Source organism: Burkholderia sp. AU18528 (assembly GCF_002223215.2).
Classification (GTDB): Bacteria; Pseudomonadota; Gammaproteobacteria; order Burkholderiales; family Burkholderiaceae; genus Burkholderia; species Burkholderia semiarida.
Genome location: NZ_NKFC02000007.1, coordinates 1 through 113948 on the forward strand (window position 1 = coordinate 1; position 113948 = coordinate 113948).

The following is a 113948-nucleotide window of genomic DNA, read 5'->3' on the forward strand; positions in this document are numbered from 1 at the left end:
ACCTGTTACTGTTTTCGGTTCCGTAGAACCGGTCGCTCACTCAAAGCTGACAGGAATATGAATCACTTCATAAACCTGACTTACTTTAGTGTGAGACTCTTGATACTTTCGCTATCTGATCCGAGGATCAGCTCGCTTTCATCAAGCGCCCACACTTATCGGCTGTTAATTTTTAAAGAGCGTTTCTGCGAGGAATCTGAGACCCCTCGGCAGCGCTGCGTTTTCAGCAGCAGAGAAGCGAGATTATGAACCGTGTTTCGCAGCTCGTCAACAACTTTCTGAACGACTTCGTTGCGACTGCGGGGCTCAACTTCCTGCGCCGCCGGGCTCGTTACCACCGAACCTCAACAGCACCGCTTCCCTTCCTCCCGCACCGCGTTTCCGGTAGCGCGAAAGAGGCGTGATTCTAAGCAGCTCGCGGCATTCGCGCAAGGGATTTCGCAAAAAATTTAAGGGGCCGCACGCTGCCGCGTGCGGCCCCTTAAATATGGAGGCAACCGGCCCCGTCAGAAGGCCGCGCGCATCTGGCGTGCGACGATCTCCATATAGTGATCGAGATCCGGCGTCATCTTGCCTTGCTTCTTCGCCGTATCGTCCCAGCGGCGCAGGCGCAGCGCGTCCTCCGCGTACGGGCGCTGCAGAAACGCCGCCGCCTCGTCGTCGCTGAAAATGCCGCCCTGCAACGCCAGGCTGCGCACCGAGTCCGGCGACAGGCTCTCGAAGTAGCCGGCGTCCGTGCGGCACAGGCAGCGCTTCGCGTCGACGTGCAGCCGGATCGGTTCCAGCACCGCGTCGGAAAACAGCGGCCGCAGGAACGGCAGCACGTAATACTGGTGCAGATCGTCTATCCCGCGCGCGCTCGGCGTCTCGCCCTGGCGATTCAGCAGATGGCCGAGATCGTGCAGGAATGCCGCCGCGACCAGCGCTTCGTCGGCCCCGGACTCCTCCGCGAGCAATCCGCTCTGCAATGCATGTTCGAGCTGCGTGACCGGTTCGCCGCTATAGGCCACATGGCCATGCTCGCGATACAGCGCGTGAATCTCGTCCATCGTCAGCGCCATTCGTTTACTCCCAAGGCAGCGAGAACGTCTTCAGGTTCGTGAAGCTCTTCATCGCCTCCTGGACGCCCTCCTTGTACCCGAGCCCCGAATCCTTGATCCCGCCGAACGGCGACAGTTCGATCCGGTATCCCGGCACTTCCCACACGTTCACCGTGCCGACTTTCAGCTCGTTCACGAAGCGCACGACGGCCGCCGTGCTGTCCGTACAGACGCCCGACGACAGCCCGAACGCCGTGCCGTTGCTGATCCGGATCGCGTCGCCGATCGTGTCGAACGCGATGACGGGCGACACGGGCCCGAACGTCTCCTCGCGCACGATCGTCATCGACGGATCGACGTTGTCGAGCACGGTCGGCGCGTACAGCGCGCCGCGCCGCACGTTGCCCGTCAGCAGGCGCGCACCCTGCGCCACCGCCTCGTTGACGCGCGCCTCGAACAGCCGCGCCGCCGCTTCGTCGATCACGGTGCCCATTTCGTTCGCGGGATCGAACGGATCGCCGTGTTTCCATGCACGTGTCTTCTCGACGAGCAATTCGGTGAACGCTGGCGCGATCGAGCGCTGCACCAGTATCCGCTTGACGGCCGTACATCGCTGGCCCGAATTCCGGTACGACCCGCACACCGCAAGCGACGCCGCGCGGTCGAGATCGGCATCGGCGAGGACGATCAGCGGATCGTTGCCGCCCAGCTCCAGCACGATGCGCCGGTAGCCGGCCCGCGCGGCAATCGCCTTGCCGATCGCGACGCCGCCCGTGAACGTGATCAGCGACGCATGCGGATGCGTGACGAGCTCGTCCGCGATTTCGGCCGGGTTGCCGGTCAGCACCTGCAGCATCGGCTCCGGCAGCCCGGCTTCGTACAGCAGATCGGCCAGATAGAACGCCGACAGCGGCACCTTCTCCGACGGCTTCACGATCACGCGGTTGTTGGTCGCGATCGCCGGCGCGATCTTGTGCGCGACCTGGTTCATCGGATGATTGAACGGCGTGATCGCGACGATCACGCCGTCGAGCGGCTGGCGCTGCGAGAACACGCGCCGCGCCTTGCCGTGGGGCGTCAGGTCGCACGAAAAACTCTGCGCGTCGTCGCGCAGCGCCTCGACCGCGGCGAACTTCAGCACGTCGGCGACACGGCCGATCTCGTAACGAGAATCCTGTTTCGACAATCCCGACTCGAGCGTGATCAGGTCGGACGCTTCGTCCGCACGTTCGCGCAGCAGCGCGGCCGCGCGCTCGAGGATCTGCGAACGCTCGTAGCGCGTCAGCGCCGGCCGGTACGCCATCGCGTAATCGAACGCAGCGCGCACATCGTCGACGCTCGCCAGCGGCGCCGTACCGACACGCGTGCCGGTGTACGGATCGGTGACGTCGAACACACGGGCGCGCGGCGCGCGCGTGCCGCACCACCGCAGCGCCTCGGCGCGGAACGCAGGGTGGTCTTGCCGGGGATGAGCCATCATGTCGCGATCCGGTTCAACACGAAATCGAACACGTCGAAGTTGCGCGGGCGACGTGAGGGATCGTCCCGCTCGATGCGGCGATTGAACAGCAGCGGCACCTCCTGCTCGGACACGCCGCCATGCGAACGCAATGGCACCGTGAGGCCCGACAGATCGTGTTCGCGCTCGCGCGTGCCGAGCGTCATGTCGCGACGGCCGATCACGACGAGATCGCCGATCCGGTCGGCCGGCAGTTCGAAACGTGCCGCGGCTTCCGCGTTGTCGAGCACGAGCTCGACGCCGTCGAGGCCGCCGACACGCCACATCGCCTCGGCCCGGTCGACGCCCGGCGCCAGGTAGATCGTCGCAAACGAACCGAGCGCGCCGTGATGGACGACGTACGGATCGGTAATCGGCAGGATCACGCGCGCAGCCTGCGTGCCGTACCAGCCGTCGAAAGCGTCCTGCAGATAGATCACGTTCGGCCGCCCCGTCGCCGGATCGTGCTTCGCGTTCATCCCGTGGTCGGCCGTGAGCCCGATCGCCCAGCCGAGCGCGTCGAGCTGCGCGAGATAGCCGTCCATCATCGCGTAGAACGCGTTCGCCCCGGCACTGCCCGGCTCGCATTTGTGCTGCACGTAGTCGGTGGTGGACAGGTACATCAGGTCGACCTGACGCGTCTGCGCGAGCCGCACGCCGGCCGCGAACACGAATTCGGACAACGCCGCGCTGTATACATCCGGCGACGGCAGGCCGACCCAGTCGAGCACGTCGACGATCCCGTTTTCCGCGAGATTGGCCTGCGCGGCCTTCTCGGCCGAAAAGCAGACGCCGTTCAGTTGCCAGCCGAGCAGCCGGCGCAGCTTATCCTTCGCGGTCACGACGGCCACCCGCGCGCCGGCGTCGGACGCCGCCGCGAGCAGCGTGCCGGCGCGCAGGTAGGCCGGGTCGTTCATCATGACTTCGGCGCCCCGCCCGCCGTCGGCGGCAGGATCCCAGAAATAGTTGCCGCAGATGCCGTGGACCGACGGCGGCACGCCGCAGACGATCGACAGGTTGTTCGGGTTGGTGAAGGTCGGCACGACGCAATCGGCGCGCCACGCGGTGCCTTCCGCGATCATCCGGCCGATAAACGGTGCGGCGCCAGCCGCCACCGCGCGTTCGAGGTAATCGTATTCGCAGCCGTCGACACAGACGACGACGGTCGGCTCGACCGGCAGCCGGTAGCGGCGGCCGTTGACGTCGATCGAGCGTCCCGCGAGATTCGCCGACCCGTTGCCGGCGGCCCGTTGCTCGCCGGGGCGCCGCAAAGCGAACGCGGCGTTCACGATGCCTCCCGCTTGCCGCGCGGCACGCGCGCGGCGATCAGCAGCAGCGCCGCGAGCGACGCGCCGAGCATCAGCAGCGACAGCGCGGACGCCGGCAGGTAATAGCCGCGCTCCACCTGGCCGATCACGACGATCGGCACGGTCGCGAAGCCGGGCGGATACACGGTCAGCGTCGCACCGAGCTCGCCGAGCGACAGCGCAAAGCCGAGCGCGAGGCTCGCGCGCAGCGCCGGCACGAGTTGCGGCAGCAGCACGCGGCGCAGCACCATCGCGGGCGGCGCACCGAGGCTCGCCGCGGCTTCGCGCAGCACGGTCAGCTCCGGACGCAGCGCGGCGGCCGCGCAGCGATAGCAGAACGGCAGAATCAGCGCGAGCTGCACCAGCACGACGATCGCCGCCGAACTCGACAGGTCGAGCGGCTTCTGGTGATACGCGATCAGCACCGCGAGCCCGAGCACGACGCTCGGCACGCCGTTCGGCACCATCACGAGTGCGTCGACGACCGCGCCGAGGCCGCGCCGGTCGCGCCCTTCGAGCGCGAGCGCCAACCACAACCCGAGGATCGTGCCGAGCGCCGAGACGCCGAAGCCGATTTCGAGGCTCGTCAGCAGCGCGTCGTATTCCTGCGACCCGAGCCGCTCGAACCAGCGCAGGCTGTAGCCGGCCGGCAGGATCGTGCCCGACCACTGCGTCGACACGCTCGACAGCGCGACGACGATCACCGGCAGCACGAACAGCCAGAAGCACGCGAACGCGGCCAGCGCGAGCGCGGCGCGCGACGCATGCTCGAGCAGCGCGTCGGTCCAGCCGATCCGGTGACGCGGCACGGCCTGCCCGATACGAAATTCAGCGGACATCGTTCCCTCCCGTCGCACGCCGGTTCACCCGGCGATAAACCGCATACAGCGCCAGCGACAGCGACAACATCACGACCGCGCCGGCCGACGCGGTCGGCAGGTCGAGATCGACGGTCGCGCTGCTGTAGATCGCGACCGGCAGCGTGACGAGCCGCGCGCTGCCGAGCACGAGCAGGATGCCGAACTCGTTCAGCGTCAGCAGGAAGCACAGCACGGTGCCGGCGGCGATGCCCGGCCACGCGATCGGCAGCACGACGCGGCGCGCGAGCATCCAGCCGGGCGCGCCGAGGCTGCGCGCGGCTTCGATCAGCCGCAGGTCGAGCGTCGCGAACGACGCGAGCGTCGGCCGCACGACGAACGGCGTGTAGAACACGGTCTGCGCGAGGATCACGCCGCCTATGCCGAACAGGAAGTCCAGCGGCGGATTCTCGAGATGGAACAGGTGCTGCAGCGCGATGCCGATCGAGCCTTGCGAGCCGTACAGGAAGATCAGCGTGAACGCGACGAGAAACGACGGAAACGCGACGTACAGCTCAAGGAAGCGCGTGACGAGCGACGCGCCCGGGAACGGCCTGAAGAACAGCAGCGCGGCCAGCAGCACGCCAAGCACCGACGCGGTGCCGGCGCTTGCAAACAGCACGCCCAGCGTCGTCAGCAGCACGTTGCGCGTGTCGGGATTGCCGAAGAAGGTCCGGTACGCGGCAAGACTCAGCCCGTGGTCGCCCGACACGCTCAGCAGCACGAGCCGCACCAGCGGATAGACGACGAGCGGGCCCAGCACGACGATCGCCAGCACAGCCAGGTGCAGGTCGCCGATGCGCCTGCGGCGCCGCGCGGCGGCGGCGTGTGCGGCGGCCGACGCGAGCACGTGCGGCGGCAGGCCGGCTTCAGGGCTCGATAAGGACGACATCGTCTGCCTCGCAATGCAGGGAAACGCGCGCACCGCGCTCGGGGGCCGCACCGCGGCCGCGTTGCATCGTCACGCGCACGGGCTCGTCGGGCGCCGCGTCGATCACGACCGCGATCGACAGGTCCGCGCCCTGCCATTCGACCGACGACACCGTGCCATGCAGGCCACCGGCGGCGGGCGGTATCACGGTCAGGCGCTCGGGGCGCACGCACGCGACCTTGTCGCGCACCTCGTGGCGCGGATCGCCGAGCGGGAAGATCACGTGCGGCGGCAACAGGTTCGCCGGGCCGAGATAGCGCGCGACGTAGCCGTCGCGCGGTGCGTCGTACAACTGCTGCGGCGTGCCGAGCTGCGCGATGCGGCCGTCGCGCATCAGCAGCGCACGGTCGGACAGCACGAGCGCGTCGTCGCGGTCGTGCGTGACGCACACGACGGTCAGGTTCGGCAAGCGCTCGTGCAGCGCCTTCAGCTCGCTGCGCACCGACGCGCGCAGGTTGGCGTCGAGCGCCGACAGCGGCTCGTCGAGCAGCAGCACGTCGGGCTCGATCACGAGCGCGCGCGCCAGCGCGACGCGCTGCTGCATCCCGCCCGACAGTTGCGCGGGCAGGTGGTGGCCCGCATCGCCGAGCTGCACGAGCTTCAGCGCATCGGCGACGCGGCGCGTGACTTCCGACGACGCCATGCCGCGGGCGCGCAGCCCGAATGCGACGTTCTCGAACACCGACAGGTGCGGGAACAGCGCGTAATTCTGGAACAGCAGACCGAGATTGCGCTTGTGCGGCGGCGCATAGGTCAGGTCGCGTCCGGCCACGGTCAGCGTGCCGGTCAGGCCGTCGGCCTTCACGAACCCGGCGATGAAGCGCAGCAGCGTGGTCTTGCCGCAGCCGCTCTTGCCGAGCACGGTCAGAAATTCGCCGGCGCCGATCGACAGCGACAGATCGTCCAGCACCGTGCGTGCGCCGTAGCGCACGCTCAGATGCTCGATCCGCACGCCGCCCGGCGCGCCGGACCGCGGCGTCGCGTGCGGTTCGGCGGCGCCGAATGCGCCGGGATGGGTCAGGGCGGTGTCCACCGGGTTCATCCTCTTGCTCGCTGATACAGGCGGCGTGCGCCGCTCACTTCGGCTTGACGACGTCGAGCGGCTTGCCCGAGCTGCCGATCACGTCCTTCTTCCAGCGCTCGATCCATTCCGGCTTCTTCGCCATCACCTGGGCCCAGTCGACCGGAATCAGCTTCACGCCCGCGATCGCCTTCTTGACCGCTTCGCCGTTCTTGCCGGCCAGCGGCACGTCGGTGCGGCCCGGGATGCCGTACATGTCCGGCACCTTCGACTGCACTTCCGTCGACATCAGATAGTCGATCAGCTTCCTGCCGGCATCCTGGTTCGGGCCGCTCTTGATCAGGCCGATGCCGTACGGGAGCTGGAACGTGGTCGGCTGGTCGCCGGCCTTCGCGGCCAGGAAGATCGGCTTGACGGACAGCGCGCCGTGTTCGGCGTCGTCGAGGTCCATCTGCAGATCGCCGTTCGCGACGCTGATCTCGTTACGCGACAGCAGCACGTTCAGGTATCCGGTGCCCTTCGTGTGGAACTTCACGCTCTGCGACAGCTTCGCGAGGTAGTCGAATGCCTTGTCCTCGCCCATCAGCGACGTCGTCAGTATCAGCACGGCCATCCCGTCGCCGGCCGTGGCCGGGTTCGAGTACGCGACCTTGCCGGCGTAGGCCGGCGCGAGCAGGTCGGCGAACGTCTTCGGCTGGTTTTTCACGACGTCCGGATTGATCGCGAACGAGAAGTAGTTGTTCACGAACGTCGCCCACGTGCCGTCCTCGGCCTTCGCGATGGCCGGCACGTTCTTGTAGTTCACGCTCTGGTACGGCTGCAGCAGGCCCATCTGGCCGGCCTGCTGGATGAACGGCGGCAACGTGACGATCACGTCGGCCTTCGGGGCGTTCTTCTCGATGTTCGCGCGGTTCACCACCTCGCCGCTGCCCGCCGTCACGATGTTGACCTTCACGCCTTCCTTCTTCTCGAAAGCCGGCAGCACATCGCGATAGAGATTCTCGAGACCGTCCGCCGTGTACAGCACGACCGCGTTTGCCGCATGCGCCGACAGCGCGGCGCCTTGCAGCAGACCGGCGGCGCAGGCGGCCAGCGCGAGCTTGCGGAACGCGCCGGCGGCGGCGCGCGAGGGTTTCTGCAGTGTCATCTCACTTCTCCGTAGGCGGAACACCAAACGGCCGGGGCACGATCCGGCTCTCCTGTTATCTCCGGGCAGGCCGCCTCGCGGCCCGCCGCGCTACCGCGCTCAGGCTGCGTGTCGCGCGGCAACCGAAGGATCACAGCGTTCGATGACAAAGCCGTGACGAATGCCACAATTTCCAAAAAATGACACATTTTGCCACTATCATGCAAGTCATTCAGAAACGCCGTCCGGTGTTTCGTTCGCCCTTTGCTGGAGGTAAAAACCATGCCCAACCCGATCTTGCTGACGCCCGGCCCGCTCACTACGTCCGCCACAACACGCCACGCAATGCAACATGACTGGGGGTCGTGGGACGCCGCCTTCAACCAGCTGACGGCCAGCGTCTGCGCTGATCTCGTCGCCATCGCCGGCGGTGGCGACGCATACGTGTGCGTGCCGATGCAGGGGAGCGGCACGTTCTCGGTCGAAGCCGCGCTCGGCACGCTCGTGCCGCGCGACGGTGTCGTGCTGGTGCCCGACAACGGCGCGTATTGCGCGCGCATTCTGAAGATTCTCGGCAGGCTGGGCATCGACGCGATCGCGTTGCCGTTCGGCGAAGACGCGGCCGTCGACGCGGCGGCCGTCGAGGCCGCGTTCGCGCGCGAGCCGCGCATCACGCACGTCGCGCTCGTGCACCTGGAAACGAGCGCCGGTATCCTGAATCCGCTCGATGCGATCGCGGCCGCGTGCCGGCGGCACGGCAAGCGGCTGATCGTCGATGCGATGAGTTCGTTCGGCGCGCTGCCGATCGCGCTGGCTGGCAGCGGCATCGACGCGCTGATCTCGGCCAGCGGCAAATGCCTCGAAGGCGTGCCGGGAACGGGATTCGCGATCGTGCGGCGCGACGCGCTCGACGCGAGCGAAGGCAACTCGCCGTCGCTCGCGCTCGATCTCCATGATCAGTACGCGTATCTGCGCAAGACGGGGCAATGGCGCTTCACGCCGCCGACGCACGTGATTGCCGCGCTGCGTGCCTCGCTCGACCAGTACCACGCCGAAGGCGGCCGGCCGGCGCGCGGCGCACGCTATGCGGAGAACTGTCGGACGCTGATCGAATCGATGCGCGCGCTCGGCTTCGTGCCGTTCCTCGACGCGAGCGTGCAGGCGCCGGTGATCGTCACGTTTCACGCGCCCGACCATCCGGCCTACGATTTCCGCCGCTTCTACGACGCGGTGCGCGACGCGGGCTTCATCCTGTATCCGGGCAAGCTCACGCGGCTCGAGACGTTCCGCGTGGGCTGCATCGGCGCGATCGACGCGGACGATATCCGGCGCGCGGTCGCCGCCATCGCGGCCGCGGTCGAATCGCTCGGCATCGCGATGCAGCACGCATGAAGTGGGGTGCATGCCGGCCCGCGCGCCGGCGCGCGCACACAAAAAAGCCCGGCGGCCGATCGGCCGCCGGGCGAACGCACCGAGTGTGCGGGGAGTCTGTACTTACAGCTCGATCCGCTTGATGTCGCCGACGACGAAGATGTACGACAGCGCACCGATCAGCGCGATCACGCCGATGAACACGAGCGCGCCGACGAACGAGCCGGTCGACGCGACGATGAAGCCGACGACGAGCGGCGTGATGATGCCGGCAAGGTTCGCCGCGAAGTTGAAGATGCCGCCCGTCACGCCGAGCAGGCCGTCCGGCGCGATGTCCGACACGAGCGTCCAGCCGAGCGCGGCCATGCCCTGCGCGAAGAACGCGACCGACATGATTGCGATCACGGCTTCGTTGCTCTGCACGTAGTTCGCGAGAATGATCGTCGATGCGAGCAGCAGCCCCGCGATGATCGGCAGCTTGCGTGCGAGGTTCGCGGACTTGCCGCGGCGCAGCAGCCAGTCGGAGAAGATGCCGCCGAACATCACGCCGACCGACGCGGCGATGAACGGCATCACCGCGAAGAAGCCGATCTTCAGCCAGCCCATGTGGCGCTCGGTGGCCAGATAGGTCGGGAACCAGGTCAGGAAGAACACGAGCGTCGAATTGCCGGCGAACTGGCCGAGGCAGATGCCCGCGAGCTGGCGCTTCTTCACCAGTTGGCCAACCATCGACCAGCTGAACTTGGCCTGCGCCGGCTTGTCGCCCTTGTCGCCGTTCTTGCGCGCGCCATGAACGAGACCGCCGCCCGCCTCGATATAGGCCAGTTCCGCCGCGTTCGCGCCCGGATGGTTGCGCGGCTCGTGGTAGAACTTCCACCAGACGAAGCCGAACGCAATGCCGACCGCGCCCACGACCCAGAACAGCGAGCGCCAGCCGAACGCGCCCATCAGCGCGAACAGCACCGGGCTGAAGAACGCGAGGCCGATGTATTCGCCGACGGTATAGGTGCCCGTCGCCATCGCGCGTTCGTTCTGCGGGAACCACGTCGCGACGACGCGGCTGTTGGTCGGGAAGCACGGCGCTTCCGTCACGCCGAGACCGAGGCGGCACGCGAGCAACGTCGCGACGCCCGGCACGAAGCCTTGCAGGAACGTGCACAGCGACCACAGTGTCATCGACCAGTAATAGGTGATCTTGCTGCCGAAGCGGTCGAGGAACAGGCCGCCGGGCACCTGCATCGCCACGTACGTCCACGAAAACGCGGAGAACATGATGCCCATCACGGCCGCATTGATGCCGAGCTCCTTGGTGAGCTGCGGCGCAGCCACGCCCAGCACGGTGCGGTCGAGATAGTTGATCATCGTGCCGATCGCGAGCAGCGCGAGGATCTTGTAGCGCGCCGACGTGCGCCGGACCGTGCCGGCCGCCTGCGCCGACGCGGCGCTCGTGTGGGTGGTGTGCTGCATGGTCGTCTCCTGGTCTCTTTGTGTGTCTGTGAGGGGTCAGCGCGCGACGAGCGACTGAAAGTGACCGAACATCCGCTCGGCGTCGGGCGTGCGCCCGGTGAACAACTCGAACGCGTCGACGGCCTGGTACACGGCCATCCCGCCACCCGGCAGCGTCGCGCAGCCGGCCGCGCGCGCGGCGTGGATCAGCTCGGTTTCGAGCGGGAAATACACGATGTCGGCCACCCACATGCCCGCGTGCAGCAGGTCGGCCGGCAGCGGCAGGCCCGGATGCTTGGCCATGCCGGTCGGCGTGCAGTGGATCAGGCCGGTCGCGGCGCGCATCGCGGCCGCGAGCGCGCCGCCGGACGGCGCGCCGCCCGACGCGACCTGCGCGGCGGGGAAGCGCTGCTGCAGCTCGGCCGCGAGCGCGGTGGCGCGCGTGCCGTCGACGTCGAAGATCGTGAGTTCGGCCGCGCCCATCTGCAGCGCCGCGTGCGCGACGGCCGCGCCCGCGCCGCCCGCGCCGAGCTGGACGACGCGTTCGAGCGACGCGCCGGGCAGCCCGCGGCCAAACGATTTCGCGAAGCCCGACCAGTCGGTGTTGTGGCCGATCCGCTTGCCGTCCTTGAACAGCACGGTATTCACCGCGCCGAGCGCGCGCGCGTCATCCGACAGCGCGTCGAGGTGCTCGATCACGCGCTGCTTGCACGGGTGCGTGATGTTCAGCCCGTTGTAGCCCATCCGCTGCGCGGCATCGAGCAGTTGCGGCAGCGCGTCGACGCTCACGCCGAGCACGTCGAGATCGAGGCGCCGATACACGTAGCCGAAACCCTGGCGGAAGCCTTCTTCCTCGTGCATCGCGGGCGACAGCGAACCGCCGATACCCTGGCCGATCAGGCCGATCAGAAACGACGGGCGGCTCATCGTGCGGCTTCCTTCGCGAACAGGGTCGCCAGGCGCTGCAGCGCGAACACGTAGCCCTCGGTGCCGCAGCCGCAGATCACGGCTTCGGCGAGCGCCGACACGTACGAATGGTGGCGGAACGCCTCGCGGCGATGGACGTTCGAGATATGCACTTCGATCACCGGCTTCGCGATCGCGGAAAGCGCGTCGGCCAGCGCCACCGACGTATGCGTATAGGCGGCCGGGTTGATCACGATGCCGTGCGTGTCGTGACGCGCGGCATGCAGCCAGTCGATCAGCTGGTGCTCGGCATTCGACTGGCGAAAGTCGATGTCGAGCCCGAGCCCATCCGCCGCCGTGCGGCAGCGCTGCTCGAGATCCGCGAGCGTTTCCGCGCCGTAGATATGCGGCTCGCGCGTGCCCAGCAGATTCAGGTTCGGGCCGTTCAGCACCAGCACCTTGTGCTTGCTCATCGTGTTTCTGCTCCTGAAACAGGGGCGGACCACGATCGGCGCCGCCCCGAAGACATCGGAATTTGGCGCTAGTGTGCGCCCGGGCGAGCGGGCTGTCTTTTCGGGTTTTCGCTAATTTGTACCATCTAGTTAGTTTGTACAATACACATCACTAGCCTAGTAAATTCGGGATATGGCGCGCGCGCCGAACTCAACGACTGGTTCATTCAGGGTCGGTTCGAGCAGCGCCACACCCCGCTCATCAGCAGGAATCGCCCATGCAGCGCTCGATCGCCACCGTGTCACTGTCCGGCACGCTCGCCGAGAAACTCGCCGCCATCCAGGCCGCGGGCTTCGACGGCGTCGAAATCTTCGAAAACGACCTCGTCTACTTCGACGGATCGCCGGCCGACGTCCGGCGCATGGCCGCCGATCTGGGCCTCGACATCGTGCTGTTCCAGCCGTTTCGCGACTTCGAGGGCGTGAGCGCGGCCCAGCTCGCGCGCAATCTCGACCGCATCAAGCGCAAGTTCGACGTGATGCATGCGCTCGGCACCGACCGCATCCTCGTCTGCAGCAGCGTGGCGGCCGACACGATCGCCGACGACGCGTTGCTCGTCGACCAGCTCGGCGTGCTCGCCGAAGCCGCGCGGCAGGCCGGTGTGGTGGCCGCGTACGAAGCGCTCGCGTGGGGCCGCGTCGTGAAGCGGTACGGCCACGCGTGGAAGCTCGTGAATGCGGTGAACAGCCCGCATCTCGGCCTCGCGCTCGACAGCTTCCACACGCTGTCGCTCGACGATTCGCCGGACGGGATCGCCGACATCCCCGGCGACCGGATCGCCTTCGTGCAGATCGCCGACGCGCCGAAGCTCGTGATGGACGTGATCGAATGGAGCCGCCACTACCGCTCGTTCCCGGGCCAGGGCGACTTCGACCTGGCGCGCTTCACCGCGCGCGTGATCGAGTCGGGCTACACGGGGCCGCTGTCGCTGGAGATCTTCAACGACGGCTTCCGCGCGGCGCCGACCGCGCTCACGGCCGCCGACGGCCATCGCTCGCTGCTCTATCTGGAAGACCTGACGCGCGCGCGGCTCGCCCAAGAGGGCCGCGCGCCGGCCGCCAGCCAGCCGCTGTTCGCGCCGCCCGCGCCGCCCGCGCACGTCGGGTTCCAGTTCATCGAATTCGCGGTCGACGCGCAGGCGGCGGCGACCGTCGGCGAATGGCTCGGCCGGATGCGCTTCCGGCTCGCCGGCAGGCATCGCTCGAAGGACGTGACGCTGTTCCAGCACGGCGCCGCATCGATCGTGCTCAATGCCGAGCGCGACTCGTTCGCCGATGCGTTCTTCCAGCAGCACGGGCTGTCGCTGTGCGCGTCGGCGTTTCGCGTCGACGACGCGAAAGTGGCGTTCGAACGTGCGGCCGGCTTCGGCTATGCGCCGTTCTCCGGCCGCGTCGGGCCGAACGAGCGCGTGCTGCCGAGCGTGAAGGCGCCGGACGGCAGCCTCGAATATTTCGTCGACGAAGCGCCGGATGCGCCGACGCTGTATGAATCGGACTTCGTGCTGACCGACATCGACGGCCCGACCGAAGTCGGCCCGCTGACGGGCATCGATCACGTGTGCCTCGCGCTGCCGGCCGACGCGCTCGACACCTGGATCCTGTTCTTCAAGACCGCGTTCGGCTTCGAGGCCGAGCGCAGTTGGCTCGTGCCCGATCCGTACGGGCTGATGCGCAGCCGCGCGGTGCGCAGCGCAGACGGCTCGGTGCGGATCGCGCTGAACGCATCGGTCGACCGTCATACGGCCGTCGCCGAATCGCTCGACCGCTACCACGGCACGGGGCTGAACCACGTCGCGTTCCGCACCGACGACATCGTGAAGACGGTCGCCGCGTTCGCGGCCGACGGCGTCCCGTTCCTGCGCATTCCGGCCAATTACTACGACGATCTCGCCGCGCGCTACGCGCTGCCGGACGAACTGATCGACACGCTGAGCGCGCACCACCTGCTCTACGACCGCGACGAGGACGGCGGCGAATTCCTGCACGCCTATACGGAACTGGTCGACAACCGCTTCTCGCTCGAGATCGTCGAGCGGCGCGGCGGGTACGACGGCTATGGCGCGGCGAATGCGGCCGTGCGGCTCGCCGCGCAGGCGCAGCGCAGGAAATAGGGCGAATCGGGTATCGTGGGCATCGACAGTGGAGGTGGTCCGCGGTTGAAGCAAGGAGGCACGTCCCGCGCGCACCATCGTGGCGAACGAGACGGGCGCGGATCAGCCCGCGCGGCTCACCGCGATCGGCCCGGGGACACTCATAAAAAAGCCCGCATCTCTGCGGGCTTGTAAGATTAACGGCGCATCTTCATGCAGGTTTGGCATGCTCTTCATGTAAGGCCTCCAACGCCGCACGCGCCAGGAAACCACTCCTGGTTTCGTGACGGGATGCCACATACGCGTCAATCTTATGAAGTACAAATCTTGGCAAACTTACGTTAATACGCTCAGGCTTCGAGTCAAGCTGAGATAAGTCAACGCTCACGAAAGCCCACACAGCCCCTGCGTAGTCCGGGTTGCTTGCCAAATTTTCGATGGTCGAGCAATTAAAGGCGACGTCCTCGCCCAGCTCGATTAAGGTCTCGACATGAGAGACGATTGCTTCTTTTGTGTTCCTGATTGCATCATCGATGGTCTCGCCCCAGGAATGAACGCCCGGTATATCCGGAACAATCACTCCGTAGACGGTCCCATCGTCCTTATGGATTGCGATGGGAAATTCCATGTTTGCCATTCCTTTGTTGTCCTGCTTCCGTGGTAGCACTAGCTTCTCTTATGTACCGCTTATTGACATTCGTCTTATGTGAAGCGACCTTGGTTGCATCAATTTTAAAAGTACTGCTTCCTTCCCCTGCATCCTGTTGGGTCGGTAAAAAACCGCCGGTCACTTCAGACCAGCGGTTTTCAGGATGCTCTTTGTTGTCCCCATTGGCAGGTCCTTGTTCGGGTGTGGAACCGTCGCAAGCCCCGGCTTCGTGGGGTGTTTGAAGTGGTGGTGGCTGCCTTTCGTTCTTACCAAAAACCAGCCGTCCTCTTCCAGCATCCGGATAAGCTCTGTTGAACTCATGGCTCCTCCGCTGTGCTTGTGTGTAATTGTACACACGGACAAGGAGGGCACAAGTATTTTTGTGTAGTTGTGTGTATAGCGACAGGCCGTCGCGTGGGCGGGGTGTTCAAGGCGCGGAAACGCCGGGAGGCGGCCTCTGAGGATGACCCTGAGTTACACCCCGTAACCCGTACCGCAGTGCAGCATCGCGCTGCTTGCCCCGATTTTAAGAATCGCTTAAGTCTTCGACGGCACCATCCGCAGCCAGTACCCGATGGTTATCTCGAAAAGGAGGAAAGCGATGAGCACCGTAGAAGCACCCGCGGGCCGCCCGGCCGCGCCCCCTGCAAAGAAGACGATGCTGCGCCGCCTGCTCAGTCATCACGAAATCGCGACGCTGCTCGTGCTGCTGCACGCACCGATCGGCGCGAACGCCAAACCCGAATTGCCCGCGCTGCAGGAAGCCGGCCTCGTCGAAATGGTCAAGCTCGACCCCGATACGGCCCCGAGCTTCCGCCTGACCGAAGACGGCACGGCCGTCCTGAAAGGGCTCGGCTACCGCTGAGCCGCCGGCTTCAGCCTCTCCCGCTTCCCCGCCTTACCGCCTCACCCGATCCCCGCGACGCGCCGGCCACGCCGGCGAGTGGCGTCACCCCGCCCGCTCCTGCAGCATCAACCGGTATTCCGTCGGCGTCACGCCGACCGTCGCCTTGAACTGGCGCGTGAACGCGCTGTGATCCGTGTAGCCGCATAGCGCGGCGACGTCGGTCACCTTGTCGTGCGTGACGAGCAGCGCGGTGGCCGCGTCGAGCCGCGTCTTCAGCAGCACCTGGCGCGGCGTCAGATGGAACACCTTGTGGAAGTAGCGTTCGAGCTGCGCGACCGACATCCCGGCCATCTGCGCGAGTTGCTTCAGGTTCAGCGGCTGCACGTAGTGATCCTGGATGTGCTGGACCACGTCGGCGAGCCGGCTGTACGCCGGGTGCGATCCCTCGTGCGCCTTCAGGTCGCGCGAGATGCCCGCGAGGCCGACCACCCGGCCCGCGGCGTCGCGCAGCGGCTCCTTGCAGGTCAGGCACCAGCCCGGCTGACGGCCCGGATACAGGTGCAGCTCCAGCTGGTCCATCAACTGCTGGCCGGCATTGATCGTCGCCATGTCCTGCTCGAAATAGCTGCGGCCGAAGCGGCGCGGAAACACCTCGTCGGCCGTCTTGCCGAGCAGGTCGCGCTTGTCCTTGTAGCCGCAGCGCATCGCCAGCGTGCGGTTGACGAGCGCGTAGCGGCCGCTCGCGTCCTTCACGAAGAACGCGACGTCCGGCAGCGCATCGAACACCGGTTCGAGCAGACGGAAATGCGCGAGCATCGCGCCGAAATCGGCGTTGTCGGGCGGGTCGCGCAACGTGTCGGACAGGCTCATGGGCGGTACGGCAGGCAAGGTCGTCATCCCGGCAACCGCGAAGCGAGTGGCAGATGGCGTCGATTATAGGAGCGCCCCTTCGATCGCGTCGCATCGAACGCGGGGCGGGCAAGACGGTGGCCGGCGGCATCGCGCGCCCCGACAGGTTCGGTCGAAGGGACAACGCTGGTTGCGCACGCAACCAATGCGCCCGGCGTGCGGGCCGGCGACCGTTCCGCCTTCGCCGCAGCCGGCGCAGCGCATCGACACGCCGGCGCCACGCACCGGATCCGTCATCCTAAAAATGCCGGCGACCCGCGTCTTGGCGGGTTTGCGCATTCGCCATGACGATTTCGGCATATATCAGGGTAATCGACGATATGCCGATATCGTCGCCGGCCACGCATCGAACGCGCAAGACGCCCGTATTTTCGTTACCTAGACTTCGCTTCACGGTCACGAGACGACCTCCCGCCGCTGCCGCAATCGGCATGCACGCTCGCCGCATCCACGGTCGCGCACGCCGATTCCGGCACAGCCTGCGCAGCAGGCGGCACGCCTGCATGGCCTGCGCATCGGCTTGCGGACCGAACCGTCTCGCCCGGTTTACCGGCGCCGGCCCGCATGCCGGCGGCGGCCCAACCACGCCATCAAGGGGAAGTGAAAGTGAAGCTGAAGGTATCGCACGTCGCGCTGGCCGCTGCCTGCGCACTGTCGGGCGCGCACGCCGTCGCCGCCGACGTCGTCAAGATCGGTTTCGCCGCGCCGCTGACCGGCCCGCAGTCGAATTACGGCACGGACATGCAGAAGGGCGTGCAACTCGCGATCGCCGATTTCAACGCGACGCATCCGACGATCGGCGGCAAGCCCGTCACGTTCCAGCTCGACTCGCAGGACGACCAGGCCGACCCGCGCACCGGCACGACCGTCGCGCAGCGGCTGATCGACGGCAACGTCCGCGGGATCATCGGCCACTTCAACTCCGGCACGAGCATTCCCGCGTCCGACCTGTACGATCGCGCGGGGCTGCCGCAGATCTCGATGGCGACGTCGCCGCAATACACGGCGCGCGGCTACAAGACGACCTACCGGCTGCTGACGAGCGACGCGCAGGCCGGCCGCATCGTCGGCACGTACGCGGTGAAGACGCTGCGCTTCAAGCGCATCGCGATCATCGACGACCGCACGGCCTACGGCCAGGGCATCGCCGACGAATTCGCGAAGGCCGTGGAAGCGGCGGGCGGCACGATCGTCAAGCGCGACTTCACGAACGACAAGGCGCTCGATTTCTCGGCGATCCTGACCAACCTGAAGGGCGTGAATCCGGACGCGGTGTTCTACGGCGGCGGCGACGCGCAATCGTCGCCGATGATCCGCAAGATGCGCCAGCTCGGGATGAAGTCGGCGTTCGTGACGGGCGAGATGTCGCGCTCGCCGACGTTCCTGAAGGTCGGCGGCGACGCGGCCGAAGGGGCGATCGTCTACATGGGCGGGCTGCCGAAGGAAAAGATGCCGGGCTTCTCCGGCTACGCGGCACGCTACAAGGCGCGGTTCAACGAAGACGTGATCACGTACTCGCCGTACTCGTACGACGGCACGATCGCGCTGCTCACCGCGATGAGGGACGCGAATTCGACCGATCCGAAGGTGTACACGCCGTATCTCGGCAAGGTGTCGATCAAGGGCGTGTCGGCGCCCAGCATCGCGTACGACGCGAAGGGCGACCTGAAGGATGCGCCGGTGACGATCTACAAGGTCGAGCGCGGCGCGTTCAAGCCGGTCGATACGATCGCCGGCAACTGACCAGCGAGGCCCTGCCCCGCGCGGCGCGCCAGCGGCTCACCGGCCGCCCGCGCCGCGCGCGCTTCGGCTGCATGGTCCGAAGCCGTTCCCGGCGCGCGCCCGCGCGCAGGCATTTCGCGCTCCTGTAGAATCCCCCCACCCGCTTTGACGCTTCGTCCGCGCCGCGCCCCATCCTGGTGCGGCGGCACGTGTTTCGCGCCTCACCCGGCGCGCGGCACGCCTCGACGACGCAAGCCGCGCCTTGCCAGTCCATGCCGAAAAGCGGGCCCTGGAGACGCAGCACCGACAACTACATTCGAAAACCGATCGTCCTGACCATGCAAGCTTCCGAATTGAGCGGCGTGCCTCGCGCCGCCGAACGCGCGCTCACGCGCAGCGACTACAAGACCCTTGGCCTTGCCGCACTCGGCGGCGCCCTCGAGTTCTACGACTTCATCATCTTCGTGTTCTTCGCGCCGGCGATAGGACAACTCTTCTTCCCGCACGACATTCCCGACTGGCTGCGCCAGTTGCAGACGTTCGGCATCTTCGCGGCCGGCTATCTCGCGCGCCCGCTCGGCGGCGTGATCATGGCGCACTTCGGCGACCTGTTCGGCCGCAAGCGCATGTTTACGCTGAGCGTGCTGATGATGTCGGTGCCGACGCTGCTGATGGGCCTGCTGCCGACCTACGACACGATCGGCATCCTCGCGCCGGTGTTGCTGCTGCTGTTCCGCGTGCTGCAAGGCGCGGCGGTGGGCGGCGAAGTGCCGGGCGCGTGGGTGTTCGTGTCCGAGCACGTGCCGTCGCGCCATATCGGCTATGCGTGCGGCACGCTGACCGCGGGCCTCACGGCCGGCATCCTGCTCGGCTCGCTCGTCGCGGCCGGCATCAACAGCCGCTACTCCGCGGCGGAAGTCGGCGCGTTCGCGTGGCGGATCCCGTTCCTGCTCGGCGGCGTGTTCGGGCTGTTCTCCGTGTACCTGCGCCGCTGGCTGCATGAAACGCCGGTGTTCGCCGAGATGAAGGCGAAGAAGGCGCTCGCGGCCGAGATTCCGCTGAAGGCGGTGCTGCGCGACCACGGCCGCGCGGTGATCGTGTCGATGCTGCTCACGTGGATGCTGTCGGCCGCGATCGTCGTCGTGATCCTGATGACGCCCGCGCTGCTGCAAAAGCAGTTCCACCTGTCGCCCGCGACGACGCTGTTCGCGAACAGCGTCGCGACGCTGTGCCTGACGGCCGGCTGCATCACCGCCGGCTCGCTCGCGGGCTGGATCGGCGCGAAGCGCGTGCTCGCGATCGGCGGCATCGGGCTGGCCGCGTGCTATTACCTGCTGTTCGCGCAGGTCGCGGCCGATGCGTCGACGCTGCCGCTCTACTACGGGATCGCGGGCTTCATGGTCGGCACGATCGGCGCGGTGCCGTTCGTGATGGTCAAGAGCTTCCCGGCCGTCGTGCGCTTCTCGGGCATCTCGTTCTCGTACAACGTCGCGTATGCGATCTTCGGCGGCCTCACGCCGGTGATCGTGTCGCTGATGATGAAGTCCAATCCGCTCGCACCGGTCGTGTACGTCGCGGCGATCTGCGTGCTCGGCGCGATCGCGGTGCAATTCTCGAAGGATGCGAAGGACGTGAAGGACGCACGCTGAACGTCGGCGCGCATGCGCCGGCCGGATGAACGAAGGGCCGAATCCCGCGGCGTGCGGGATTCGGCCCTTTTGATTTGCGTCGGCGCAGCGGCGACGGCGCAGGCGTGCTCAGTTCAACGCAGCACGCCGTACGACGAACTCGGCCGACGCAGCGCGTCGATGCTCGCGCCGCCGGCGCCGGTGACGAACAGCAGCAGGAAACCGCCCGCGATCGCGACGTTCTTCCAGAAGTGAATCACCATGTCGTGCTGGACGGCGGCGCTCGTCGCGTCCCAGAAATTGTGCCCGACCATCGCGGTCGCGATCGTGTAGACCGCCATCAGCAACGCGAGCGGCCGTACCTTGTAGCCGACGATCAGCAGCAGACCGCCCAGCCCCTCGATCGCGACGACGATCGGCGCGACGACCTGTTGATAAGGCACGTTCATCCCGTGCAGATACGCGACGAAGTCGCTGTAGCCGAGCAGCTTCATGATGCCGCCCCACAAGAACAACGCCGCCAGCGCCAGGCGCGCGAAAAAAATGACGCCGGAATCGACGGTACGCGTCATGCCTTTCTCCTCGTATGCAATTCGGCCGTCCGCGCCGGGCGCGCCCGGGCGGTTCGGCGCCGCGCGGCCCGGCAGGGCGCGCGGCAAATGGGCCAGCATAGAGGGTCTTTTCGCGGTGTCCAAGAGCTTGTAGCAAATCTTTACAACGCGGCGACCGCGCCGGCAGCCCGGCGCGCTGAAAAACGCGTTTAGCCCGCGTCGCTCAACAACACGCCTTTCTTGAAGATGAAGCAGCCGTAGCCGCGCGTTTCGCCGGTGACGATCACCGCGTACGCCTGCTGCGCGCGCTCGTAGAACGCGAAACGTTCGACGCCGGCAAGCGGCACCGCGCCCCCTTCCGCGCGGTCGATCTCGGCCTGCACTTCGCGCTGCACGGGCGGCACCGCGGCCGCGTCGCCGACGACTTCCATCCGCCATGCGGGCGTGTCGACGAACGTATCGAGCGGCAGCACCGACAGCACGGCGCGCACGACGCGCGCCGAATCGGCGCCGTCGATGCGCAGCGCGCGGCCGACCACCGTGTGCTCCGCGACGGATTCCGCCGGAAAATTCGCATCGCAGATCGCGATTTCGTCACCGTGGCCCATCGCGCGCAGCGTGTGCAGGATGTCGGCGTGCAGCAGCGGGTCGAGATTCTTCAGCATGTCGGTTGTCTCCGGGATCAGGAACGAATCGCATAACGTTACCCGATCCCGGCGGCCGCTGCGCATGTGCCGTTCGCGTCACGCCGCCGCGGCGGGCATTTCGTCGATGAAACCCGTGACCGAAGCGAGGCGGCCCGATGCGTCGACGGTGCCGAAGTCCGAGCCCTTCACGATCGCCGCGCCGTCGGGCGACACGAGCGCCCACGAGAACCGCAGGTGCTGGCCGAACGCGTCGACGTCGGTCGTGCGGCGGAAGCGGTACGCGGGGAAGCGTTGCTGCACGGCGGCGATCATCGTGTCGATGCCCGCGTGGCCGTCGCCCGCCATCAGCGGATCGCGATAGGCCGCGTCGCTCGCATACGTCGCGTCGATCAGCGCACGACGGCGTGCGCCGTCGGGTTCGTTCCACGCGGCGAAGTAGCGGTCGATCAGGTCGGCGTGCACGGACGATGCGGATTGAGCGGTGTTCATGGCGAGACTCCTTGTGTCGGTGGACGATATCGCGAACGTTTCGTGTCCGCGTGCCGCCATCGTCGCCGGTCTCGCGCGGGCGGTCGATTACGCAGGAGGTAAGGGAAATCGCGCGTGCGCCATCCCGAAAGAAAACGGGCGCACGAAGGCGCCCGCATTGCGTACCGTCGCTGCCGCGCGCGTCAGGTCACCGGCGCCGGATTGAACAGCGTCAGCGCATTCGCGAGCTTCCATTGCTCGGCCCACGTGCGGCGCTTGCCGCTCGCGACGTCGAGCATCAGCCGGAACAGTTCCCAGCCCATGTCCTCGATCGTCGCCGTGCCGGTCGCGATCCGCCCCGCATCGAGATCCATCAGGTCGTGCCAGCGGCGCGCGAGATCGCTGCGCGTCGCCACCTTGATCACCGGCACCTGCGCGAGGCCGTACGGCGTGCCGCGGCCGGTCGTGAAGATGTGCAGGTTCATCCCCGCCGCGAGCTGCAGCGTGCCGCAGATGAAGTCGCTCGCGGGCGTCGCCGCATACAGCAGCCCCTTCTGCCGTGCACGATCGCCGGGGCGCACGACGCCGGCGATCGGCGCGCTGCCCGACTTCACGATCGATCCCATCGCCTTCTCGACGATGTTCGACAGGCCGCCCTTCTTGTTGCCCGGCGTCGTGTTCGCGCTGCGGTCGACACGGCCGCGCGCCAGATAGCGGTCGTACCAGTCCATCTCGCGAATGATCTCGCGGGCGACCGTCTCGTTCGCCGCGCGCGACGTGAGCTGCGCGACACCGTCGCGCACTTCGGTCACTTCCGAGAACATGATCGTCGCACCCGCGCGCACGAGCAGGTCGGCCGCGAAGCCGACCGCCGGGTTCGCGGTGAGCCCCGAGAACGCGTCGCTGCCGCCGCACTGCACGCCGACGACGAGATCCGACGCGGGGCACGTCTCGCGGCGGCGGCGGTTGAGCCGCTCGAGATGCGATTCGGCCATCTTCATGATCGAGTCGATCATCGAGTTGAAGCCGACGTGCGCGGCGTCCTGCAGGCAGACGACGCCGCCGTTGTCGCTCGCGCCGTCGGCGGCCACCGGAATCGCGCCCGGCGGCAGCAGGCGCTCGGGCTGCAGCTTCTCGCAGCCGAGGCTCACCGTCATCACCTCGCCGCCGAAGTTCGGGTTCAGGCTGATGTTGCGCAGCGTGCGGATCGGGATGTCGGCGTCGGGCGCATCGATCGCGACGCCGCAGCCGTACGTATGCTCGAGCCCAACCACGTCGTCGACGTTCGGGTAGCGCGGCAGCAGTTCGTCCTTGATCCGCTTCACCGCGTGCTCGACGACGCCCGACACGCACTGCACGGTCGTCGTGATCGCGAGGATGTTGCGCGTGCCGACCGAGCCGTCGGCATTGCGGAAACCCTCGAACGTATAGCCGTCGAGCGGCTCGAGCGGCGGCGCGGCGCGCGTGGCGAGCGGCAGGTCGTCGAGCCCCGGCGGCTCGGGCATGCGCATCGTGCGCTCGTTGACCCAGCTGCCGCGCCGCAGGTCGGCCAGTGCATAGCCGATCACCACGTTGTAGCGAATGACCGGGTCGCCGGCCGCGAGGTCGACGAGCGCGACCTTGTGACCCTGCGGCACGCCTTCGCGCAGCGTCAGCCCGTCGGCGAACGTCGCGCCTTCGGGCAAACCGCCGTCGTTGACGACGATCGCGACGTTGTCGTCCGCATGCACGCGGATGTAGAGAGGGGAAGCAGTCATCGGAATTCCTGGAAGCAGTCTGCGATATCGTTAGTCATCATATGACATTCAACCGCATTCCACGATGCTGCGTAAACCCTTATCCGGAAAGACCCTACTCTTTGCCAGTCAGCAAACCGCTTGCGCCGCGCTTTCTTGCGTTGTACGATGACATACAACGACATCGCCACTTCGGCTCGTATGCCGTTCCCGACGAACCAGCACTCGCGCTAGACGGACGACCCAACCATGACTTCACCGCAAGAACTCAAACAGATCATCTCCCACGGCCTGCTGTCGTTTCCGCTGACGGATTTCGACGCCGACGGCAGCTTCCGTCCGTCCACCTATGCCGAGCGTCTCGAATGGCTGGCGCCGTATGGCGCGAGCGCGCTGTTCGCGGCCGGCGGCACCGGCGAATTCTTCTCGCTCACGCAGCGCGAGTACTCGGACGTGATCCGCGTCGCGACGGAAACCTGCAAGGGCAAGGTGCCGATCCTCGCCGGTGCGGGCGGCGCGACGCGCGTCGCGATCGAATATGCGCAGGAAGCCGAGCGCCTCGGCGCGAGCGGCGTGCTGCTGATGCCGCACTACCTGACCGAAGCCAGCCAGGAAGGGATCGCCGAGCACGTCGAGCAGGTCTGCCGCGCGCTGAAGATCGGCGTGGTGGTGTACAACCGCGCGAATTCGAAGCTGAATGCGGACATGCTCGAGCGCCTCGCCGACCGTTGCCCGAACCTGATCGGCTTCAAGGACGGCGTCGGCGAAATCGAGAGCATGGTCACCATCCGCCGCCGCCTCGGCGATCGTTTCGCGTACCTCGGCGGCCTGCCGACGGCCGAAGTCTATGCGGCCGCGTACAAGGCGCTCGGCGTGCCGGTGTACTCGTCGGCGGTGTTCAACTTCATCCCGAAGACGGCGATGGCTTTCTACGAAGCGATCGCGAAGGACGACCACGCAACGGTCGGCCGCCTGATCGACGAGTTCTTCCTGCCGTACCTGAAGATCCGCAATCGCCGCGCAGGCTACGCGGTCAGCATCGTGAAGGCCGGCGCGAAGCTCGTCGGCCACGACGCGGGCCCGGTGCGCGCACCGCTCGTCGACCTGACCGACGAAGAGGCGGCCGAGCTCGACGTGCTGATCAAGAAGATGGGCCCGCAGTAAGCGGGGTTCGCCGGCGGCGCGGGCCCTTCATCGGCACGGCGCGCCGGCTCCCCCGCTGATCCGTATCCGTATCACGCGATGGCCGCGCGGCTCGACGAGCCGGCGCGGCCATTCCATTACATCTGCGCGATCGCGCCGATGATCCGCTGGCGCACGCCGGCGAGCGTGCGCTGCGTCTCGTCGATCCCCTTGCGCGCGGCAACCGGCCGGCCGCGCGCCGGCGACTCGGCGCCCACGATCTGTTCCAGCACGTCGCGGTCGACGACCGCATCGAAGAATCGCCCGACCGTGAACATCGCGTACTGCTTCGCGGTGGCGAGATGCGTGTTGGCCTGCGTGAGCGCGTCGGCGCGCTGCGCGCCGTTCGGCCCGTCGATGCTGCGGCGGTGCTTCAGCGCGAACACCACCGCCTCCATGTCGTACCTGAAACGCTCGACGGCCCTGCCGAAGATCAACGAATGCGGATCGGAACCCGCGACGGGCCGCCCCTGGTTGATCGTCACGTCGAATTCGCTGCCGCCCAGTTCGCGCTGCAGCGCGAACAGCGCGTCGGCCAGCACGCGCCCTTCGCTGTATTCGCCGATCTGGGTACGGACCGATTTCGCGACGTCGCCGATCGCTTTCCACAACCCGGCCGCGAACAGGTGGTCGCCACGCTTGCTGATATTCATCGGATGGTTCCTCGTTGGTCTTGTGATCTCTCAGGCTCGCCCGCGGGCCGGACGGCCCGGGGCTTCGCTACTGTAGGAGAATTGCCGGCGACAGGAAAGCCACCCCGAAAAAAAGCGGAGACGGCCACCGGCCGCCTCCGCTTTCGTCCATCCGGCAAGCAGCCCGGCGTTCCCGCCGGGCCGCCGCCACGTCACTCCGCCTTGCCGTCCCGCAGCCGCGGAATCGCGAGCGGATTGCCTTCCTGCAGCGCTTCGGGCAGCAGGTCGTCCGGGAAATCCTGATAGCACACGGGCCGCAGGAAACGCTCGATCGCGGTCGCGCCGACCGACGTGACGGCCGGGTTCGACGTCGCGGGGAACGGCCCGCCGTGCACCATCGCGTCGCACACCTCGACGCCGGTCGGGTAGCCGTTGACCAGCAGGCGCCCGGCCTTGCGTTCGAGGATCGGCAGCAGCCGGCGCGCGAGCGGCTTGTCGTCGGCGTCGACTTGCAGCGTGGCCGTCAACTGGCCTTCGAGCGCGTCGAGCACGCGCGCGACTTCGTCGAGATCGCGGCAGCGCACGATCAGCGACGCCGGCCCGAACACTTCGTGGCCGAACGCCGGCTCGGCCAGGAACGCCTGCGCGCCGACTTCGTACAGCGCGCCGCCGGCCTGGCAGTGACTCTGCGCGGCCTCGCCCGCGCCGATTTCGCGCACGCCCGGCAGTTCGGCCAGCTTGCCGCGCCCGTTGCGGTACGCATCGGCGATGCCCGGCGTGAGCATCACGCCGGCCGGCTTCTTCGCGAGCGCCTGCGCGGCGGCCGTCTCGAAGCGGTCGAGATCGGGGCCGTCGATCGCGAGCACGAGGCCCGGATTGGTGCAGAACTGGCCGACGCCGAGCGTCAGCGAATCGACGAAGCCCGTCGCGATCGCGTCGCCGCGCGCGGCCAGCGCGGCCGGGAACAGCACGACGGGGTTGATGCTGCTCATTTCCGCATAGACCGGAATCGGCTGCGGACGCGCGTTCGCAAGCTGCACGAGCGCCATCCCGCCCTGCCGCGAACCGGTGAAACCGACGGCCTGGATCGCCGGATGGCTGACCAGCGCCGCGCCGGTCACGCGGCCGGGGCCGATCAGCAGCGAGAACACGCCGGCCGGCATGCCGGTTTTCTCGACGGCGGCGCGGATCGCGCGGCCGACCAGCTCGGACGTGCCGAGATGCGCTTCATGGGCTTTCACGATCACCGGGCAGCCGGCCGCGAGCGCCGACGCGGTGTCGCCACCGGCCACCGAGAACGCGAGCGGGAAATTGCTCGCGCCGAACACGGCGACGGGCCCCAGCGCGACCTTCTGCAGGCGCAGGTCGGAGCGCGGCAGCGGCGTGCGCGCGGGCTGCGCGGGGTCGATCGACGCGGCAAGGAAGCGCCCGTCGCGCACGACGCGTGCGAACAGCCGAAGCTGGCCGACGGTGCGGCCTCGCTCGCCCTGCAGCCGCGCGACGGGCAGCCCCGTTTCGGCGTGCGCGCGCTCGATCAGCGCGTCGCCGAGCGCGACGATTTCATCGGCGATCGCTTCGAGAAACGCCGCGCGGGCCGCGAGCGGCTGCGTGCGGTACGCATCGAACGCGTCGCGTGCGAGCTCGCACGCGCGGTCGACGTCGGCCTGCGTCGCGACGCCGAACGCCGGGGCCTCGATCGGCGCGCCCTTCGTCGGATCGAACGCGTGCAAGGTGCCGGCCGAGCCGGCCACCGCTTCGGCGCCGATCAGCATCTCTCCTGTCAGTTGCATGGGGTGTGCTCCGTGGTTCGGGAATGGATAGCGCATTGTAGCGCAACAGATACGATGTCTGCCGACATCATGACATCGTTCGCGCCGCCTGCGAAGGCGCCGACGATACACTCCGTCGGCCTTGTCCGGCCAGCGAATCACGACTTTCCCACACTGTGACGAGGCCTTCAAAGGGAAAACCCGAGGTTTCTGAATTCGGCCATCGTCAATAAACTTTCGGCCATGTCATACGACGACGTACATTTAAAGTGAACAATCAGACCTCCCCTCGCGAGCTTCCGCTCGATCTCGCGCGCACCGCGCGCCGGACCGCCGTGCGCTACTGGATCCTGGCGATGCTGTTCGTCGTCACGACGCTCAACTATGCGGACCGCGCGACGCTGTCGATCACCGGCACGCCGATCCGCAAGGCGTTCGGCATCGACCCGGTGACGATGGGCTACATCTTTTCGGCGTTCAGCTGGGCGTACGTGCTCGCGCAACTGCCGAGCGGCTGGCTGCTCGACCGCTTCGGCGCGCGGCGCGTGTATGCGGCGAGCATCTTCCTGTGGTCGGCGTTCACGCTGCTGCAGAGCACGATCGGCCTCGGCGGCAGCGCCGCGTTCGCGGTCACCGCGCTGTTCGCGATGCGCTTCGCGGTCGGTATCGCGGAGGCCCCCGCGTTTCCGGCGAACGCGAAGGTCGTCGCGAGCTGGTTCCCGACCGCCGAGCGCGGCACCGCGTCGGCGATCTTCAACGCCGCGCAGTACTTCGCGGCCGTGGTGTTCTCGCCGCTGATGGCCTGGCTCACGCATGCGTACGGCTGGCACCAGGTGTACCTGTGGCTCGGCGTGGCCGGCATCGCGCTCGCGTTCCTGTGGCTGCGCGTCGTGAAGGACCCGGCCGACCATCCGGCCGTGAACCGCGCGGAACTCGACCATATCGAGCAGGGCGGCGGGCTCGTGCGGTCGAGCGGCCAGCCCGCCGGCGCGCGCGGCGGCGGCGGCGCTTCCGAAGGCAGCCGCGTGGCGGGCTGGTACTACGTGCGCCAGTTGCTGTCGAACCGGATGCTGATCGGCGTGTACCTCGGCCAGTACTGCGTGAACGTGCTCACGTACTTCTTCCTCACGTGGTTCCCGATCTACCTCGTGCAGGCGCGCGGGATGTCGCTGCTGAAGGCCGGCTTCATGACGTCGCTGCCGGCGATCTGCGGGTTCCTCGGCGGCGTGCTCGGCGGGATGCTGTCGGATGCGCTGATCCGCCGCGGCGTCTCGCTGACGCTCGCGCGCAAGATCCCGATCGTCGGCGGGATGGCGCTGTCGATGGCGATCATCGGCTGCAACTACGTCGACAGCGAAGCGCTGGTGATCACGCTGATGGCCGTGTCGTTCTTCGGCAAGGGGATCGGCTCGCTCGGCTGGGCCGTCGTCGCGGATACCGCGCCGAAGGAAGCGATCGGCCTGTCGGGCAGCCTGTTCAACATGTTCGGCAACACGGCGGGCATCGTCGCGCCGATCGCGATCGGCTATCTCGTCGGCGCGAGCGGCTCGTTCAACGGCGCACTCGTGTTCGTCGGGCTGAACGCGCTCGTCACCGTGTTCAGCTATCTCGTGATCGTGAAGGACATCAAGCGCGTCGAACTGCGTCATCGCGACGCGTGAGGCTCGACCTCGGGAAAGAGGCGGCCGCGTAACAGCGGCCGCCGTTTTTGCATCGGATCGACGTCAGGTCGACGCGTGCACGACGCGCAGCATGTCGTGCACGCCGGACGTCATCAGCGCGAGGAACGCGACCAGGCCGACGTAGCAGAGCGCGTAGGTCGTCTTCGTCTCGATCGACGTCGCGTAGTACAAGCGGTTCTCCGGCGCGTCGGGATCGTAGCGCCACGCGCGCTTCAACTGCGGCAGCGCGAGGATCGCCATCACGATCAGCAGCGGGCTCGGCCGATACGCGAACAGCGCGATCAGTACCGGTACGCCCGCGAACCAGATGCGCGGCGACAGCACCGCGGTGATCCGCCCGCCGTCGAACGGCGACAGCGGAATCATGTTGAACAGATTGAGGAAGAAACCCGTGTACGACAGCGCGAGCAGCAGGTTGCTGTCGGTGTGGCGCGCGGCCGCGTAGCACGCCAGCGCGCCGAGCGTGCCGACGAACGGCCCGGCAAGGCCGACGTACGCTTCCGTTTCCGCGTCGTGCGGCATCGCCTTCAACTCGATCCACGCGCCGACGAACGGGATGAAGGTCGGCAGCCCGACGTCGAGCCCGCGCCGCTGCGCGGCGACGTAGTGGCCGGCTTCGTGCACCAGCAGCAACGCGACGAAACCGGCCGCGAAGCGCCAGCCGTAGAACAGCGCATAGACCGCGACCGACGCGAGCATCGTGCCGGCCGATACGAGCACCTTGCCGAGCTTCAGGCCGCCGAAGATCAGCAGCAGCAGCTTCGTCATTCCTTGCGCTCCGTGGCGGCCGCGTCGGATGCGTCGGCGACGGCCGGCATCGCGGCCGCCTTCGGCTTGCGCCCGAAGAAACGCTTGAGCGCCGCGCCGCCGGCCAGCAGCGCGACCGCGCCGATCTTGAAGAACTTCACCGCGAACGCGCCGATCAGCGCGAGCAGCCCGAGCTTCTTCGCGCCGACGCCGACGATCAGCGCCGCGAGCCCGTACTCGGCGACGTGGTCGGTCGACTGGTTGAAGTCGGCGTAACGCTTGCCGTCGTTGAAGCGGATGTTCGACAGCAGCGCGTCGGCCGATGCCTTGTACTTCGGCAGGTCGGCGAGCGTCGACGCCATCGTCAGCGACAGGTAGCCGTCGCGGCCGAGCACGAGCGTCCGGTAGTTCACGCCGTCGGTCCCCGCATTCGGCGCCGCGCCCTTGTCGCGGATGATCGCGGACCACACGAGCCGGTGCGTGGCCGCGTCGTACGCGGGCGCCTTCGCCCAGCCGACCACCTCGGTTTCGGGCAGGCCGCGCGCCTTGCGCGCCGGGTTGTTTTCCTCGGTGCCGGCCTGCAGGCTTTTCAGCAGCTCGTCGGGCTTCCAGTCCTTCGCGTCGTCGTCGCGGATGTAGCCGCTCGGCTCGAACGACACGACCGAGATCCAGTCGGCGTCCGGATCGTCGGGCAGCACGAGGCCGACCAGCTTCGATTCGTCGATCGCGTTGCCCATCGAGCGCAGGTAGCGGCCGGCTTCGGCGGCCGGCACGAACGACTCGCCGGCCTTCAGCTTCAGCACGGCTTCGTGTTTCACGTCGATGTCGGTCGGCCCCTTCACGACCGCTTCGTTGGCGGCCGCGGCGGCGGCCCTCATTTCGACCTGCGCGGCTTCGGTCTGCGCGTGGCCGCTGGTCGCGGCGAGGGCGAGCGTCGCCACGCAGGCGAGCCGGACGGCAAGTTTTTTCATTGTTGGATTCCCCTGGAATGCCTTGTTGTCGATGTGCGCGGCGTCCGGCCCTGGCATCGTGGCCGCGGGTCCGGCGCCGCCTCTCAGGTGGCACGGGGGCTATGGTAACGCAGCGGCGCGACGCGCCAGGGAGCGAAATGCGGGGCGGGAGGGAGGCCACGGTGACAGCCGGCGGAATCGACTCAAGCGGCGAAGCACGCCGGCCTGAAATGCTTACCTGCCGGGTAATGCCCGACGCGCGCAGGATTGCCTATCATCTCCACCATGAACTCGACCGCCGCCCTCCATTCGCTTCCCCCGTCCGCCGGCCGCGTATCCGGCATCGGCCCGCTGCTGCGCACGTGGCGTCAACGCAGGCGCTTGAGCCAGATGGCGCTCGCGCTGGAGGCGGACGTATCCGCTCGACACCTGAGCTTCGTCGAATCGGGCCGCGCGCAGCCGAGCCGCGAGATGGTGCTGCACCTCGCGGAGCGCCTCGACGTGCCGCTGCGCGAACGCAATGCGCTGCTCGTCGCGGCCGGCTATGCACCGCTGTTTCGCGAGCGGCCGTTCTCCGATCCGCAGCTCGATGCCGCGCGCCACGCGGTCGAAGCCGTGCTGCGCGGCCACGAGCCCTACCCCGCGCTTGCGGTGGATCGCCACTGGACGCTGCTCGCCGCGAACCGGATGCTCGGCGCGCTGGTCGCGCAGGCCGATCCGGCGCTGCTGCAGCCGCCCGTGAATGTGTTGCGGCTGAGCCTGCATCCCGACGGTCTCGCCGCGCGGATCGTCAACTGGCACGAATGGCGCGCGCATATCCTGCATCGGCTGCAGCGGCAGATCGACGCAAGCGGCGACCGCACGCTGCATGCGCTGCGCGACGAGCTCGCCGCGTATCCGGCGCCGGCCGGCCAGCCCGACGATTCGCACGCACGCACCGATTTCGCGGATATCGCCGTGCCGCTGCGGCTGCGCACGGCGAACGGCGAGCTGACCTTCTTCAGCACGACGACGGTGTTCGGCACGCCGGTCGACGTGACGCTGTCGGAACTCGCGATCGAGGCGTTCTTTCCGGCGAACCCGGAAACGGTGGACGCGATGCGGGCGCTGGCGGACGCGTTGCCGGCGCAGTGACGCGCCGACAACGCAGCGCGTCGCACGGATCCCGTCTTCATGTGGACGACCGGCAAGCGCAGGCCGGTGCCGCCGCCGGTGTGAGCACATGCATCAGGCAGCGTCGCCGCCTCCTCTTCCTCGCCAGCGAGCGCGTGATCGTCGGCAGCCCGGCTGCCCGGCGCCGGTGATCGCTCACTGCCTCATCACGCCCCCACTCGACGAGTGTCTGCCGAAGCATAGCGTTCAGCCGCCGCGGCAAACATGCGCACGACTCGAATCCATCAAAATGCGTCGTCGCGATCCGGACTTCGGATTCGCGAAGTTTTGACACAGCCGTGACGGAAACAAGCAAGTCGCCGTAATCCGCGCCCGGCTCCCGTCGCGTCGAGACCGACGAAGGTTAAATTTCGTTAGTAGACCTTTCATTTTTACAGATCGAAAAATCGATATCCGTCACGAAAGAGACACGAACGAATCGATGCAACGGGGATGGCGAGCGGGGGCCATGTAAGCCACAACACGATTTTTACATCGAGCTCAGGAAAACAAATGAACACGCATCATCAAGGGTTGGGAAATTCCGTACAACGCGCACCGCGCACATCGAAGGTCGCGCTTGCCGTCACGGTCAGCGCAGCCGTGGCCGCATTCGCCGCTTCCGCGCCCGCGCGAGCCGACTATGTGCAGAACGGCACTTCGACCGAAACGTCCGCGGGCTGCGTCGGCAACATCGCCATTTCGGGCAGCAGCACGTATCCGGCCGCGGCAACCGGCTGCGACAACATCGCGATCGGCACGGCGGCCGTCGCGAATTCGGGCTCGTCGACCGGCGCCTATAGCGAGACCGTCGCGATCGGCCGCATGGCGGCCGCGACCGGTACGTTCGCGACGGCCGTCGGCGGAAACGCCGTGGCGACCGGCGACCAGGCGACGGCGATCGGAACGGCTTCGAGCGCAGTCGGCACTCAGGCAACGGCGGTCGGCAACGGCGCCATCGCGAACGGCGCCACGGCGTCCGCCTTCGGTCAGGGCGCATTCGCCGTCGACCAGTCGACCGCGGTCGGGCAAGGCGCGAGCGCCACCGCGACGTTCTCGACGGCCGTGGGCAAGGGCAGCATTGCCGCAGGCGGTACGGCTCTCGGCTTCCAGGCCAATGCCGGCGCGGCCGATGCGGTCGCGCTCGGTGTCGACAGCTCGGCATCCGCGACCGGCAGCGTCGCCATTGCCCGTGCGACGGCCTCCGCCGTGAACGCGGTCGCCATCGGCGAAGGAGCGAACGCCGCCGACGCGAACTCCGTCGCGCTGGGCGCGAACGCGACCACGCGCGCCTATACGACCGTCAACAGCGTGGCGCTCAACGGCGTGACCTACAGCGGCTTCGCGGGCACGCCGGTCGGTGTGGTCAGCGTCGGCAGCGCGGGTGCCGAGCGTCAGATCGTCAACGTCGCGGCTGGCGCCATCAGCGCGACCAGCACCGATGCGGTGAACGGCTCGCAGCTCTTCTCGATCGCCAATCAGGTGTCGACGCTGACGGCGGACCTGGCCAATCTCACGACGACCGTCGGCAAGATCTCGTCGAGCGTCCCGGGCGGCACGGTGACGAACCCGACCGACACCGCGATCGGCACGAATACGTCGGTCACCGCGACGAACGGCACCGCGGTCGGCAACGGCTCGAACGTCTCGGGCGACAACGGTACGGCTGTCGGCGTCAACGCCACGGTCACCGCAACGAACGGAACGGCCATTGGCACGAATTCGAAAGTCACGGCGGCGAACGGAACGGCGATCGGCACGGGCTCGAACGTGTCCGGCACGGATTCGACCGCGATCGGCACGAACAGCCGGGCCACCGCGAACAACGCCGTGGCGCTGGGCGCGAATTCGGTTGCCGATCGGGACAACACGGTGTCGATCGGCTCGCCCGGGGCCGAGCGCCAGTTGACCAACGTGGCGGACGGCACCGCACCGACGGACGGCGTGAACGTGCGCCAGTTGAACGGTGCGATCAACTCCGTGCGCGAGGAAATGTCGAAGTACCGCAAGGACGCGAATGCGGGCACGGCGAGCGCGATCGCCATGGCGAACCTGCCGCAAGCCGTGCTGCCGGGCGAGAAGGTCGTCGCGCTCGGCGGCGGCACGTACGGCGGTCAAAGCGCGATGGCGGTCGGCTTGTCCGTCGCGACGGCGAAATGGCTCGTCAAGGGCTCGGTCACGACGGCGGTGTCGGGGCACGGCTCGTTCGGCGCGGGGGCGGGCGTCGGCTACCGCTGGTAATCGGCTTGCGACAACGACGCGTCAGGGCGCTGCCCCTGACGCGGGACGGCCCGCCATCGGCGCCACGGCGCAGAGGGCGGGCCGCCTTCACGTATAGAGCGACGCCTGCGGCAATTCCGCGGTCAGCGCGAACCGGCCCACATCGCGCAGGCGGTAGTCGAGCGGATCGTGCAGCGTGTGGGTGCGCGCGTTCCGCCAGAAGCGGTCGAGGCCCAGCGACGCGGCCGTCGCGCGCGCGCCGCATGCGTCGAACAGCGCCTCACCGTTGTCGAGCGCCGCGCGCTGCGCGACGATCTTCGCTTCGGATACCGCGAGCGCGACTTCGGCGCGTTCGTCGGTTGTCAGCGCATCCTGCCGCGCCCATGCGTGCTGCAACGCGACGGCCGCGCGATCGGCCAGCGCCGCCGCGGCGATCGCACGCACACGCATGTCGCCGAAGCGTTGCAGCGTGTACGGATCGTCTTCGGCCCGCTCGACGTCCGAATGAACCCACGGGCGGCCATGCTGCCGCACGTAGTCGCGCGCCTCGGCCAGCGCGCCTTCCGCCAGGCCGACGAACAGGTTGGTCAGCACGAGCTGCGACACGAGCGTGCGCAATGTCGCGCGCGGCGTCGGCGGCGCTTCCGAGCGATGCAGCACTTCGTCCGCCGCGAGCGTCACGCCGTCGAAGCGCACGCTGCCGCTGTCGGTCTGGCGCTGGCCGACCGGATCCCAGTCGTCGTTGACCGTGATTCCGGCCCGATCGGTCGGCACCACGCCGAACACGGTGCGGCCGATGGCCGGATCGTGCGCGGACACCGTCATCCGCTGCGAGCCGCGCGTGCCGGAACAGAAGCCCTTCACGCCGTCGAGCCGGTAGCCGCCGTCGGGCGTCGCCGTGGCCACGAGCCGCGTGTCGAGCGGATTGACCGCGTTGCCCCACCACCAGCGCCCGTCCACCGTGCCGCGCAGGTAGCGCTCGCGCTGCGCGGCGTTACCCCATACGTCGACGCTCACCACCTGCAGGCACTGAAAGCCGACGAGATGCGCGAGCGCGCTGTCGACCCGCGCGACCTGCCGGATCACGTCGTAGATCGCCGGCCACGCTGCTTCCTGCCCGCCGAACGCGCGCGGCACCGCGAGCGTCAGCAGGCCCGCGTCGGCGAGCCACTGCTTCTCCCGCGCGGCATGACCGCCCGCGCGGTCGCGCTCGGCGGCGCTCACGCGCAGCGCGTCGATCGCGCGGGCCAGCGCAGCGCGGTCGACGGCCGGTGTATCGGTATCCGGCGCCAGCGTCGCCGGGCCGCGTGGATCGTTCATGCGACAGCTTCCTGTTCAACGGTTTCGCCCGACAGCGGTACGAGCGCGCCGAGCCGGCGGCCGGTCAGCCGCGACAGGATCTCGCGCCGCCAGTCGTCGTAGATCGCACGATATTCCGCGATATCCGCGCCGAATACCAGTGCGGTATGCGCGTACTCGTCGTGCAGATAGCCGTCGAGCCGCGCCTGGGTTTCCTCGTCGGCCGCGATCACGCGATCGATCAGCGCGTCGCGCTCGGCGGGCGCAAGCGCGTGCAGCGTGTCGAACCACCACTGGACGATCTGCACGCGATGCCATTCCTCGTCCGGCCGGATCCGGTTCTCGCCGTGCTCGCGCATCGCGCTGTCGCCGATACGCCCCGTCTTGCGCTGGATCCACAGCTTCGCGAGGATGTGCAGCTCGTAATGCCATTCGAACGCGAGAAAGCCCGCGACGTCGCGCACCGCGATGTCGCCGATGCGCGCCCAGTGCGCGGCGACGAGCCGGTCGACTTCCGGCAGCGGATCGCGCCCGGTGAGTTCGGTTACGCGCTCGCGGCCGATCACCGCGTGTGCGCCGTCGTCGCCCAGCTGGCGCGACAAAATCAGCTGGAAATGCGGATCGTCGCGGAACAGCGTGTCGATCGCCTTCGCGACGACCTGCACGATGAAGAGATCGTGCGACGCCATCTTCGTGTAGTAATCGGCGACGGCGGCCCGTTCGTCGTCGTTGCGCGGCTCGCGCGGCGGCGTCGCGAGTTTGTCGGGGAAGTCCGGACGATGGCGTCGCGCCACCTCCAGAAACAGCGTTTCCTCGAATTGTCCGTTCCATTCGCGCGGCGCGCCGATGGGCAAGGTCATGTTTTTTCTCTCAGGATCAGGAATGAAACGAGCGGACGCTCGTGGCGTCGCTCAGGTACGCCGGGTCACGCGTCGGACCAGGCGGTCGCCCGTGATTTGCACGGCCGAGACGAGCGCGATCAGGATCACGATCACGGTCGCCATGACGGTGGTGTCGAAACGTTGATAGCCATAGCGGATTGCGAGATCGCCGAGGCCGCCCGCGCCGACGGCGCCCGCCATCGCGGTCGAGCCGATCAGCGCGACGACGGTGATCGTGAAGCCGCCGAGCATGCCGGGCAGCGCCTCCGGCAGCAGCACGTGCCAAACGATGTGGCGGCGCTTCGCGCCCATCGCGAGCGCGGCCTCGATCAGCCCCCGATCGACTTCGCGCAGGCTCACTTCGGCGATTCGCGCGAAGAACGGGATCGCGGCGATCGACAGCGGCACGACGGCCGCCCACACGCCGATCGTCGTGCCGATCAGCACGCGCGTGAACGGCAGCAGCGCGACCAGCAGGATGATGAACGGGGTCGAGCGGAACACGTTGACGAGCGCGCCGAGCACCGCGTTCACGCCGCGCCGCGCGTAGATGCCGCCGGGCGCGGTGGTCACGAGGATCACCGCGAGCGGGATGCCGATCAGCGCGGCGATCGCGGCCGACGCGGCGACCATCGACAGCGTGTCGCGGATCGCGTCGAGCAGTTCGGGCCACCAGAGCTCAAACATAGCCGAGCACCTCCGCATGATTCGCATGACGGCGCGCGCGCTCGAGCAGCGCGGCGACCGCCGCGCCGGCGTCATCCGCACGCGGCGTCGCGGCGATCACGAGCCGCCCCTGCGCGTGCCCCTGGATGCTTTCGATGCCGCCGTGCAGGAACCGCACGGAGCCGCCGAGCGCCGCCGCGAGCGCGCCGACGTCCGGCTCGCCGCCGCTCTCGCCCGTATAGTGGACGTCCAGCACGATCCGGGCGCCGTCGGGCAGCGCGGATTGTTCGGGCAGCGGCCGCACGCGCGCGGCCAGCTCAGCCGGCAGGTCATGCTGCAGCGTGCTCAGCAGCGCGCGCGTCGCGCCGTGGCGCGGATCGCCGAACACGCGCCACACGGGCCCCGTTTCGACGACTTCGCCCTGTTCGATCACCGCGACCGTGTCGCACACCGCGCGGATCACCTCCATCTCGTGCGTGATCAGCACGATCGTCAGACCGAGGCGGCGGTTGATGTCGGCGAGCAGCGCGAGGATCGATTGCGTGGTTTCCGGATCGAGCGCCGACGTCGCTTCGTCGCACAGCAGCACCTCCGGATCGTGCACGAGCGCCCGCGCGATGCCGACGCGCTGCTTCTGCCCGCCCGACAGGCTCGCCGGATACGCGTCGCGCTTCGCGGCGAGCCCGACGAGATCGAGCAGCGCGTCGACCTTGCGCGCGCGCTCGGCCTTCGGCACGCCGGCGATCTTCAGCGGCAGCGCGACGTTCTCGAACACCGTCTTCGCGGACAGCAGGTTGAAATGCTGGAACACCATGCCGGTGCGGCGCCGCAACGCGACGAGGCCGTCCTCGTCGAGCGCGCCGACGTCGACGCCCTGCACGCGCACGCGGCCCGAGCTCGGCCGTTCGAGGCCGTTCAGGAGCCGCAGCAGCGTCGACTTGCCGGCGCCGCTGCGGCCGATGATCCCGAACACCTCGCCGCGCCGCACGTCGAGCGTCACGTCGCGCAGCGCGGCGGCCTGCCCGCGCGGCGTCGCGAATACCTTGCCGACCTGCTCCAGCGACACGGCCGCGCCGTCGGCCGGCGTCACCGCTTCGTCATGCGCCGCCGCACCGCCGCCTGCCCCGGCCCGCACGGCCGACGCCTCGATGAAACCCAGCGTATCGAACAATTGCGTCATCGCTTCGCTCCGTCACGTTCAGGCATGCGCGGGATGCGCGGGTTCGGCCACGGCCGCCGGCCGATGCCGCGCGCCGGTGTGCCAGGCGGGCAGGCGCGGGCCCGCGCCGAACAGCTTCTCGCGCAGCGTCGGCGCGGGATCGTAGTCTTCCTTGTAGACGCCGCGGTTCTGCAGCTCGGGCACGACCCAGTCGACGAAATCCTCGAACGACTCGGGCATCACGGTGCGCGTCAGGTTGAAGCCGTCGATGCCGGTCTCGTCGATCCACGACTGCAGCTCGTCCGCGACCTGCGACGGCGAACCGACGATCGGCGCGTAGCGGCCGCCGAGCGACATCTGTTCGAGCATCCGGCGCACGGTCCACGTGCCGGTCGTGCTCTTGCGCGAGATCGCGTCGACGGCCGACTGGATCGAATCGGTCTTCACGTACGAGATCGGCTCGTCGAGGCCGTACTTCGCGAAGTCGATGCCGGTCGAGCTCGCGAAATGCGCGAGGCCGGCTTCCGGGCTCGCGTAGCGCCGGTATTCGTCGAACTTTTCGCGGGCAAGCAGCTCGGTCTCGGCCGTCACGACGCTCACGCCGGCAAAGATCCTGATCGACGCCGGGTCGCGCCCCTGCCGTGCGGCGGCCGCGCGAATGTCGAGCGCCGCCGCGCGCGCCGCGGCCTTGCTCTGCCCGTTCACGAACACGCATTCCGCGTGACGGCCCGCGAACTCGACGCCGCGCGCGGACGAGCCGGCCTGGTACAGCACCGGCGTGCGCTGCAGCGACGGTTCGCTCAGATGAATCGCATCGATCGAATAGAACGGCCCGTCGTGCGTCACGCGCCGCACCTTGCCCGGCTGCGCGAACACGCGCGCCTGCGCGTCGCGGATCACCGCGTCGTCGTCCCAGCTCTGTTCCCACAGCTTGTAGACGACGTCCATGTAGTCGTCGGCGCGCTCGTAGCGGTCGTCGTGGCCGATCTGCTGCGCGAGGCCCATCCCGCGCGCGGCACTGTCGAGGTAGCCGGTGACGATGTTCCAGCCCACGCGCCCTTTCGTCAGATGATCGAGCGTCGACATGCGGCGCGCGAACAGGTACGGCGGCTCATAGGTCAGGTTCGCGGTCACGCCGAAGCCGAGATGCCGCGTGACCTGCGCCATCGCCGGCACGAGCAGCAGCGGATCGTTGACGGGCACCTGCACCGACTCGCGCAGCGCGGCGTCCGGCCCGCCGCCGAACACGTCGTACACGCCGACGATGTCCGCGAGAAAGATTCCGTCGAACTTGCCGCGCTCCAGCGTCCTCGCGAGATCGGCCCAGTAGTCGAGATCGGTGTAGTGCGCGGAGCGGTCGCGCGGATGCGTCCACAGCCCGTGGTTGATGTGCCCGACGCAGTTCATGTTGAACGCGTTGAGCAGGATCTTCTTGCGGTTCGCCGTCGTCATGCCGCCTCCGTCACCATGCGATCGCGTACAGCGAGCCGAACGCGTTGTCGAGCGCACGGCGCACGGCCGGCGAGTGCTGATAGATCGAGATGAACTTGCGGATGCGCGCGTCGTTCGCGCTCTCGGGCCGCACGACCCACTGGATCGCGAAGTTCTTGTTCTCGGTGCCGTCGAACAGCAGCGCGCTGTTCGGGTCGGTCGTGCCGGCGAGCTTGATGAAGCTCGGGTAGCCCTGCGCGAGATCGACGTCGTCGAGCGAACGCGCGAGCTGCGACGCTTCGAGCGGAATGATCTTCAGGTGCTTCGGGTTGGCCACGATGTCGTGCGTCGTCGCGCGGTAGTCGGCGCCCGGCTTCAGCGTGATGAGCCCCGCGCGCTGCAGCAGCAACAGCCCGCGCCCGCCGTTGACCGGATCGTTCGCGATCGCGACGCGCGCGCCGTCCTTCAGCTCGGCGAAGCTTTTCACCTTCTTCGAATAGAGGCCGATCTTCATGATCGTGCCGGGCGCGATCGAGATGAAGTTGTAGCCGCCCTGCTTCTTCGCGTTCTCGAGAAACGGGATGTGCTGGAAGTAGTTGACGTCGATGTCCTTGTTCGCGAGCGCCGCGTTCGGCGTATTCCAGTCGGTGAATTCGACGATCTTCACGTCGAGGCCCTGCTCCTTCGCCTCCTTCGCGGCGATCTTCAGCGCCTCGATCTGCGGGCTGGTCGAGATGCCCACCTTCAGCGGCGCGGTATCGGCGCGCGCGCCGTTCAGCAGCACGACGCCGAGCAGCGCGGCCGTCAGCAGGCGGGCCAGGCTGGCCACACGGCCGGCGGAAAAGCGGGCGGAAAATACGGGATGCAGCATGGGAACCACTCTCCTGTCCAAAGACGGTATCGACGGATGAGCGACGCCGCGGCGAACGCGCGGGCGTTCTCCGGACAGTCGTCGTCGCATCGGAAAAAGATCAGCCGATGATAGAGAGCGGCGGGTGGGCGGTCTACGAAGCGATTGTGCGAAGAAAATCGCGCGCGGCGATATGGCGGGCGGCGGCCCGGGCGGCTGGCATGGCCGGCCGCCCGGGCCGCCGCCAGGCCGAAATCTCGGCCTGAGCGCCGCGCCGATTCCGAAATCTCGGCCAGCCTGTCTGGAAAACCCTTTCCGCAGACGAAACAAATCCCTTATGAATCAATGCATTAAAAATATTCCGGCAGGCCGGAATACTGGCACGGGGGTTGCGTAATAGACGGCACACGATGCCGCGAAGCGATGCAGGCATTCCAAACATCAGGAGACACGTCTTGCAGACCTCTATCCACACCCCGTCCCATCCGGAACCGATTGCCGCCGCCGGTCCCGCCACGCGTGAACGCTTCTGGCCGGAAGGCTGGTGGAAGCTGATGGAAATCCGCATCGGCATCATTCCGCTGCCGATCTACGTGATCCTGTTCGGGCTGATCGTCGGCTTCGCGGTGACGGGCAAGGTGCCCGGCGAGATCTCGATGGCGATCGCGGTGCTCGCGTTCTTCGGCTTCACCTGCGCCGAACTCGGCAAGCGCCTGCCGCTGCTGCGCAACATCGGCGCGGCCGCGATCTTCGCGACCTTCGTGCCGTCGGCGCTCACGTACTACCACGTGCTGCCGAAGCCGGTGCTGAACCTCACGGTCGAATTCACCAAGTCGACCAACTTCCTGTACCTGTTCATCGCGTCGATCATCGTCGGCAGCATCCTGAGCATGGATCGCCGCGTGCTGATCCAGGGCTTCGTGAAGATCTTCGTTCCGCTCGCCGTCGGGTCGGTCGCCGCGGCGATCGTCGGCACGGCCGTCGGCACCGCGCTCGGCCTCGGCGCGCGCCACACGCTGCTGTACATCGTCGTGCCGATCATGGCGGGCGGCGTCGGCGAAGGCGCGATTCCGCTGTCGATCGGCTATTCGGAACTGATGCACCTGCCGCAAGGCGAGATGTTCGCGATGGTGCTCCCGTCGGTGATGCTCGGCAGCCTGACCGCGATCATCCTGTCGGGCGCGCTCGACATGCTCGGCAAGCGCCTGCCGCATCTCACCGGCAACGGCCGCCTGCAGGTCGGCGAAAGCGGCGACATGACGCCGGAGAACGAGGAGATCCGCGGCCACGTCGACGTCACGCACATCGCGGGCGCCGGCATCACCGCGATCACGCTGTATCTCGTCGGCCTGATGGCGCACAAGCTGTTCGGCCTGCCCGCGCCGGTCGCGATGCTGTTCCTCGCGGTGCTGGTGAAGCTCGCGCGCGCGGTGTCGCCGCCGCTGCAGGAAGGCGCGTTCGTCGTCTACAAGTTCTTCTCGACCGCCGTCACGTATCCGCTGCTGTTCGCGATCGGCGTCGCGATGACGCCGTGGGACAAGCTGACCGCCGCGTTCACGATCGTCAACGTGGTCACGATCGTGTCGACCGTCGCGACGCTGATGGGCACCGGTTTCGTGGTCGGCCGCCTGCTGAAGATGTACCCTATCGACACCGCAATCGTGAACGCCTGCCACAGCGGGCAAGGCGGCACCGGCGACGTCGCGATCCTGACCGCCGCGAACCGGATGCAGCTGATGCCGTTCGCGCAGATCGCCACCCGCATCGGCGGCGCGATCGTCGTCACGGTCACGCTGATCCTGGTCGCGCACTTCGGATAACGCGCGGCCGCGCGCACCGTCGCGCCGGCTGCTTCGCACGCGCCGCCGCCGGCCCTGCCGGCGCGCGGCGCGTGTCGTTCGGGGAGGGCCGGTTGCGGACGGCCGGTTGCGGAGGGCCGGTTGCGGAGGGCCGGTTGCGGAGGGCCGGTGGCGGAGGGCCGGTGGCGGACAACCGGTAACGGGCTTCGATGAGGGCGAACGTGCAGAAGAGCTTCAAGGGAATCCCGTGGTGGGGCTGGGCTTCGGCCGCGGTGCTGTACGTCGGCATGGCCGGCGCGGCCGTCGATTTCGCGTGGGAACGTGCGATCGACGCGCTCGAGGAGGCCGGCGCGCACCGGCTCGACCTGTATGCGTCGAGCCTGAAAAGCGAGCTCGGCCGCTTCGAGATTCTGCCCGGCCTGGTCGCGCGGCAGGATGGCGTGCGGGCAATGCTGAAAGCCGCGCCGAACGATGCGCCCGAACTCGTGCATGCGGTGAACACCTACCTCGAAGCCGTGAACCGCGACGCGGGCAGCGGCGCGGTCGACGTGATCGATCTGCAAGGCGACGTGATCGCCGCGAGCAACTGGAACGAGACGATCAGCTTCGTCGGCACCAACGTGTCGTACCGGCCGTATTTCAAGGACGCGCTCGCGCGCGGCAGCGGCCGCTTCTTCGGCATCGGCACCAACACCGGCGTGCCGGGCGTCTACTTCGCGAGCGCGGTGCGCAGCGACGGTGCGCCGATCGGCGTCGCCGCCGTGAAGATCAGCGTCGACCCGCTCGAATCGGCGTGGCGTGCGCCGGGCGTCGCCGCGATGGTCGTCGACAGCAACGGCGTGGTCGTGATCTCGACCGAGCCCGCGTGGAAATTCACCGCGCTGCGCCCGATCACCGCGCAGCAGCAGCGCGACATCCAGGCGTCGCGCCAGTACGCGGGCCGCACCGTCGACGCACTGCCCTATCGCCGCATCGGCGACCACGGCTCGGCCGCGTGGTTCGGCACCTTCCCCGATCCGCGCCACGCCGGCCGCACCACGCGCTATCTCGTGATGTCGCGCCCCGCGCCGCAGGCCGGCGATTCGCTGATGGTGCTGCTCGACATCGCGGGCGCGCGGCGCCAGCAGCAGACGGCGTTCGTGTTCGTCACCGGCGCGTTCCTGATCGTCGCGCTGCTGGTCGGCTATGCAATCCAGCGGCGCCGGGCGATCCTCGCGCGGCTGAACGCGCAGGACGCGCTGCGCCGCGCGAACGACCGGCTCGAGCTGACCGTCGCGCAGCGCACGGCCGCGCTGACGGCCGCGAACGAGCGGATGCAGCGTGAGATCGACGAGCGCGAGCGCACCGAACAGCGGTTGCGTGCGTCGCAGCAGGAAGTCGTGCACGCGGGCAAGCTCGCAGTGCTCGGGCAGATGGCCGCCGGCCTCACGCACGAACTGAACCAGCCGCTCGTCGCGATCCGCACGCTGTGCGACAACGCGCGCACGTTCTTCGAACGCGGCCAGCCGGCGCCGGCGCTCGCGAATCTCGAACGGGTCGGCAAGCTGGTCGACGGCATGGCCGTGCTTACCGGCGAGCTGAAGACCTTCGCGCGCAAGCCCGACGTCGAGCGCGTCGCGGTGTCGCTGAACGAGGCCGTCGCGCATGCGCGGCTCATCTACGACGCGCGCATTCGCGACGAAGGCGTGCGGCTCGACGTCAACATCGCGCCCGGCACGACCGTCTCGGCCGAATCGAGCCAGTTGCAGCAGGTGATCGTGAACCTGCTTGGCAACGCGCTCGACGCGGTGCACGACGCACCGGTGCGCCGCATCGTCATCGAGGCGGCCGAAGTGGACGATGCGGATGGCGCCGGCCGCGTGCGTTTCACGGTGGCCGACAGCGGCGCCGGCATCGCGCCCGACGTGCTGCCGCACCTGTTCGAGCCGTTCGTCACGACCAAGCCGCGCGGCCAGGGCCTCGGGCTCGGCCTCGCGATCACGTCGCGCATCGTCGAGGCGTTCGGCGCGCGGATCGCCGCGACGAACCGCGACGAAGGCGGCGCGCGGTTCACCATCGAATTCGCGGCGGCGACGCCGCAACAGAGGACAGAGCATGGAAGATGAGATTCGGGTGCTGGTCGTCGAGGACGATGAAAACGTCCGGATCGGCGTCGAGCAGGCTGTCGCGCTCGCCGGGTTCCCGGTCGACGCGTTCGCGTCGGCCGCCGACGCACTCGCGCACGTCGCGCCCGGTGCGCCGGTGGTGATCGTGTCGGACGTGCGGATGCCGGGCATCGACGGGCTGCAACTGCTCGACCGCGTGATGGCCATCGACGCGCAGATTCCGGTCGTGCTGATCAGCGGCCACGCGGACATCTCGACGGCCGTCGGCGCGATGCAGGTCGGCGCGTACGACTTCATCGAGAAACCGTTTTCGTCGGACGTGATCGCCGGGCGCGTCGCGCGCGCGGTCGAGAAGCGCCGCCTGACGCTCGAGGTGCAGGGGCTGCGCGCGGCGCTGAACAACTGGCAGGGCATCGAGGCGTTCGTGCTCGGCAAGTCGCCCGCGATGGCCGACGTGCGCAAGAAGATCCTGCGCCTCGCCGATACGTCGGTGTCGGTGCTGATCACGGGCGAAACGGGCACCGGCAAGGAGTTGATCGCGCGCAGCCTGCACGACTTCGGCAACCGGCGCGACGCCCATTTCGTCGCGCTGAACTGCGGCGGCCTGCCCGAGCAGGTGTTCGAGAGCGAGCTGTTCGGGCATGAGGCCGGCGCGTTCACCGGCGCGATCAAGAAGCGCATCGGCAAGATCGAATGGGCGGATGGCGGCACGCTGTTCCTCGACGAGATCGAGACGATGCCGATCGCACTGCAGATCAAGATGCTGCGCGTGCTGCAGGAGCGCGTGGTCGAGCGGCTCGGCGCGAACGACCTGATTCCGGTCGACTGCCGCGTGGTGGCCGCGTCGAAGGCCGATCTCGCCGAACTCGCGGCCGACGGGCGTTTTCGCGCGGATCTGCTGTATCGCCTCAACGTCGCGCAGATCGAGCTGCCGCCGCTGCGCGAGCGGCGCGAGGACGTGCCGCTGCTGTTCGAGCATTTCGTGCTCGCGGCCGCGCGGCGCTTCGGGCAGCCGGCGCCGGTGGTCACCGCCGCGCAGGTATCCGAACTGATGACGCACGCGTGGCCCGGCAACGTGCGCGAGCTGCAGAACGTGGCCGACCGCTTCGTGCTCGGGCTGACCGGCGACAGCCTGCTGTCGTCCGGCGAGGCGCCGGCCGTGGGCAGCACGCTCGCGGAACAGCTCGCGTATTTCGAGCGGATGCTGATCGAGGACATGCTGCGGCGTCACCACGGCAACGTCGCGGACGCGAGCGAGGCGCTCGGCATGCCGAAGAAGACGCTCTATCACAAGCTGCGCCACCTGCGAATTCCCGCGCGCGGCGACGCGGCGGCCGACGGCGGCGAATGACGCGCACGAGGACACGTACCCCGGCATGGATCGCATCGACATCACCGAACACGGCCGCGTCAATGGCCACTTGATCCGCGGCGTCACGCGCGCGCGGAAAATCTTCCGCCCGAGCGACTGGCCCGAGCGCCTGGCGGGCGTCATCACGCTGTTCGTCGGCGAACGGCGGCCCGGCTATCCGTGCGCGCTGTCGCGGCTCGCAATGCCCGTCGTCGACGGCGGCGTCAAATGCCTGTTCGTGTCCGACGAATTGCGCGCCGTGTGCGCCGATGCGTTCGCGTTCGCGATGCAGTTCGCGGCCGACAATGACCTGCCCGTCGAGCTTCAGACCGCCCCCGCATTGACGGTGCGCTGACGCACCACCCTTCCTTTCTCGACGCAAAGGCGCGTGCGCGCAGGCTGCCGCACGCCCTTTCGGCGCTGCAATCAATCATCAGATGATTGAAGGCTTGGACGCATGACCACGCTCCGACAAGGGTTTCCAGCGCAGCCATCAATAAAATTGATCGTCACGATGAAAATTATGCGTTTTCCTTGCAGGTCGCCGTGATGCATAGTTGCGTCGTGTTGACGCACCTTTGAGTCTTTCAGCCATGAACATGCGAATCGAGCCGTCCGTGCTCGCGAACCCCGACCTGCAATTTGCGACGCTTTCGTCAGGCATCAGCCTGCCGTATGTCGAGCGGGGCGGCGGTGCGCCGATGGTGTTCGTGCATGGCTCGCTGTGCGACTACCGCTACTGGGATCCGCAACTGGCGGCGCTATCGGCCCACTACCGCTGCATCGCGCCGAGCCTGAGCCACTACTGGCCGGCCGTCGAAGCGGGCATCCAGGACGAGTTCAGCTGGCAGAACCACGTCGACGAGCTCGCCGAATTCATCGACGCGCTCGATCTCGGCCCCGTGCATCTGGTCGGCCATTCGCGCGGCGGCAGCGTCGCGTTCAACGTCGCGCGCCAGCATCCGCACCTCGTCGAATCACTGACGCTCGCCGATCCGGGCGGCCCGCTCCAGCAGCCGGGCGTGCGCGAAGCCGCGCTGCCGGCCGCCGCGATCGCGCTGCGCACGAAGGCCGTGAACCTGATCGAGCAGGGCGAAGTCGAAGCCGGCCTCGAGATGTTCGTCGATTCGGTAAGCCTGCCCGGCGCATGGAAGAAGAGCACGTCGCGCTTTCGCACGATGGCGATCGACAACGCAAGCACGCTGCCGAAGCAGTTGCGCGACCCGCTGCCCGCGTATTCGCAGCACACGGCCGGCGACATCGCATGCCGCACGCTGCTGATCGACGGCCAGCGCAGCCCGAAGATGTTCCGCCACAACGTCGACACGCTGTCGCAGTGGATCGGCCATGCGCAACGGCAGACCGTCGCCGGCGCATCGCACGGGATGAACGCCGCGAGCCCTGCGGTGTTCAACCGTTACGTGCACGAGTTCGTCGCCGCGTAATGCCGCGGCGGCGTGCGCGCCGCCTGTCTTCCTCTCTCTTGCAGCAGCGAAACGGCGCAGGTGTCCGCGTCGTTTCGCATCCCTCTGCATCCGTCTACATTACGCCGCCGGCGCCGCCTTGCGCGTCACCGCATCCGGCAAACCGAACACGCTGTCGAACGCCCAGTTGTACGCGAACGTGAAGATCGGGAAGAACACGATCAGCACCGCGTCATACAGGAACGCCTGCCATAACGACACGTCAAGCCACCACGCGATCAGCGGAATCAGGAACGTCACGAGCGCGACCTGAAACCCGATCGCATGCACGACACGCCGCCCGACGGTGCGCGTCGTTTCCGCACGCCGCCGCTCCCATGCCTCGAAGCCGAGGTTGTACAGAAAATTGACGGTGACGCCCGTCGTCGAGATCATCACGCCGAGCAGCCCGCTCGTCGCCGCGCTCGCGCCGCTCAGCATGCCGAGCACCGACGACGCGACGAGGATGCCGAGCACCTCGAACATCACGACGTAGACTATGCGTCTCTTCCATCCTTGCATGACCGACCACCTTCATATCGAACCAGGTGGCGAGACTACAGCGGGCACTTCGTCCGCAAAAGTCAGGTCGTTTCAATTTTTCTGACAGGAGCCGGCGGACCATGCTGACCAGCGATCACATCGACATGCTGCTGACCGTCATCGACAAAGGCTCGTTCTCGGCGGCCGCGCGTGCGCTCGGCCGCACGCCGTCGGCGGTCAGCATGGCGATCGCGAACCTCGAGGCCGAGCTCGACCTCGTGCTGTTCGACCGCGGCTCGCGCGAGCCGACGCCGACCGCCGCGATGGCCGCGCTGCTGCCCGACGCGCGCGCGATCGCCGAACGGCTGCATGCGCTGCGTGCGCATGCGCAGCACTTGTCGGAAGGCGTCGAGGATTCGCTGCGGCTCGGGCTCGCCGCCGAAATCGACGGCGCGCCGATTGCGCGCGCGCTGACGGCCGTCGCGGTGAAATATCCGGCGCTCGCGGTCAGCGTCGTCACGGCGCCGCAGGACGCGATCGTCGACGCGCTGCATCGTGGCGCCGTCGATCTTTGCGTCGCGTACGGCGGACTCGATCTGCATCCGCAGGAACAGATTCACGCGCTGTGGACCGAGACGCTGATCGCGGTCGCCGCGCCCGGCCATCCGGCGATTGCCGAAGCCGCGCATCCGGAGGCGATCGAGCGATTGTCCGGGTTCCGGCAGATCGTGATCGCCGATCCGGAGCGGCCGCTCACCGACGTGCGGCCGCTGATCGGCAACCGCACGTGGAAGGTGACCGACATGGCGACCGCGATCGCGCTCGTGAAGGCCGGTCATGGCTGGGCGAATTTGCCGGAGTCGGTCATCGGCCGGTATGTGGCCGACGGCGAACTCGCGTCGCTCGTGTTCGCGAACATTCGCAACGGGCTGCCGTTGCCTGTGTATTTGCGGCGACCGCAACATATGGGGCTCGGCAAGGCGGCAAGCGCGCTGGTGCGGGCACTGCGGGCCGAACGCGCGGAGATGTGAGCGCCGCCGCACCCGTCGGAAGGTGCCGATTGAGATTGACCGTTAGTTGCAGCACACGGTGCGGTAAAAAGGTTCTTCGGAAATTTCCGTGGACGTCGCTTTCCGACCCGCTGCAGCCATCGGATGCCCCGGCAACTCAACGGCAAGGTTCAATGCCAGGCTGACCTTCGAGTGTCCAACTGCATGCACCGGCGAAGGTCCTCAGACAGTAGCACTGACGGGCCGTTACTCCGCGCTTGGGTAACGGACTGCGCAAGCGGGCGCCCCGGGCTGCCCTTTACTCTCTTGACGCGGCGTCAGGAGCCGTTCAAGCAGATCGGGGCTGTCTAGTTGCGCAATCCACCAGTTCAAAGCGTTCCCTACCTTGTCCTCGCGCCAAGCGAGGTAGCCATTCGTGAACTCGCGCACACCCACAATGCGGCGCGCGACTAGCCTGCCTTCGTGTATCGGTTCTTTCGCTACGAAATCGGGCAGCATCCCGACAGCGATACCTTCGCACAGTGCTTGCAGTTTTGCTGCGAGCGTCGGCACGATGATCAGCGGCTGTCCGTCACGGGTGGCCACGGATTGCGGTTGCAGTTCGCGAGAAGTGTCACTGATGACAACACCTCGATATCTTGCGATCGTTTCGCTCTCCAACGGCTCGGGCATGCGGGCGAGTGGATGGTCCGGTGCCACGACAAAAACGTGCCGGAGGGTTCCGATTGGCCGGGCCGCGATGTTGGCCGCATGCGGCGGCTCGCCGAACGCCCCGATCGCGAGATCGGCACGCCGCGTAACCAGGGCATCCCACACGCCCCCAAGCACCTCGGTGGAAAGACTTAGCTGGGTATTCATCTCCAGGCCGTAGAAGGCATGGACATACGGCCATAAGGACTGGATGGGCAAGATTGCATCGACGCATAGTCGAAGCTCCGATTCCCAACTGTCTCGAATGCCTTTTGCTTTGGCCTCCAGGTGTCGAGCCGCGTCCAAAAGACGACGCCCATCTTCCACAACAGCACGACCCGCTTCCGTGAGTCTCGCCCGTCTGCCGCCGCGATCGAACAGTTCGACCTCCAGGTCACTTTCCAGCTTTTGCACAAGGTAAGTGAGCGTCGACGGAACTCTATGCAACAACTCGGCCGCCTCGGCGAATGTACCGGTCCGGTCAATTGCATCCAACACTTCGAGAATTTCGAATGACAGCTTGGTCGTCATACAGCAGATACTTCTATTGTTCACAGGATTCACCGCGACGGCCCGAGCGGCTTTGCCTCAGCAACGCATCCATGCGGTTGCCCAACCTTTCGGGACTCGCTCGGATGCTGATCAGATGGACAAAGGCGATGTCGTCCCTGAACCGGATGCATCTGCCGCATGCTCTCGTTGACGAAGCCTCCGGCCACGCAATGGTCATTGCGACAAGAGTCTAAGGGACACGCCGCTGTTTGTCTGCTCGTGGCGTGACGCACAGTTAGCCAGGCGCATGATTCTGCTCGCGTCAATTTAGTTTCGCGCGAACGAAAGGAGACGCATCGTGCCCGCATCTTCGAGCGTCAGCCGGCGCGAAGGTCAACAGACGTGGCATATGACGCGTTTGCTAGATGCGGCGTTCGGCATGGCGACGACAACGGCCATTCAGCTTGCCGCGGCGAGTGTCCCTTCCTGGCCGATCGCCGACGTTCCTCCACGGAAATTTGGATGACCCATAAAAAACCCGGTCCGCGTTGCCACGGACCGGGGTTCGTCGATCAGCCACTTGCTTGAGCAGCCCGCCCGTCAAGGGCCGCAGCGTCAGCGCCCAGCCACTTCCGCCTTGCCGGCCCCCGCATCGCCGATCGCCGTCGGTGCCGCGCCCCACCCGCCGCCGAGCGCACGAATGAGATTGACGGTCGACACCGCCTGCGCCCCCGTCAACTGGTTCGCCTGCAACTGAGACTGCAACACCGACCGCTCGCTGTCGATCACGTCGAGATACGCGACCTCCCCTTCCTGATACTGCGTCCGCGACAGCGTCGCCGCACGGCGCGAAGCATTGACGGCCGCATTCTGCGCGCGAATCTGGTCGTCGAGCAGGCGCAGATCGGCGAGATTGTCCTCGACCTCGCGGAACGCGACGAGCACCTGCTGCCGGTAGTTCGCGACCTGTTCGTCGTACTGCGCGCGCGCCTGCTGCACGCCGGCCGCACGGCGCCCGCCGTCGAACAGCGGCAGCGTCAGCGCGGTGCCGGCGAACGGCCCGAGCAGGAACGTGCGGCTCGACCACAGGAACAGGTTGCCGAGCGTCGATGCTTCATACCCGAACGACCCGGTGATGTCGAGCTTCGGGAAGTACGCCGACTTCGCCAGCCCGATCCGCGCATTCGCGGCCGCCATCGCGCGCTCGGCCGCCGCCACGTCCGGGCGGCGTTCGAGCAGCGCGGACGGCAGGCCCGGCGGAATCTTCACCGCGACCGGCACGATCGGCGTTTCCTTGAACGCGAAATCCGCCGGCGCCTTGCCGAGCAGAATGGCCAACGCATGCTCGGACGCCGCGCGCCGGCGCGCGACGCCGACCGCATCGGCCTGCGCGCTGGCCAGCTCGTTCTTCGCGCGCGACACGTCGAGCTCGCTGATGTCGCCTTCGTTGAAGCGGCGCTGCACGAGCTTCAGCGCCTGCTCGCGCAGCTCGACCGTGCGGCGGTACAGGTCCTGATCCGAATCGAGCTGGCGCAGTTCGAAGTAGTTCTGCGCGACGTCGGCCTGCAGCGCGAGCTGCACCGAGCGGAACAGCGCCTCGCTCTGCGCCTGGTCGGCACGCGACGCCTCGACGTTGCGGCCGACGCGGCCGAACAGATCGGCTTCGTACGACACCGTGCCCTGCGCGCGCCACAGCGTCGCGTTGGTCGGGCCCGTACCTTGCGGCTGGAACTGCGACGCCGACGACAGCCCCTCACGCGTCGGCCCGAACCCGGCGCCGACCTGCGGGAACCATTGCGAGCGCGCCGAACGCGTCGCCGCACGCGCTTCCTCGACTCGCGCCGCCGCGGCCTTCAGGTTCTGGTTCGCGGCGAGCGCCTGCGCCTCGAGCGAATCGAGCACCGGGTCGCCGAACACCTTCCACCATTCGCCGCGATGTTCGCCATCCGACGGCTCGGCCGTCTTCCACGTGCCGGCCTGCTCGCCGGCGGCGAGGGTCGGCGCTTCCTTGAACGCGGCGGGCGCCGCCGCGTCCGGACGCTTGTAGTCGGGGCCCACCGCGCACGCGGCGAGCAGCGTCGCGAGCAGGGTGCTCGCGGCCGCCACCTTCGCGAAGCGCATCAGGCCGTTCGTGTTGTGCAAGTTATTCATTTTCTGGTCCTCAAGCATCGGGCGCCGGCACGCCGTACCCCGCCGAATCCTTGCCGGCGACGTGGATCTTGCCGCCCGCGAGCGTACGCAGCACGACGTAGAACACCGGCGTCAGCATCAGCCCGAACAGCGTCACGCCGAGCATCCCGAAGAACACCGCGACACCCATCGCATGGCGCATTTCCGAACCGGCGCCGGTCGACGTGACGAGCGGCACCACACCCATGATGAAGGCGATCGACGTCATCAGGATCGGGCGCAGCCGCAGCCGGCTCGCCTCGATCGCGGCCTCGAGCGGCGTCCTGCCGTCGTGTTCGAGCTCGCGCGCGAATTCGACGATCAGGATCGCGTTCTTCGCCGACAGCCCCACCAGCACCATCAGGCCGATCTGCGTGAAGATGTTGTTGTCGCCCTGCGTGAGCCACACGCCCGTCAGCGCCGACAGAATGCTCATCGGCACGATCAGGATCACCGCGAGCGGCAGCGTCAGGCTTTCATACAGCGCGGCGAGCACGAGGAACACGAGCAGCACGCTGATCGGGAACACATACATCGCCGAATCGCCCGCAAGGATCTGCTGATACGTGAGGTCGGTCCACTCGAAGCGCACGCCGCGCGGCAGCGTCTCGTGCGCGATGCGCTCGACCGCGGCCTGCGCCTGGCCCGACGAGAAGCCCGGCGCCGGGCCGCCGTTGATGTCGGCCGCCGTGTAGCCGTTGTAACGCACGACCATTTCCGGGCCGAAGGTCGGCGTCACCGTCACGAGCGACGACAGCGGCACCATTTCGCCCTTGTCGTTGCGCGTCTTCAACTGCAGGATGTCGTCCGCGCGCTGGCGGAACGGCGCATCGGCCTGCACGCGCACCTGGTACACGCGCCCGAAGCGGTTGAAGTCGTTCACGTACAGCGAACCGAGATACACCTGCATCGTGTTGAACACGTCGGTCACCGGCACGCCGAGCTGCTTCGCCTTCACGCGGTCGAGATCGACGTTGAGCTGCGGCACGTTGATCTGGTAGCTCGTGAACAGCGGGCCGAGTTCAGGCGCCTGCTGCGCGCGCTTGATGAAGTCGTTGGTCGCATCCGACAGCTTCGCGTAGCCCACCGCACCGCGATCCTCGATCTGCATCTTGAACCCGCCGAGCGTGCCGAGGCCGAGCACCGGCGGCGGCGGGAACACCGCGACGAACGAATCCTTCATCGCGCTGTATTTCTGGTTCAGCGCACCCGCGATCGCACCGGCCGACAGCGCCTTGCCGTGCCGTTCCGAGAACGGCTTGAGCGTGACGAACACGATGCCCGCGCTCGAGCTGTTCGTGAAGCCGTTCACCGACAGCCCCGGGAACGCGACCGCGCTCTCGACGCCCGGCTGCTTCAGCGCGATCGCCCCCATGTCGCGGATCACCTTCTCGGTGCGGTCGAGCGATGCACCGTTCGGCAACTGCGCGAACGCGATCAGGTATTCCTTGTCCTGCGCGGGCACGAAGCCGCCCGGCACGACCTTCGACACGAGCACGGTCGCGCCCACCAGCACGAGGTACACGCCGAGCATCAGCGTCTTGCGCGACAGCACGCCGCGCACGCCGCGGCCGTAGTTCTCCGCGCCGCGATGGAACACCTTGTTGAAGCGGCGGAAGAAGCCGCCGAGCACGCGGTTCATCACGCGCGTGAGCCAGTCTTCCTTGTCGCCGTGCCCCTTCAGCAGGATCGCGGACAGCGCCGGCGACAGCGTCAGCGAGTTGAACGCCGAGATCACCGTCGAGATCGCGATGGTCATCGCGAACTGCTTGTAGAACTGGCCGGTCAGGCCCGACATGAACGCGAGCGGCACGAACACGGCGACGAGCGTCAGCGCGATCGCGATGATCGGCCCGCTCACTTCCTGCATCGCCTTGTAGGTTGCCTGCCGCGCGTTCATCCCGCCCTCGATGTTGCGCTCGACGTTCTCGACGACGACGATCGCATCGTCGACCACGATCCCGATCGCGAGCACCATCCCGAACAGCGACAACGCGTTGATCGAATACCCGAACGCCAGCAGCAGCGAGAACGTGCCGATGATCGACACCGGCACCGCGATCAGCGGAATCAGCGACGCGCGCCAGGTCTGCAGGAACACGATCACGACGATCACGACCAGCGCGATCGCTTCGAGCAGCGTGTGCACGACGGCCTTGATCGACGAACGCACGAACTGCGTCGGGTCATAGACGATCTTGTAGTCGACTCCAGCCGGCATGTCCTGCTTCAGCTCGGCCATCGTCTTGCGCACCTCGTCCGAGATCTGCAGCGAGTTCGCGCCCGGCGACTGGTTGATCGCCATCGCGACGGCCGGCTTGTTGTCGAGCAGCGAGCGCAGCCCGTATTCGGACGCGTCGAGCTGGATTCGCGCGATGTCGCGCAGGTGCGTGACGCCGCCGTCCGGCGTCGTCTTCACGACGATGTCGCCGAACTCGTCTTCCGTCTGCAGACGGCCGCGCGCGTTCACCGACAGTTGCAGCGGCGTGCCGGGCAGCGACGGCGACGCGCCGATCACGCCGGCCGCGACCTGCACGTTCTGCTCGCGGATCGCCTGCACGACGTCCTCGGCCGACAGCCCGCGCTGCGCGACCTTCTGCGGATCGAGCCACACGCGCATCGCGTAGTCGCCCGAACCCCACAGCTGCACCTGACCGACGCCCTGGATCCGCGACAGGCGATCCTTCACGTTGATCAGCGCGTAGTTGCGCAGGTAGGTCATGTCGTAGCGGTTGTCCGGCGAGATCAGGTGGACCACCATCGTCAGCGTCGGCGAGCTCTTCACCGTGGTGATGCCGAGCCGCTGCACGTCTTCCGGCAAGCGCGGCAGCGCCTGGTTCACGCGGTTCTGCACGAGCTGCGTGGCCTTGTCCGGATCGGTGCCGAGCTTGAACGTGACGGTGATCGTCATGTTGCCGTCGCTGTTCGCCTGCGACTGCATGTAGAGCATGTCCTCGACGCCGTTGATCTGCTCTTCAAGCGGCGACGCGACCGTCTCGGCGATCACCTTCGGGTTCGCGCCCGGGTACTGCGCCTTCACGATCACGGAAGGCGGCACGACCTCCGGATATTCCGAAATCGGCAGCAGGAACATCGCGATCACCCCGCCGAGCAGGATGATCACCGATAGGACTCCTGCGAAGATCGGCCGGTCGATAAAGAATTTGGAAATGTTCATGGGTTGCTCTGTCTGGTTGAACGCGGATGCGAAGCGGCGTGCCGCTTACGAATCCGCCTTCGCCGGTGCGGCCGGCTTCGCGGTACCCGCGAGCGGCGCGGACGGCTCGTCGCCGCCCGTCATCGGGACCATGTGCGGCTTCACCTGCTCGCCGGGGCGCACGCGCTGCGTGCCGTTCACGATCACGCGATCGCCGGCCGCGAGCCCGCTCACGATCACGCGCCGGTTGCCGTGCTGCATTCCCGGTTGCACTTCGCGGTACGACACGCGGCCTTGCTGATCGACGACGAACACGAACTTCTTGTCCTGATCGGTGTTGATCGCGGCATCGTCGACGAGCAGCGCCTCGTGCGGCGCGCTGCCGCCGACCTTCACGCGCGCGTAGAGGCCCGGGACGAGCGTGCCGTCCGCGTTGTCGAAGCGTGCACGCACGCGGATCGTGCCCGACGACGTGTCGAGCCGGTTGTCGACCGAGTCGATCTCGCCGCTGCGCGAGTAGCCGGTTTCGTTCGCGAGGCCGAGCTCGACCGGCACCTTGCGGCCGTTGCGCGCGCCGTTGATGTATTGCAGGTAGGTCTGCTCGTCCGCGTCGAACGACGCGTAGATCGGCGACACCGACACCAGCGTCGTCAGCGGCGCGGCCGACGCACCGGCCGACACGACGTTGCCGAGCGTGATTTCCGCACGCGACACGCGGCCCGATACCGGCGCCGTGATGCGCGTGTAGCCGAGGTTGATGCGCGCCGTTTCCAGCGCGGCTTCGGCGGCCTTCAGGTTCGCGCTCGCTTCGCGCGCCGCGTTCTGCTTCTCGTCGTAGTCGCGCTTCGCGATCGCGTTGTCGCCGATCAGCCGCTGCGCGCGCTGCCAGTCGGTCTGCGCGTAGCCGTTGCGCGCCTGCGCGGCCGCGAGCTGCGCGGCGGCGCGATCGACTTCAGCCTGGTACGGGCGCGGGTCGATCACGAACAGCACGTCGCCCTTTTTCACGAGCGCGCCGTCCTTGAAGTTCACCGCGACGATCGTGCCCGACACCTGCGGGCGCACGTCGACTTTCTCGACCGCCTCGAGGCGGCCCGAATAGCTTTGCCAGTCGGTGACGGTCTGCGGCACGACGGTCGCGACGTCGACTTCGGGCAGCGGCGCCGCCGCTTTCTCGGGCGCGTTCGCGTTCACGCGCATCGCGCCGAACGTGCCGAGGCCGACGACGGCGAGCGTGACGATCGCCGCGGTCGCGATTCGTGAACGGGTGGTGCGTAGGATGGCCATGTGGATCTCCGGTAAGCGTGGATTGGTCTGGTTATTCGGAACGGTTCGGCTGGCGCGCCTGGAAACGGCACTGGAAGAAGCGCACGGCTTCCTCGAACGCGGCTTCGTGCGTGGCGAGCGCGGCGTGCGTGATGTCCGGGTAGCGGATCACCTGCGTGAGCACGCCCGACGAAATCAGGCAGCCCGCATATTTCTCCGCCTCGACGTGCAGCACGTCGTTCTGCGCGGTGACGACGAGCGTCGGCGGCAGCCCCGCGAGGCGCACCGATTCGATCGGCGCCGCGTACGGGTGCATGCGCTGCGCCGCCTGCGGCAGGTATGCGCGATAGCAGGCCGCGCATTCGCGCGCGGTGATGTCGGACGCGAGGCGCTCGGCGTCGCCGATGCGCGTCATGCTCGGGTCGAGCATCGGCCCGAACAGCGCCTGCGCGGCGATCGACACCTCGCCGCGGTCGCGGGCGATGAAGGCGAGGCAGTTCGCGAGCTGGCCGCCCGCATCGTGCCCCGCGACCCCGATCTTCTTCGGGTTGCCGCCGAACGCGCGGGCGCGCGTCGCGGCCCACACGGCGGCGCGATACGCATCCTCCGGCGCGGCCGGAAAAGGAAAGGCCGGCGCGAGCGAATAGTCAACCGACACTACGAGAGCTGGTAAGCGTTCTGCTAAAAAACGCGCGGCGAAATCCGCGTCTTCGAGCGAACCGCGAACGAAGCCGCCGCCGTGGAAATAAAGCACTACTGGCAACCCGGTCTTGTCCGGACGGCGGTAGAGGCGCAGCACGATGTCCTGTGCGTAGCCGGGAATTTCGACTTCGGCAACCGTCAGCGCCCCGCCTGCTGTGGCTTGCGCGGGCAGCGCGGCTTTCAGGAATTTGCTGAATTCAGAAGCGTCCATGACGATGCGGCATCCATTTCGAGATGGAACGAATTCTGAGTCCGGCAGACATTGGGATAAATGCCTATAATCCGGCAACACAATTCAACGCCCCCGAACAATCCGAGGCTGCGTTTACCCATGAGGTAGCGCAGCCTTGTTGTTCGCGGGCTCATTAGATTGCGGAGGTTGTGATGGACCGGCTTCAGGCCATGCAGGTGTTTACTCGCGTCGTCGATACAAGCAGCTTCACCAAGGCAGCAGAAACGCTCGGCCTGCCGCGAGCGTCCGTCACGACGATCATCCAGAATCTCGAAGCCTTCCTCGGCGTGCGGCTGATGCACCGGACCACGCGCCGGCTGTCGCTCACGCCGGACGGCGCCGCGTACTACGAACGGTGCGTGCGGATCCTCGCGGACGTCGAGGAAACCGAAGCGAGCTTCCAGGCCAACAACCGGAAGCCGCACGGAAAGTTGCGTATCGACATGCCGGGCTCGATCGGTCGGCTGCTCGTGATTCCGTCGCTGTGCGAATTTCATACGCGCTATCCGGACATCGACCTGCAGCTCGGCCTGTCCGACCGGCCGGTCGACCTGCTGCAGGAAGGCGTCGACTGCGTGATCCGCGTCGGTGCGCTGCAGGATTCGTCGCTCGTCGCGCGCCGCGTCGGCCTGTTCGAGTGCGTGACGGTCGCGTCGCCCGACTATCTCGAGCGCAACGGCGAGCCTCAGACGATCGACGATCTGAGCCAGCACAAGGCCGTCAATTACTTCTCGAGCCGCACCGGCCGCACGATCGACTGGACCTTCCTGATCGACGGCAAGGAAGTCGAGATGAAGATGGAGGGCATCGTGTCGGTAAACGACGCGGATGCGTACGTGACCTGCGGTATCGAAGGCTTCGGGCTGATCCAGCCGCCGCTCTTCATGGTGCTGCCGCACCTGCGCGAGGGCCGGCTCAAGGAAGTGCTGCCCGGCGTCAAGCCGCTGCCGATGCCAATTTCGGTCGTGTATCCGCACAGCCGCCATCTATCGCCGAAGGTGCGCGTGTTCGTCGACTGGGTGGCCGAAGTGTTCGACCGCTGCCCGCTGCTGAGCGGCAAGGGCAGCCTCGACGCGACATGCAGCAAGCGCACGTTCGAGGAAGCCGAACGCGCGCCGGCGCTCGATACGCCGGTCATCAACGAGTGGGTCGCGTAATCGTCTGAACCACGCGTGCGGGCCGCGGCGCCCGCACGTCGTCCCGCCTGCGCGCCGCCTGGGCACCCTCTCCGAGCGCGGCGCCCCGATCCTTCCCGAATCCGCAGTAAGCCTTTGCGCAACCCGCGGCAATCGGCCGTGTGCGTCGTCGCGCGCCCTCGCCGCCGCCCCTGCGACGCCGGCGCCACGGGGCTGCGGGCCGTTTCCGCATTCCCCCACCGCACGTACGGATTCCGATTGTTCCAGTCTCGCGACAATTCAATTCGTGCGAGCCGCATTTATCGCGACGGAACGGACACCTAGAGTAAACCCTGTCGCGCACCTCGTTGCGCATCGAACAGATCCCGCCTGGCGGGACCGGAGTAAGCGCTCAAGCGCCCGCTCCGACATCTTAGGAGTGACGCCATGAACCGCCGCCATCTTCTCTCGGCCCTTGCTCTCACGCTTGCCGTGTCCGCACCGGCCTTCGCCGATTCGGGTACGCCGCACGCCGGCGACTACGGCAACACGTCGTGGTATTCGCAGCACAACGGCCCGCGCACGCGCGCCGAAGTGAGCGCCGAGGTCGTGCAGGCACGCAAGGACGGCACGCTCGCGTACTTGCGCAAGGCAACGTCGTACCCGCAAGGGCTCGAGCTCGCACAAGGCGCCTATCGCCCGATGCCGGAAAGCAACCAGCTCGCCGGCGGGGGCCGGTAAACGCGCGACGCCGCGCAGCGGGTTGCCCCGCGCGCGGCATCTCGAACGACCTTATCGACGACTCGCTGAGTCAGTGAGTTGCAGGAGCACATGATGAACGATCAACTTCCTTCGCCGCTCGATCACTGGGACGACACCACGCCGGTGTGGACGCCGTTCCGCTCCGGGTCGCAATCGCATTGACGCTCGCGGCGACGTGTCGCCGATACCGTCCTGCGGCGATCAACGGCGCGGCACTCCATCACGCCATTCGCCCCAGTGCGTGACGATGTCCTGCACGAGCGGATTGCCCGCGCGGTACAGGTTTTCGGTCGCCGGCGCAAAGCCGCCCTGGTCCGCGTAGTTCAGCAGGTTGTCCGCGCTCGTCTGTCCCGCGTACGGCCGGTCGAAATCGGACCCCGTGCGCAGCACGGCGACGCGCGACAGGTCGACCCGCTTCACGCTCGCCGCGCGCTTGAGCGCTTCGTACGTTGCGTTGTCTTCCTGCGCGGTCATGCAGTACGTGCCCTTGCCGTCCGTGAGGATCTTGGTCCACTGGCGCGCGCGCTCGCCGATCAGCGTGCCCGAGAACCACGTGTTGCCCGATGACGTATCGCACTGGATCACCGTCGGCGGCCGGTTGGCCGGCGCGTACGTGAACTTCGCGCGCGCGGCCTGCGCCTGTGCGCTGTCCGCGAGCACGACGTTGCGCGACAGCGCGTATGCGGCGTCGGTCAACTGCGGGTTGAGCTGGAATACTTCGGTGCGATAGTCGAGCGGCGGCTTGTCGTTCGGGCTCTTCGTGTTGATGCCGAGAAAACCGGTGTTCCACCCGGCCGGAATCTCGCGCGCATCGAGCTCCCACTGCAGGCTGAAATCGACGAGGTATTTCGACCACGCGGCCGAGCCGACCGTGCCTTGCGCGGGATCGACGCCTGCGATGCCCGAGATCAGGAAGTACGTGCGGCGCAGATCGAAGCGCTGCGAGAACGTGAGCGCCATGATCGTCGCCGACGCGTTCGCATAGCCCATGCCGGTCGTGACCACGCACACGTCCTGCTTGTTGCAGTGGACGGCCGGATAGTCGGGCGACAGGCCCGGCACGGCGATGTCGCGCCACGGGCCGAGCCGGTCGAGCCACGCCTGGCCTTCCGGACCGAACATCGTGATGATCATGACCTTGACCGGGCGGCCCTGTGCGCCGGTCTCGGCGAATGCGGCGTTGCCCGCGTTGTTGCCCTGGTTGTCCTGCGCGATCGACGGCGCGGTCGCGCAGGCCGCGAGCGAGAATGCAGCGGCTGAAAGGATGGAGCGAGTCAGCATCGGCGTTCCTTGTTTCAGTGATGTTGGATGAGAACGGCTGTCGGAGACTGCGCGAGGGAGTATAGAACGGGCGTGCGCGATGCGGAACCCGACTACGAAACGGCGGGCCGTGTTTCGTGCGAACGGATGCGTGTTGCGCGACGGGAAATTGCCCACTCGTCGCGGCCTAGCAAACGTCAGGAATGCTATCTGGTTTGCCGCCAACCGCGACGTCGGCCGCTTCTCGCCGCGCTACGCGCGCATCAGCCCCGCGACGCCATATCCCAGCACGACGAGTGCGGCGACCACATGGCTCGCGGCGAGCCATCCCGGCGACTTCACGAAGCGCCCGATCGCGCTGCCGCCGAACGCGAACACGAGCTGCCCGGCGAGACTGCCCGCGAACACGCACGCCGCGCCGAGCAGCCAGTGCCGGTGCGCGCCGACGGCAGCGGTCGCATAGCCGTAGAACAGCAGGATGGTCAGCGGATTCGCGAGCGTGACGAAGAACATCGACATGAACGGGCGATCGGCCGGTGGCGTCGGTACGCTGCCGTCGAGCGCGCGGCGCCGGTCATGCAGCGCCTGCCACAGCATCCGCGCGCCCATCGCGAGCAGCACGAACGCACCGACCATGCGGAACACCGACAGATACGACGCCAGCGTGCCCGCGAGCAGCGCGCCGATCGTGAACGCGACGACCGCATAGCAGCCGTCGGCAGCGGCCACCCCGAGCGCCGCGCGCACGCCGGTCGCCGTACCGGCGCGCATGCCGTAGTGCGCGATTATCAGTGCGACGGGCCCGACCGACAGCGCGATCGTCAGCCCGAACAGGAAGTCGTTCATCGGTCGTCGATGGCATCGATACCGTCGATGGAAAACGTCGATTCCGGCGAAGTCGAAACGATGCGGCGTGTGAATCCGGCGTCAGGCGACGTCGACGCGTGCGGGCCCGTCCACCATCTCGCCGATCACCGCCGCGCGGTCGAAACCGTCGGCTCGGAAGCACGCGAGCACGTCGTCGACCGCTTCCGGCGCGCATGCGACCAGCAGCCCGCCCGACGTCTGCGGATCGGTCAGTAGCGCCTGCGCGACGGGCGGCAGCGCGTCGGCGAGCCGCACATCGGTGCCGTACGCGGCCCAGTTGCGGCCCGACGCACCGGTGAACACGCCGTCGGCGACGAACGTCTCGACGCCCGCGAGCCACGGCAGCGACGCATAGTGCACGCGCGCGGTGAGCCGCGCGCCGCGCGCCAGTTCGAGCGTATGGCCGAGCAGCCCGAAGCCCGTGACGTCGGTCAGCGCATGCACGCCCGACAGCGCGGCGAGTTCGGCGCCCGGCCGGTTCAGCTTGGTGGTGGTCGCAACCATCTGCGCGTAACCGTCGGCATCGAGCTGGTTCTTCTTCAGCGCGGCCGACAGCACGCCGACGCCGAGCGGCTTGCCGAGCACGAGCACGTCGCCCGCACGCGCGGCCGCGTTGCGCTTCACGCGCGACGGATGCACGACGCCGATCGCCGCGAGCCCGTAGATCGGCTCGACCGAATCGATCGAATGACCGCCCGCGACCGGAATGCCGGCCTCCGCGCACACCGATTCGCCGCCGCGCAGCACGGCCGCGATCGTCTCGTGCGGCAGCACGTTGATCGGCATGCCGACCAGCGCGAGCGCGAGGATCGGCTTGCCGCCCATCGCATAGACGTCGGACAGCGCGTTGGTGGCCGCGATGCGGCCGAAGTCGAACGGATCGTCGACGATCGGCATGAAGAAATCGGTGGTCGCGACGATCGCCTGCTCGTCGTTGAGCCGGTAGACGGCCGCGTCGTCGGACGTCTCGGTGCCGACCAGCAGATCGGGGAACAGCGCGGGCGGCGTCGCGCGCTTCAGCAACTCGGACAGTACGCCCGGCGCGATCTTGCAGCCGCAGCCGCCGCCGTGCGACAGGCTCGTGAGGCGCGGAACGGCGGGCGGGGCTTGGGTGGCTTCGGTCATCGTCGGCATCCGGTGAATAACAACGTTCTATTATCGGCAATTCCGCGCGAGCGCGCCCGGTACGCTCTCCGCGTTGCCGAGCGTATTGCGCTTCGATCGGTCTTTGACGGAATCGCAACGAGTCGATATTGCCGTGCTCACGCGTCAAGCCAGCGCCACGGCCCCGCCGAACGCCCGCTCGTCGATCGCCTCGGCCAGCGTCGCGAACGCGGTCGCGATCTCGTCTTCCGGCACGCACGCATAGCCGAGCAGCAACCCCGACGCGGCGCGCTCGCGATCCGCGTAATACCCGGACAGCGGCCGCACGACGATGTTGCGTTCGAGCGCGGCCTGCGCGACCGCGCGATCGTCGACGCCCGCCGGCAATTGCGTGACGAGATGCAGCCCCGCGTCGCTGCCGAGCGCGTGCAGCGTATCGCCATAGCGGCGCGCGACCGCGTCGAGCAGCACCTCGCGGCGTTGCCCGTACAGCGTACGCATCTTGCGGATATGCGACACGAAATGCCCTTCCGCGATGAATTCGGCGAGCACGGCCTGCTGCAGCAACTGCCCTTCGCGATACAGCTCGGCGCTCGCGGTCGCGAAACTTTCCGCGAGCGGCTCCGGCGCGACCAGATAGCCGACCCGCAGCCCCGGGAACAGCGTCTTGCCGAAACTCCCGACGTAGATCACCTGCCCGGCCGTGTCGAGCCCTTGCAGCGACGCGAGCGGCCGGCTGCCGTAGCGGAATTCGCTGTCGTAGTCGTCCTCGATGATCCAGCAGCCGTGCTGGCGCGCGTATTCGAGCAGCATCCGCCGCCGCGCGAGGCTCATCACCATCCCGAGCGGATACTGGTGCGACGGCGTGACGAGCATCAGCTTCGGCGGCTCGGCGAGATCGGCGGCCGACGGCGCGATGCCTTCGTCGTCGACCGGGATCGGCCGCGTGGTCAGCCCCGACACGTTCAGCACGCTGCGCACGCCCCAGTAGCACGGATCCTCGGTCCAGATCGCGTCGCCCGGGTCGGTCAGCAAGCGCACCGCGAGATCGATCGACTGGTGGATACCAGTCGTGATCACGATCTGCTCGGGCGTGCAGCGCACCGAGCGCGACGTGCGCAGGTAGTCGGCCAGCGCCTCGCGCAGCAGCGCGAGCCCGCCGCCGGGTGCGTAGGTCAGCAGGTCCGGGCGCAGGCGCCGCCAGTACTTGTTGTGCAGCCGCGTCCAGACACGCGCCGGAAATCGCGACACATCGGGCACGCCCGGCATGAACGCGCCGCCCTGGCGCTTCGACACGCCGGCGCCCTCGACGAGCCGCGTGCCGCGCGTAGACAGCCGCCGCGTGGACGAAGGCACGACCGCCGGCCCGCCAGCCGGATCGGCCGGCGCGCCGACGATCTCGTCGGGCGCGCTGTCGGCGACGAACGTGCCGCGGCCCGTCGCCGAGTTCACGTAGCCTTCGAGCGCAAGCTGTTCGTAAACCTGCGTGACCGTGTTGCGCGCGATCCCGAGCTCGGCGGCCAGCAGCCGCGACGACGGCACGCGCGTGCCGGCCGGCAGTTCGCGCGACAGGATCGCCTGTTGCAGCAGCCGGTGAAGCTGCCGGTAGATCGGCTGTTCGCCGCCGCGCACGAGGCGCTGCGCCAGCCAGTCCGACAACACGCTCGCGCGCATGATTGGCTCCTGAATATTTATTGAAATGGCTCTGATTGCCGGAGCCAAATGTGATTATAGTCGCCTCCATGGGCCGCCAAGGCGGCCGATTTTCTACTCACCGGGAAGAACATCAAGGAGATGACCGTGAAGAATGCCGATCTGCAGGCCCGCAAGAACGCCGCCACCCCGCGCGGCGTCGGCGTGATGTGCGATTTCTACGCAGCCCGCGCCGAGAACGCGGAGCTGTGGGATGTCGAAGGCCGCCGCTTCATCGATTTCGCCGCCGGCATCGCGGTGCTGAACACGGGCCACCGCCACCCGAAGATCGTCAAGGCGATCGCGGATCAGTTGAACAACTTCACGCACACCGCTTACCAGATCGTCCCGTACGCGTCGTACGTCGAGCTGGCGGAGAAGATCAACGCACGCGCGCCGGGCGACTTCCCGAAGAAGACCGCGTTCTTCACGACCGGCGCCGAAGCCGTCGAGAACGCGATCAAGATCGCGCGTGCGGCGACCGGCCGTCCGGGCGTGATCGCATTCTCGGGCGGCTTCCACGGCCGCACGATGATGGGCATGGCGCTGACCGGCAAGGTCGCGCCGTACAAGCTGAACTTCGGCCCGTTCCCGGGCGACGTGTTCCACGCGCCGTACCCGAACGCCGTGCACGGCGTGACGACCGCCGACTCGATCAAGGCGATCGAGATGCTGTTCAAGGCCGACATCGATCCGAAGCGTGTCGCCGCGATCATCTTCGAACCGGTCCAGGGCGAAGGCGGCTTCAACCCGGCGCCGGCCGAATTCGTGCGCGCGCTGCGCAAGATCTGTAACGAACACGGCATCCTGCTGATCGCCGATGAAGTGCAGACGGGCTTCGCACGCACCGGCAAGCTGTTTGCGATGCAGCACTACGACGTGCTGGCCGACCTGATCACGATGGCGAAGAGCCTCGCCGGCGGCATGCCGCTGTCGGGCGTCGTCGGCCGTGCGGACGTGATGGACGCAGCGGCGCCCGGCGGCCTCGGCGGCACGTACGCGGGCAACCCGCTGGCCGTCGCATCGGCGCACGCGGTGCTCGAGATCATCGACGAAGAGAAGCTGTGCGAGCGCGCGACGCAGCTCGGCGACGTGCTGAAGGCGAAGCTGAATGCGCTGCAGGCCGACGTGCCGCAGATCGCCGACGTGCGCGGCCCGGGCGCGATGATCGCGGTCGAATTCCTGAAGCCGGGTTCGGGCGAGCCGGATGCCGAATTCACGAAGCGCGTGCAGACGCGTGCGCTCGAGCGCGGCCTGCTGCTGCTCGTGTGCGGCGTGTACTCGAACGTCGTGCGCTTCCTGTTCCCGCTGACGATCCCGCAAGCCGTGTTCGACGAAGCGCTCGCGATCCTCGAGGAAGTGCTGAAGGAAACGGTCGGCGTGCCGGCCTGAGTGCCCGTCCACGTCAACTGAATGCGCCGCCGCCGTCGTGAAGACGGCGGCGGCCGTTTTCATCGGTCCTTATCCGTCCTTTTTCGAAGCAGGCGATTCACATGAGCACCGTTCAGGAAACCCTGGCACTGAAAGATCCGTCGCTGTTCCGCCAGCAGGCGTACATCAATGGCGAATGGCAACACGCGGCGACCGGCGAGTCGTTCGACGTCCGCAATCCGGCGACGGGCGGCCTGCTCGGCACCGTGCCGGCGATGGGCACGGCCGAGACGCGTCATGCGATCGAGGCCGCGAACGCCGCATGGCCGGCGTGGCGCAAGAAGACCGCGAAGGAACGCGCGACGATCCTGCGCAAGTGGCACGACCTGATGATGGAAAACGCCGACGACCTCGCGCTGATCCTGACCACCGAGCAAGGCAAGTCGCTGGCCGAAGCGAAGGGCGAGATCGCCTACGCGGCGTCGTTCCTCGAGTGGTTCGCGGAAGAAGGCAAGCGCGTGTACGGCGACACGATCCCGACGCCGGCGAGCGACAAGCGCATCGTCGTGACGAAGGAAGCGATCGGCGTATGCGCGGCGATCACGCCGTGGAACTTCCCGGCGGCGATGATCACGCGCAAGGTCGGCCCGGCGCTCGCCGCGGGCTGCCCGATCGTCGTGAAGCCGGCCGAGGCGACGCCGTTCTCCGCGCTCGCGATGGCCGTGCTGGCCGAGCGCGCGGGCGTGCCGGCCGGCGTGTTCAGCGTCGTCACGGGCGATCCGAAGGCGATCGGCGGCGAGCTGACGTCGAACCCGATCGTGCGCAAGCTGTCGTTCACCGGCTCGACGCCGGTCGGCCGCCTGCTGATGTCGCAATGCGCGGCGACGGTCAAGAAGGTGTCGCTGGAACTCGGCGGCAACGCGCCGTTCATCGTGTTCGACGACGCCGATCTCGATGCGGCCGTGCAGGGCGCGATCGCGTCGAAGTACCGCAACAGCGGCCAGACGTGCGTGTGCACGAACCGCTTCTACGTGCACGAAGCCGTGTACGACCAGTTCGCGCAGAAGCTCGCGGCGGCCGTCGGCCAGTTGAAGGTCGGCCGCGGCACGGAGCCGGGCGTCACGCAGGGCCCGCTGATCAACGAAGCCGCCGTGCTGAAGGTCGAGGCGCACATCGAGGACGCGCTCGCGAAGGGCGCGACTGTCGTGACGGGCGGCAAGCGCCACGCGCTCGGCCACGGCTTCTTCGAGCCGACCGTGCTGACGGGCGTCACGCCGGCGATGAAGGTCGCGAAGGAAGAGACGTTCGGGCCGCTCGCGCCGCTGTTCAAGTTCGGCAGCGACGACGAGGTGATCCGTCTCGCGAACGACACCGAGTTCGGCCTCGCCGCCTACTTCTACAGCCGCGACATCGGCCGCGTGTGGAAGGTGGCCGAGGCGCTCGAATACGGGATGGTCGGCGTGAACACGGGCCTGATCTCGAACGAAGTCGCGCCGTTCGGCGGCGTCAAGCAATCGGGCCTCGGCCGCGAAGGCTCGCACTACGGCATCGACGACTACGTCGTGATCAAGTACCTCTGCCTCGCCGTCTGACGGTTCGGGGCCTGCCGCTTTCGGCGACAGGCCCTGGCCGCCCGGCCGGAACCGGGCGGCCCGACGCGGGCCGGTACCCCTCTCCGTCGCGCCCGCGTCACCCTTCCTCTCGTTCCGCGATCAGCGGAATACGTTCACCGCCTCCACCAAACGCGTCGCCTGCTGCTTCAGGCTTTCCGACGCCGCCGTGCTCTGTTCGACGAGCGCCGCGTTCTGCTGCGTGATGTTGTCCAGGTGCACGACCGCCTGGTCGACCTGCGCGACGCCCGTGCTCTGCTCGGCCGTCGACGAACTGATCTCCGCGATCAGATCCGACACGCGCTTCACCTGCGTGACGATGTCCTCCATCGTCTTGCCCGCGCCGTCGACGATCCGCGCGCCCGATTCGACACGCTCGACGCTCGCACCGATCAGCGTCTTGATCTCCTTCGCCGCGTTCGCGCTGCGCTGCGCGAGCGCCCGTACTTCGCCCGCCACCACCGCGAAGCCGCGCCCCTGATCGCCCGCCCGCGCGGCCTCGACGGCTGCGTTCAGCGCGAGAATGTTGGTCTGGAACGCGATGCCGTCGATCACGCCGATGATGTCCGCGATCTTGCGCGAGCTGGCGGTGATGTCGTTCATCGTCGCGACGACTTCGCTCACCGCCTGCCCGCCGCGCCCGGCCGCCTCGCTCGCGGAAACCGACAATTGATTCGCCTGCAGCGCCGTCTCCGCATTGCTCGACACGGTGGCCGTCATCTCGGCCATCGACGCGGCCGTCTGCTGCACGCTCGTCGACGCCTGCTCGGTACGTGCGCTCAGGTCGTTGTTGCCCTGCGCGATCTCGTTGCTCGCGCGCTGCACGTTCAGCACCTGCTCGCTGACGTCGTCGACGAGCCAGCGGAACATCAGCCCGAGCTGGTTGATCGTGCGCAGCGTCATGCCGATCTCGTCGACGCGGTTCATCCGCACGCCGCTGCGGCTTTCGCCGGTCGCCACGCGCAACGCCTCGTCGCGCAGTTCCCGCAGCGGCCGCACGATCTGTGCGTCGAGCCACAGCCCGGCCGCCGCCGTCACGCCGACCGCCGCACCGGCAAATGCCGCGAGCGCCCCGCCGGTCAACCCGCCCGCCCAGCCGGCGCCGATGACGGCCGGCGCCAGCACGCACAGCGTCGATACCAGCCGGGCTCGCACCGACATCGTTTGGAACAGCGACGCCACACGCAGTGCGCCCGTGCGAACGATCAATCCCTTGTGGAACCGGCGGCTGCCGGCCTTGCCTTCGCGGAAATCGCGATACAGCGCCTCGGCGGCCGCGATCTCGTCGCGCGTCGCCTTCGTGCGCACCGACATGTAGCCTTTCGGCTGCCCGTTGCGCATCACCGGAATCGCGTTCGCACGCACCCAGTAGTGATCGCCGTTCTTGCGGCGGTTCTTCACGAGCGCGGTCCACGGCTCGCCGCCCTGGAGCGTCGCCCACATGTCGGCGAACGCCTCTTTCGGCATGTCCGGATGCCGCACCACGTTGTGCGGCTGACCTTCGATCTCCTCGGGAGAAAAGCCGCTGACCTGAATGAATGCCGCGTTCGCGTACGTGACGTAGCTGTCGGCATCGGTCGTCGACATCAGCGTCGCATCGTCGGCAAATTCGAATTCGCGTTGCGTGACGGGCTGGTTGTTGCGCATTGTGTGGAGCTCCGGGTGGCGGATCTTGCGTCCGCTCGTCGATTGATTCGAGACCCCGCGCATGACGATCGAGTCGCATGCGTGTAAGTCGACTCCTGCGCTTTCGGCAAATTCGGCGAAAACATTATGCCGAATCCGGATAAATATGCATTAAACATGCATCATCGTGTTTTTGCCGAACAATATGTTCATGGATAAACGAATTGCCTTGTCGGGCAACGGTTTGCCGGCGATTCGTCTGATCATTCGACCTCGTGCATCCGGTCTGATTCAACGTGCGCCGGTAAAATCGGAAATACGAATATTTCTCGTTTTCCGCCATTCGATTCAATCCAAAAATCCGAATGAACGCTGTGCGCGACACGCCGGATTCATCGATCGAACCCGCACGTCGCGCACGCTTTTACGCCGTCACCTGAACACGTTCACCGCATCCACGAGCCGCGTCGCCTGCTGCTTCAGGCTCTCCGACGCCGCCGTGCTCTGTTCGACCAACGCCGCGTTCTGCTGCGTGATGTTGTCCAGGTGCACGACCGCCTGGTCGACCTGCGCGACGCCCGTGCTCTGCTCGGCCGTCGACGAACTGATCTCCGCGATCAGATCCGACACGCGCTTCACCTGCGTGACGATGTCCTCCATCGTCTTGCCCGCGCCGTCGACGATCCGCGCGCCCGATTCGACGCGCTCGACGCTCGCGCCGATCAGCGTCTTGATCTCCTTCGCCGCGTTCGCGCTGCGCTGCGCGAGCGCGCGCACCTCGCCCGCCACCACCGCGAAGCCGCGCCCCTGTTCGCCTGCGCGTGCGGCCTCGACGGCCGCGTTCAGCGCGAGAATGTTGGTCTGGAACGCGATGCCGTCGATCACGCCAATGATGTCCGCGATCTTGCGCGAGCTGGCGGTGATGTCGTTCATCGTCGCGACGACTTCGCTCACCGCCTGCCCGCCGCGCCCGGCCGCCTCGCTCGCGGAAACCGACAACTGATTCGCCTGCAGCGCCGTTTCCGCGTTGCTCGACACGGTAGCCGTCATCTCGGCCATCGACGCGGCCGTCTGCTGCACGCTCGATGCGGCCTGCTCGGTACGCGCGCTCAGGTCGCTGTTGCCCTGCGCGATCTCGTTGCTCGCGCGCTGGACGTTGTGCACCTGCTCGCTGACGTCGTCGACGAGCCAGCGAAACATCAGCCCGAGCTGGTTGATCGTGCGCAGCGTCATGCCGATCTCGTCGACACGGTTCATCCGCACGCCGCGCCGGCTTTCACCGGTCGCGACGTTCAGCGCCTGCTCGTGCAGACGCTTCAGCGGTTGCACGATCTGCGCGTCGAGCCACCAGCCGGCCGCGGCCGCCGCGCCGGCCGTCACGACGGCGAACGCCGCGAGCCCGCCGCCGGTCAATCCGCCCGCCCAGCCGGCGCCGACGACCGTCGGCGCCAGTACGCACAGTGCCGAATGAACGCGCGCACGCACCGACATCGTCTGCGCCAGCGACGCGACACGCAGCAGCCCGGTGCGGATCACGAGCCCCTTGTGGAACCGGCGCCGGCCGGCCTTGCCTTCACGAAACGCGCGATACAGCGCGTCCGCGGCTTCGCTCTCGTCGTGCGGCGCCTTCGTGCGCACCGACATGTAGCCGTGCGGCGCGCCGTCGCGCATCACCGGAATCGCGTTCGCGCGCACCCAGTAGTGGTCGCCGTTCTTGCGGCGGTTCTTCACGAGCGCGGTCCACGGCTCGCCGGCCTGAAGCGTCGCCCACATGTCGGCGAACGCTTCCTTCGGCATGTCCGGGTGACGCACCACGTTGTGCGGCTGGCCGACGAGTTCCTCGTTCGAGAAACCGCTTACCTGCGCGAACGTCGTGTTCGCGTAAGTGATGATGCTGTCGGCATCGGTCGTCGACATCAGCGTGACGTCGTCGGGAAAATCGAATTCCTGTTGGGTAACGGGCTGGTTGTTGCGCATGCAAGGCTCCGAAAGGCGGATCTATCGTCCGCGCCGCGCTGAATTCGCGCTCAGTAGCCGAAAAACGGTTGATCGCTTTACGACACTCTCGTCCTTACTGTCGGCAATTCACCGGAAAACCTTAATCCTGTCGTGCATAAACTATGCAAATCGGCCATTGCCATGATTTCGATCAAACATTCAGGCGATAATCGCAACTCGCGTTTATCCGCTTGTCACAACGCGCCGCCCGGCGTGCCAATGCCGACATCCGTTGCGCGTGGCGAAACGATTTGACTTATCCTGCTCCATTCCACCGGAATTCGAATTCGATGAAAAAGGCATGGCACGAACTGAATCGGTTGTCCTGGAATACGGCGACGGTCGCGCATAACAGCCATAAAGGCGATCAGGCTGCATTTTTCCGCAATGGCGGCTCAACGCTGTTTCCGGAAGAACGCGAACTGCTCGGCGATCTCGCGGGTCTGCGGCTCCTGCACCTGCAATGCAACGCCGGACAGGACACGCTGAGCCTCGTGCGCGACGGCGCGGACGCAACCGGCGTCGACATCTCCGACGAGGCGATCGACTTCGCGCGGCAACTGTCGGCGGACGCGGGCCTGCCCGCGCGGTTCGAGCGCGCCGACATACTCGACTGGATGCCCGAAGCCGCCACGCGCGGCGAACGCTTCGATCGCGTATTCACGTCGTACGGCGCGATCTGCTGGCTGTCGGACCTGACCGCATGGGCGCGCGGGATCGCCGCGCTGCTCGCGCCGGGTGGCCGCTTCGCGATGGTCGAGTTCCATCCGTTCGCCCTGTATTTCGACGAACAGTGGCGGCCGCGTTACGACTACTTCAACGGCGACGCGACCGAGGAACCCGCAGGCGTCGGCGATTACGTCGCGGCCTCCGGCACGGGGCTCGGCGCGCAGCACGACCATCCGGGCATCGTCGATTTCGCGAACCCGCATCCGAGCTACGAGTTCATGTGGGGCATCGGCGACGTGGTGAATGCGCTGGTCTCGGCCGGGCTCGTGATCGACCGCTTGAACGAATATCCGTACTCGAACGGCTGGAAGGGCTTCGACGGCATGCGCGAACTGGACGGCCGCCGGATGGTGCCGCCCGAAGGCATGCCGCGCCTGCCGTTGATGTACGCAATCGCCGCGCACCGGGTAGCCGCGTGACGCGCCGCACTACCGCCGAACGCGACGCGCTGTCGGCCCGCCCGCTGGCCCGCGACGACGTGCCGCTCGTGTGGACCATCGACCGGCGCGAAATCATCGAACACCTGTACGTGCTGCGCGACGGCGCGCTGCATCTCGTGCCCGAGTTCTACGACGTGGCCGGCTGGCCCGACGGCGAAGCCGATCACTACACGCCGATCCTGCTCGACTGCCACGACCGCGGCGGCTGGTTTCTCGGCAGGTTCGACGGCACGCGGCTCGTCGCGGCCGTCGTCGTCGACAGCCGGCCGCTGGGCCCGCAGCGCGACATGCTTCAGTTGAAGTTCCTGCACGTGAGCCACGATTGGCGCGGTTGCGGACTCGGCGAACAGCTTTATCGCGCGGCGCAGGTGCACGCACGTGCAATGGGTGCCGAGCGCCTGTATGTATCGGCCACGCCGTCGCGGCGCACGATCGACTTCTACCTGCGGCTCGGCTTCACGGTCAGCACGGCGCCCGATCCCGAGCTTTACGCGCTCGAGCCCGAGGACATTCACCTCGAAGGGCCGACGGCCTGACGGCCCGGTACGCGGATAGCGGCGCGTCTGCCGCGACTGTCGCAGGCCGATTAACGACGAAAGCGACGACGGGCGGCACGAGACAACTCGTGCCGCCCGTCATGGCGGAAACAGCGCAACGGTAAAGCGGCGCGTATGCGACCGCTTCACCACATCGCGCCGGTCAGACGCGTTCGATCGCGATCGCGATGCCCTGGCCGACGCCGATGCACATCGTGCACAGCGCGAAGCGACCGTTCGTGCGATGCAGCTGGTACATCGCGGTCGTCACGAGGCGCGCGCCCGACGCGCCGAGCGGATGGCCGAGCGCGATCGCGCCGCCGTTCGGGTTCACGCGCGGATCGTCGTCGGCGACGCCGAGCATGCGCAGCACCGCGAGGCCCTGCGACGCGAACGCTTCGTTCAGTTCGATCACGTCGAACTGGTCGATCGTCATCCCGAGCCGCGCGAGCAGCTTCTGCGTGGCCGGCGCGGGGCCGATGCCCATCACGCGCGGCGCGACGCCGGCCGTCGCGATCCCCAGCACGCGGGCGCGCGGCGTCAGGCCGAAGCGCTTCGCGGTTACCTCGTTCGCCAGCAGCAGCGCGGCGGCGCCGTCGTTGACGCCCGATGCGTTGCCGGCCGTGACCGAGCCGTCCGGGCGCACGACGCCCTTCAGCTTCGCGAGCGCTTCGAGCGACGTTTCGCGCGGATGCTCGTCGCGCGACACGACCACCGGATCGCCCTTCTTCTGCGCAATCGTGACCGACACGATTTCTTCAGCCAGCGTGCCGTCCTGCTGCGCGCGCGCCGCCTTCTGCTGGCTGCGCAGCGCGAACAGGTCCTGATCCGCGCGGCTGACGTTGTAGTCGACCGCGACGTTCTCGGCGGTTTCCGGCATCGAATCGACACCGTGCAGCTGTTTCATCAACGGATTGACGAAGCGCCAGCCGATCGTCGTGTCGTGGATGTCGGCCTGCCGCGCGAACGCGCTCGCGGCCTTGCCCATCACGAACGGCGCGCGCGTCATGCTCTCGACGCCGCCCGCGACCATCAGCGCGGCTTCGCCCGACTTGATCGCACGCGCGGCCACGCCGACCGCATCCATCCCCGAACCGCACAGGCGGTTGATCGTCGAACCCGGCACGCCCTGCGGCAGGCCCGCGAGCAGCAGCGACATGCGCGCGACGTTGCGGTTGTCCTCGCCGGCCTGGTTCGCGCAGCCGTAGATCACGTCGTCGATCGCCGTCCAGTCGACGTCGCGATTGCGCTCGACGAGCGCCTTGAGCGGCACCGCGCCCAGATCGTCGGCGCGCACGCCCGACAGTGCACCGCCGTAACGCCCGATCGGCGTACGGATCGCATCACACAGAAAAGCTTCGGTCATCAGTGTCTCCGGTCCCGTGAAAGGCTGGGAAATGAACAGGGCGCGCCCCTTGCATTGCCCGCCGGGATGCGCTTAAATGTTCTATATACGAACATAAGATCGTGTATCGAACGTTCAACGCATCATAGGGAGTGCGGGGATGCCCTGTCAAGCGCGCGGCGCGCCGGGCGGTTGGCGTGTCGGGCCCCATGCGCTATCTTCTCGGCTGCACGACATTCCAGGCCCTCATGACAACCGACGATATTCAGACGAAACCCGGCGATTCCTATGTACAGTCGTTCGCGCGCGGCCTCGCGGTGATCCGCGCGTTCGACGCGGCGCGCCCGGAGCAGACGCTCACCGAGGTCGCGTCGGCCACCGGCCTCACGCGCGCGGGCGCGCGCCGGATCCTGCTCACGCTGCAGACGCTCGGCTACGTCGAGGCCGACGGCCGGCTGTTCCGGCTCACGCCGAAGATCCTCGAGCTCGGCTTCGCGTACCTGACGTCGATGCCGTTCTGGAATCTCGCCGATCCGGTGATGGAGCAACTGTCGGAACAGATCCACGAAAGCTGTTCGGCCGCGGTGCTCGACCGCACCGAGATCGTCTACGTGCTGCGCGTGCCGACCCGCAAGATCATGACGATCAACCTGTCGATCGGCAGCCGGCTGCCCGCGTACTGCACGTCGATGGGTCGCGTGCTGCTGTCCGCGCTCGACGACGCGGCACTCGACGAAACGCTCGCGCAGAGCGGCATCCGCGCGCACACGCCGCGCACGATCACCGACATCGGCGAACTGAAGGCGACGATCGCGCAGGTGCGCCAGCAGGGCTGGGCCGTGGTCGATCAGGAACTCGAGGTGGGGCTGATGTCGCTGTCCGCGCCGATCCGCAACCGGCGCGGGCAGATCATCGCCGCGATGAACATCAGCGGCAACGCGCAGCGGCATACCGCGAAGCAGATGGTGAAGGAGTTTCTCGGCCCGCTGCAGCAGGCCGCGCAGACGGTATCGGAACTGGTGGCGCGGCGGGGGTGAGCGCGGGCGCGGAACACATCAGTCCGTATTCCGCGCTGCGCTGCGGGGCCTGATTTGCAACCGTGCCCGTTGCATCGCTTGCTGCAGCCGTTCGGTCAGCACCGCACGCGGCGGCAAAGCCGTCAGATACTCCGCCACGTGGATGCCGGACTTATCCAGTTCCAGCAGCTCGATCTGCTCTGATTTTTTTCCGGTGCAGAGAATGATTCCAAGGGGTGGCGCTTCATCAGCCTCCCGCTCGTGTCTGTCGAGCCAGCGCAGATACAGCTCCATCTGCCCCTTGTACGCGGCCTTGAACTCACCGACCTTCAACTCTACAGCGACCAGCCGCCGCAGCTTCCGGTTGTAGAACAGCAAGTCGAGATGGAAATCCTCGTCGTCGATCTGGATGCGCTTTTGCCTCGCGACGAACGTGAAGCCGGCACCCAGCTCCAGCAGAAAGGCTTCCATTTCGCGAATGATCGCGGTCTCCAGGTCGCCTTCCTGCCAGGTGTCGCGCAAACCCAGGAAATCGAGAATATATGGATCGCGCATGATGAGGCTGGGTGACATGCGTTGTGCATCCCGCATCGTTGCCAGCTCCGCGGCGATCAGCGCATCCGGCTTCCGTGAAAGCGCGGTGCGCTCGTACAACATCGAGTCGATACGCTCGCGCAGCGTCCTGACGCTCCAGCGTTCCACATTGGCCATCTGCGCATAGTAGTCACGTTGACGCGGGTCTTTCAGCGGAATCAACGCAATGAAATGTGTCCAGCTCAATTGTCGTATCAGCGATACGACAATCCGCTCGTCCGGAAAGGTCACGGCAAACTGCACCATGCGGCGAAGATTCTTCACGGCGAAGCCGCCGCCGTAATCTTTCGTCAACTGCGCCGCAAGCGTGGGAAGCACTTCCTCACCATAGTCGGCCCGTTTGCCCGCAAGGACTTCGACATGAACGAGCCGGCCAATGCGCCAATAAAGCATCGTCAGCTCGCTATTCACCGCAGATGCGGCGCGCTGCCGCGCCGCTTCGATCAAGGCGCGGATGTTCCCCAACAGGGTTCGTGTCGCGACGGGCGATGCGACGACAACCTTACGTCGGATCATGTTGTTGCCTCCTATGCGCCGCGGCCGCAATCGTCCGGTATCCGCTCGCGTGCTCCTCGAGGGCGCCGACATCGGCCCGCTGCCGAACCGTCGTCGCAGTGAAATAAAAAAACGGGCGACACAGGCCGCCCGCGAAAACTCCAATCGCTCTGCAACATCCTTCTTGCAAAACACGGAGCGAACTCCGCGTCGCTCAATTTACGGGCGCGCGCGCGTCCGATCAATTTGACGGGAACGAAATTGCGCTCCGAATCCGTCGGACACGGCGTCGTCACGCCCCCAGCAGCATCCCCTTTCGCACCGGCACCGTGCCCGTCACGCGCCCGAGCGGCGCGCCGGCCGTCACGAAGCGGATCGCGCGCCGCATGTAGAACACGCCGTCGGTCGCGCTCGAGATCGTCGTGACCGCATCCGTCAGCGGATCGACGATGTCGAACAGCGGATCGCCGGCGCGGATCATCGCGCCGATCGGCGCACGGTGCACGAGAATCCCGCTCACCGGCGCGTAAAACTGCTCGCTGCCCGCGAGCGGCGTGGCCGGCGCGGCCAGCGGCGGCAGCGGCGCGCGTTCGCCGCGCACCGCGCCGCACCAGACGAGATAGTCGACGAGCGCGCCGGCGTCGCGGCCCGCGTAGTCGTACGTCACGTCGCGCTGGCCGCGACACTCGACCGTCACGGCCACGGTACCCGTCGCCATCGGCGTGCCGGACGGCAAATGCGCGCGCAACCGTGACCACAACAGATGATGCGCGTCGTCGAACGCATTCCCGCCCGAATCCTCCGCGAGCAGCGACACCTCCGCGCCGAGATAACGCGCGAGCGGCTCCACGTCCGGCCACGCGGTGTCGCTCGTGTACACGTGCATCACCGCTTCGAGCGAGCAATGCAGGTCGATCACGACGTCGGCGTCGTGCGACAGCGTCAGCAGCGCAAGCTGCAGCGCATCGAATTCGGTGCGCGGCGCGATTTCATCGAGCGCCGCGCCGACGCATTCGCGCACGATCGCGCGATTGCGCACGCCGTCGTCGCCCAGCCGGTCGCGCGCACGCGCGGCGATCTCCGCGAGCGGCAGGAAGCCGCGATTGAAGTTGCGCCCGCTCGCGAGATCGAACCGGCCGATGAACTGCCCGAGCAGATGATGATTGAGGCCGACCGGGTTGGCCACCGGCACGAGCACGATTTCGGCCGCGAGCCGGCCTTCGGCGTCGAGTTGCGCGAGGCGCTGCTTGAGCATGACCGCGGCAAGCATCGCGGGCGTCTCGTCCGCGTGCAGCGCGGCCTGCAGGTAGATCTTGCGGCCGCAGTCGGCCGGCCCGAAATGAAAGCTCGTCAGCGTGCGCTGCGTGCCGATCGACGGCGACAGGAGCGGCGTGGTGCGAATCTGCATCGATGATCCTGAACCGATGAAAAGGGGAATCGGGAGAACGAGCCAGCGCGACGCTCGGTCGCCGTACGGGTTGAAATCGAAATACTGCTCCGCGATCCAGCGATGCGCGGGCGGTAGGCGCGCATGGCCGCGCCGCCACCCGCATCGCGCGTCAGTCCAGCGATTCGCGCGCCGTCTCGCGCAGCATCGCGACCGCGATCAGCGACAGCACCACGCATGCGGCCACGTAGCCGGCCGGTGCGAGCTTGCTGCCGGTCGTCTTCACGAGCCACGTCGCGATCAGTTGCGCGGTGCCGCCGAAGATCGTCACCGCGAGCGCATACGCGATCGAGATGCCCGTCGCGCGCACGTGGCGCGGCAGCGACTCGCACATCAGCGCCATTTCCGACGCCGAGCCGAGCGAATAGAACAACAGCATCAGCGCGGTCAGCGGCAGGATCACCGACAGCGTCGGATGATGGTTCATCAGCCAGAACGCCGGGAACAGCAGCGCGACCAGCACGCCGCGGCCGACGAAGATCGGCAGGCGCCGGCTGCCGAGCTTGTCCGACAGCCAGCCGAACAGCGGGCACGTGACCAGCATCACGCAGCCCGACGCGACGCCGACGAACATCGACAGCTTCATCGGCAGACCGAGCGTATGAATCGCGTAGGTCGGCATGTAGAAGGTCAGGATGTAGGTCGACACCGTGCCGCCCATTACCGTGAGCATCAGCAGCACCACCGTGCGCGTGTGCTTCGAGAACAGTTCGTGCAGCACGCCGCGCTCGATGCCGTGATGACGGTCGCCGGGCGCGTCGTCCGCGAGCCGGCGGCGCAAGAACATCCCGACCGGCGCGATCAGCACGCCGACGAGGAACGGCAGCCGCCAGCCCCAGCTTTCCAGCGCGTCCTTCGTCATCGTGTTCGACAGCAGCGCCGCGAACCCGGAGCCCATCAGCGCGGCGCCGCCCTGCGTCGCGAGCTGCCAGCTCGCGCGGAACCCGCGGCGCGACGTGCCGCCCTGTTCGAGCAGCGTCGACGTCGCCGCGCCGAATTCGCCGCCCTGCGAGAAGCCCTGCAACAGCCGCGCGAACACGACGAGCAGCGGTGCGGCCACGCCCACTTGCGCATGGGTCGGCGCGATCGCGATCAGCCCGGTGCCGAGCGCCATCAGCATGATCGTCAGGTTCAGCGCGGCCTTGCGCCCCTTGCGGTCCGCGTAGACGCCGAGCACGACGCTGCCGAGCGGCCGCGTGAAGAAGCCGGCGGCGAAGGTCGCGACCGACAGCAGCAGCGACGTGGTCGGGTCGCTCGACGGGAAGAACAGCTTGCCGATCAGCACCGCGAAGAAGCCGTACACGGTGAAGTCGAAGAATTCCAGCCAGTTGCCGATCACGGCCGCGGCGATCGCGCCGCGTCGCGTGACGGCAGGCGCGCCGCGCGCATCGCCTTCGACGGCGCCCGTCGACGCGGGGTGCAGCGCGAGATGCTCTTTCTGCATCGCTATCCTCTCCTGTCAAAGCAGCCGGAAGCGCCGGCCGCACGCCGCCGCCGCGATCACTGCCCGAGGTAACGCTCGACGAGGCGCGTCCAGAACGCCGCGCCGATCGGCAGGTTGCGATCGTTGAAGTCGTATTTCGGGTTGTGCACCATGCAGCCGTCCTCGCCTTCGCCGTTGCCGAGCCGCACGAACGAGCCCGGCCGCTGCTGCAGCATGAACGCGAAATCCTCGCTGCCCATCAGCAGGTCGGTCTGCTCGACCACGTGCGCATCGCCGACGAGTTCGCGTGCGACTTGAGCCGCGAAGTCGGTTTCGGCGTCCGAATTAATGACGACCGGATAGCCTTCGATGTATTCGACATTCGCGGTCGCGCCGTAACTCGCGGCCTGCGTTTCGGCCAGCTCGGTGATGCGGCGCTTGAGCAGCGCGCGCACTTCCGGGCTGAACGAACGCACGCTGAGTTCGAGGCGCGCGCCGTTCGGAATCACGTTGTTCGCGGTGCCCGCGTGCATCGAGCCGACCGTGACGACCGCCGGCTGCGACGGGTCGACGTTGCGCGCGACGATCGTCTGCAGCGCCATCACGATGCTCGCCGCGACGACGACCGGATCGACCGTCAGGTGCGGCCGCGCCGCATGGCCGCCGACGCCTTCGATCGTGATGATCGCCTTGTCGCCCGCCGACATGAACGGGCCGCGCCGCGTGAGAAACACGCCCGGCGCCGCGCCCGGATGGTTGTGCATGCCGAACACGGCGTCGCACGGGAAGCGCTCGAACAGGCCGTCGTCGATCATCTTCTTCGCGCCGCTGTCGACGCCGTGCTCCTCCGCCGGCTGGAAATACAGGTGTACGGTGCCGGAGAAGTTGCGCGTCTTCGCGAGATGCTGCGCGGCGCCGAGCAGCATCGTCGTATGGCCGTCGTGGCCGCATGCGTGCATCTTGCCGTGCGTGCCGCTCGCATACGGCAGGCCGGTCGCCTCCACGATCGGCAGCGCATCCATGTCCGCGCGAATGCCGATGCTGCGCGCGCCGTCGCCCACGCGCAGCGTGCCGACGACGCCCGTCTTGCCGACGCCGCGCGTCACCTGCCAGCCCCATTGCTCGAGCTTGTCCGCGACGAGCGCGGCCGTGTCGTGCTCTTCGTATGCGAGTTCCGGATGGTGATGGATGTGGTGACGGATCTCGCGCAGCCCGCCGGCGGCGGGCATCAGATCCTCGACTTCGGTGAATCGGGTATCGGTGGTCATCAAGGGGCTCCTGCCGTTCGTCTGCGCACGCCGGGCGAGGCGTGCGGGAAAGCGAGCCACTATATCGAGCCGATATCGGTTCAATAAGATGCGGAATTTTTCACCGTGATAACGTTTTTTAATCAGGGTTAACGCGGCCTGACGGGTCACAACTGTAGCTTTCGATTAGATATGGATACAACTTTCGATTAGATGCAGATACAGGCATCCCACGGGGGCCCGGGACGCCCGCGGTACATGGCGCATCCACATCTAACCAAAAACGCCTTCTCGCCCTGGGCGAGAAGCCGGATCACATTTCTACGTTCAAGTCGATAGCCAGTCCAATGGGAGACCGAACCGGCTCTTCCGAGCACCCCGTTGGCAAAGTCCGCGCAGCCGAAGAACAGCACCGAAAATCGATGTAACCGCTTTCGCGTATTGCTGATGTCAGCACTGGTGAAATTCGTGCTGCTTCGGCGAGCCTCATAAGCCACTGGAGATCGCGTCTACCAGTTACGTGGCCTCGGCTCGAAAGGCATAGATTGGTCGAACTGACGTGCCTGATTTCTTCGGGCCATTTCAATCTGGGGGAATGGCCTCGGTTACTTCGGTTAAACAATACCGCTGCTTGAACTCGTCGGGCGACGACCAAAACGAAGCATAGGATGACAAGAGAAATACTTTCTTTATAATCAGAGCGTTGCACCATCACGCAGGGAAGCGGATCGAACCAACAAGGGGTAACCTAAATTCGCATGCTTTCGGAAAATCACCAGCGCATAACGACTTACGGTGATTGTGATAAGCACACTTAAGAGAGAAAACTGTGAAGTGCAAAATCGTTCAGGTCGGAAAGAGACGCGATGGTGGCTACCGCTACTGGTGTTTGGCGCATCATGCAAACGCAACAGCAAAATACGGCGTCCCAGCCCCTGTTTGCGTCGCGGCAAATGATCGGCCCATCCCCAAATCCGCCACACTGGATCTCGACCTATCGCACTTTCTTGGCGGTGTCGCCCTGTGGGGCTCCGTACCGGCTGTCTATGACACAACGCGCTGCCCGACCGACCGGGGAATCCATGTGCACGCCAGACGTGCGGATGGCGACGCGAAGGAGATTGATCAAACATACCGGAAGCTACGCCTCCGACTAGCCACCGACCTCATCTCGGACGAGTGGACAGAAGTCGACGAAGTGGATGCCATCAACTACATGGTCTCCGGCGTATTTGGCTTCGCTACCCATCCAGTCTCCTGCGCACATTGTGGCTTCGCACATTTGGACAGGGATTGGTTCGCGGTCCATCCCCATCGGCGCCACCAATGCCATGGATGCGGTTTCCAATTCTCTGACGCAGTCACTGGGATTGGCAATCCTTTGTCTGCGCTACATCGTGCATTCGAATCCCAGACGCGGCGGTCGGTGAAAGCACCACGGACAATCAGCGTCCGTCAACAAGACTATGCCGGCGGGATACAAATATGGGGATCCAATCCAGCGATTGTGTGGACCTCACCCCACCCAGAGGAGACCGGCATACACCTGCATTGCTTTGCGAAATCCAGCAATGAACTGCCGGTCGTCGACGACACTTACGCTAAGATAGTCATTGATGGGATCAGCGTCGATGCTGAGCACGTACGCCATTTCATGGCGCAGAAGGCGATGCCACACCTCGAGGGACGCGTCGTCGCACTGGACTGCCCGCATTGCCAAACACCACACTTTGACACCGCCGAGCTCGCGTACACGCCCCACCTCGACCATGAGTGCGCATCGTGTGGAAAATGGTTTCAAGCTGCAACTCGCACCAGGAAGACGATCGGCAATCCGTTCGCGGCCGTGAGGTTGTCTCTCGCGGAGACGGCGCCCAATCCGCTTCGCAACGACCCCTTGGGACTGAGACCCGAGACAATTTGATCGGACCTTCAGAAATCGACCGGAGACAACTCGGGCAAGTATCCGCCACGATTGCGCATCAATTGATAGGCGAGATACGCGGCTTCGCGGTTCAACATGTTCGCCTCGACCGCCATCCTGAGCAACCCAATACTGCCGCGCACTTGGCCAGCTCCCAACGCCTTCTTTGCGGCAGACCGGGCAGCCAAGTCATCACATGCCAGGACGCAGCCCATCTGCTCAGCCGCCAAAATACACTCCGTTTCGCCGGCGCCGAGGCCGAGCCTCTCCTTTGCAGCACGAAACGTTCGTATCGAGATCAGGTCATCGTCCACCAGACCGAGAATGCCGTCCGCAATCACAGCATCGACCGCACTGACGACCGACTTCGACTCGCCTCGGACAACGCTACTGACCAGGAAGCGAACACCAGGCAGGCTCAGGACAACGTTCAACACCCCGCCGTTCGCGAGATTAATCAGTGTCGACGCGTCCAATATGATTATCACTCGCGGGTACTCGCATTGACGGCAAACAGCGTTGATGCGGGTACGTTGAGCAATTCAGCGGCGCGCCCGAGAGAAAGGGTACCCGCTCTTATCAGGTTTCCTGCGGCCTCGAGCAAACTCGGAGACGTGGCAATCTCGAAATCCTCTCGCGCAGCGAGTTCCAAGCTGTCCGCGCGTCGCTCCGGGTTACCAAATGCATCGACAAGCTGCTGATACAGTGCACGGGCTCCGCGCGCAGGCAACAAATCCAGTTGCTCACATCGACGTGCCGCCACTTCGAAGCTCACGCCATAGAACCGCGCGAGTGACAGGATTTCCACATCGCCCAGTGGGCCGCTCGCACCGAATTGTTCGCGAATAGCAGACAATGCTTGCAACACACCGTGTCGAGGCAACACTAGGCTGGATGCAAATGCATCAGCAAACTGCTCTTCCGCGCGGCGAGGAGTATGGTCGATGCTACCAACGTCACGCTCCCCGTCGAGCATCACATAACCCGAATCTCGACGCGAATGATGCGCTACCAGGTGCCCAAGCTCGTGGGCGATAGTGAAAAACGTCCGCGGCTTGAACGTCCGGGCACCGACAATGATGAATGCATGGCCCTCAACAATTGCGGATACGCCCTCGATACTTGCGTCTCGTGCATACAGCACGTGCACATTCAAGCTTTCTACGACGCTTGGCAACGTGAGAAAAGGCTCCGTGTCACCAAGACCGGCAAACGTGCTGCGAAACAGATCGGCAAAACGTTCAGCGGAGCCCAACGAGACATGCATTCCTCGAAACGCCTCTAGCCACCCCGTATTCGGAGGAAGATCCCTCGCGATCGACAAAGCGTCTTGAATTTGAGCCGCCAGTATCTCGACCGATGACGATAGATCCGCGGTTCGCTGCCCGATGGTCTGCCGGAACAATAACTTGATGGGTTCTGCAGCGGTCTCCTCGAGGACAGCGGAAACCGGCACTCGCAAAGCCTTGGCAATCCGGCGCATTTCGCCCAAAGACGTGTCGGCGCCACCCGCGACGTCATGTAGTCGCGCGGTGGATATGCCGGCGCTCTCAGCAACCTTCTCCCAGGTTAGCTGCCGGCTGCGAAGGTGCTCTGCGATGTTGAGCACTATCGCACCTCACTTTTCAGTTCCAGCAAAGCGCAGCGAAGTCGATCGGCTTGCGCGTCGGATAGCTTCCGCATCCGCCCAACAATCTCTCGTACACTCCGCGCATGCGGCCGGTCAAATACCTCGGCCAAAATCCTCAGCGAATGCTCGCGCCCCGACGCCACTTCTTCTACGGTCTCCAGAATCACCGGGTTCGTCCCAACGAGGTAGTTACGAATCCGCCGGTCGAAGTTTGTATGGTCGTCCCGGGGATCGTGCTCGCCATCGGCCGTCACGATGATGTTTCCCTGACGCCGTCCGTTCTCATCGAATTGCAGTCGGTTTTCCGGGAATTGGTCATATGCCGCGAGCTGGCTTTCCAACTTGCTGTCGACCTCAAAGCCGCCGACAACATACTGCTTGACCGACTTACCCATGCTCCCGCTGATCACGAATATCTCGCCGCCCAGCTGGACAAGGCGCCGCAGGTCAGGGCGACACGTTCCCATCGTCGGACGTACGCCCGCCCGCAGTATCGGGTCGGTCAACGGGCGCCCCATTCCGGGGTCAGATCTAGGCGATACAAAGATGTAGCCAGACACGACGACCTCCGCAGCGGTTCGTTTCCTGTATCTTTATACAGCATAATGTTTTCGACAAGCATTTAACGCACTTATTCCTACCACTCTGCCCCCCATTTCCCGACAAACCGAACAATGCAGGAGCCGCACATGTCTCTATATTGCTCCATCTCACACCGCAAAACCGAACTCAATCTCGGCGCATTTTTCTTGGTCGGTCTCGTCTTTGGTCTCGCAGTACTACGGCTGCCAAGTATCGCAATAGAATCGAGTTGGCTTATGGTGGTACTGGGCTTCGCTCTCAAGATCAATGCGCTTTGCGCGTTGGCCACAATCGTTCTTCTGTCTAGTGTCGGAGGAACGTTGCCGACACGCTATCGAGATAGCTTGTTACTCATCGCAGTCGGGCGTGTTTTCGCCAAGCTTGTGTCCGAGTTGTCTCTGCGCGTCGCGACGTTTCTTTTGGGCTTGAGCTGCGTCGTTGCATACTCTCGCGATTGGCATGCGCTTTCGACTTTTCTGATAGTAACAATCTGGTTTGTCGCCCTACGAAAGCTTGTTGCGTCGGGAGCTCCGCGCTCCAACATAACGACTGCATGTGCAGAATGGATTCTTGGTGTCTCGTTCCAATCAGAGATATCTCATTTGGGGGCTCTTGCATTGCATCTCATTTAACGATGAGTATTGTGTACGGTGCCCCCAAGAGGAGACCCGACCACCGCTGCGACCAAGTTCATTTGGTGGCATGGTTCGGCGCATTGTTTCTGTCGGCCAAGCTTATAGAAAATGGCCTTGTCGCATTTTTCTCAACATGGTCCAATTGCGATTTCAACCGACCAATTATCGCGCATGACCATTGAGGTTTACTGCGGCGACCCAGAGGCACCGTACAATGCGGCCGAGCAGCGCGTACTTGCCAGGATTGTCGACATTCTGCAGCGGCGCGGAGAATCCGCCATCGTGCTATTCAACGCCCGATGTGAGGAGCGCGAATGCGACATTCTGGTCAGCACGTTGGTTACGACGCTCGTCATCGAAGTGAAACACTACCTGCAGCCCGTGATGGGCGGCCTGACCGACGCACACTGGACTGCACGACGCACCGGCCAGCGCTGGAAAAATCCTTGCCTCCAGGTGCGTCACACGATGCATGCGTTGAAGGACGCGTTGCGCCGCTATGCCGGTCAGGATCCTGGTTACCCGCGTTGCGCGGTTCTATTCGACGGCGGAATTCCGCACGACTCGGAGGTGCCGCGCGGTACGGACCGTATCGCGATCGCCGACGATTCCGGTCTTGAGGATTTGCTAGCTTGGCCGCTCATCGAGCGGAGTGACACCCGCCGATGGCCCCTCGCACTGTTACGGGCCTGCGCTACGGACCGTGGCATGGTTCCTGTCGGCGGGCCGCTGCCGCACTCGCCTCCCCCACGCGAGATTCAACCGGTCGTGGTCGAGCTGACGCCATCTATCCAGCAGGCACCGGCCACGTTGATTATCCAGGCACGACCGGAGCGCCGACCACACCGACGCTTTACCCTGACAGTTGCGTCCCTGCTTGCGGTGAGCGTTATCGGCCCGTGTTGCTGGTCACGCCTACATCGCCCCGCAACCGCGCAGAGCGCTCAGACCGCGCGGAGCTTCATTAAACATGGAACGCAACCGCGCCACCATGATCGACGCTCGGTCACTGCAGCGAAAGCGCCCGCGATTCCAATTGCTTCCGGACCAGTCGCTCAGCCGGTCACCAAAATCGAACCACCACCGGAGAGTAAAGGACCGCTGCCAACATGCCCGACCGGTATTGACCGGCTTGGATGCGTACCAGATAGCACAACGCTGCGATTGCTACGAGGCGGTTAATCTACGCCGAGGTGGCGTCACCTCGCCGATACTACGCAGAGGCGGCACCCAATACCGAAAACGGCGCTTTCGCGTAATCGCTTCCACGAAAATCGGCAACGCAGAGTGGCTGCCGACCCTCTGGAATGGTTTCGCTGCCAGGATGCGGCTCACGCGCTAGCCACAATGCTGTTTGCGACCTGTGCATCCTGCACCGCGACACCCGTCAAGTCCGCGATGGTAATTTGTGCTGCGTCGGAGTCATCGCGGGCCCTATCATTTGTCGCGAGCAATGTTCCAAGCTCATGTAATGCGGTCGATTTGATGAGACCTGCGGAAAGGGCATGTGAAATCTCGCCATAGCTACTGCACTGTTCTCTCGAGTCCACGACAATCATGCCCGCCCGGGCGATAATTTCCGGGTCGAGTTCCTGTTTGCCGGCGCTGTCAGCTCCGACCGCCGTGATGTGCGTACCCGCACCGACCCACTCGGACTTTACGAGTGCCGCCCGCGAGGGCGTCGCCGTCACAATCAGGTTTGCATTTCGCGCGACCGGTTCGGGCGTCCGATGCACATGAACGCTGAATCCCTGCGCAGACATATCCGATGCGAAGCACTCACCCTGCTCCGCATCTCGTCCCCAGACGTGAACTTCACGGCAGGCGGTGATGGGCTTCAGATATTCCAGTTGCAAGCGTGCCTGCTGACCTGTGCCCAGGATGCCGATACCGCGGACGTTGCGGGGCGCAAGAAGACGAGCCGCCAGCTGCCCTGCAATCGCGGTGCGGACAGCGGTTAGCCAGCCGCCGTCTTGCAACAGTGCAACGGGGTGGCCGGTCTTCGCGGACAAAAGCATCACAAGCCCGCTATTGCTGGGTAGTCCGGCCGCCGGGTTATTGTAAAAGCCGGAAGAGACCTTGACGGCGAAGGTTTCGGCACCGTCAACGTAGGCGGATTTGATGCAACAGTCGCCGTTGGCGGCTGCAAAGTAAAAGTTCTGCACCGGCGGCACAAGCGCCGCCTTTTGTGAATAGGCGATCAGGCCTTCTTCAATCATGCGAACTGCGCGATCAACGTTGAAGCGCGCAAGAATTTCTTCCTTGCTCCAGACTTTCATTTCACCGCCTCAATGAATTTGTCCAGCATGATGTTGCGTCCACACAGGACAACGGCTAGTGCTCGTCCTTGATACATGTGGGCGAGCTTCAGCATCGAAGCAAGGGCAACGCCCGCCGCACCTTCCACCATCCAGCGGTCCGTTTGCGCAAGCAGCTTCATGGCCGCCTTGATTTCCTCTTCGCTAACCAGCTCCGACCTGTCGATAATGCGCTGGGCAATATCGAACGTGATGGAACCGGGCTCGATACCGCCGGCCGTACCATCAGAAATCGTGTCAAATTCCGGGCTCTCGACAATCTCACCAGCTTGCAATGAGTTGTACAGCGCCGTCGAGTTCTTCGGCCAGCACGCAACGATGTTCGTATCCGGACTAAGCTGCTTCATGGCCGTCCCAACGCCGCAGATAAGGCCGCCACCGCCTACCGAGGCGAAAACAGCAGCCAGCTCTACACCGTCGGCGCGACCTTGCTCGCAGATCTCCACGCCCACCGTACCCTGCCCGGCAATAACATCGATGTCGTTGTAGGGGGAAATGAAGGCCATGCCCCGTAGTCTGGCCTGGCGGGCCGCCTCCAGCTCGACTGCGAGCGTCGTGTCGTCAATGGTGACAACTTCGGCCCCCCATGCGCGAATCGCATCGAGTTTGATGGCCGAGGCGCTACTGCTCGCATATACGGTTACAGGCACGCCAGCCAGCTTGCCCGCGAGGGCCACACCCTGTCCGTGGTTCCCACTCGACACAGTGAGGACGCCATTTCCGCGCTTCTGCGTATCGAGCAGGCGAATCTTGTTCGTAGCTCCGCGGAACTTGAATGAACCCGTGTGTTGAAGATGCTCGCCCTTTAGATACACCTGGCAGCCGGTCATTTCCGACAGCATGGGGCTGAACGAAAGTGGCGTCACCGCAACTTGCGGACGAATCGCGCGATGCGCTTCGATAATTCGCTCGAACAAATCGTTTGTCACCCTTCTCCCCTCAGCTCTTTCAAATAATTGAAAATTGTCGCTCGCCCCAAAGCGAGCAGCTTCGCGACGTAGTTCGCGGCGCTTTTCCCGGCGAATGCCCCTTCTGCATACAGCGCAGCGACCAACTCGCGCTTATGCTCACGCGTGAGCATGGATAAGGTCAGCTTTCTCTCCTGCAGCCAATGGTTGAGAAATACATTGACGCGATCCTGCCAATCATCTCTGAACAATGCCTTCGGCTGCGGCTGAACGATTGCACTCGAAAGCAGTAGCTCGAGCGCCTGTTTTGCTTGATCCAGGGGCGCTAGATGGAAGTTGATACACATGACTCCCATAGGGTGGCCGGCCTCGGTCCGCAGAATGGCAGTGATGGAGCGAATCTTGCGCCCGTCCCACCCGATCTTCTCGTAGGGCCCAATAACGTTCTCCTGCTCATCGAAACCAATTTCGTCAAGAGCCGAGTCGTCTCCAATTTCCCGCCTGGACAGGTTGTTTGCGACATAGGCAACAGTTTGTGTCGTCAGGTCATGCAGCACTACTTCCGTGTAGGGCTGGAAAAGTTGCGCAATGGCGTCTGCGACCGCCCGATGTGGGTCAAGTTGGCTCGGTCCAGATCCACGCTGCCGTTGTCGTGATATCGCGGGTACCCGCGTGGCCGCCTTGCCCGTAACATCAGCCGTTGATACGCGTGTTTTGCTCATTTGTCGTCTGACTCTATGCGGACCGGTCTCCGTGCATAACACCGCTCAATGCACCGCCAAATCCACGGTAAAGTACTTATTAAGGAGTTTCTGGTAGGTGCCGTTCCGCTGCAGTTCGTCGAATGCGCTATTGAGCGCCTCGCGGAGTTCGTTATCGCCCTTTCGTACTGCAAGTCCAACACCCGAGCCGATAATTTTCGCATCTACGACTGGGCCGCCCGCAAATGCAAAGCCCTTCCCGTTCGGTTGGTTCAAAAATCCGAGACTCGCTGCCGTTGCGTCGACAAACGTCGCATCGACGCGGCCGGCGGTTAAATCAGCATAGACTGCGTCCTGCGTCTGATAGCTCACCACGTTCACATTCTTCGCCGCCCACATCTGCTTCGCGTATTGCTCCTGAATCGACCCTTGAAGAACACCGACACTATGGCCGGCCAGCGCATCCGCCGTGGGAAGCAGCTTACTGCCCTTACGAGCGACGAGTTGCGCTGGCGTGAGATACATCGGGCGCGTGAAATCAACCTGTTGCGCACGCTTGGCATTGATGTTCATCGCCGAGTCGATGACGTCGAACTTACGGGCCTGTAGCGCAGGAATGAGTCCATCGAAGGCATTTTCTACCCACTGGCACTTTGCCTTGAGTTGAGCGCAGAGCGCATTGCCGAGATCGATGTCGAAGCCCTGAAGCCGCCCCGAAGCACTCTTCGACTCAAATGGAGGGTAGGCAGCTTCGACGCCCATTCGAATGACTTTGAGGTCCGCTGCACACGCGCGCCCGCCGAACGTCACGGTCGTGAGTAACGTTGCCGCAAACAAAACCGCCCGCATTGCGTACTTCGTCATTGCACTCTCCTGTTGCCGGTTGAGTTCCGAGAGGCCGTGGCCGTCCAGATGCCTCGGATCGGATTTTTGACGCACTTGTCGGCGCCATACCAACCAGTCTAAACTAGACTCTACAGTACAACAACAAGAATAAATAGTGCACGTAGCAACACCGTATGGCGAAGACGCCTGGCGTCAGCGCCGCCCTCATGGCCCGCAGAATCAGCACATCTTAAGGAGTTGCACGATGGCTCGGCTCGAGATCAACTGGGATGTCAATGGAAGGCAAGCCGGCTACCTGGAGTTACCTAGTTCTACGAATCTGAGTGCATGGCAGACCGTACGCATCCCCGTCTTCTATTTCCGACGAGGACCAGGACCGCGGACCTTGCTGCTGGGTGGATGCCACGGGGACGAGTACGAAGGACAGATTGCACTCTCGAAACTTGCGTACTCGCTCGACTCGTTGGAGATAAGAGGTTCTCTAATTGTCGTTCCATCGTTGAACCTTCCCGCGGCGATAGCTGGCGCGCGCCTATCCCCGATCGACAACTGCAACCTCAATCGCGAATTCCCCGGAAACGCCCGTGGATCCGTGACGCAACGTCTAGCACACTTCATTTCGCATAGCCTCATCCCACGTGTAGACAACGTGGTGGACTTGCATTCGGGAGGGCGCTCCCTCCACTTTCACCCCTGCATGTTCGTTCACGAGCAGCACGAGCCGTCCAAAACGGCAGATGTTATTGCCGCGGCCCAAAGTTTCGCGGCTCCTTTCACGGTAGTCCTGCGCGAGGACCATGCCGACGTCATGATCGACGACGTCGTAGCAAAAGCCGGGAAGCTCATGCTCGCAAGTGAACTAGGCGGAAGCGCCCTGGTAACGCCAGACACGATCAGCCTGACCTATGACGGATTGCACCGGCTGTTGCGGCATCTCGGCCACATCCGCGTACCACGAGCCGAGGTCGCTCCTGCTCCAGAATCGCCTGTTCTTCATGTGCCTAATTCGCAATACGTGGTGCTGGCCGAAGACACCGCACTGTTCGAACCATTGATTGAATTGGGAAAGCAGGTGAAGGAGGATGAGGTTATCGGGTTCTATCACTACATCGATCGCAACCGCCCACCCTCCCCCGTGCATTCGCCGCACACTGGTGTACTACTTTGCCTCAACGGTCAGGCGCTCGTGCGTCGGGATGACACCATTGCGGTACTCGCCGTCCCATATCATTCGTAAACGCAGTTGGCCACGAACTCAAGCAGGTACATCCGTGCTAGCGAACCGCCGATGATGATGCCCATCTGGATCTAGTTGCTAAAGCCAGTACTGCCGCGCGTAGATCACCGTCATGATGGCACCCGCCGCTACTACGAACTTTTTGACCCATGCGGCTGGTAATACCCGAATCAAATGACCGCCAACGTAGCCGCCGATTAATGCACCACCCAACATGACAATGGTCGGCGGCCATGCGACTGCATGTTGCCCCACGAAAGTGACCACTGCCGCAATCGAAACACAACTGGCAAGAACGTTTTTCAGCGACTTGATAGTGCGAATATCGTCGACTTCCACAACGGATAGCACCGCGGTCAGCATAACCCCGAGCCCTGCGCCGAAGAATCCACCATACAGACTGGCGGCGCCTACCGCCGACGCCTCCACATAAATTGGCGCGCGATCTTCGATGAGCCTATGCCTCAGTGCCCATGCCTGGATGCTCGGGGCGTACGCAAACAACAGCGTCGCGAACGCAATCATCGCAGGGACTGGCAACGTAAACAGCCGCGGCGGCAAGATAAGCACCGTGCACGCGCCGACAGTCCCGCAAACAATGGACACAAGGCAGAGGACGCGAAAACGTCTCGAATCGGTCGGAAGTTTCGAGCGGTCTGCGAATGCGGCGATGAGATGCCCGGGCGAGATAGCAACCGCGTTCGACGCGTTCGCTGTAACGGCAGGAAGGCCCGCCATGAGCATTGCCGGGAAAGTTATGAGCGTAGCGCCGCCCGCCATGGCGTTAATGAGGCCACCTGCTGTACCCGCGAGAAAGAGAAAGAAAACCGTTGTCCAGCCCATCATTGCCTCTCGTGAAACGCCTGATTCTGAGGCGAAGCTTGCGTCGGGTCTGGGACTTCTGTGATGTGATCGCACGTCTGAGCGCTTAGCCCGTCAGGTTGAGGTGCCGGTGCCTCAACGGATTCGCGCGCGCCGCATACAACAAGTGCTGGGTGCGTGACTAGCGTCGCCAAAGTACCTCGCCAATCTGGTCGCCGCCGACTGGCGCTATCGCCAGTCCGGGCGCTGAGAGATTTGACTTTGCCGGCGCACCCTATGATGCTGTCGATCGTTCGGAGAATCGCGAAACGCCCCGAATCAATTCAGTCGTGGTGTCGCCATTGTTTGCGACCAGCGGTCTCCCGCGCTACGTCTGAAAGGCACGTAAACATTCTGCAGGTATTTTGAAGGAGTGGAACTTGACGGAAGCCTACGTCTTCGAGCTGACTTGCCCGGCCGCGTTCAATGCAAGCATGAAATCCGGCCCGGCGGCAGGTTGGACTTATCAGCGAACAACAACACCATACGCTATCGACACCGCGTATTGGAATGCCCCTGCGGCGCCTGATGGAAAATTGCATTTTCACGACGAAACGCAACTGGTTTTTGTGATCTCCGGACGCCGCGAATTCATCGTTCAATCAAGGTCGTATGCCGTCGAAGCTGGACAGTGCCTGCTTATACCGGCGGGCAAACTACACCGATCCATTCCGATCAGTAACACACCAACGCAGTGCCTGAATCTGTACGTCCCCGAATCGCGCGTTGCATCGTTGTGCGAGGCGCTGCGGATCCGACCGGCGGCCGAGGCCGAGAGCCGTGACTTGTCCGATCTCGTCCGCAGAGCGCTTGCCGCACTATCCGATCCTGCCGGCCAGCTTTACGACGTCTCGGCCTTGGCCGCAACATATGGATACAGTCGCGAAGGATTCACCCGCAAGTTCTCGAAAGAAACCGGAGTCGGGCCAGCGGAGTTTTCTCTACTCGTTCGACTTAACCACGCCAGAGCACTCCTGCGAAACGGGTGTCCTGCGGCGCTCGCCGCATTCGAATGCGGCTTTACCGACCAGAGCCATATGGGCAGGCACTTCGTCAGGACTTTCGGCACTTCACCCGTCCAGTATGCCCGCGCATAGCGAGATCACAAACGTACCAGACAAGGCTTTTCGGTAGTGCGACGCTTTTCCATAGCGGGCGTCCCTGCCGCATCGGTTGGCGCTATGCGCACCATGCACAGTCAGTCCGCCTGCCCAGCCTTGGTACAGGAGGAACATCAACGCCTAGCCCCTCCTGCTACCGAGAAACCAATACCCTCCGCTTCCTTGGTAAAGAAGCGCGTGGTCGTAGCCGAGCTATCGCAAAAGGAAAAAACATCGTGCAAATCCACAACACGACGGGTGGCGTCACGTACTCGAGTTCCACGGTCTCATCAGTTACGCAATCGAATGACGGCAGCAGCGTAGCGGCGTCATACGGGTCCACCGTCAAGCAGCTGAACGACTGGTTGCATGAAACGCCCGAGCAGCGGATGGAAGACTCCATCCTCGCATCGATGGGCCTAACGCGCGAACAATACGAGCATATGTCGGGATCTGAGAAGGAAAAAGTGGCGGAAAAAATCCGCGAGACCTTGAAGGAGAAGATCCAGGCTCAAGTCGATCAGGCAAACGCTCATGCCAACATCAAGGGTGCATCGGCGGCCGCGGCCGCGGCTCAGCTCGACACATCACTTTGAAGCGACTAAACGAAGGTGAATGAAATGGGGGCGCCGACGGTCGGATTACCGCAGAAGCAAGCGTGAAGGCTCAAGATGTTGCGCGTCCCTATCGAGCTCGGTTGACCTTGGACTCTTTACTCGTTCCAAGGATCGACTAACTTTCCGCACGCCCGCACTGAGAGTCACTGAACACCGTTTGCCGGGTGCTCGTAATTGCGTGTAGCCACTGGCTAGCTGACGGCGTTCGTCATGACAAGGTTTTTGTGCTCCCGCTGCGCAGCGCGGGATTTGGCTGCGCGATCTCGAGCGGCGCAGGAGCACGCTGGAGAATCCGGCTTCACACACCCTCTTGTGAACTGTGGGCGCGCAAAAGCCGTCGACTGAACGCACGTGCGCCCGTATCCCATTATCAGAGTGGTGACGAGCCTTCATATCCACTGGGGGTCTTACTACGTCCGAGGTAAAGCGCGGCTATCGTACTCACGAGCGACATGAAGGCGAGATATCCTGCGACGGCGTAGACAGTGTGGAAGGTCTCGAAAAGCCAGAGCGAAATCATCGGCGCAGGACCGCCTGCGATGATCGATGCACCTTGGTAACCCAACGATGCTCCGCTGTAACGAATATGAGCGGGAAACGATTCGGCAATGAACGACGCTTGCGACCCGTACATTGATGCATGGATCACCATGATGATGATTGTGCCCGCGATCACCATTGTTGGGAGCCGTGTGTTGAGCATCGCGAAGTATGGAAACGCAAAAAGCGTCATGCAGATGGCACCAGCCACGTAGGTTTTCGCCCGACCGAAACGGTCTGCGATGTGTCCGAAGAACGGCAGTGCAAAACAAGCTACGACTGCGGCGATCAGCACCGCATTCAGAATAAACTCCTTCCCAAGCCCCAGGTTCTTCGAGCCATACAACACCGCGAACGTGGTCAGCATGTAGAAGGCGGTCTGCTCACTCGGCCGGATCAGCGCCGACAACAGAATAGCGCGCCACTGCGTCCGGATTGCCTCAACAATCGGCCCTTTCGAGCGATCCACGACCTTACTCGCAGCGATGAAATCCGGCGTTTCCGGCACGCCGAACCGGATGAGCAGGCCGACGATCAGCAGCACGCCGCTCGCGAGAAAGGGAATCCGCCAACCATAGTCGAGCAGTGCGTCGCCCGACCAATGACTACATGCGCTCCATACGATCACCGACACCACGAGACCGAGCGGCACACCAATATTGGGTAGCGACGCCATGAAGCCACGGCGCTTGCCCGTATGCGACTCCATTGAAAGAAGAACCGCTCCGCCCCACTCTCCGCCTACGCCGATGCCCTGCAGGAAGCGCAACGCGACGAGCAGCCAGGCCGCGAGCGGGCCGAGTGTATCGGTGGTCGGCAACAAACCGACGAGGAGTGTCGCGAAGCCCATCAGGCTCAGAGTGGCGACGAGCGTGGACTTTCGCCCTACTCTATCCCCCATGTGACCGAACAATGCGCCGCCGAGCGGACGCGAAACGAATCCCACGAAAATCGTCGCAAACGATGCCATCAAGCCGTCCGCATTGCCGTGTGCGAAGAACAGCTTCGGGAACACGAGCGCTGCCGCAGTACCGTAGATGAAGAAGTCGTACCATTCGATCGTGGTTCCTATGACGCTTGCCAGCGCCGCCCTGCGCTCAATACGGCGCGCTGCTCCCACGTCGGCCGGCTTTTCCGCATATAGCATGGAATGAGGTTGCATCGTCTGTCTCCTGATTTATAAATTGAATCGAATCGCGTCAGCACTCAAGTACGACTCAAAATGTCGCTTCGGCGCGCATCGATACGGTGCCGTCCGGTAACGCAACCCATAGCACGGTCTGATCGCCGTCACTCACGGCACTGAGGGTCAGCTCGCTACCGAGAATCGAAGGTTTCAAGCCCCGATAGCGAAATGCCCTCGGCGGCCTTCCGCCCACCTCTTGCGCGAATGCGGCCAGCAAGGTCGCGTTCAGTGGTCCGTGGATCACAAGGTTCGAGTAGCCCTCGACTTCGCGGCAATAGTCGGCATCGTAATGAATGCGGTGTCCGTTGAAGGTCAATGCTGAATAGCGGAATAGCATCGTCGAATCCGGTTTGATTCGGCGACTGTGCTGCGCGATCGGCATCTCGGCGCTGGCTACAACCGAGCCCCCCGCCGTCGCCTCCTTATAGACGATGTCGTGATATTCGGTGAGGACCTTGTCACCCTCATGCAGCAGCTCGTGAAGCACCTTGACGAATACCAGCTCACCGCTACGTCCGTGCTTGTGGTCCACTGAAACCACGGTAGATCGCTTCTCGACTCGAGCATCGAGAGGCACGGGGCCGTGGAACTCCAGCTGCCCGCCAGCCCACATTCGGTTGGGCAACGTCACCGGCGGTAGAAAACCGCCACGAGCAAGATGGCCATCGCGGCCAAGCGCGGCCGGCGGCTCGCCGCTGAGGAAATACAACCAATGCCACAGTGGAGGCAAAGGGGCACCCTCAACAAGATCGGACTGCCGCCGCCCCAGCGTTGCCGCCATTAGACGGGCATGGCGAGACGATAGGATGTCGTGATCGGTATGGGATTTGCCAACCCATTCGCGCAGATGTGCGATATCGACGGTAGTCATGCGGCCACTCCCGAGCGCGATACCGAAAACTCCTCCCGAAGCGACTCACTATGCTCGCCGAGTCCGGGCGCCGCTGCGAAACGCCCTACATCCCAGGGAGCTCGCACCGCAGGAGCAATCATCTGCAATGTCTTGCCGTCGACCGTCATTGGCCAGGTCCGCAGTGCCGGATGCCGGGCCATCTGCCCGACGGAGCGCACCTGCCCAAACGCGGTGTTGGAATCCGACAGACGCGCGAGTGCCTCGTCGATGTCGAGTGCCGCAAACGCGGCCGCGATGATCCGCTCGAGCGCCTCGCGATTACGCACACGTTCCGTGTTGGATGCGAAGCGCGGATCCCTGCCAAGCTCGGGTTGCCGCATGAAGCGAGTGCAAAATTGTTGCCACTCACGCTCGTTCTGGATGCTAATCACGATGTCGTTTGCATCGCGCGTCGTGAACGCGCCGTACGGTGCGATCGACGGATGTTTGAGACCCAGGCGCTTCGGCGCCCCCGTTCCATACACCTCGTGGACATACGGAATGGACATCCAGTCTGCCGCACCGTCGAACAGCGACACCGACACGCCCGACCCGCGGCCGGTCCGCTCGCGCAGCGCTAGCGCCGAAAGGACCGCAATTGTCGCGTTCATACCTGCGCCGATGTCGCATATCGACACGCCGATTCGCCCGCAAGCCTCAGGCGCGCCCGTGATGCCTGCAAGGCCACTTTCACACTGCACGAGCAGGTCGTACGCTTTCAGGTTGCTTGCGGCGTTATCGGTGCCGTAGCCGCTGATATCGCACGTTACAAGGCGCAGGTATCGTTCGCGAAGAAGCTCGCTACCAAAGCCGGCTCGAGCGAGTGCTCCCGGCGCAAGGTTCTGCACGAACACGTCAGCACCTGCGAGCATTCGATGAAGCAGCTCGGCGTCTTCGGAATCCTTGAAATCCAGCACAATGGATTCCTTGCCGCGATTGGTCCACACGAAATACGATGCCTGCCCGTTGGCCGCATCGTCGTAGCCGCGCGCAAAATCGCCCTCCGCGCGCTCCACCTTGATAACGCGCGCTCCCATTTCCGCCAGCCGCCCCGTACACAGCGGAGCTGCCAAGGCTTGTTCAATCGAGATGACGACAAGCCCCTCGAGCGGCCGGCTCGCCGATGCCGACTCCTTGATCCCGGTCATTCGTGCCTCCTCCTTGTGTTTGCAAGGTTGAGTATCGATGAATGGATGCAGCAGATACAGCGAGCTTTTTCAAACGCTCCGTTCGAATTACACGAAACCTTAGGCAGAGCCACGCAAGGCGAGCCCCTATATCGAGGGAGTGCTATGCTTTCGGCATCTGGATTTTCGGCTGTCTCGAACGGTATGACGTATGACCTGACCGACATGAAAGTATTTCTCGCGATCGCCGAAGAGGAAAACGTGTCGCGAGGAGCCGAGCGATGTCATCTCGCGGCATCGTCCGCGAGCCTGAGGATGAAGAACCTGGAAGAAACACTCGGTGTCACGCTGCTGACTCGCCAAGCAAGAGGCGTTACGTTGACGCCAGCCGGGCGAGTATTTCGGGAACACGCCGGGCGATGCCTCGCCCAACTTGAACAAATGCATGCCGACCTGCGGCCCTATTCGCTAGGCATGACGGGACATGTGACCGTCTTCGCGAACAACAACGCAATCAGCACTTACCTCCCGGACGACTTGGCGCGGTTCTTCACCGACTATCCGAATGTCCGCATTACGCTGGAAGAGCGCACGAGTCACGAAATCGTGACGGCGGTCGTTGCCGGCCGCGCCGAAGTCGGCGTAGTGGCACTGGAGACCGAGCATCCCGCCCTCGAATTCCTCCCCTATCGGAAGGACCAGTTGGTGCTGCTCACGCCCACTCAACACCCGCTTGCCGCGCAGTCGTCGATCAGTTTCCGTCACTGCCTCGGCCATCCGTTTATCAGCCTTCAGTCCGGCGCTGCACTGCATACGTTCCTGATGAACCATGCCGCTGCACTCGGTGGCCGCCTCGATGTACGCGTGCAGGTATCCGGGTATCGCGCTATCGCTCGACTAGTGGCATCCGGCGCCGGAGTCGGAATCGTGCCACGGACAGCCATCGAGCCGACCGATCAGGGGCAACTTTCAGTTATCGAACTGGAAGAACCTTGGTCGCAGCGCGATTTGCGCGTCTGCTTTCCGCGGCATCCCACCGACAAAAATATCTTCCGCGACAAGCTGGTCGAGATCCTCTGTGACGTTCAAACGCGCAAAGCCACCACGTCGACTTGATAACGAATTGCGCCGGGGTTTTCGTCACTTCCGGTTCTGGATAAGAACATCAAGCGCGCAAAGCGCAATCTATAAAGTTTTTCAAGAACGGCGAACGATCCCCCCGACGCCATGCCAGAGACAATTGAACCGACGCCGCGGTGTCGTGCAATTCGCGAAATATCACACCTTTGGCCTGTATCTCTCGCATCGAAGCAGGCACCAACGCGAACCCGAGTTCGGCAGCCACGAAATGAATGATGGAAGCCATCTGCGGGGCAACCTGTCCTAACTGCGGCTCGAAGCCCGCATCGCGGCAGGCGGTCATGATGGCGTCGTACATAACCGAACCGTATTGCCGCGGAAAGGTAATCAATTCGTCGCCGGCCAGATCTGCGAGCTTCAAGCGCTGCTTCTTGGCGAATGCATGCTTAGACGGTAAGACCGCCAACAATGGCTCTTCCGAAAGGACCCGTACCTGGAGACCCTTGGCTAGGTGCTCACCTGGCCGCATGAACGCCGCGTCGAGCTCGTCTCCGCTGAGGGCTTCAAACAAGCGTGCAGTATTGGACTCCTCGAGCTGTACATCCACTCCTGGATAGCCTCGTCGAAAAGACCGGATCGTAGTTGCAACCACAGGATTGAAGCCAGACGATGCGGTAAAGCCGATACGCAAGATACCGAGCTCGCCACGTTCTGCCCGCCGCGCCGCATGACACGCTTCGTCCACCATCGCCGGCATCTTTTCCACGACACGGTAAAACGCTTGCCCGGCAGCAGTAAGTTCGGCCCCCTTTGGAACGCGATGGAAAAGGCGCGCGCCAACTTCCTGTTCCAGATCACGAATCTGCATGCTCAGCGGCGGCTGGCCGATTCCTACCCGCTCCGCTGCACGGGAAAAATTCCTTTCCTCAGCAACGGCCAGGAAGTAGCGAATATGTCGAAGGTCCATGGCTATACATTATATATATGGAAATCGCCACCAGTGCCGTATCGCGATTTCCACCACGTCTCTTTAGCATGACTTCCGAACGATCAACATCATCAAGGAGGTCATGGTCATGCCCACCCGTCTCAGAAGCTGGCTGTTTACCCCGGCCACCCGCCCCGAGCGATTTGCGAAAGCCGCTTCAGTGGCTGCTGACATGCTCATCATGGATCTTGAGGACTCGGTGGCTCTCGCCGATAAGGACCGAGCAAGATCCATAGCACTGCAGACATTGAACGCGGCGAGCGACGGCCCAGCTCGCGTGATCCGCGTCAACGCGCTTGGAACGCGCACTGGACTCGCAGACCTGACCGACATCCTGGAAAGCGAAGTCCCCCCCGACCTGCTTTTGCTGCCGAAGGTCGAATCACCCGTGCAACTCCAGATCATTGACCGGCTACTGACGGAAGCCGGCGCGCCCACCGCGCTGGTTGCACTGATTGAGAGTGCCCGTGGTGTCGATGCAGCCCATGAATCGCTATCCGCTACACCGCGGCTTCGTGCCGCAATGCTGGGTGCCGCCGATCTGGCTGCGGACTATGGATGTGACGGCCACGCGCCGAACCTCCTCATCGCTCGCGCGCGGCTGATTTCGGCCGCCGCCCGAGCTGGTATCGATGCCATCGATTCACCGTGGTTCGATCTGCACGATGACGCCGGTTTTCAACGTGATGTGGAACAGGCTGTCGAGATGGGCTTCGTCGGCAAAGCCGCGATCCACCCGCGCCAGGTTGCCGCCATCAACTCGGCGTTCACGCCAACGGCAAAGCAAATCGAATACGCACGCTCGGTTCTCGCCGTCAACGCCGCCGGAGTCGGCCTGCTAGACGGCGCGATGATCGACGAGGCCGTAGCGCGCAAAGCACGCCGCGTGCTCGCCGCGGCTGATCTTTCCACTTCCCCTGAAGGAGCACACCATGGATAACATCCTGCCCGCCTACAAGCGCGTTGGCGATCAGCGCTATCGCGAAACGTCTGGGTTGTACTACGAGGACTTCAATCCCGGTGACACGTTCGAACATCGTCCCGGACGCACCGTTCTGGACACCGACAACGTGTGGTTCACATTGTTGACGCTCAACATCCAGCAGGTGCATTTCGACGCGGCATATGCGGCCAAGACCGAATGGAAGAAGTTGCTGGTCGATTCCACGTTCACCTTGGCCCTGCTCACCGGAATGAGCGTGCGCACGGTGAGCGCAAAGGTAGTGGCCAATCTGGGTTGGGACAAGGTCAAAGCGAGTCATCCGGTATTCGCAGGCGACACGCTTTATGCAGAGAGCACCGTGCTGCGCAAGCGCGAATCCAAGAGCCGCCCCACACAAGGCATCGTCACCGTACTGACGCGTGGCATCAACCAGAACGGCGACGAAGTCATGAGCTTCGAACGCACGATGCTTGTCTACCGCCGGGGCCATTCTCCCGAAGAAGCATCGAACTACTGAACTTTATCTCGCGGGAATATCACCATGAATATCGCTACTCTCTACCAGTCGAAACTGACGACCCCGGAGGCCGCTGTCTCGCTTATCGACTCGGGTAGCCGGATCTCGATCGGAATGGCGGCCGCCGAGCCACCGGCGTTGCTCGCCGCACTGGCCGACCGCGCAGCGGCCGGCAAGGTCGAAGGCATTCGGGCCTACTACTACGAGTCGACGCCGCTGCTCAATGAAACGATCCTTCGTTACGAACTCAACGAGCGGATCGCCCCGTTCAGCATGTTCATCACCTCGGCCGAGCGCGCGCTCATCAAGCGCGGACTGGAAGACGGGCGCAAGGTGGTCAGCTACGTACCGAGCACGTTCCATCAGGCACCACGGCTGCTCAGCGAGCATATCGGCATCGACACCTTACTGATGATTGTGTCGCCGATGGATCGCCACGGATACTTCAGCCTCGGCACTGGCAACGATTACTCGAGCCGGCTCGCACAGACCGCGCGCCGCGTGATCGTCGAAGTCAATGAGAATATGCCTCGCGTCCAGGGAAACGGCGCGCAAATTCACGTTTCGCAGGTCAGCGCCATCGTGGAGCATAGAGCCCCTCTGTTTGAGTTGCCGGTCCGCCAGGCGGCCCCCGAGGACGAAGCCATCGGCCGTACGATCGCTGAAATGGTTCCGGACGGCGCATGCTTGCAGATGGGCGTGGGTGCATTGCCCAACTTCGTTTGCGCACAGCTCGCCACACGCAACGACCTGGGCATTCATACGGAGGCTCTGTGCCCCGGAATGATTGATTTGATCCGAAGCGGCGTGGTTAACAACCGACGCAAGGCACTGGATACCGGCAAGACGGTGTTTACCTTCGCGATGGGACAGAAGGCGATGTACGAGTTCATCGATGAAAATCCGTCGATCTACAGTCAGCCGGTGGACTACGTGAATGATCCGCACATCATCGCCCAAAACGACCGCGTCATCTCGGTCAATGCGACGCTGCAGGTTGACCTGACGGGTGCATGTAACTCGGAGCACGTGCTCGGCCACCAATACAGCGCCTCGGGTGGCCAGTTGGACTTCGTGCGCGGCGCCTATGCCTCCAAGGGCGGCAAGTCCATTATCGCGTGCCGCGCCACTGCTGCAAAAGGTCAGATTTCGCGCATCGTTCCCCGGTTGGACGGCCCGGTCACCACACCTCGCATCGATACCCACATCGTGGTCACCGAGTACGGCTGGACAGACCTCAAGGGCAAATCGTCTACCGAGAGAGCGCTGAGCCTGATCGCCATTGCCGATCCGCGGTTCCGCGACGAGCTGCTTCAGGCGGCTCGCGATCTACATCTGGTCTGACTGTTCGATCTTATTGGAGGCTTCCATGGCACGCACCGTCGCCGACCAAATGGTCGACACTCTTTCAACCGCCGGCGTTAAGCGCGTATACGGCATCGTAGGTGACAGTCTTAACGGATTCACCGATGCGCTACGCCGCCACGGCGGTATCGAATGGCTGCATACGCGGCACGAAGAGGTAGCAGCATTCGCGGCCGGGGCCGACGCCGCAATTACCGGAGAAGTAGCCGTTTGTGCCGGCAGTTGCGGTCCCGGGAACCTGCACCTTATCAATGGCCTGTTCGACTGCCATCGCTCGCGCGTGCCTGTCGTAGCCATTGCAGCACATATCCCGTCGGCGGAGATCGGCTCTGGCTATTTCCAGGAAACACACCCCGAGCAGCTGTTTCGCGAATGCAGCAACTACTGCGAACTCGTCGCTACGCCAGAACAAATGCCACGCGCGTTCGAGACCGCCCTCCGTCGAGCATCGGCCGAGCGTTGCGTGTCCGTGATCGTCATACCAGGGGACGTCGCGCTGCAGCCGGCAACCTCGGCTCCCGCTCCACGCACGAAGGCCTTGTGTCTCGCCGAACCCGAGATCGTGCCGCAGCCCGACGTGCTTGACGCCATGGCGGACATTCTCAATTCCGGAGAGCGGATTACGCTCCTATGCGGCGGCGGATGTGCAGGCGCGCTGGACGCGTTGTTACCGCTGGCAGATACGCTCGCCTCGCCCATCGTGCATGCGCTGCGCGGCAAGGAGTACGTCGAAGCCGACAACCCTTACGATGTCGGCATGACCGGCCTGATCGGCTTTGCATCCGGGTACCACGCAATGGAGCAGTGCGATGTCCTGTTAATGCTGGGCACCGACTTCCCCTATCGACAATTCTATCCCGCCGGCGCACGGATCATTCAGGTCGATATCCGAGCCGAGGCTATCGGACGGCGAGCGCCTGTCGAGCTTGGGGTGCTTGGCCAGGTGCGCGCCACGCTCACAGCCTTGCTGCCCCGTCTTCGCAGGAAAGGCAATCGGGAACACCTTGAGAAGGCCCTCGGAAACTATCGCGCGGCACGCGCAGCTCTGGACGAACTTGCTAACGGACGCCCCGGCGGACCGCTTCATCCACAGCACGTCGTGCGCGTAGCGAGCGAACAAGCGACCAAGGATGCAATATTCACGGCCGACGTCGGTCTGCCCACCGTTTGGGCTGCGCGCTATCTCCGCATGGGAGACGGGCGACGCCTGCTCGGCTCCTTCTGGCACGGATCGATGGCCAACGCACTCGCCCAAGCCATCGGAGCACAGGCGGCGGCACCCGACAGACAAGTCATCGCACTCTGCGGCGATGGCGGCTTCACCATGCTGATGGGTGACCTGCTCAGCCTGAAGCAACTGAATCTCCCCGTTAAGGTGATTATTTTCAACAACGGCTCGCTCGGCTTCATCGAACTGGAACAAAAGTCGAGCGGCTTTCTGGACACTGGCACCCGCCTGGACAATCCGGACTTCGCAGCCATGGCCGAGAGCGTCGGCATCAAGGGCTTCCGCCTGGACGATCCTGCGGAGGTGGACGATGTGCTCGGTAAGGCACTGGCATACCCCGGCCCCGTCGTCATCGATGCGGCCGTCACCCGCATGGAACTCGCCATGCCGCCCAAGGTGACGTCCGCAATGGCCAAAGGTTTCACTTTGTACATGCTCAAAGCAGTACTCAACGGTCGTGCTGACGAAGTCATCGACTTGGCGGCAAATCACTTGCGTCGCTAAGTCTTGGGAGAATCGACAAATGACACATTCACATCCCGAGTCAAGCCCGCGTCGGCTTTCGCAAGGCGAGCTGCCGATCCTTGCAAGGATGGCCGAGTCGCTGGAGCTGAACGAATACTTCAACGGTGATGCCACGCTGTACGGCAGCGACCCGATCATCCAGTCTCCGCATCGTTTAGGGGAAGCGTCCGGCATTGCGCAGTTGCTCATCGGCATGGCCGGTGCTGCAATCTGGAACATGCGCACCGGCTTCAGCACCGATCTGTCTATCGATATCGTCGATGCTCTGCACTTCCTGCATCCAACGCATTACGTAGCGCAACAAGGACGTCCCATCAACGTCGGTGCCGAGCATGTCGCCGTCAACGACGTGTTTTTATGTCGAGACGGCCGATACGTGATGCTGGAAGCGGGGCCGCCGTATCCGAAGCTGCTCGATGGATACCTCAATTTTTTCGACTGCGGCAACAACAAGAAGTCGATCGCACGTGAAGTCGCCAAATGGGATTCGGAGGCACTCGAAGTCGCCCTGGCGGAAGCCGGACTCCCCGCTTGCCGGGCGTTTTCGCGAGAGGAATGGCTTGCCCATCCACAAGGCCGCGAACTCCAGGCGACGCCTGTCATAGAAATCGAAAAAATTGCAGATGGGCCCGCGGTGCCGTTTGCTCCTTTCACAGGCGCGAACTCACCACTACAGGGCGTCCGCGTCCTGGACTTCACCCACGTACTGGCTGGCCCCCGCAGCGCTCGTACGCTTGCTGAATATGGAGCAGACGTGCTGCATATCAGTTCGCCGTCGTATCCCGATACCCACGCCCAACATTTGGGCGTGGACGTCGGTAAACGATGCGCATATCTGGATTTGCGCAACTCTGCAGACCTCGCCGAGATGCTTCAGCTGTGCGCACATGCCGACGTCTTCACGACAAGCTATCGGCGCAGCGTGAATGCTCGCTTCGGCCTGCTGCCCGAGCAACTGGTCGAGCACAATTCCCGCGGCATTGTCTGTTTGACGGTCAATGCGTATGGGCACTCCGGTCCGTGGGCCGAAAGACCGGGGTTTGACCAGAATGGCCAAGTGGCCACCGGATTCGCAGTGCGCGAAGGTCTACCTGGAAAGCCACGTTTTTCTCCCGTTTTCTATCTCGCTGACCTCATTACCGGGTATCTGGCAGCGGCGGGCATGATGGCGGCACTGCTGAGGCGGTCCATCGAAGGCGGCTCTTACCACGTCAAGCTATCGCTGGCGAGAAGTGCCATGTGGGTGCAGGAAATGGGGCTGCTGGATGTATCGGCTCAAGCTGGCCTCCCTTCCAAGGACAACTATCCTGCCAAGCTCGTTACCATTCAAACGCCATACGGGGCAGTTTCCAGCCTTCAGCCTCCTTTGCAATTCAGCGCGCTAAGGCTCCCCGCAGCCGAGATGCTCGAACCATACGGTGCGAGTCCGGCAACGTGGTCAGATCGTCAATATTGAGCGGTGCAACTGGCGGCGGCTCCCATCCTGATGGAACTTGCCAATTCCGGACAACCTGGTGAGCCGCGTCACCGCTCTGCACTTCCTTGTCAAATTACTGAAAGGTGCACGATGAAAGAACCGCTCCATCTTTCCCCTGACTCATGCGTGCTGCGAGTAGTGCCGCTTCCAGCAGACGCGAACTTTTACGGGGATGTCTTCGGCGGCTGGATCATGTCGCAGGTGGACATCGCGGGCTCGGTGCCAGCATGCCGCCGCGCCAACGGGCGTGTGGTAACCGTCGCCGTCAATTCATTTGTATTCAAACAGCCAGTGTTCGTTGGCGATCTGCTCACCTTCTACGCCAACATCGTAAAAACAGGGAATACTTCGGTAACCGTATCAGTAGAGGTCTACGCACAGCGCATGCGCTATGCTACGGAAGTAGTAAAGGTAACCGAGGCGGTGCTGACCTACGTCGCGACCGATGACAATCGCCGTCCGCTAGCATTGCCGCCTATCGATTCAATTGCGCACGGCTTCCCTGAGCAAGAGGTCGCATAAGTTCGATCGCTCCGGAGCTTTGTGAGTCCGCTTTGCCGCTTCCGGAGAATCCATGCTTTTCGGCCGCCTCTTCTGTAACAACGATTCGTTAACACAGCTATCCTTCGCGGTACATCGGGTCCCCCATCACTGCGTTGGATAGCACAACGCCCCCGGACATTCGACCCTGCGCCTTCAACCCCGACGAGCAGCGTATGGCGAAATTCTTCCAACAAGACGCAGGACTGTCACGGCAAAAAAGTGGGAGATACATTCACCGACATGAGGGTCGGCCATATCAATGCAGTTTCATGGGATCAGCAGCAGTTTTCCGGTACTGCGACGTGATTCGAGATCGGTGTGCGCCCGGGCCGCTTCCTTCAGTGGATAGCATTTCCCGATCGCAACTTTGAGCTTTCCGCTGCTCACCCAGTCAAACAGCTCGCTAACGCATGCCGTCAACATATCTCGTGTCGCGATGTGGTCGTTGAACTTGGGGAATCCAATCAGGATGCTGCGTGGAAGTGTCGCGATGTTAATCGGCGGCGGACTCCCCAGGACAGGCCCGTAATAGGCAAGCACGCCATGACGACGAAGCGATTCCATGGAATCGTGAAACGTGGCTGCCCCAGAGCCGTCGTAGACAACCTGGACGCCTTCGCCCATCGTCAGCTGCTTCACCTGTTCGACAAAGCGACCATCTGACGACACGATAACTTCATCGGCACCCGCAGCTCGCACCACGCCCTCCTTATCCGCGGATGAGACGCGAGCGATTACATGCCCCCCGCGCAGTTTGATCATCTGCGTCAGAAGAAGGCCTACGCCGCCGGCTGCTGCATGGACGAGCGCAACATCGCCTGGCTTCACCGCATAGAAGCTGGTCGCGAAGTGATGGGCAGTGACTCCCTGCATCATCAAGCCAGTCGCGATATCGTCAGGAATCGTCGCGGGCACTGGGACAAGCGAATCAGCCGGGACAATAACCTGTTCAGCGTAACTTCCCTGCGCATAGACCCACGCGACCCGTTCGCCACACGCCAGCGAACTCACGCCCTCGCCAAGTGCAATCACTTCGCCCACACCTTCCACGCCGGGAACAAGAGGTAACGGCTCATTTCGCCAAAGCTGTCCGGTTCGCACGCCTATGTCCATGAAGTTCACACCGATGGCCGTCGTCCGCACCAGTACCTCTCCCGCGCCGGGCGCGCGAATGGGTACGGTACGCCATTCGAGCTGCTCAGGCGCACCATGTCGATATAGCTGGATTGCGTTCATTGCATACCTCTTGGAAAAAATCGCGTTGTTGACTATTTAGTCAAAAATTGGCCAAAAAAACTAGGCGATACAGCGAAGCGCTGTCCGCGCGATCGCTTCGAGTGTCGCGCGGGGCGCTCCAGCCCGCGCCGAGACCTTGATGCCTGACAGAGTAGCCAATATGAAGCTGGCCAATTCATTCGTTCGAGTGGAAGTCGAGACCATTCCCATGCGCTTTGCTTCGGTCACACGTGCGGAAATCGCAGTCGCCAGTGTTTGCGAGGCAACGTCAGACATCAAGGCCACTTCGGCATTCGCCCGTCCGAATTCGCAAACGGCGCTGATACCGAGACACGAAGGCGCTGGATCGGAAGCAGCCTCGTCCACCATTCGCATAAGCAACGCCGTAATTCCGTCGACGGGCGAGGAACTGCTGTTCAGCACACGAAGTTGAGCACTCACGCTCTCGCTCGTATATCGGCGGAGTGCTTCCAGATACAGCTGCCACTTGTCCCCGAAGGCGTTATAAAGGCTCTGGCGACCCACGCCCATTGCCTTCAGCAAAGCCTCTGTCGATGTACCTTCGTATCCATGCTGCGCAAATATCTCGATGGCACGTTGAAGTACGAGATCGCGGTCGAATTGTGTCGGTCTGGCCATACAGGCAAGGTAAGTCATTATTGACCAATCTGTCAACAACGACCGACCTCACCAAAGCTGGCCGAGCCGCCTGAACATCGAAGTATCGGCAAGAGCTCCGCAGACGATACGCTCGTTCACGCCGCAGCGGACACGACCTGCAGAGGATCCGCAAAATAGAGTTCGAGGCGTCGAAACTTGATCCGCCATCCTCTGCCCGTTCTGACCAAATCGTCCACGAACGCGCCTGCTGCATTGAAGTGGGTTGCGACGGCTTGGCCGGATTTACTGCGATGTGTCGCGTAGAAGTCGGTGCGCGCGGTCGCGCGATCGCCATCGATAACGACGTTGGGCAGACTGAGCATATGTTGCCAGTTCGAGAAGGCACCCATGCTGCCGGGCGTCGTTCCGTCGCCACGCATCCATCGAGCAAGCTCTCGATATGTGCCTACAGGCCCACCTGCGACGCTATAGTCCACCATACCGTCGTCGATGAACGTTTCGTCCCACTGCTGCAGTATGCTCGAGTCCTCCCCTTGGTGACTGTCCTGTCCCAACGAATACCGCGCAATCACGTCCTGAATCTCTATTCGATCCATCAGCCACTTCACCTCGTCGTCGCGAACGACCGACGCGTTCGGCAGTCGTACAGTATCTGACATGCTTCATCTCCGTGTGGATGACCATCGTGCGAAAAAGCCAAGGTAAACAAACGGTGATAAAGGCACAAGAACGCACTTTTTCCCTCCCTACGTACTTTTTGGTAACCATGGTCGACAACGACGCCCGGTCACAACAACCTTGTTCACCATCGGACCTGGAGGAAGCTCTCAGCGTCCTCGAAGGTCGTTGGAAAATATTGGTCCTGTTCCACCTGTTCAGTAACGGGACAATGCGGTACTCGGAACTTCGGCGCGCCTTGCCCGGGGTGTCACAAAAGATGCTCACCCAGCAACTTCGCGAACTGGAGAAAGAAGGAGTTGTCTTCAGAACAATACATGCGGAAGTGCCACCGAGAGTCGAGTACGGCCTCACCCGCCGAGGCGGGGACTTACTGCCGGTCTTGCAGGCACTGCAGACGTGGGCCGTCCAACGAAAGACGTAAGCCTGCCCCTGCGCCGCCAGTCCGATGAGGAAAATTCACTATGTGCGACGCAGCCATGTCGTGGAGTCGATGGTACCTAGTTCATGTTCGGCATTCTTGGCTAGCCGTTGGCCCGAGGCCCGGGCGCCGTCTTCACCTGATGAGCCTTAAAGTGATCGATAAACGCCCGAAATGCAGCAGACGGTAAGCGCTGACGGGGATAATAGAGGCACACGCCTTCAAAGGGTGGCGTCCATTCGGGCATGATCTGCACTAAAGTGCCGCTATCAATGTAATGCCGCGCCTGTCTGGCCCCGACATAGGCGATTCCGACATCCGCTACTGCCGCTTTCAAGGCAAGTTCCGACGAGCCGACAATCAATCTGCCGCGGACATCGACCCAACTTTGCTCGCCCGCCATTCTCACCTCCCATCTCATCAACCCACCGCTAGGCAAACGCAGCCGGATACACTCATGGGCCAGTAATTCCGCAGGACTGTTTGGCGTTCCGCGACTTGCGAGGTAACCCGGTGAAGCGACGATGATGATTGCTTCATCGATACCGAGCGGCAGCGCGATCATGTCTTGTGGAACAGCTTCCGCGATTCGGAGACCCGCATCGAACCCTTCAGCCACGATGTCGATCAACCGTCCTTCAGAAACGAAGTCGACATTGACCTCGGGATAGGCCGATAAGAAGCTCAAAACGATGGGGAAGACCCTCTGGGCAGCCCAATCAGATGTGTTGATACGAATCTGTCCGGCAGGCGAATCGCGAAAGCGGTTCACACTTTCAATTGCAGCTGCCATATCCATGAGCGCGGGACGCATACGTTCGATAAACGCCAAACCCGCCTCAGTGGGCGAAACGCTCCGTGTTGTGCGATGGAATATACGGATGCCGAGCCGACGCTCGACGCCGCTTACAATATGGCTGAGGGACGATGGCGGAAGATGGAGTGCACGAGCTGCGCCGCGGAAGCTTCGATGATCTGCTACTGCGCTCACGGCGGCCAGGTCATCAAGACTGAAGCCGCTGATTGTACGGTTCAATTGAACACCCCATGCAAGATTAGGCCAATACTAGCATCAACGAAACTGGCTTACATTGGAGCTTGATCGCACTGTCGAGGATGGCTGATGACGAACACGGCCCTCGTTACGGGGTATTCCTCAGTTTCGGAAAAGCCACTGCGCTCGAGTTTGCACGCCATGGAAGGAACGTCTTCGCGGCGACTCATACGCCAGAGGGTGAGACTGCATTTGAAGCCATGCCTAACCTTTGCGTCACGTAACGATGTACAAGACCTGCTAGTGTAGAAAGCGCGACAGCCGCGGACGCCACCCAGTTCGGCGAAGCCGATGTGGAAGGGAATAGTGGTGGCTTCGCGGTCAGGATAGTGTGGTTGTTGCTCGCACCGGACGTTTGACCCTGCCGAGCAACCACCGAGGTGCTGTCGAGCGCCGAGCAAAGTTTGCTACTTTGCGGCGAAGCGAAGGAGAAATCTCATGTTTACACTGATAACAACAGTACGAAAAAATCCGGATGTTTCCAGGGAAGATTTTCGCGAATTTATGGAACTCGTCTACGGACCCATTTACGCAGAACTGCCTCAAATCCAAGAGTATATCCATTACTATGTTTCCGATCAGACTCTCGGCCTGGAAAATCAGCAAATAGACGCCATAGTGAGAATCAGTTTCCAATCTCGTGAGGAAATGCATGACGCCTTGCAATCGGGTAGCTATAAGCAGGCGCAAGAAATGCGGCGGAGATATATGGGAAGTACGCCAACCGGCATCCATTCCGTCGTCGTGGAAAAAACCGTGAAATTCGTATAAACGGCGCTCTCAAAAACCGGGATCGGTGACAAGCGTTTCGCACCTCCAATGTTCGGTCGGCCCAGCGCCGGCGGTCACACTAGCGCCTCATTTTCGGTGGCAATCCGGTGCGTCAGCCATCTGATGGTCCTGGCACTCGTTATCCCAATTTATTGTTGCGGCTACTGTTGCGCCACGCCCTGTTCGATCATCGCCCTCGGCGGCAACAGCGGATCCATACCATCAACGTGCATCTTGGCGCCCACTGGCATCACGGAGCGCCACTGAATGCTCACTGCCCTCTGCGCCTGCGGACACAGGCCGATACTTCATACCGGTCTGTGCCCCTCCGCGCCCTCAGCAGCTTGCCTCGGGGCAAGCGCTGCCGTGTCGATGGTGCGAGATTGTTCGGAAATCTGCATCAGGCCGTCCAAGCATAGACATAGGTCACGGTAATAGACACTGCTAATGTGTGCGGACCGGCTTGCGTATCGGCAATGGCCAACTACCCAATCGCGAGCCCAGTCTATGGAGAGATGTGACATGCGATTTGCAGTTTATGGGGCAGGCGCTGTTGGATGCTATTTTGGCGGGATGCTTGCACGGGCGGGGCACGACGTCGTATTGATTGGCCGTTCTCGCCACGCTGCGGCCATCTCGCGACGTGGCCTGCGTTTTCAAGCAGCGACTTTCGACGAGATCGTCCACGCTCAGGCGTCCACTGATATAGCGGCCGCCGCGTTGGCAGACGTAGTGTTCGTCTGCACCAAGTCCACCGGTACCGCAGAGGCCGCCAAAGCACTGAGCCAGGTACTGTCGTGCGATGCTCGCGTGGTTAGCCTCCAGAACGGAATAGAGAACGCTTCGCGCTTAAGGCAGCAACTCTCGCAACCGGTGATCGCGGCAGCGGTCTATGTCGCTGCGGAAATGGCCAACGACGGCCATGTACTGCACCACGGTCGAGGCGACCTCGTCCTGGAAGATTGTCCCGGCGCCCGATCACTTGCCGCAACGCTGCGCCAAGCTGATATTCCCGTCGAGCTTTCCTTGGACGTGCAACGGGCGCTTTGGCAGAAACTCACGCTCAACTGTGCATACAACGCAATCTCCGCAATCACGATGCAGTCGCTTGATCTCATGCCTGAACGCGACGCGCTTCGAGACACTATGCGCGATGTGGTCGCGGAATGCTTCGCAGTGGCGGCAGCAGAAAACGTGATTGTTGGAGATGACGTCGAGGACTTCGTTCAACACATCGAACACACAATCCCCTCCGGACAATTGTCTTCAACGGCCCAAGATCTTGGCCGCGGCAAGACGAGTGAGATCGAGTACCTCAATGGCACCGTCCTGCGTCGAGGAACCGAGTATGGCATTCCGACCCCTGCAAATCGAATGCTCTATACGCTGGTAAAAATGTTAGAAGCGAAAGCCGCCGTCGGAGACTGATCTTGCAGTAGGGTTCATACGTCAGCGCCCGTGATCGCGCCGTGTCGCTCATCCGTCGGCAGTGCTGCGGCATTGCAGTGGTCCGATTCGCTACCGTTTCCCAACGCCCGAACAAGCTCAATGAAAGCCGAGAGTCCAGCGGGAAGATGCCGTCTTCCTGAGTAGAAAAACGACAACGGCGCCAGCGCCGGTACCCAATCTGGAAGCAGCGCGACGAGGCGCCCCGTTGCAAGATAAGGAACGGCCAGTTCCTCGCTAACATACGCGAGTCCGGCGCCGGAAAGTGCGGCCTCGATGATCACGTTACGGTTATCGAGAATGAGCGGGCCTTCCACTTCGAGCGCCAGGCGTTGCCCTAGCCGCTCGAACAACCACCGCTGCACTTGCGCCCCGGACACGCGCCTACGAATACATCTGTGCTCAAGCAAATCGCGCGGATGAGCAGGCGTGCTCCGACCTCGCAGGTAGCGCGGTGACGCGACTACAATTTGGCGCCTCGGTTGCCCGCAAGGCAACGCGATCATATCCAGCGGCACATTTTCCGGCGCTTGGATACCCGCGTCGAAACCTTCAGCGACGATATCGATCAGCCGACCATCGGCGACTAAATCCACGGTCATATCCGGATACATCTGGACAAACGGTACGACGATAGCGTCGAGCACTGAACGCGCGCCGGACTCGCAGGTGCTGATGCGAAGCGTGCCTTTCGGTGAAACACGAAACCCTGTTGCCGCCTCGATTGCCAAATCAATTTCGCTCAGTGCCGGGCCCACCCGTTCGAGGAACGCTTCGCCTGCTTCGGTGAGCGCGACGCTACGAGTTGTTCGATTGAACAACCGCACGCCAATGCGCTTTTCGAGAGATGCAATGAGATGACTGAGTGTCGAGCGCGACAGGCCAAGCTCTTGTGCAGCCATCCGAAAGTTCCGATGTGTTGCTAGCGCCACGGCAGCATTGAGTTCGAGAATTCCGGTGGTCTTCATTGTCCTGATTTCCGCACTGGGGCATGCGGCAAGGGAGGTTGCCGCAGACGTCGCCGACATTTAAGCTGGTTTCCATCCAGAGCGCAATTCATGCTCTCCGGTTACATGCTGACCGTTTACGAGGAGTGTTATGAGCCGTCTTGACCGTCTTCCGCTGCGCCTTCATCACCACGCCTTCACTACCGACGATCACGAAAGAAATCGCAGGTTCTATGAAGATATTCTCGGGTTGCCGCTTGTTGCGATGTGGATCGAACACGAGGTCATCGACGGCGAGCATGTCGACCTCGGCCACGCGTTCTATGGGCTCGAAGACGGCAGCGCGCTCGCGTTCTTTCATTTCGCTGACCCGCTAAAGCAAGCCCAGTGGAAAGCGCGCGAGCAGTCGCTCTTCGTTCACCTTTCCCTACTCGTTGAACCGGAAACGCAACGACAAATCGAGGCGCGGCTCTCCGAAGCTGGACTGGATAGTTTCCGAATGAACCACGGCTTCTGCGAATCGCTGTACGTGAAGGATCCGAATGGCCTGACGCTCGAGTTTACGGTCGATCATCCGGATGCGCAAAATATTGCCAAGCTCATGGCGGAGAACGCCCACGAAGATCTCCGAAGATGGGTTCGGGGTGAGCGAGAATCGAATAACCGCTGGCGTCCGCCAATGTGACAAGCGACTTACAGTCTACGACACCGTCAGGCACGGCGAGCCCAGAATTTCCGGTGTCGACAAATTGAAAGACTTGCCCCCGGAGCCACGACGACCTGCGACGTGACGAGGGGCAGAGTGCATCTCCTATCAGACTGGCGCAGGCTCGAAGTATTCGGCAACGAAACCATCTGTGTGCCGCACAGTAATGTTGCGTCCGACCGGACTATCATGCACTTCGTCCGGCACATCGGCCCCCTGCGTTTTCAACCACTCGCGAAATGCATCTACCGAGTCGACAACGAACGCCGCCTGAATGTGTCGGATCGGCGCTAGCGCTGCGTCGTCGCCCGCGAGCAGAACGAACGCCCCGACCACCGCGACTTCGATACCCACTTCGGGAAACGAAAGACGACGCTCGCACTCCACCTTCTGTAAGCCCTCGTAAAACTCGATTGAGGCATCGAGCTGCGCAAGCGTAACGTAGTGACGGAACATCGATTTCAGAATCTGCATCTCAAACCTCGTGATTGATGACGACGCACTCAGCGCTCGAAGCGCGCGCGGCGGCATCGATCGCGTCGGGAACGTCGGAGAACGGGAATTCGAGCGTCTGAATCGCGTCGGACGCCAGGAGGCCACTTTTGATCAATGTCAGCAACCGCCCGTATGCCGAACGCGGATACATGAACTGGCCGAGAATCTCCCAGCCGTTCAGCATGACCTCGGTGTAAGGAACCGGCAACGGTACCGCCATGCTGCCCATCAGCACGAGCCGACCGCCGAACGCCAGCGACCGCAAAGCGGCCAGTGTCATGTTGGGATCGCCAGCATTCCCGACCATGTCGAAAGCCAGCTGTGCAGG

The 113948-nt window shown here is 64.6% G+C and carries 101 protein-coding genes (1 of these 101 running past the window's edge); 38 read left to right on the forward strand and 63 right to left on the reverse strand.

The window, feature by feature from the left end:
* Window positions 1-506: 506 nt before the first annotated feature.
* The 7 genes from CFB52_RS26725 to phnS are packed head-to-tail and all read right to left on the reverse strand — an operon-like array spanning window position 507 to window position 7801.
* Entirely contained in the window at window positions 507-1061 is a 555-nt protein-coding gene (locus CFB52_RS26725) for a phosphonate degradation HD-domain oxygenase (RefSeq protein ID WP_059582157.1), read from the reverse strand.
* Between the two features lie 4 nt (window positions 1062-1065).
* Complete coding sequence (phnY, locus tag CFB52_RS26730; RefSeq protein ID WP_099317950.1) at window positions 1066-2520, reverse strand: phosphonoacetaldehyde dehydrogenase; 1455 nt, start codon at window positions 2518-2520, stop codon at window positions 1066-1068.
* Window positions 2517-3827 (reverse strand): phosphonoacetate hydrolase, encoded by a 1311-nt coding sequence (gene phnA / locus CFB52_RS26735; RefSeq protein ID WP_180278269.1) that lies wholly within the window; start codon window positions 3825-3827, stop codon window positions 2517-2519. Before phnA ends, phnY begins: the two co-directional genes overlap by 4 nt.
* Window positions 3824-4684 (reverse strand): 2-aminoethylphosphonate ABC transport system, membrane component PhnV, encoded by an 861-nt coding sequence (gene phnV / locus CFB52_RS26740; protein ID WP_099317951.1) that lies wholly within the window; start codon window positions 4682-4684, stop codon window positions 3824-3826. The genes phnA and phnV overlap by 4 nt, the downstream gene beginning before the upstream one ends.
* Window positions 4674-5594, reverse strand: coding sequence for a 2-aminoethylphosphonate ABC transporter permease subunit (phnU, locus tag CFB52_RS26745; protein ID WP_059582148.1), 921 nt, complete (start codon window positions 5592-5594; stop codon window positions 4674-4676). Before phnU ends, phnV begins: the two co-directional genes overlap by 11 nt.
* Window positions 5572-6675, reverse strand: a complete 1104-nt coding sequence (gene phnT, locus CFB52_RS26750) for a 2-aminoethylphosphonate ABC transport system ATP-binding subunit PhnT (protein ID WP_060968312.1) — start codon at window positions 6673-6675, stop codon at window positions 5572-5574. Before phnT ends, phnU begins: the two co-directional genes overlap by 23 nt.
* 34 nt (window positions 6676-6709) lie before the next feature.
* Complete coding sequence (gene phnS, locus CFB52_RS26755) at window positions 6710-7801, reverse strand: 2-aminoethylphosphonate ABC transporter substrate-binding protein (protein WP_099317952.1); 1092 nt, start codon at window positions 7799-7801, stop codon at window positions 6710-6712.
* Window positions 7802-8062: 261 nt separating this feature from the next.
* On the opposite strand from phnS, the gene CFB52_RS26760 reads away from it, so the two are divergent.
* Window positions 8063-9172 carry a 2-aminoethylphosphonate--pyruvate transaminase gene (locus CFB52_RS26760; RefSeq protein ID WP_099317953.1) on the forward strand — a complete coding sequence of 370 codons (1110 nt, stop codon included), beginning with the start codon at window positions 8063-8065 and terminating at the stop codon, window positions 9170-9172.
* Between the two features lie 102 nt (window positions 9173-9274).
* Here CFB52_RS26760 and CFB52_RS26765 read toward each other — a convergent pair whose 3' ends face one another.
* From CFB52_RS26765 to aroQ, 3 genes are read right to left on the reverse strand one after another with little or no spacing between them, the layout of a single operon-like run.
* Entirely contained in the window at window positions 9275-10618 is a 1344-nt protein-coding gene (locus CFB52_RS26765; protein WP_059582138.1) for an MFS transporter, read from the reverse strand.
* A gap of 36 nt (window positions 10619-10654) precedes the next feature.
* The gene (locus tag CFB52_RS26770; protein WP_099317954.1) at window positions 10655-11524 is read right to left on the reverse strand and encodes a shikimate dehydrogenase; all 870 of its coding nucleotides are present in this window, start codon (window positions 11522-11524) and stop codon (window positions 10655-10657) included.
* On the reverse strand, window positions 11521-11976 hold the full coding sequence (gene aroQ / locus CFB52_RS26775) for a type II 3-dehydroquinate dehydratase (RefSeq protein ID WP_099317955.1): 456 nt from the start codon (window positions 11974-11976) through the stop codon (window positions 11521-11523). Before aroQ ends, CFB52_RS26770 begins: the two co-directional genes overlap by 4 nt.
* 257 nt (window positions 11977-12233) lie before the next feature.
* On the opposite strand from aroQ, the gene CFB52_RS26780 reads away from it, so the two are divergent.
* Window positions 12234-14126 (forward strand): bifunctional sugar phosphate isomerase/epimerase/4-hydroxyphenylpyruvate dioxygenase family protein, encoded by a 1893-nt coding sequence (locus tag CFB52_RS26780; protein ID WP_099317956.1) that lies wholly within the window; start codon window positions 12234-12236, stop codon window positions 14124-14126.
* 190 nt (window positions 14127-14316) lie between these two features.
* On the opposite strand, the gene CFB52_RS26785 is transcribed toward CFB52_RS26780, so the two are convergent.
* Window positions 14317-14733 carry a type II toxin-antitoxin system HicB family antitoxin gene (locus CFB52_RS26785; protein ID WP_081083294.1) on the reverse strand — a complete coding sequence of 139 codons (417 nt, stop codon included), beginning with the start codon at window positions 14731-14733 and terminating at the stop codon, window positions 14317-14319.
* A 159-nt stretch (window positions 14734-14892) separates the two neighbouring features.
* Window positions 14893-15075 carry a type II toxin-antitoxin system HicA family toxin gene (locus CFB52_RS26790; protein WP_081059224.1) on the reverse strand — a complete coding sequence of 61 codons (183 nt, stop codon included), beginning with the start codon at window positions 15073-15075 and terminating at the stop codon, window positions 14893-14895.
* Between the two features lie 280 nt (window positions 15076-15355).
* On the opposite strand from CFB52_RS26790, the gene CFB52_RS26795 reads away from it, so the two are divergent.
* Window positions 15356-15619, forward strand: coding sequence for a hypothetical protein (locus CFB52_RS26795; protein ID WP_099317957.1), 264 nt, complete (start codon window positions 15356-15358; stop codon window positions 15617-15619).
* 84 nt (window positions 15620-15703) lie between these two features.
* Here CFB52_RS26795 and CFB52_RS26800 read toward each other — a convergent pair whose 3' ends face one another.
* Window positions 15704-16498: an AraC family transcriptional regulator gene (locus CFB52_RS26800; protein ID WP_059582127.1), complete on the reverse strand. Its 795-nt coding sequence runs from the start codon at window positions 16496-16498 to the stop codon at window positions 15704-15706.
* 576 nt (window positions 16499-17074) lie between these two features.
* Here CFB52_RS26800 and CFB52_RS26810 point away from each other — a divergent pair.
* Entirely contained in the window at window positions 17075-18253 is a 1179-nt protein-coding gene (locus tag CFB52_RS26810) for a branched-chain amino acid ABC transporter substrate-binding protein (protein WP_059582124.1), read from the forward strand.
* Window positions 18254-18570: 317 nt separating this feature from the next.
* Complete coding sequence (locus tag CFB52_RS26815) at window positions 18571-19881, forward strand: MFS transporter (RefSeq protein ID WP_059582122.1); 1311 nt, start codon at window positions 18571-18573, stop codon at window positions 19879-19881.
* Window positions 19882-19994: 113 nt separating this feature from the next.
* Here CFB52_RS26815 and CFB52_RS26820 read toward each other — a convergent pair whose 3' ends face one another.
* The 4 genes from CFB52_RS26820 to garD form a co-directional block, all read right to left on the reverse strand.
* Entirely contained in the window at window positions 19995-20432 is a 438-nt protein-coding gene (locus tag CFB52_RS26820; protein WP_059582218.1) for a DoxX family protein, read from the reverse strand.
* A 188-nt stretch (window positions 20433-20620) separates the two neighbouring features.
* Complete coding sequence (locus tag CFB52_RS26825; RefSeq protein ID WP_099317958.1) at window positions 20621-21076, reverse strand: RbsD/FucU family protein; 456 nt, start codon at window positions 21074-21076, stop codon at window positions 20621-20623.
* Between the two features lie 78 nt (window positions 21077-21154).
* Window positions 21155-21547: a nuclear transport factor 2 family protein gene (locus tag CFB52_RS26830; RefSeq protein WP_059582116.1), complete on the reverse strand. Its 393-nt coding sequence runs from the start codon at window positions 21545-21547 to the stop codon at window positions 21155-21157.
* Between the two features lie 182 nt (window positions 21548-21729).
* A complete protein-coding gene (garD, locus tag CFB52_RS26835; RefSeq protein WP_089465815.1) occupies window positions 21730-23283 on the reverse strand; it encodes a galactarate dehydratase in 1554 nt (517 codons plus the stop codon).
* 228 nt (window positions 23284-23511) lie between these two features.
* On the opposite strand from garD, the gene kdgD reads away from it, so the two are divergent.
* Window positions 23512-24426, forward strand: a complete 915-nt coding sequence (kdgD, locus tag CFB52_RS26840) for a 5-dehydro-4-deoxyglucarate dehydratase (RefSeq protein ID WP_099317959.1) — start codon at window positions 23512-23514, stop codon at window positions 24424-24426.
* A gap of 116 nt (window positions 24427-24542) precedes the next feature.
* On the opposite strand, the gene CFB52_RS26845 is transcribed toward kdgD, so the two are convergent.
* Window positions 24543-25097, reverse strand: a complete 555-nt coding sequence (locus CFB52_RS26845; protein ID WP_059582110.1) for a hypothetical protein — start codon at window positions 25095-25097, stop codon at window positions 24543-24545.
* A 191-nt stretch (window positions 25098-25288) separates the two neighbouring features.
* Window positions 25289-26866 (reverse strand): aldehyde dehydrogenase (NADP(+)), encoded by a 1578-nt coding sequence (locus CFB52_RS26850; RefSeq protein ID WP_099317960.1) that lies wholly within the window; start codon window positions 26864-26866, stop codon window positions 25289-25291.
* 248 nt (window positions 26867-27114) lie between these two features.
* Between CFB52_RS26850 and CFB52_RS26855 the strand changes: the two genes are divergently transcribed.
* Complete coding sequence (locus CFB52_RS26855) at window positions 27115-28506, forward strand: MFS transporter (protein WP_099317961.1); 1392 nt, start codon at window positions 27115-27117, stop codon at window positions 28504-28506.
* Window positions 28507-28569: 63 nt separating this feature from the next.
* Here CFB52_RS26855 and CFB52_RS26860 read toward each other — a convergent pair whose 3' ends face one another.
* Together CFB52_RS26860 and CFB52_RS26865 are read right to left on the reverse strand one after the other, a co-directional pair.
* Window positions 28570-29295 (reverse strand): site-2 protease family protein, encoded by a 726-nt coding sequence (locus CFB52_RS26860; RefSeq protein ID WP_099317962.1) that lies wholly within the window; start codon window positions 29293-29295, stop codon window positions 28570-28572.
* Window positions 29292-30245: a DUF2167 domain-containing protein gene (locus tag CFB52_RS26865; RefSeq protein WP_060309876.1), complete on the reverse strand. Its 954-nt coding sequence runs from the start codon at window positions 30243-30245 to the stop codon at window positions 29292-29294. Before CFB52_RS26865 ends, CFB52_RS26860 begins: the two co-directional genes overlap by 4 nt.
* A 264-nt stretch (window positions 30246-30509) precedes the next feature.
* Here CFB52_RS26865 and CFB52_RS26870 point away from each other — a divergent pair, with 264 nt between their 5' ends.
* The gene (locus tag CFB52_RS26870) at window positions 30510-31358 is read left to right on the forward strand and encodes a helix-turn-helix domain-containing protein (protein ID WP_060968302.1); all 849 of its coding nucleotides are present in this window, start codon (window positions 30510-30512) and stop codon (window positions 31356-31358) included.
* Window positions 31359-31889: 531 nt separating this feature from the next.
* Complete coding sequence (locus tag CFB52_RS26875; RefSeq protein WP_099317963.1) at window positions 31890-33617, forward strand: YadA family autotransporter adhesin; 1728 nt, start codon at window positions 31890-31892, stop codon at window positions 33615-33617.
* Window positions 33618-33704: 87 nt separating this feature from the next.
* On the opposite strand, the gene CFB52_RS26880 is transcribed toward CFB52_RS26875, so the two are convergent.
* Genes CFB52_RS26880 through CFB52_RS26905 form a run of 6 tightly spaced genes read right to left on the reverse strand, consistent with a single transcriptional unit; the run spans window position 33705 to window position 39903 of the window.
* Entirely contained in the window at window positions 33705-34916 is a 1212-nt protein-coding gene (locus tag CFB52_RS26880) for an acyl-CoA dehydrogenase family protein (protein ID WP_060309879.1), read from the reverse strand.
* Window positions 34913-35755: a hypothetical protein gene (locus tag CFB52_RS26885; RefSeq protein WP_059641622.1), complete on the reverse strand. Its 843-nt coding sequence runs from the start codon at window positions 35753-35755 to the stop codon at window positions 34913-34915. The genes CFB52_RS26880 and CFB52_RS26885 overlap by 4 nt, the downstream gene beginning before the upstream one ends.
* A 51-nt stretch (window positions 35756-35806) precedes the next feature.
* Entirely contained in the window at window positions 35807-36463 is a 657-nt protein-coding gene (locus tag CFB52_RS26890; protein WP_027781522.1) for a methionine ABC transporter permease, read from the reverse strand.
* Window positions 36456-37622: a methionine ABC transporter ATP-binding protein gene (locus CFB52_RS26895; RefSeq protein WP_099317964.1), complete on the reverse strand. Its 1167-nt coding sequence runs from the start codon at window positions 37620-37622 to the stop codon at window positions 36456-36458. The genes CFB52_RS26890 and CFB52_RS26895 overlap by 8 nt, the downstream gene beginning before the upstream one ends.
* Window positions 37623-37640: 18 nt before the next feature.
* Window positions 37641-39053 (reverse strand): LLM class flavin-dependent oxidoreductase, encoded by a 1413-nt coding sequence (locus tag CFB52_RS26900; RefSeq protein WP_089465817.1) that lies wholly within the window; start codon window positions 39051-39053, stop codon window positions 37641-37643.
* 10 nt (window positions 39054-39063) lie between these two features.
* Entirely contained in the window at window positions 39064-39903 is an 840-nt protein-coding gene (locus tag CFB52_RS26905; RefSeq protein WP_060309884.1) for a MetQ/NlpA family ABC transporter substrate-binding protein, read from the reverse strand.
* Between the two features lie 434 nt (window positions 39904-40337).
* Between CFB52_RS26905 and CFB52_RS26910 the strand changes: the two genes are divergently transcribed.
* From CFB52_RS26910 to CFB52_RS26930, 5 genes are all read left to right on the forward strand, one after another.
* Window positions 40338-41702 carry a 2-hydroxycarboxylate transporter family protein gene (locus CFB52_RS26910; RefSeq protein ID WP_059641609.1) on the forward strand — a complete coding sequence of 455 codons (1365 nt, stop codon included), beginning with the start codon at window positions 40338-40340 and terminating at the stop codon, window positions 41700-41702.
* 188 nt (window positions 41703-41890) lie between these two features.
* Window positions 41891-43786 carry an ATP-binding protein gene (locus CFB52_RS26915; protein ID WP_099317965.1) on the forward strand — a complete coding sequence of 632 codons (1896 nt, stop codon included), beginning with the start codon at window positions 41891-41893 and terminating at the stop codon, window positions 43784-43786.
* Entirely contained in the window at window positions 43776-45137 is a 1362-nt protein-coding gene (locus tag CFB52_RS26920; protein ID WP_099317966.1) for a sigma-54 dependent transcriptional regulator, read from the forward strand. The genes CFB52_RS26915 and CFB52_RS26920 overlap by 11 nt, the downstream gene beginning before the upstream one ends.
* Before the next feature lie 25 nt (window positions 45138-45162).
* Window positions 45163-45492, forward strand: a complete 330-nt coding sequence (locus tag CFB52_RS26925; RefSeq protein ID WP_099317967.1) for a DUF3579 domain-containing protein — start codon at window positions 45163-45165, stop codon at window positions 45490-45492.
* A 238-nt stretch (window positions 45493-45730) separates the two neighbouring features.
* Window positions 45731-46582 carry an alpha/beta fold hydrolase gene (locus tag CFB52_RS26930; protein ID WP_059582067.1) on the forward strand — a complete coding sequence of 284 codons (852 nt, stop codon included), beginning with the start codon at window positions 45731-45733 and terminating at the stop codon, window positions 46580-46582.
* 99 nt (window positions 46583-46681) lie between these two features.
* Here the strand turns inward: CFB52_RS26930 and CFB52_RS26935 are convergent, their stop codons facing one another.
* Complete coding sequence (locus tag CFB52_RS26935) at window positions 46682-47122, reverse strand: PACE efflux transporter (RefSeq protein ID WP_099317968.1); 441 nt, start codon at window positions 47120-47122, stop codon at window positions 46682-46684.
* Window positions 47123-47223: 101 nt separating this feature from the next.
* On the opposite strand from CFB52_RS26935, the gene CFB52_RS26940 reads away from it, so the two are divergent.
* Window positions 47224-48114 carry a LysR family transcriptional regulator gene (locus tag CFB52_RS26940; protein WP_099317969.1) on the forward strand — a complete coding sequence of 297 codons (891 nt, stop codon included), beginning with the start codon at window positions 47224-47226 and terminating at the stop codon, window positions 48112-48114.
* 225 nt (window positions 48115-48339) lie between these two features.
* Here CFB52_RS26940 and CFB52_RS26945 read toward each other — a convergent pair whose 3' ends face one another.
* The 5 genes from CFB52_RS26945 to CFB52_RS26965 form a co-directional block, all read right to left on the reverse strand.
* Window positions 48340-49314, reverse strand: a complete 975-nt coding sequence (locus CFB52_RS26945; RefSeq protein ID WP_059641588.1) for a LysR family transcriptional regulator — start codon at window positions 49312-49314, stop codon at window positions 48340-48342.
* Window positions 49315-49890: 576 nt separating this feature from the next.
* The gene (gene opcM / locus CFB52_RS26950; RefSeq protein WP_059582216.1) at window positions 49891-51426 is read right to left on the reverse strand and encodes a multidrug efflux transporter outer membrane subunit OpcM; all 1536 of its coding nucleotides are present in this window, start codon (window positions 51424-51426) and stop codon (window positions 49891-49893) included.
* Between the two features lie 10 nt (window positions 51427-51436).
* Entirely contained in the window at window positions 51437-54622 is a 3186-nt protein-coding gene (gene ceoB, locus CFB52_RS26955; RefSeq protein ID WP_099317970.1) for a multidrug efflux RND transporter permease subunit CeoB, read from the reverse strand.
* A gap of 45 nt (window positions 54623-54667) precedes the next feature.
* The gene (gene ceoA, locus CFB52_RS26960; RefSeq protein ID WP_059582051.1) at window positions 54668-55885 is read right to left on the reverse strand and encodes a multidrug efflux RND transporter periplasmic adaptor subunit CeoA; all 1218 of its coding nucleotides are present in this window, start codon (window positions 55883-55885) and stop codon (window positions 54668-54670) included.
* A 31-nt stretch (window positions 55886-55916) separates the two neighbouring features.
* A complete protein-coding gene (locus CFB52_RS26965) occupies window positions 55917-56777 on the reverse strand; it encodes an alpha/beta hydrolase (RefSeq protein ID WP_059582049.1) in 861 nt (286 codons plus the stop codon).
* Between the two features lie 173 nt (window positions 56778-56950).
* Here CFB52_RS26965 and ceoR point away from each other — a divergent pair, with 173 nt between their 5' ends.
* Window positions 56951-57955 (forward strand): putative multidrug efflux transcriptional regulator CeoR, encoded by a 1005-nt coding sequence (ceoR, locus tag CFB52_RS26970; RefSeq protein ID WP_059582046.1) that lies wholly within the window; start codon window positions 56951-56953, stop codon window positions 57953-57955.
* 405 nt (window positions 57956-58360) lie between these two features.
* Window positions 58361-58654 carry a DUF4148 domain-containing protein gene (locus CFB52_RS26975; RefSeq protein ID WP_059582042.1) on the forward strand — a complete coding sequence of 98 codons (294 nt, stop codon included), beginning with the start codon at window positions 58361-58363 and terminating at the stop codon, window positions 58652-58654.
* 222 nt (window positions 58655-58876) lie between these two features.
* On the opposite strand, the gene CFB52_RS26980 is transcribed toward CFB52_RS26975, so the two are convergent.
* The 4 genes from CFB52_RS26980 to CFB52_RS26995 all read right to left on the reverse strand — a co-directional run bounded on the left by CFB52_RS26980 (window position 58877) and on the right by CFB52_RS26995 (window position 63580).
* Window positions 58877-59956: a purine nucleoside permease gene (locus CFB52_RS26980; protein WP_060968290.1), complete on the reverse strand. Its 1080-nt coding sequence runs from the start codon at window positions 59954-59956 to the stop codon at window positions 58877-58879.
* A gap of 231 nt (window positions 59957-60187) precedes the next feature.
* Complete coding sequence (locus CFB52_RS26985; RefSeq protein ID WP_099317971.1) at window positions 60188-60781, reverse strand: LysE family translocator; 594 nt, start codon at window positions 60779-60781, stop codon at window positions 60188-60190.
* Between the two features lie 81 nt (window positions 60782-60862).
* Window positions 60863-61927, reverse strand: a complete 1065-nt coding sequence (selD, locus tag CFB52_RS26990; protein ID WP_081059225.1) for a selenide, water dikinase SelD — start codon at window positions 61925-61927, stop codon at window positions 60863-60865.
* Between the two features lie 144 nt (window positions 61928-62071).
* Complete coding sequence (locus CFB52_RS26995) at window positions 62072-63580, reverse strand: PLP-dependent aminotransferase family protein (RefSeq protein ID WP_099317972.1); 1509 nt, start codon at window positions 63578-63580, stop codon at window positions 62072-62074.
* 126 nt (window positions 63581-63706) lie between these two features.
* On the opposite strand from CFB52_RS26995, the gene CFB52_RS27000 reads away from it, so the two are divergent.
* Complete coding sequence (locus CFB52_RS27000) at window positions 63707-64990, forward strand: 4-aminobutyrate--2-oxoglutarate transaminase (RefSeq protein WP_059582213.1); 1284 nt, start codon at window positions 63707-63709, stop codon at window positions 64988-64990.
* Window positions 64991-65091: 101 nt separating this feature from the next.
* On the forward strand, window positions 65092-66561 hold the full coding sequence (gabD, locus tag CFB52_RS27005) for an NADP-dependent succinate-semialdehyde dehydrogenase (protein WP_059582028.1): 1470 nt from the start codon (window positions 65092-65094) through the stop codon (window positions 66559-66561).
* A gap of 120 nt (window positions 66562-66681) precedes the next feature.
* Here the strand turns inward: gabD and CFB52_RS27010 are convergent, their stop codons facing one another.
* Entirely contained in the window at window positions 66682-68226 is a 1545-nt protein-coding gene (locus CFB52_RS27010) for a PAS domain-containing methyl-accepting chemotaxis protein (RefSeq protein WP_059582210.1), read from the reverse strand.
* Window positions 68227-68637: 411 nt separating this feature from the next.
* Window positions 68638-70182: a PAS domain-containing methyl-accepting chemotaxis protein gene (locus CFB52_RS27015; protein WP_099317973.1), complete on the reverse strand. Its 1545-nt coding sequence runs from the start codon at window positions 70180-70182 to the stop codon at window positions 68638-68640.
* A gap of 311 nt (window positions 70183-70493) precedes the next feature.
* Between CFB52_RS27015 and CFB52_RS27020 the strand changes: the two genes are divergently transcribed.
* Window positions 70494-71351, forward strand: a complete 858-nt coding sequence (locus CFB52_RS27020; RefSeq protein WP_060309898.1) for a class I SAM-dependent methyltransferase — start codon at window positions 70494-70496, stop codon at window positions 71349-71351.
* Entirely contained in the window at window positions 71348-71908 is a 561-nt protein-coding gene (locus tag CFB52_RS27025; protein ID WP_099317974.1) for a GNAT family N-acetyltransferase, read from the forward strand. Before CFB52_RS27020 ends, CFB52_RS27025 begins: the two co-directional genes overlap by 4 nt.
* Before the next feature lie 163 nt (window positions 71909-72071).
* On the opposite strand, the gene pcaF is transcribed toward CFB52_RS27025, so the two are convergent.
* Window positions 72072-73274 carry a 3-oxoadipyl-CoA thiolase gene (gene pcaF, locus CFB52_RS27030; protein WP_099317975.1) on the reverse strand — a complete coding sequence of 401 codons (1203 nt, stop codon included), beginning with the start codon at window positions 73272-73274 and terminating at the stop codon, window positions 72072-72074.
* 227 nt (window positions 73275-73501) lie between these two features.
* Here pcaF and CFB52_RS27035 point away from each other — a divergent pair, with 227 nt between their 5' ends.
* Window positions 73502-74290, forward strand: a complete 789-nt coding sequence (locus CFB52_RS27035) for an IclR family transcriptional regulator (RefSeq protein WP_059582012.1) — start codon at window positions 73502-73504, stop codon at window positions 74288-74290.
* Between the two features lie 18 nt (window positions 74291-74308).
* Here the strand turns inward: CFB52_RS27035 and CFB52_RS27040 are convergent, their stop codons facing one another.
* The 4 genes from CFB52_RS27040 to CFB52_RS27055 all read right to left on the reverse strand — a co-directional run bounded on the left by CFB52_RS27040 (window position 74309) and on the right by CFB52_RS27055 (window position 79496).
* On the reverse strand, window positions 74309-75379 hold the full coding sequence (locus tag CFB52_RS27040; RefSeq protein ID WP_060968284.1) for a YhcG family protein: 1071 nt from the start codon (window positions 75377-75379) through the stop codon (window positions 74309-74311).
* Between the two features lie 271 nt (window positions 75380-75650).
* On the reverse strand, window positions 75651-76766 hold the full coding sequence (locus tag CFB52_RS27045) for a succinylglutamate desuccinylase/aspartoacylase family protein (RefSeq protein WP_099317977.1): 1116 nt from the start codon (window positions 76764-76766) through the stop codon (window positions 75651-75653).
* A gap of 151 nt (window positions 76767-76917) precedes the next feature.
* Window positions 76918-78249, reverse strand: a complete 1332-nt coding sequence (locus tag CFB52_RS27050; RefSeq protein WP_059582003.1) for an MFS transporter — start codon at window positions 78247-78249, stop codon at window positions 76918-76920.
* A gap of 56 nt (window positions 78250-78305) precedes the next feature.
* On the reverse strand, window positions 78306-79496 hold the full coding sequence (locus tag CFB52_RS27055) for a M20 aminoacylase family protein (protein WP_059582001.1): 1191 nt from the start codon (window positions 79494-79496) through the stop codon (window positions 78306-78308).
* An 808-nt stretch (window positions 79497-80304) separates the two neighbouring features.
* Here CFB52_RS27055 and CFB52_RS27060 point away from each other — a divergent pair.
* Entirely contained in the window at window positions 80305-81399 is a 1095-nt protein-coding gene (locus CFB52_RS27060; protein WP_257220666.1) for a hypothetical protein, read from the forward strand.
* Between the two features lie 8 nt (window positions 81400-81407).
* Here the strand turns inward: CFB52_RS27060 and CFB52_RS27065 are convergent, their stop codons facing one another.
* Genes CFB52_RS27065 through CFB52_RS27075 form a run of 3 tightly spaced genes read right to left on the reverse strand, consistent with a single transcriptional unit; the run spans window position 81408 to window position 83589 of the window.
* On the reverse strand, window positions 81408-81875 hold the full coding sequence (locus CFB52_RS27065) for a hypothetical protein (RefSeq protein WP_144029767.1): 468 nt from the start codon (window positions 81873-81875) through the stop codon (window positions 81408-81410).
* Window positions 81876-81883: 8 nt separating this feature from the next.
* On the reverse strand, window positions 81884-83008 hold the full coding sequence (locus CFB52_RS27070) for an ImmA/IrrE family metallo-endopeptidase (protein ID WP_099317978.1): 1125 nt from the start codon (window positions 83006-83008) through the stop codon (window positions 81884-81886).
* Window positions 83008-83589 (reverse strand): hypothetical protein, encoded by a 582-nt coding sequence (locus CFB52_RS27075; protein WP_144029768.1) that lies wholly within the window; start codon window positions 83587-83589, stop codon window positions 83008-83010. Before CFB52_RS27075 ends, CFB52_RS27070 begins: the two co-directional genes overlap by 1 nt.
* A gap of 828 nt (window positions 83590-84417) precedes the next feature.
* On the opposite strand from CFB52_RS27075, the gene CFB52_RS27080 reads away from it, so the two are divergent.
* Window positions 84418-85428, forward strand: coding sequence for a nuclease-related domain-containing protein (locus CFB52_RS27080; protein ID WP_180278270.1), 1011 nt, complete (start codon window positions 84418-84420; stop codon window positions 85426-85428).
* A gap of 149 nt (window positions 85429-85577) precedes the next feature.
* Here CFB52_RS27080 and CFB52_RS27085 read toward each other — a convergent pair whose 3' ends face one another.
* Genes CFB52_RS27085 through CFB52_RS27100 form a run of 4 tightly spaced genes read right to left on the reverse strand, consistent with a single transcriptional unit; the run spans window position 85578 to window position 89037 of the window.
* Complete coding sequence (locus tag CFB52_RS27085; RefSeq protein ID WP_060309907.1) at window positions 85578-86525, reverse strand: ornithine cyclodeaminase family protein; 948 nt, start codon at window positions 86523-86525, stop codon at window positions 85578-85580.
* Entirely contained in the window at window positions 86522-87493 is a 972-nt protein-coding gene (locus tag CFB52_RS27090) for a threonine/serine dehydratase (RefSeq protein WP_099317981.1), read from the reverse strand. Before CFB52_RS27090 ends, CFB52_RS27085 begins: the two co-directional genes overlap by 4 nt.
* Entirely contained in the window at window positions 87490-88194 is a 705-nt protein-coding gene (locus tag CFB52_RS27095) for a transcriptional regulator (RefSeq protein ID WP_099317982.1), read from the reverse strand. Before CFB52_RS27095 ends, CFB52_RS27090 begins: the two co-directional genes overlap by 4 nt.
* Before the next feature lie 45 nt (window positions 88195-88239).
* Window positions 88240-89037, reverse strand: a complete 798-nt coding sequence (locus CFB52_RS27100; RefSeq protein WP_099317983.1) for an ABC transporter substrate-binding protein — start codon at window positions 89035-89037, stop codon at window positions 88240-88242.
* A 226-nt stretch (window positions 89038-89263) separates the two neighbouring features.
* Here CFB52_RS27100 and CFB52_RS27105 point away from each other — a divergent pair, with 226 nt between their 5' ends.
* Entirely contained in the window at window positions 89264-90256 is a 993-nt protein-coding gene (locus CFB52_RS27105) for a succinylglutamate desuccinylase/aspartoacylase family protein (RefSeq protein WP_099317984.1), read from the forward strand.
* Between the two features lie 78 nt (window positions 90257-90334).
* On the opposite strand, the gene CFB52_RS27110 is transcribed toward CFB52_RS27105, so the two are convergent.
* Entirely contained in the window at window positions 90335-91102 is a 768-nt protein-coding gene (locus tag CFB52_RS27110) for a sulfite exporter TauE/SafE family protein (RefSeq protein WP_257220667.1), read from the reverse strand.
* Window positions 91103-91497: 395 nt separating this feature from the next.
* Here CFB52_RS27110 and CFB52_RS35230 point away from each other — a divergent pair, with 395 nt between their 5' ends.
* Together CFB52_RS35230 and CFB52_RS27120 are read left to right on the forward strand one after the other, a co-directional pair.
* Window positions 91498-92214 (forward strand): AraC family transcriptional regulator, encoded by a 717-nt coding sequence (locus CFB52_RS35230; RefSeq protein ID WP_099317985.1) that lies wholly within the window; start codon window positions 91498-91500, stop codon window positions 92212-92214.
* A 239-nt stretch (window positions 92215-92453) separates the two neighbouring features.
* A complete protein-coding gene (locus tag CFB52_RS27120) occupies window positions 92454-92813 on the forward strand; it encodes a hypothetical protein (protein WP_059641037.1) in 360 nt (119 codons plus the stop codon).
* A gap of 391 nt (window positions 92814-93204) precedes the next feature.
* Here CFB52_RS27120 and CFB52_RS27125 read toward each other — a convergent pair whose 3' ends face one another.
* From CFB52_RS27125 to CFB52_RS27135, 3 genes are read right to left on the reverse strand one after another with little or no spacing between them, the layout of a single operon-like run.
* Window positions 93205-94536, reverse strand: coding sequence for an MFS transporter (locus tag CFB52_RS27125; protein WP_218964211.1), 1332 nt, complete (start codon window positions 94534-94536; stop codon window positions 93205-93207).
* A 55-nt stretch (window positions 94537-94591) separates the two neighbouring features.
* Window positions 94592-95431, reverse strand: a complete 840-nt coding sequence (locus tag CFB52_RS27130) for a MaoC family dehydratase N-terminal domain-containing protein (protein ID WP_099317986.1) — start codon at window positions 95429-95431, stop codon at window positions 94592-94594.
* On the reverse strand, window positions 95428-96600 hold the full coding sequence (locus tag CFB52_RS27135) for a CaiB/BaiF CoA-transferase family protein (protein ID WP_099317987.1): 1173 nt from the start codon (window positions 96598-96600) through the stop codon (window positions 95428-95430). Before CFB52_RS27135 ends, CFB52_RS27130 begins: the two co-directional genes overlap by 4 nt.
* Window positions 96601-96783: 183 nt before the next feature.
* Here CFB52_RS27135 and CFB52_RS27140 point away from each other — a divergent pair, with 183 nt between their 5' ends.
* The gene (locus tag CFB52_RS27140; protein ID WP_099317988.1) at window positions 96784-97695 is read left to right on the forward strand and encodes a LysR family transcriptional regulator; all 912 of its coding nucleotides are present in this window, start codon (window positions 96784-96786) and stop codon (window positions 97693-97695) included.
* A 49-nt stretch (window positions 97696-97744) separates the two neighbouring features.
* Here CFB52_RS27140 and CFB52_RS27145 read toward each other — a convergent pair whose 3' ends face one another.
* A complete protein-coding gene (locus CFB52_RS27145; protein ID WP_099317989.1) occupies window positions 97745-98626 on the reverse strand; it encodes a LysR family transcriptional regulator in 882 nt (293 codons plus the stop codon).
* A gap of 109 nt (window positions 98627-98735) precedes the next feature.
* Here CFB52_RS27145 and CFB52_RS27150 point away from each other — a divergent pair, with 109 nt between their 5' ends.
* From CFB52_RS27150 to CFB52_RS27175, 6 genes are all read left to right on the forward strand, one after another.
* Window positions 98736-99587, forward strand: coding sequence for an aldolase/citrate lyase family protein (locus CFB52_RS27150; protein ID WP_099318210.1), 852 nt, complete (start codon window positions 98736-98738; stop codon window positions 99585-99587).
* Complete coding sequence (ripB, locus tag CFB52_RS27155) at window positions 99580-100107, forward strand: (R)-specific enoyl-CoA hydratase RipB/Ich (RefSeq protein WP_059641049.1); 528 nt, start codon at window positions 99580-99582, stop codon at window positions 100105-100107. Before CFB52_RS27150 ends, ripB begins: the two co-directional genes overlap by 8 nt.
* Before the next feature lie 24 nt (window positions 100108-100131).
* The gene (locus CFB52_RS27160; protein WP_060309915.1) at window positions 100132-101451 is read left to right on the forward strand and encodes an acetyl-CoA hydrolase/transferase family protein; all 1320 of its coding nucleotides are present in this window, start codon (window positions 100132-100134) and stop codon (window positions 101449-101451) included.
* Window positions 101452-101476: 25 nt separating this feature from the next.
* Entirely contained in the window at window positions 101477-103204 is a 1728-nt protein-coding gene (gene poxB / locus CFB52_RS27165; protein ID WP_060309925.1) for a ubiquinone-dependent pyruvate dehydrogenase, read from the forward strand.
* 88 nt (window positions 103205-103292) lie between these two features.
* A complete protein-coding gene (locus CFB52_RS27170; RefSeq protein WP_180278271.1) occupies window positions 103293-104681 on the forward strand; it encodes a CoA transferase in 1389 nt (462 codons plus the stop codon).
* 111 nt (window positions 104682-104792) lie between these two features.
* The gene (locus tag CFB52_RS27175) at window positions 104793-105224 is read left to right on the forward strand and encodes an acyl-CoA thioesterase (RefSeq protein ID WP_060309917.1); all 432 of its coding nucleotides are present in this window, start codon (window positions 104793-104795) and stop codon (window positions 105222-105224) included.
* A 288-nt stretch (window positions 105225-105512) separates the two neighbouring features.
* Here the strand turns inward: CFB52_RS27175 and CFB52_RS27180 are convergent, their stop codons facing one another.
* The 3 genes from CFB52_RS27180 to CFB52_RS27190 form a co-directional block, all read right to left on the reverse strand.
* Entirely contained in the window at window positions 105513-106481 is a 969-nt protein-coding gene (locus tag CFB52_RS27180) for a quinone oxidoreductase (protein ID WP_099317992.1), read from the reverse strand.
* Between the two features lie 60 nt (window positions 106482-106541).
* Entirely contained in the window at window positions 106542-107138 is a 597-nt protein-coding gene (locus tag CFB52_RS27185) for a TetR/AcrR family transcriptional regulator (RefSeq protein WP_226231689.1), read from the reverse strand.
* Between the two features lie 98 nt (window positions 107139-107236).
* Window positions 107237-107761, reverse strand: coding sequence for a nuclear transport factor 2 family protein (locus CFB52_RS27190; protein ID WP_059641059.1), 525 nt, complete (start codon window positions 107759-107761; stop codon window positions 107237-107239).
* A 107-nt stretch (window positions 107762-107868) separates the two neighbouring features.
* Between CFB52_RS27190 and CFB52_RS27195 the strand changes: the two genes are divergently transcribed.
* Complete coding sequence (locus tag CFB52_RS27195; RefSeq protein WP_099317993.1) at window positions 107869-108204, forward strand: helix-turn-helix domain-containing protein; 336 nt, start codon at window positions 107869-107871, stop codon at window positions 108202-108204.
* Between the two features lie 100 nt (window positions 108205-108304).
* Here the strand turns inward: CFB52_RS27195 and CFB52_RS27200 are convergent, their stop codons facing one another.
* The gene (locus CFB52_RS27200; protein ID WP_218964212.1) at window positions 108305-109237 is read right to left on the reverse strand and encodes a LysR family transcriptional regulator; all 933 of its coding nucleotides are present in this window, start codon (window positions 109235-109237) and stop codon (window positions 108305-108307) included.
* A 456-nt stretch (window positions 109238-109693) separates the two neighbouring features.
* Between CFB52_RS27200 and CFB52_RS27205 the strand changes: the two genes are divergently transcribed.
* Window positions 109694-110026, forward strand: a complete 333-nt coding sequence (locus tag CFB52_RS27205; protein WP_099317994.1) for an EthD domain-containing protein — start codon at window positions 109694-109696, stop codon at window positions 110024-110026.
* Between the two features lie 522 nt (window positions 110027-110548).
* Entirely contained in the window at window positions 110549-111454 is a 906-nt protein-coding gene (locus CFB52_RS27210; RefSeq protein WP_099317995.1) for a ketopantoate reductase family protein, read from the forward strand.
* A 14-nt stretch (window positions 111455-111468) separates the two neighbouring features.
* On the opposite strand, the gene CFB52_RS27215 is transcribed toward CFB52_RS27210, so the two are convergent.
* Window positions 111469-112440, reverse strand: coding sequence for a LysR family transcriptional regulator (locus CFB52_RS27215; RefSeq protein WP_099317996.1), 972 nt, complete (start codon window positions 112438-112440; stop codon window positions 111469-111471).
* Between the two features lie 130 nt (window positions 112441-112570).
* Between CFB52_RS27215 and CFB52_RS27220 the strand changes: the two genes are divergently transcribed.
* Window positions 112571-113104, forward strand: a complete 534-nt coding sequence (locus CFB52_RS27220; protein WP_059641066.1) for a VOC family protein — start codon at window positions 112571-112573, stop codon at window positions 113102-113104.
* Between the two features lie 129 nt (window positions 113105-113233).
* On the opposite strand, the gene CFB52_RS27225 is transcribed toward CFB52_RS27220, so the two are convergent.
* Both CFB52_RS27225 and CFB52_RS27230 read right to left on the reverse strand, forming a co-directional pair.
* Window positions 113234-113599, reverse strand: coding sequence for a VOC family protein (locus tag CFB52_RS27225; RefSeq protein ID WP_099317997.1), 366 nt, complete (start codon window positions 113597-113599; stop codon window positions 113234-113236).
* 1 nt (window position 113600) lies between these two features.
* Window positions 113601-113948, reverse strand: partial view of a zinc-binding dehydrogenase gene (locus CFB52_RS27230; protein ID WP_099317998.1) — the end only. It continues 729 nt past the right edge of the window; 348 of the gene's 1077 nt are visible here — the last part of the coding sequence; its start codon lies off the right edge, out of view; it ends in the stop codon at window positions 113601-113603.

What these genes read in the sequence shown, in the direction of transcription:
- CFB52_RS26725 (WP_059582157.1), bottom strand. Translation starts at nt 1,061, where the DNA reads ATGGCGCTGACGATGGACGAGATTCACGCGCTGTATCGCGAGCATGGC.
- phnY (WP_099317950.1), bottom strand. Translation starts at nt 2,520, where the DNA reads ATGATGGCTCATCCCCGGCAAGACCACCCTGCGTTCCGCGCCGAGGCG.
- phnV (WP_099317951.1), bottom strand. Translation starts at nt 4,684, where the DNA reads ATGTCCGCTGAATTTCGTATCGGGCAGGCCGTGCCGCGTCACCGGATC.
- phnU (WP_059582148.1), bottom strand. Translation starts at nt 5,594, where the DNA reads ATGTCGTCCTTATCGAGCCCTGAAGCCGGCCTGCCGCCGCACGTGCTC.
- phnT (WP_060968312.1), bottom strand. Translation starts at nt 6,675, where the DNA reads ATGAACCCGGTGGACACCGCCCTGACCCATCCCGGCGCATTCGGCGCC.
- phnS (WP_099317952.1), bottom strand. Translation starts at nt 7,801, where the DNA reads ATGACACTGCAGAAACCCTCGCGCGCCGCCGCCGGCGCGTTCCGCAAG.
- CFB52_RS26760 (WP_099317953.1), top strand. Translation starts at nt 8,063, where the DNA reads ATGCCCAACCCGATCTTGCTGACGCCCGGCCCGCTCACTACGTCCGCC.
- CFB52_RS26765 (WP_059582138.1), bottom strand. Translation starts at nt 10,618, where the DNA reads ATGCAGCACACCACCCACACGAGCGCCGCGTCGGCGCAGGCGGCCGGC.
- CFB52_RS26770 (WP_099317954.1), bottom strand. Translation starts at nt 11,524, where the DNA reads ATGAGCCGCCCGTCGTTTCTGATCGGCCTGATCGGCCAGGGTATCGGC.
- aroQ (WP_099317955.1), bottom strand. Translation starts at nt 11,976, where the DNA reads ATGAGCAAGCACAAGGTGCTGGTGCTGAACGGCCCGAACCTGAATCTG.
- CFB52_RS26780 (WP_099317956.1), top strand. Translation starts at nt 12,234, where the DNA reads ATGCAGCGCTCGATCGCCACCGTGTCACTGTCCGGCACGCTCGCCGAG.
- CFB52_RS26785 (WP_081083294.1), bottom strand. Translation starts at nt 14,733, where the DNA reads ATGGAATTTCCCATCGCAATCCATAAGGACGATGGGACCGTCTACGGA.
- CFB52_RS26790 (WP_081059224.1), bottom strand. Translation starts at nt 15,075, where the DNA reads ATGAGTTCAACAGAGCTTATCCGGATGCTGGAAGAGGACGGCTGGTTT.
- CFB52_RS26795 (WP_099317957.1), top strand. Translation starts at nt 15,356, where the DNA reads ATGAGCACCGTAGAAGCACCCGCGGGCCGCCCGGCCGCGCCCCCTGCA.
- CFB52_RS26800 (WP_059582127.1), bottom strand. Translation starts at nt 16,498, where the DNA reads ATGACGACCTTGCCTGCCGTACCGCCCATGAGCCTGTCCGACACGTTG.
- CFB52_RS26810 (WP_059582124.1), top strand. Translation starts at nt 17,075, where the DNA reads ATGCCGGCGGCGGCCCAACCACGCCATCAAGGGGAAGTGAAAGTGAAG.
- CFB52_RS26815 (WP_059582122.1), top strand. Translation starts at nt 18,571, where the DNA reads ATGCAAGCTTCCGAATTGAGCGGCGTGCCTCGCGCCGCCGAACGCGCG.
- CFB52_RS26820 (WP_059582218.1), bottom strand. Translation starts at nt 20,432, where the DNA reads ATGACGCGTACCGTCGATTCCGGCGTCATTTTTTTCGCGCGCCTGGCG.
- CFB52_RS26825 (WP_099317958.1), bottom strand. Translation starts at nt 21,076, where the DNA reads ATGCTGAAGAATCTCGACCCGCTGCTGCACGCCGACATCCTGCACACG.
- CFB52_RS26830 (WP_059582116.1), bottom strand. Translation starts at nt 21,547, where the DNA reads ATGAACACCGCTCAATCCGCATCGTCCGTGCACGCCGACCTGATCGAC.
- garD (WP_089465815.1), bottom strand. Translation starts at nt 23,283, where the DNA reads ATGACTGCTTCCCCTCTCTACATCCGCGTGCATGCGGACGACAACGTC.
- kdgD (WP_099317959.1), top strand. Translation starts at nt 23,512, where the DNA reads ATGACTTCACCGCAAGAACTCAAACAGATCATCTCCCACGGCCTGCTG.
- CFB52_RS26845 (WP_059582110.1), bottom strand. Translation starts at nt 25,097, where the DNA reads ATGAATATCAGCAAGCGTGGCGACCACCTGTTCGCGGCCGGGTTGTGG.
- CFB52_RS26850 (WP_099317960.1), bottom strand. Translation starts at nt 26,866, where the DNA reads ATGCAACTGACAGGAGAGATGCTGATCGGCGCCGAAGCGGTGGCCGGC.
- CFB52_RS26860 (WP_099317962.1), bottom strand. Translation starts at nt 29,295, where the DNA reads ATGACGAAGCTGCTGCTGCTGATCTTCGGCGGCCTGAAGCTCGGCAAG.
- CFB52_RS26865 (WP_060309876.1), bottom strand. Translation starts at nt 30,245, where the DNA reads ATGAAAAAACTTGCCGTCCGGCTCGCCTGCGTGGCGACGCTCGCCCTC.
- CFB52_RS26870 (WP_060968302.1), top strand. Translation starts at nt 30,510, where the DNA reads ATGAACTCGACCGCCGCCCTCCATTCGCTTCCCCCGTCCGCCGGCCGC.
- CFB52_RS26875 (WP_099317963.1), top strand. Translation starts at nt 31,890, where the DNA reads ATGAACACGCATCATCAAGGGTTGGGAAATTCCGTACAACGCGCACCG.
- CFB52_RS26880 (WP_060309879.1), bottom strand. Translation starts at nt 34,916, where the DNA reads ATGAACGATCCACGCGGCCCGGCGACGCTGGCGCCGGATACCGATACA.
- CFB52_RS26885 (WP_059641622.1), bottom strand. Translation starts at nt 35,755, where the DNA reads ATGACCTTGCCCATCGGCGCGCCGCGCGAATGGAACGGACAATTCGAG.
- CFB52_RS26890 (WP_027781522.1), bottom strand. Translation starts at nt 36,463, where the DNA reads ATGTTTGAGCTCTGGTGGCCCGAACTGCTCGACGCGATCCGCGACACG.
- CFB52_RS26895 (WP_099317964.1), bottom strand. Translation starts at nt 37,622, where the DNA reads ATGACGCAATTGTTCGATACGCTGGGTTTCATCGAGGCGTCGGCCGTG.
- CFB52_RS26900 (WP_089465817.1), bottom strand. Translation starts at nt 39,053, where the DNA reads ATGACGACGGCGAACCGCAAGAAGATCCTGCTCAACGCGTTCAACATG.
- CFB52_RS26905 (WP_060309884.1), bottom strand. Translation starts at nt 39,903, where the DNA reads ATGCTGCATCCCGTATTTTCCGCCCGCTTTTCCGCCGGCCGTGTGGCC.
- CFB52_RS26915 (WP_099317965.1), top strand. Translation starts at nt 41,891, where the DNA reads ATGAGGGCGAACGTGCAGAAGAGCTTCAAGGGAATCCCGTGGTGGGGC.
- CFB52_RS26920 (WP_099317966.1), top strand. Translation starts at nt 43,776, where the DNA reads ATGGAAGATGAGATTCGGGTGCTGGTCGTCGAGGACGATGAAAACGTC.
- CFB52_RS26925 (WP_099317967.1), top strand. Translation starts at nt 45,163, where the DNA reads ATGGATCGCATCGACATCACCGAACACGGCCGCGTCAATGGCCACTTG.
- CFB52_RS26930 (WP_059582067.1), top strand. Translation starts at nt 45,731, where the DNA reads ATGAACATGCGAATCGAGCCGTCCGTGCTCGCGAACCCCGACCTGCAA.
- CFB52_RS26935 (WP_099317968.1), bottom strand. Translation starts at nt 47,122, where the DNA reads ATGCAAGGATGGAAGAGACGCATAGTCTACGTCGTGATGTTCGAGGTG.
- CFB52_RS26940 (WP_099317969.1), top strand. Translation starts at nt 47,224, where the DNA reads ATGCTGACCAGCGATCACATCGACATGCTGCTGACCGTCATCGACAAA.
- CFB52_RS26945 (WP_059641588.1), bottom strand. Translation starts at nt 49,314, where the DNA reads ATGACGACCAAGCTGTCATTCGAAATTCTCGAAGTGTTGGATGCAATT.
- opcM (WP_059582216.1), bottom strand. Translation starts at nt 51,426, where the DNA reads ATGAATAACTTGCACAACACGAACGGCCTGATGCGCTTCGCGAAGGTG.
- ceoB (WP_099317970.1), bottom strand. Translation starts at nt 54,622, where the DNA reads ATGAACATTTCCAAATTCTTTATCGACCGGCCGATCTTCGCAGGAGTC.
- ceoA (WP_059582051.1), bottom strand. Translation starts at nt 55,885, where the DNA reads ATGGCCATCCTACGCACCACCCGTTCACGAATCGCGACCGCGGCGATC.
- CFB52_RS26965 (WP_059582049.1), bottom strand. Translation starts at nt 56,777, where the DNA reads ATGGACGCTTCTGAATTCAGCAAATTCCTGAAAGCCGCGCTGCCCGCG.
- ceoR (WP_059582046.1), top strand. Translation starts at nt 56,951, where the DNA reads ATGGACCGGCTTCAGGCCATGCAGGTGTTTACTCGCGTCGTCGATACA.
- CFB52_RS26975 (WP_059582042.1), top strand. Translation starts at nt 58,361, where the DNA reads ATGAACCGCCGCCATCTTCTCTCGGCCCTTGCTCTCACGCTTGCCGTG.
- CFB52_RS26980 (WP_060968290.1), bottom strand. Translation starts at nt 59,956, where the DNA reads ATGCTGACTCGCTCCATCCTTTCAGCCGCTGCATTCTCGCTCGCGGCC.
- CFB52_RS26985 (WP_099317971.1), bottom strand. Translation starts at nt 60,781, where the DNA reads ATGAACGACTTCCTGTTCGGGCTGACGATCGCGCTGTCGGTCGGGCCC.
- selD (WP_081059225.1), bottom strand. Translation starts at nt 61,927, where the DNA reads ATGACCGAAGCCACCCAAGCCCCGCCCGCCGTTCCGCGCCTCACGAGC.
- CFB52_RS26995 (WP_099317972.1), bottom strand. Translation starts at nt 63,580, where the DNA reads ATGCGCGCGAGCGTGTTGTCGGACTGGCTGGCGCAGCGCCTCGTGCGC.
- gabD (WP_059582028.1), top strand. Translation starts at nt 65,092, where the DNA reads ATGAGCACCGTTCAGGAAACCCTGGCACTGAAAGATCCGTCGCTGTTC.
- CFB52_RS27010 (WP_059582210.1), bottom strand. Translation starts at nt 68,226, where the DNA reads ATGCGCAACAACCAGCCCGTCACGCAACGCGAATTCGAATTTGCCGAC.
- CFB52_RS27015 (WP_099317973.1), bottom strand. Translation starts at nt 70,182, where the DNA reads ATGCGCAACAACCAGCCCGTTACCCAACAGGAATTCGATTTTCCCGAC.
- CFB52_RS27020 (WP_060309898.1), top strand. Translation starts at nt 70,494, where the DNA reads ATGAAAAAGGCATGGCACGAACTGAATCGGTTGTCCTGGAATACGGCG.
- pcaF (WP_099317975.1), bottom strand. Translation starts at nt 73,274, where the DNA reads ATGACCGAAGCTTTTCTGTGTGATGCGATCCGTACGCCGATCGGGCGT.
- CFB52_RS27035 (WP_059582012.1), top strand. Translation starts at nt 73,502, where the DNA reads ATGACAACCGACGATATTCAGACGAAACCCGGCGATTCCTATGTACAG.
- CFB52_RS27040 (WP_060968284.1), bottom strand. Translation starts at nt 75,379, where the DNA reads ATGATCCGACGTAAGGTTGTCGTCGCATCGCCCGTCGCGACACGAACC.
- CFB52_RS27045 (WP_099317977.1), bottom strand. Translation starts at nt 76,766, where the DNA reads ATGCAGATTCGCACCACGCCGCTCCTGTCGCCGTCGATCGGCACGCAG.
- CFB52_RS27050 (WP_059582003.1), bottom strand. Translation starts at nt 78,249, where the DNA reads ATGCAGAAAGAGCATCTCGCGCTGCACCCCGCGTCGACGGGCGCCGTC.
- CFB52_RS27055 (WP_059582001.1), bottom strand. Translation starts at nt 79,496, where the DNA reads ATGACCACCGATACCCGATTCACCGAAGTCGAGGATCTGATGCCCGCC.
- CFB52_RS27080 (WP_180278270.1), top strand. Translation starts at nt 84,418, where the DNA reads ATGACCATTGAGGTTTACTGCGGCGACCCAGAGGCACCGTACAATGCG.
- CFB52_RS27085 (WP_060309907.1), bottom strand. Translation starts at nt 86,525, where the DNA reads ATGAAAGTCTGGAGCAAGGAAGAAATTCTTGCGCGCTTCAACGTTGAT.
- CFB52_RS27095 (WP_099317982.1), bottom strand. Translation starts at nt 88,194, where the DNA reads ATGAGCAAAACACGCGTATCAACGGCTGATGTTACGGGCAAGGCGGCC.
- CFB52_RS27100 (WP_099317983.1), bottom strand. Translation starts at nt 89,037, where the DNA reads ATGACGAAGTACGCAATGCGGGCGGTTTTGTTTGCGGCAACGTTACTC.
- CFB52_RS27105 (WP_099317984.1), top strand. Translation starts at nt 89,264, where the DNA reads ATGGCTCGGCTCGAGATCAACTGGGATGTCAATGGAAGGCAAGCCGGC.
- CFB52_RS27110 (WP_257220667.1), bottom strand. Translation starts at nt 91,102, where the DNA reads ATGATGGGCTGGACAACGGTTTTCTTTCTCTTTCTCGCGGGTACAGCA.
- CFB52_RS27125 (WP_218964211.1), bottom strand. Translation starts at nt 94,536, where the DNA reads ATGCAACCTCATTCCATGCTATATGCGGAAAAGCCGGCCGACGTGGGA.
- CFB52_RS27130 (WP_099317986.1), bottom strand. Translation starts at nt 95,431, where the DNA reads ATGACTACCGTCGATATCGCACATCTGCGCGAATGGGTTGGCAAATCC.
- CFB52_RS27135 (WP_099317987.1), bottom strand. Translation starts at nt 96,600, where the DNA reads ATGACCGGGATCAAGGAGTCGGCATCGGCGAGCCGGCCGCTCGAGGGG.
- CFB52_RS27140 (WP_099317988.1), top strand. Translation starts at nt 96,784, where the DNA reads ATGACGTATGACCTGACCGACATGAAAGTATTTCTCGCGATCGCCGAA.
- CFB52_RS27145 (WP_099317989.1), bottom strand. Translation starts at nt 98,626, where the DNA reads ATGGACCTTCGACATATTCGCTACTTCCTGGCCGTTGCTGAGGAAAGG.
- CFB52_RS27150 (WP_099318210.1), top strand. Translation starts at nt 98,736, where the DNA reads ATGCCCACCCGTCTCAGAAGCTGGCTGTTTACCCCGGCCACCCGCCCC.
- ripB (WP_059641049.1), top strand. Translation starts at nt 99,580, where the DNA reads ATGGATAACATCCTGCCCGCCTACAAGCGCGTTGGCGATCAGCGCTAT.
- CFB52_RS27160 (WP_060309915.1), top strand. Translation starts at nt 100,132, where the DNA reads ATGAATATCGCTACTCTCTACCAGTCGAAACTGACGACCCCGGAGGCC.
- poxB (WP_060309925.1), top strand. Translation starts at nt 101,477, where the DNA reads ATGGCACGCACCGTCGCCGACCAAATGGTCGACACTCTTTCAACCGCC.
- CFB52_RS27170 (WP_180278271.1), top strand. Translation starts at nt 103,293, where the DNA reads ATGGCCGAGTCGCTGGAGCTGAACGAATACTTCAACGGTGATGCCACG.
- CFB52_RS27175 (WP_060309917.1), top strand. Translation starts at nt 104,793, where the DNA reads ATGAAAGAACCGCTCCATCTTTCCCCTGACTCATGCGTGCTGCGAGTA.
- CFB52_RS27180 (WP_099317992.1), bottom strand. Translation starts at nt 106,481, where the DNA reads ATGAACGCAATCCAGCTATATCGACATGGTGCGCCTGAGCAGCTCGAA.
- CFB52_RS27185 (WP_226231689.1), bottom strand. Translation starts at nt 107,138, where the DNA reads ATGACTTACCTTGCCTGTATGGCCAGACCGACACAATTCGACCGCGAT.
- CFB52_RS27190 (WP_059641059.1), bottom strand. Translation starts at nt 107,761, where the DNA reads ATGTCAGATACTGTACGACTGCCGAACGCGTCGGTCGTTCGCGACGAC.
- CFB52_RS27195 (WP_099317993.1), top strand. Translation starts at nt 107,869, where the DNA reads ATGGTCGACAACGACGCCCGGTCACAACAACCTTGTTCACCATCGGAC.
- CFB52_RS27205 (WP_099317994.1), top strand. Translation starts at nt 109,694, where the DNA reads ATGTTTACACTGATAACAACAGTACGAAAAAATCCGGATGTTTCCAGG.
- CFB52_RS27210 (WP_099317995.1), top strand. Translation starts at nt 110,549, where the DNA reads ATGCGATTTGCAGTTTATGGGGCAGGCGCTGTTGGATGCTATTTTGGC.
- CFB52_RS27215 (WP_099317996.1), bottom strand. Translation starts at nt 112,440, where the DNA reads ATGAAGACCACCGGAATTCTCGAACTCAATGCTGCCGTGGCGCTAGCA.
- CFB52_RS27220 (WP_059641066.1), top strand. Translation starts at nt 112,571, where the DNA reads ATGAGCCGTCTTGACCGTCTTCCGCTGCGCCTTCATCACCACGCCTTC.
- CFB52_RS27225 (WP_099317997.1), bottom strand. Translation starts at nt 113,599, where the DNA reads ATGCAGATTCTGAAATCGATGTTCCGTCACTACGTTACGCTTGCGCAG.